Source organism: Acidisoma sibiricum (genome assembly GCF_057837225.1).
In genome coordinates this window covers 859,373-973,335 of the sequence record NZ_CM174445.1, presented here as the reverse complement: position 1 = coordinate 973,335, position 113,963 = coordinate 859,373, and the positions used below count along the sequence as shown (strand labels likewise).

The window sequence follows — 113,963 nt, the reverse complement described above, 5'->3', positions numbered from 1 at the left end:
GACCGAGGATCTGGAACGGCCGATGGCCGAATTTTCGGGCGGCTGGCGCATGCGCGTGGCGCTCGCCTCCGCCCTGTTTGCCCAGCCCGATCTGCTGCTGCTGGACGAACCCACCAACTACCTCGATCTTGAAGGCGCGTTGTGGCTGGAAGCACGGCTGCAGAAATACCCGTATTCCGCGCTCATCATCAGCCATGACCGGGAGCTGCTGAACAATTCCGTGCAGCACATTCTGCATGTGAACGAGGGCAAGCTCGACCTCTATACCGGCGGCTATGACGACTTCGAGCGTCAGCGCGCCGAGAAGCTGCGCCTGCAGGCCTCCTCCCGCGCCAAGCAGGAGGCGGAGCGCGCCCATCTGCAAAGCTTCGTCGACCGCTTCCGCGCCAAGGCCAGCAAGGCCGCGCAGGCGCAGTCACGCATGAAGCGCCTCGCCAAGCTCGAGCCAATCGGCGAGACGATCGAGGAGCGGGTGGCGCCCTTCATGCTGCCCTCCCCCGCCCGTCCGCTGGCGCCGCCGCTGATGCGGCTGGAAGGTGTGGATGTTGGCTATGGCGAAGACCCGCCGATCCTCAAAGGCCTCAATCTGCGGCTCGATATCGACGACCGCATCGGCCTGCTGGGCGTGAACGGCGCCGGCAAGTCGACCTTTGCCAAGATGGCGGCGGGGGCCCTCGCCATCCGCTCCGGCCATATGCAGCGCGAGGGCCGCATCAAGGTCGGCTGGTTCCACCAGCATCAGATCGAGGCGCTGGACCCGGACGATACGCCCCTCGAGATCATCAGCCGCACTTTGCCCGAAATCAGCGAATCCGCCCGCCGCTCCCGCCTCGCGCAATGGGGCCTGGCGCGCTCGAAGCAGGAAACGACGGTGTTCGACCTTTCGGGCGGCGAACGCGCGCGCCTGCTGCTCAACCTTGTGGCTCAAGCGGCGCCGCATCTGCTGATTCTCGATGAGCCGACCAACCATCTGGATATCGACAGCCGCCGCGCGCTGCTGGACGCGCTGAACGAGTATGAGGGCGCGGTCATCCTCATCACCCATGACCGCTCGCTGATGGAGCTGGTCGCTGACCGGCTGTGGCTGGCGGCGGATGGGACGGTGGCACCCTTCGACGGCGATATGGACGATTACGCGCGCTTCGTGCTGGAGCGGGCGAAGGCCGGTTCCGCGCCGACCCAAATCGCGCGCGAGGGTAAGAAGAAGAAAAGGAAAGCCTGAACCCGAAGTTTGTCAGTTTCTGTCAGAACCGCCCATTCAACACCGTCATACCCGCGCAGGCGGGTATCTTCTGAGTGCGCGGAGCCTGTCCCTGAGCGGTGCCGCCTGCTACCGCCAAGACGATGCCCACTTTCGTGGGCATGACGGGTTAAGCTGTTTCAACGAAAGTCTGACAAACCCTAGGGCACGATCAGCGTCTTGAGCCGATCGCTGTCGCCGCGGATCAGCCGCTCATAGGCGGCAGGCACCGCGTCCAGGCCGATCGGCGCTTCCGCAAGCTGGGCGAGCTTTCCGGCCAGACGCGGCAAAAGCGCCAAGGCCTCCGCCTGCTCCCCGGCATAGACGCTGCAGCCGCGCAGATCGAGTTCGCGCTCGACGATCAGATTGGGGTCCAGCACGCCCTCGCCATGAAAGATGCCGACCATGGCGAGGCGCCCGCCCGAGGCTGTGGCCCGCAGCAGAAACCGCAGCACGTCCAGCGAACCGGTGGCATCCAGGCAGAAACGCGGATCTGATCCGCCGGTCGCCTGCTTCAGACTGTCCTGATCGAGCGCCACCGGGCGCGTGCCGACAACCGCCGCCAGTAGCGCTGCGCGAGCGGGGTTGCGCTCAGCCAGCAGAATGGGGCCGAAGCCGTGCTCCGCCAGAAGCAGCGCCGTCAGGCCGCCGATGGTGCCGCCGCCCGTGATCAGGATCGGCGCGCCAGGACTCGGGTCCAGCCGCCGCATGGCATGCAGGGCGACCGCCAAAGGCTCGGCCATGGCGGCGATCAGTGGCGAGAGACCGGCCGGCGCTTTCAATAGGCCCGTGGCCGGGAGCACAACCTGTTCGGCGAAACCGCCGTCGCAAACCTCTCCCACGAAGCCAAGCCTGCCGCAGAGATTACCTCGCCTGGCCAGGCAGTTCGGACAGGTCCCGCAGGCGACGCGGGAATCGGCGACCGCCAGATCGCCTGGCGCAAACCCGGTCACGCCGGGTCCCACGGCCAGCACTTCACCCGACAATTCATGGCCCGGCGTCACCGGCAGCTGCGCGATCCACATGCCTGTTCGGTAATTGTGCAGGTCGGAACCGCAGATGCCCGCCGCCGTCACGCGCAGCAGAACCTGTCCCGGTCCGGGCGCCGGCGGCCATGGCACATCCTCCACCCGCAGATCGCCGGGTTTATGGAAGCGGACAGCGCGCATCATGGGTTAGTGGCTATGGCCATAGAGCGCGTCCGGGGAGATTTCCGGCGCCGCGATTTCAACCAGCCCTTCGGGCCGCGTGGCGCGATAGAAGCAGGAGCGGCGACCGGTATGGCAGGCAACCCCGGTCTGATCGACCAGCAGCAGCAGCGCGTCACCGTCGCAGTCCAGGCGCAGGTCCACCAAACGCTGCGTCTGGCCGGAGCTTTCACCCTTACGCCACAGCTTGCCGCGGCTGCGGCTGTAATAGCAGACGCGCCCGGTGCGCAGCGTCTCAGCCACCGCGTCGCGGTTCATCCAGGCCATCATCAGCACGTCGCCGGTATCGTGCTGCTGCGCGATGGCCGCGACCAGCCCATCCGCATTGAAGGCGAGCGCCGAAAGGACGGTGTCGATCGTGTCAGCCACCGGATACCTCGTTCAGCTTGGCAAAACCGCGCATGAGGTCAGCCTTGATGTCGGCGACGTCCTCAAGCCCGATGTGAATCCGCATCATCTCGCCGCCGAACTGCCCGGTGCCGGCCGAACGGCTGATTGTGCCGGAGGTGGGCAGAATCAGACTCTCGAACCCGCCCCAGGAGGCGCCGATCCCGAACAGGGTCATGACGTCGATCATGGCGCCGACGGCCGCGACATCGTAGCGGGGTTTCAGCACCACCCCGAACAGGCTGGAGGCGCCGGTGAAATCCCGTTTCCAGATCTCGTGCCCCGGCGAACCTGGCAGAGCCGGGTGCAGCACGCGCAGCACTTCGGGCCGCTGCTCCAGCCAGCGCGCAATCTCAAGCCCGCTTTCCATCTGATGGCGCAGCCGCACGCCCAGGCTGCGGATGCCGCGCAGCGCCAGCCAACAGTCATCCGGGCTCGCATATTGGCCGAGCGCCGTGGCAGCGTCGCGCAACCGGCGCCAGTCGGCGTCGTTCGCGACCGTAACAGCGCCCAGGATGATGTCGGAATGGCCACCGATATATTTGGTCGCCGCCTGGATCGAGATGTCGCAGCCATGCTGGAACGGCTGGAAGAAGTGGACGCCCCAGGTATTGTCGATCATCACCTTTGCACCGTGTGCGTGAGCGACGGCGGCCAGCGCCGGCACGTCCTGCACCTCAAACGTATGGCTGCCCGGGCTTTCCAGGAAGAGAACGCGGGTCTCGGGCCGCATCAGCCCTTCCAGAGCCTCGGCCGTGATCATCGGATCGTAATAGGTGGTTGCGATACCGAGTCCGGCCAGCATGCCGTCGCAGAAGCGGCGGGTCGGGCCATAGACGTTATCCGGCACCAGCACATGCTCGCCGCTTTTCAGAAAGGCGAGCAGCGGCGTGGTGATGGCGGAGAGACCCGAAGAGACGATCTGGCAGCGCGTGCCGCCCTCGATCTCGGCAATCGCCGTTTCCAGCGCAAAATGCGTCGGCGTGCCATGGGTGCCGTAGACCTGCGCCTGCTCGTAGCGAAGGCTGTCCATGCTTTTGCGATGCGCGAGATCGGGATGCAGCACCGTCGACCCGCGGACGAGCGGCGCATTGACGAAACCATGGGCACGCGCGCCGGGCCGTCCGACCTGCGTCAGCCGCGTGGCAAACCGCGCCCCTGCAGCCTCGGTTTCGTCATCCCGTCGATCATCCGGCATCGCTTGCAACTTCCACTTTGGTATCGGGGCGGCCGCCCCATTCCGTCCAAGAGCCATCATAAAGCGCGCCGATCGGCAAGCCCGCGACGGCCAGACCCAGCGTCAGCACGGCCGCCGTGACACCGGTGCCGCAGCTGGTGACGACCGGCTGGCTGCCATCCGCGCCTTCGGCCGCGAAACGCGCGCGCAGCTGGTCAGGCGGCAGCATGGTGCCGTCGGCGGCCAGCAACTGGCCGAAGGGGATGCTATGGGCGCCCGGCATGTGGCCGCCGCGGATGCCGGCCCGCGGTTCTGGCGCGGTGCCGGCGAAGCGGCCCGCGGGCCGCGCGTCGAGGATAAGGGCGCTGCCGTCACTCACGATCGCCGTCATGGCCGCAATATCGCGGACCAGTTCGGGCCGCAGGGCGGGTGTAAAGGTGGTGGGGGTCGGCAGGACCGCCGCGGCCGTCTCCAGCGGGCGGTTCTCGGCTTTCCATTTCGGCAGGCCGCCATCCAGCACCGCCACCCGGTCATGGCCGAAGACGCGCATCATCCACCAGCAGCGGGCAGCCGAAAACAGACCGAGCTGATCATAGAAGATGACGGTCGCGGTGTTGGAGATGCCCAGCGCGCCGGCCATGTCGGCAAAGACCGCGGGCGGGGGCAGCATATGCGGCAGGTCGGATGCCGCATCCTTGATGACGTCGATATCGAAGAAGCGGGCGCCGGGAATGCGCGCCTCGGCAAACAGCGCCGCCGCATTGCGCGGATCGTTGGGCAGATAGAAGGAGCCGTCGCAGATGACGACATTCGGGTCGTCCAGATGATCCGCCAGCCAATCCGTCGTCACGAGCGGCGTCATGTCGGTCTCTCCTTTTCTGCGTACAGGTCCATAGTCTCCCCGGCCGGCCAGCGAGACAAGGTTAGCATCCTGTGACACTGGTGCAGGTGCGAAGCAGCCGTCTCACGTTCTCCCGCAATCTGTTGTAACAAGACCCTTCCCGCCCGCTTGGCCAAAGGATTGCGCGCCCCGTGACCGAACGACTGCTCATCTGGGTGCTGCTTGGCACGTTGATCGCGGGCTGTTTCGCCGTGGTCGAGCCCTTCATCGCAGCTATCGCCTGGGCCGCGATCCTGACCTTCACCACTTGGCCGATTTTCCTATGGCTGCGCGGCCGCCTGCGCCTGTCGCGCAGCCTGGCCGCCTTGATCATGATCCTGGCGACGGCGCTGGTGATCCTGCTGCCGCTGGTCCTGATCGCCCAGAGCGCTTTGCAGAATGCGGCCGATATCCGCCGCATGATCAATGAGGTGCTGATCTTCGGCCTGCCGCCGGCGCCGCCCTGGGTCGCCAGCCTGCCGCTCTTCGGTTCCACCATCAGCGATGTCTGGAACCATTGGTCGGCCGATCTGGAAAGCCTGCTGGCGGCGGCACACCCCTATTTGGGCCTGGCCGCGAAAGAGGCGCTGCACCTTGTTATTCTGGCGACCGATGGCATCGTGCGCATGGGCCTGGCTCTGTTCATCGCCTTCTTTTTCTTCATCTATGGCGACGGCTTGGCACGCCATATCGGCAATATTCTGTTCCGCATCATCGGCGCGCAGGCAGACCGCTTGCTCGCCATCGTGGGCGCCACCGTACGCGGCGCGGTCTATGGCATTCTCAGCACCGCTTTGGTGCAGGGGCTGATGCTGAGCCTTGGCCTTTGGGTCAGCGGCGTGCCGAATGCGGCGGCTCTGGCGCTTGCCGGCACCTTCTTCTCGCTCGTGCCCGGCGGTGGCGCGCTCATCTGGGTGCCGGCCGCGATCTGGCTGCTGAGTTCGGGGGATAATTTTGCGGGGATCGGCCTCGCCATCTGGTGCGGGGTCGGCATTTCGATCGCCGACAGTTTCGTGCGTCCCTGGTTCATCGCCCGCGGGGCTCATCTACCCTTCATCCTGACGCTGCTCGGCGTGCTGGGCGGGGCGCTGGCCTTCGGTATCCTCGGCGTTTTTCTGGGACCAGTGCTGCTCGGCGTGGGCTTCATCCTCGCCGAGGAATTTTCGCGCGGGGTGCCCGTAGCGACGCCGACCGATATCGAGGCTGCCAATCGGCAGGAAGCGCGGGCGGCCGCTGCCACCATCGCGGCGCTGCGCCGCAGCCGCGAGGTCTAGGTTAAACGCGGTTTTCTGTTGGACTTATTGACATCACTTGGTCGTTGGAGTAAATTCCAACATGAACGCGCGACTGCTCCTTGATGAGCGCCAGCAGTTGCGGGCAGAGGCTTTCGTCGCCTTGCGTGTCTGGGCGGTGCCACATGCCGTCCGCGGGTCAGCCCATCGCTACAAATATTCGCTCGCTCTGATCGTCGGCGGCGTTTGCGTTCTGCGCTACGACAATGAAGCGGGCAAAGGGGACCACAAGCATGTCGGGGACTTGGAAGTCATTTATGACTTCACGACACCCGAGCAGCTCATGCGTGATTTTTGGCAGGATGTTGACCAATGGACCCCGGCCTGAAAACCGTCACCCTCTCCGTCTCATCGCGCGACAGCGTGAACCAGCGGCTGCAATCCGCCTTCGAGGGACGAGACCAGGGTGCCCATATCTCCTTCCCTACGGTCGAGCTGCTATGGCAGACCCTGACCACGAAGCGCTGGGAAATCCTGCAGGTGATGACAGGTGCCGGCGTTCTTTCGATCCGGGAAGTCGCGCGCCGTGTCGGCCGTGACGTCAAAGCCGTGCATGGTGATGTCACGGCTCTGGCGCTGGCCGGCGTGATCGACCGCACAGCAGCAGGCGTCGTCTTTCCCTATGACGCCGTGCATGTGGAATTTACGCTCGGCACCGCGCTCAAGCCGCAGAAAGCGGCCTGAGCGGACGAGCCGGAGCTGGTTAGTAGGTCACCACGGTGCGGATCGATTCGCCGCGCTTCATCAGGTCGAAGCCTTCGTTGATCTGCTCGAAGGGCAGAACATGGGTGATGAGATCGTCGATATTGATCTTGCCGTCCATGTACCAGTCGACGATGCGCGGCACGTCCGTGCGGCCGCGGGCGCCCCCGAAGGCCGTGCCCAGCCACTGCCGCCCGGTGACGAGCTGGAAGGGCCGCGTGCTGATTTCGGCGCCAGCCGGCGCCACGCCGATGATGATGGACTTGCCCCAGCCGCGATGGGCGCATTCCAGCGCCTGGCGCATCACCTTCACATTGCCGATGCATTCAAAGCTGTAATCGGCGCCCCCCTTGGTCAGGCTCACCAGATAGGGCACCAGATCGCCCTCGACCTCGCTCGGATTGACGTAATGGGTCATGCCGAATTTCTCGGCCATCGGCACGCGGCCGGGGTTGAGATCCACACCCACGATCATCTCGGCGCCGGCCAGACGCGCGCCCTGCACGACGTTCAGCCCGATGCCGCCCAGGCCGAAGACGACGACCTTGGCCCCCGGCTCGACCTTTGCCGTATTGATGACGGCGCCGATGCCCGTGGTGACACCGCAACCGATGTAGCAAACCTTATCGAAGGGCGCGTCCTCGCGGATTTTTGCGAGCGCAATCTCAGGCAGGACCGTGAAGTTGGAGAAGGTCGAGGTGCCCATATAATGGTAGATCGGCTCGCCGCCGCTGGAGAAGCGGGAGGTGCCGTCCGGCATCAGCCCCTGCCCCTGGGTCGAGCGGATGGCGACGCAAAGATTGGTCTTGCGGCTGAGACAGTATTCGCATTGGCGGCATTCCGGCGTGTAGAGCGGAATGACGTGATCGCCCTTCTTCAGGCTGGTGACGCCGGCCCCGACATCGACCACCACGCCGGCGCCCTCATGCCCGAGGATGGAGGGAAAAATGCCTTCGGGGTCGGCCCCCGAGAGGGTGAATTCATCCGTATGGCAAATGCCGGTGGCCTTGATCTCGACCAGCACTTCGCCGGCGCGCGGGCCTTCCAGGTCGACGGTCTCGATGCTCAAAGGCTGCGCCTTGGCGCGGGCGACGGCGGCACGGGTCTTCATGGATTCGCTCCCTAAACGAGACGGTCGGCAGGATGATCAGCCGCGGGGTGCGCCCGCGTCAGCGTCTTTTGGCCCAAGGCCAGGCATTTGGCCATCAGGCTCGGCAAGGCCTGGCTTGGAAGGTCGGCCGCCGGGCATAGAAAGCCGCTGCCGATCGCCGCCGCTGGAACAGATACGACATGCGCCGCGTAGACATCGAGCAGAAGCTCGAAATGGGTAAAGACATGGCGCACGGTGCCGAGCTTGACCCAATGGGCCTGTGTTACCGGCGCCTGGGCCAGCGCGTCCTGGCGGGTCCAGGCTTCGGCCCGCCACTCGGTCCCTGGAATTTCCGCCATGCCGCCGAGCAGTCCTTTTGCCGGGCGGCGGCGGAGCAGGACATGCCCTTCGGCGTCGGACAGATAGAAATGCGCGCCGTGCCGGCGCGGGCGCACGGCTTTGGGCGCTTTTCGCGGCAGGGTGGCGGCGATGCCCAACTTTCTGGCTTCGCAGGATGGCTCCCATGGGCAAAGGCTGCAGGCCGGAGACGTGGTCGAACACAAAGTGGCGCCCAGATCGAACAGCGCCTGGGCGGTGTCGGAGGGGGCTGTTCGGGCCGCCTTCTGCTCCATCAGCGCCATGGCCTTCTGCTTGATCAGCGGTTTTGCCTGCGGCAGCGGCGTCTCGATCGCCCAGACGCGGCTCATCACCCGCTCGACATTGCCGTCCACCGGGACCACGGGCAGGCCGAAGGCGATGGCGCCGACGGCGGCGGCGGTATAGTCGCCTATGCCGGGCAGCGCCCGCAGCCCGTCCAGATCGGCAGGAAAGTCGCCGCCCAGTTCGACCACGCGGCGCGCGCAGGCCAGCAGATTGCGGGCACGGGCGTAATAGCCAAGCCCCGCCCAGGCCGCCATCACCCGGTCATCCGGCGCATCCGCCAAGTTCCTTACGGTCGGAAACAGGCTTAGAAAACGTTCATAATAGGGGATGACGGCAGTGACCGTGGTCTGCTGTAGCATGATCTCGGACAGCCAGACCCGATAGGGCTCGGCGGTCTCGCCAGGCTCCGCCCGCCAGGGCAGGCTGCGGCGATGCCGCCCGTACCAATCGAGCAGGCGCGCAACAGAGGGTGAAGGCTGCATGGCTGTGGACGAGCGGGATGGCGGCACGGGGAAGAAGATGACCTCAGCGGAGGCCGGTCGCAAGACGCCTGCGCCGGAAGCCCCCTCCCGCACCTATACGCTGCTGCCGTTGGGTGGCCTTATCGCCCGCGTCACCCGGCCCGGCTTTCGCCGCCGTGCGCCCGCCACCGCCCAGATTCTGATGGACTGGGTGCAGATCATGGGGCCGGAACTCGGCGCCCGCACGCAGCCGCAGAAATTTTCCGCAGGCACCCTGACCATCGCCTGCCAGGGACCGACGGCGATGGAGCTGCAGCACCTGACACCCCAGCTGATCGCGCGGCTGAACAATCATATCGGCTCCTTCGGCGATAATGCGCTGATCAAGCGGCTGCGCTTCGTGCAGCAAACGATCTCGCCCACCCGCGCCGCGCCGCGCCCGGCAGGCCGCCGCGCCCCGCGCCCCGTGGGTCCGCCGCCTGAGATTTCCGGCATCGAACCCGGCCCTTTGCACGATGCGCTGCAGCGGCTGGGCCAGGCCGTGCGCGCCCATCGGGGCGACGGCTGACCCCGCGTTCCTGTCCGCAGCCAGGACAGAATTATCGACAGTTAGTGGCTGATCTGCTATCCACCACAAGATATTGAAGGTTGCTACCATGATTTCTCGTCGCTTCCTGGTGACAACAGGCGCCGCCGCCATGGGCGCCCTGGCGCTGCCGCGCCTTGGCCACGCCGATATCGTGCCACCGACCGAAGGGCCGCGTTTCATCGGCTCACCCACCGCGCCGGTCACGGTCGAGGAATTCTTCTCCCTCACCTGCACCCATTGCGCGCATTTCTCGATGACGACGATGCCGGACGTGATGGACAAGCTGGTGACGCCGGGAAAGCTCCGCATCGTCTATCATGACTTTCCGCTCGACGCAGTGGCGCTGGAAGCAGCCATGGTGGCCCGCTACCTGCCCGCGTCGGAATATTATCCCTTCGTCACCGCCCTGTTCGCGAGCCAGGACACCTGGGCCTTCGCGCCCGGCGTGAACTATACCGATCAGCTTTGGAAGATGGCGGCGCTGGCGGGCATGAGCCGTGATACGTTCGACAAGGCGATTGCCGACAGCGCACTCAAGAACTGGATACAAACCCAGCAGGTCGCGGACGAAAAAATGTACAATATCGAAGCCACGCCGTCCTTCTTCATCAAGGGCAAGATCCAGGCCGGCGACATGGAATATGGCGATTTCGCCTCCGCCATCGGCCTGGCAGGGTAATCCCGCTTGGCCGCCCGGCTCGCCCGTCTACGCATCGCGGGGTTTAAAAGCTTCGCCGATTCGACCAGCCTTGAGATCCTGCCCGGCCTGACCGGCATCATCGGTCCGAACGGCTGCGGCAAATCCAATATCGTCGATGCTTTGCGATGGGCGATGGGCGAGGGCAATGCCCGCTCTCTGCGTGGCGGCGAGATGGATGACATCATCTTCGCCGGCACCACGACGCGCCCCTCCCGCAATATGGCGGAAGTGACCGTCACGCTGGAGGATGCCCTCGGCATCATTCCGCCGCCGCTGCATGAGCAGGCGGAGCTGGAGATTACCCGCAAGATCGAGCGCGGCTCGGGCAGCGGCTATCGCATCAACGGGCGTGAAATGCGCGCCCGCGACGTGCAGACGCTGTTCGCCGATATGGCGAGCGGCGCCCGCAGCTGCGCGATGGTGGGCCAGGGCCGCGTCGCCGCCATCGTCAATGCCAAGCCGGAAGACCGGCGGCAGATCCTGGAAGAAGCCGCCGGCATCGCTGGCCTCTCCGCCCGCCGGCATGAGGCAGAGCTGAAACTCCGCGCGACGGAAGCCAATCTGCAGCGTGCCGAGGATATGCGCGGGCAGGTTGAAATCCAGCTGCAGGCCCTGCAGCGCCAGGCCCGCCAGGCGGCGCGCTACCGCAATATTTCCGGCCTGATCCGCGCGAGCGAAGCCGAATTCCTGGCCATCCAGCATCTGCGGGTGGAACGCGCCCGCGAAACCGCCCGCCTGGCTTTGGAAGAGGCCCAAATCAAGGCTGAAGAAGCCGCCGCCGCCAATCGCGCCGCCGCCCAGGCGCATGGCACCGGCCATGACATTCTGCCCGCTCTGCGCGAAGCCGAAGCCGAAGCCCGCACGGCGCTGGAACGCCACCGCGTCGCCCATGAACAGCTGGCCGCCGAGGAAGCGCGGGCGAATGCGGCCATCGCCGGCGCTTCCCAGCGTCTGGAACAGGCGATGCGCGATCTGGGCCGTGCCGAAGGCATGATGCGCGATGCGGCCGAGGCGGAAGCGCGCCTTGGCGCGGAAGATGCGACCCTTGCGGGCGCCGAGGCGGAGGCCGAAGCCAGGCTCGCCGAAGCGGTGACGGCCATGACGAAAGCCGCCGAAGCCGCCCGCGCGGCCGAGGCTGCCGCCCAGGCCGCGACCGAGCGCAATGCGGCGCTGACCGCGACCGCCCAGGCGCTCACCGGCCGCCTGTCCCAGGCCGAGCAGCGCGCCCGTCGTGTAGGGGAGCAGGTCGCCAGACTGACCATCGAGCGGGACCGCCTGGCGCAGGACCTGATCGCGCCGGACAAGCTCGCCGAGGCGAAAGAAGCGGCCGACGTCGCCGAGGCTGCACGCCGCGAAGCTGCGACCCGGCTGGAAGCAGCCGAGAAGGCCCGCGTCACGGCGCAAAGCGCGCTGACCCGCGCCCGCGAACAGGCCAATACGGCAGAGGCGGCTTCCACCAAGCTGCGCGCCGAAATCCGCGCCTTGAACGAAGTGTTGAGCGTGGGCGGCACCCAGGGCGGCCCGCAGCTGGTCGATGAACTGACCGTGCCGGCGGGCTTGGAAGCGGCCCTTGGTGCGGCTTTTGGCGAAGAACTCAGCGCCTCGGCCGCCCGCGAAGCCGCACGCTACTGGCGCGAATTGCCGCCGGTGGCACAGAGTGCCGCCGTCCCCGACGGCTGCACGCCGCTGGGCGAGATGGTTCAGGGACCGCCGGCCCTGGCCCGCGCGCTGGCCCATATCCTGCTCGCCCCGGCGGACGCCGCGCCCGGACTTCAGGCGCAATTGCAACCCGGCCAGGTCATCGTCTCGGAACAGGGCGGCGTCTGGCGCTGGGACGGCTACACCGTGAAGGCCGGCACGCCGACGGCCGCGACCGTGCGCCTGACCCAGCGCAACCGCCTGCGCCGGTTGCGCGAAGACGGTGCCGCTGCCGACCAGACCGCAGCCGAAGCTCGTGCCGCGCAGGAAGCCGCCCAGACGGCGGACCGCGCGACCGTCGCGGAAGAACAGGCCGCCCGCCAGGCCCGCCGCGACGCCGACCAGGCGGCCGAGCGGCTGCGCACTACCGCAGCAGCACTCGCAACCCGTGCCGCCGCCGCCGAAGCCCGGCTTGCGGGCGTCGTGTCCCAACTCGATGCCGCGCAACCCGAAAAAACCGAGGCCGAGGCGGCACTGGCGGCCATTCGCGAAGAAGCCGCCAACCTGCCCGATCTATCGGCCATGCGCGCCGAGGTCGAAGCCGCGCGCAGCGCCTTACAGCTGGCCCGCCGCGAAGAGAGCGACAGCCGCGCCCGGCATGACGGGCTGATGCGGGATCGCACCACCCGCGCCCAGCGCCGCCAGGCGCTCGCGCAGGAGCGGCAGGGCTGGGCGGAACGGGCAGAAGCCGCCAAAACCCATATCGCCGATCTCGAGCAGCGGCGGCAGGAGGCCGCGACCGCGCATGCAGCGCTGGCCGCCGAGCCCGAGCGCCTGGCGACGGCGCGTGCCGCGCAGACCGGCGAACTGGCCGAGGCCGAGGCCGTGCATAAGACAGCGGCCCTCCGCCTGAAGACTGCCGAAGACGAAGCCCGTGCCGCCGAGAAGGCGTCGCGCGCCGCCGAAACCGCCCAGGCGCTGACGCGCGAAAACCTCGTCCGCGCCGAAAGTGCCGTGGAACAGGCGAATCACGCCTGGGGCACGGTCGCCGAACGCATCCTGGAACGCCTGGGCGCCAGCCCCGACTTCCCGGAAATCACGGTCGAGCCAAGCCAGGAGAATGAGGACAAGGCCCGCCGCCGGTTTGAGAAGCTGACCAAGGAACGGGACGAAATGGGCCCCGTGAACCTGCGCGCTGACATCGAATCGGATGAGATCAAGCGTCAGATCGACCTCATCGACAGCGAAAAGGGCGATCTGGTCGCGGCCATCGCCAAGCTGCGCGGCTCGGTCGGCCATCTCAACCGCGAAGGCCGCGAACGGCTGTCGGCCGCCTTTGCGGAAATCGACAAGAATTTCCAGGCTTTCTACGCGCGCATGTTCGGCGGCGGCCGTGCCCATCTGGCGCTGGTGGGCTCTGACGATCCGCTGGAAGCCGGGCTTGAGATTTACGCCCAGCCTTTGGGCAAGAAGCTCTCGACCCTGTCGCTGCTGTCAGGTGGGGAGCAGGCGCTGACGGCGCTTTCCCTGATCTTTGCGGTCTTCCGCAGCAACCCCGCGCCGCTCGCGGTGCTGGATGAGGTCGATGCGCCGCTGGATGATGCGAATGTCGAGCGGCTCTGCACTTTGCTCAACGAGGTCGTGCGCGAGACCGGCACGCGCTTCCTGGTGGTGACCCATCATCACCACACCATGGCGCGCATGGACCGGCTTTATGGTGTGACCATGATGGAGCGCGGCGTCTCCCGCCTGCTGTCGGTCGACCTCAACCGCGCCGTCGCCATGACGGAGCCGCCCCCGCCGCGCATGGCGGCCGAATAGTCAAATTGCGCATGGCGGCGGAGTGACGTCCCTACCACAGACGTTGATCGGATCGGGGCGCGTGCTATCAGTTCCGGCCGCTTAAGGTTTGGGGATCGGGCGAATGACGGACGTGACTGAGACAAACGAAAAGCTGACCGCCGAACACGCGCCGCAGGTCCCGGCTCAGGCGCCCTCGGTTGAGGCGCCCCCAGCTGACGCGCATCCGGCAGAGGCCCTTCATGCGGATGCCGTGCATCCGGCTGAGGTGCCGCAGGCTGAGACGGACGCGGTCACGGCGTCTGACCTCGGGATGACCGACACGCTGGTTCTGACCGAGACGGAGATCGTCGCGGCCGAGATCGCAGAACCGCCGCCGCCCAAAACCTTCCCCTATGACCTGGAAAGCCCGGAACTGGCGCGCGCCTTTCTGGACGCCCGCACCCCCCATGCCTGGACCGAGCGTGAGATCGACGAAGAGACCTACCGTCACCTTTATGATCTCGTGAAGCTCGGGCCCACCTCGGCCAATAGCTCCCCCATGCGCCTGGTCTTCGTCCGCAGCCCCGAAGCGAAGGAGCGGCTGCGCACGGCACTGACCCCCGCCAATGTCGATGCGGTCATGAAGGCTCCGGTGACAGTGATCGTCGCCTTCGACCCGTCCTTCTATGATTTCCTGGCCCGCCTCTACCCGCAGGCCGATGCGCGCCCCTGGTTTGCCTGGAACGACGATTTTTCCCAGGAAACCGCCATGCGCAACAGCAGCCTGCAAGGCGGCTATCTGATCATCGCAGCGCGCCTGCTCGGCCTTGATTGCTGGCCGATGTCCGGCTTCGACAATGCGCGGGTCGATGCGCTGTTCCTGGATGGGCGGGGCTGGCGGTCGAATTTCCTGCTCAGCCTCGGCTATGCCGCGCCGGTGGAGACGCCGCGCAACACCCGTCTGATGTTTGAAGAAAGCTGCGAGGTCATCTGATGTCATGGCAGCGCGCCATGCCATCGGCCTCGTGCGGCGGTCTTAGGCATTGGCCCCGCCCCTGGCCTATGCTAGCCCCCGTTCCATGAGCCTGCCTCTGATCGCCGTTCTGAACGGTCCCAATCTCAATATGCTCGGCCTGCGTCAGCCCGACGTCTATGGTTCGGCGACGCTGGACGATGTCGAGCAGCTGTGCGCCGAGACCGCCGAAGGGCTGGGCCTCGCGATCGATTTCCGGCAGACCAATAGCGAAGGCGAGCTGATCTCCTGGGTGCAGGAATGCCGTGGCCGCGCCAGCGGCATTGTCATCAACCCGGCGGGGCTGAGCCATACCTCCATCTCTCTGATGGATGCGCTGTTGTCAGCCGAGCTGCCGGTCGTCGAAGTTCATATTTCTAATATTCACCGCCGCGAGCAATTTCGGCATCACTCTTACATCTCAAAGATTGCAACGGGTGTGCTGTGCGGTTTCGGAACACATGGCTACGCCCTGGGTCTGACCGCAATGGCACGGATTCTGGAGGGCGGGCTATGAACCGGATGTCATTTGACCCAGAGGATATTCGCGAGCTTGCGGCCATTCTCGACGAAACGGGTCTGAGCGAGATCGAGATTTCGGAAAAGGACCGCCGCATCCGCATCGTGCGCGCCGCCCCTTCCGTCAGCTACGCGCTTGGCGCACCAACGGCCGCCGCACCGGCAGCCGCCCCCGTCGCCGCCGTGGCGGCCCCCGCCCCGGTTGCCGCACCCGCGCATGATTCCAGCCATCCCGGTGCCGTCACCAGCCCGATGGTCGGCGTCGCCTATCTGTCGCCCGATCCCGAGAGCCCGAATTTCGTCGCCGTCGGCCAGCGCGTCGAAATCGGCCAGACCCTGCTGCTGATCGAAGCGATGAAGACCTTCAATCAGATCAAGGCAACCCGCGCCGGCACGGTGTCCCGCGTCATCGTCGGCAGCGGAACACCGGTGGAGTTCGGCGAAGTCTTGCTGATTCTGGACTGACACAGATGATCAAGAAAATCCTCATCGCGAACCGCGGCGAAATCGCGCTGCGCGTGCAGCGCGCCTGCCGCGAAATGGGCATCGCGTCCGTCGCCGTGCATTCCACGGCCGATGCCGACGCCATGCATGTGCGGCTCGCGGATGAAAGCGTCTGCATCGGACCGCCGGCCGCGCGCGACAGCTACCTGAATATCCCGGCCATTCTCTCGGCCGCCGCCATTACCGGCGCCGACGCGATCCATCCCGGCTACGGCTTTCTCAGCGAGAATGCGAATTTCGCGGAAATCGTGGAGGCTCACGGCATCGCCTTCATCGGGCCTTCGCCCGCCCATATCACCATGATGGGCGACAAAATCGCTGCCAAGGACGCCATGAAGCGCCTGGGCGTGCCGTTGGTGCCGGGGTCCGACGGGGCGCTCGCCACACTCGCGGAAGCGGCCGAAGTCGCCGAGCGGATCGGCTATCCCGTGCTCATCAAGGCCGCCGCCGGCGGCGGCGGGCGCGGCATGAAGGTCGCGCTGAGCGCAGACGAACTCGCGGAAGCCTGGCAGGTCGCGCGTACCGAGTCCAAGGCTGCCTTCGGCAATGACGCCGTCTACATGGAGAAGTATCTCGACCGGCCACGCCATATCGAGATGCAGATCCTGGCCGATTCCTTCGGCAATGTCGTGCATTTCGGCGAACGCGACTGCTCGCTGCAGCGCCGCCACCAGAAGCTTCTGGAAGAGGCGGGCTCGCCCGCGCTGACGGCGGCCGATCGCGACGCGCTGGGCGAGACGGTGACGACGGCGCTGAAGGGCCTTGGCTACCGCAATGCCGGCACGCTGGAATTCCTCTATCAGGACGGTCAGTTCGCCTTCATCGAAATGAACACCCGCCTGCAGGTCGAGCATCCGGTGACGGAGATGGTCTGCAATGTCGATCTGGTGCGCGAACAGATCCGCATCGCGGCCGGTGAGCCGCTGGGCTACGACCAGTCTGCGGTGAAATTCTCCGGCCATGCGATCGAAGTTCGCGTCACGGCGGAAGACCCCGAGACCTTCATCCCCAATCCGGGGCTGATCACCACCTATCACGCGCCCGGCGGCCTGGGCGTGCGCGTCGACAGCGCGCTCTATGGCGGCTACCGGGTTCCGCCCTACTACGATTCGATGATTGCCAAGCTCATCGTGCATGCGCCGGACCGCGCCCAGGCCATCGCCCGGATGCGCCGGGCGATCGACGAATTCGTGGTCATCGGCGTGAAGACGACGCTGCCGCTGCACCGGAAGATTCTGGACGATCCCACCTTCCAGTCAGGCGACTACACGATCCATTGGCTCGAAAAATTCGTCTCCAGCCAAACGTGAGACAACGGCCATGGCGCGCTGTGCTGATCGTCCTCGGCCTTTCGCTCCAGCCCGTCATGGCCGCCGCTGACCCGTCTCTGATCTGGCCTGACACGCGGCAGAACCGCGCCGAGGCGCAAAACCGCCTGGACCGTCTCCAGCAGGCGCTGCGCGACGAGCCCAGCGCCACGCTGGTGCTGGAGCGCTGGTGCGCCGCGTACCACATTGCGACCGTTGCCAAGATCGTCGCCCACCGCGTCCTGGGCGCGCCGAAAGACGCGCCAGAGAGCGTGCGCCACAATCTCATGCTGCAGGCCGGCGAGGCGCTCGGCTATCGCCGGGTCCAGCTTTTCTGCGGCGATGTCATCCTGTCGGATGCCGATAACTGGTATGTGCCGGACCGGCTGACGCCTATGATGAACGGCCTGCTGGAGCATACCGAGACACCCTTCGGCCTGGCGGTGCGCAGCCTGCATTTTCAGCGTCAGACGATCAGCAGCGACCGGCTGTGGAACCCGGACACAAGCCCGGCGACAGGACCGCTCGCCATCCCCGATCATGTGCTGCGCAATGTCGGCCTGCTGACATTGCCGGACGGCCGTCCCATATCCCAGGTCATCGAAAACTATACTGGCGCCGTGCTCGGCACCCCGCCGGATTCCGCGCCCTGATCGTCCGACCATTCGCAATTCGCCAAGCTCGAACAGCGAATTGTGGGTAGCGCGGCCCTGGGCGAAGGCGCAAGAATAAGCCCGAATATGCGGCCTCTGAGCGGGCTCCGCCCGTAAAAATAAGATGAGCAGCCTCTCACAAGGGGCTGGGGGATTGGGAATTATGCTGAATACGCTGTCGTCCACCATGCATCTCAACGCGCTCGACAATGTCGTCATCGCGCGTATCGAAATTCCCCAGGGCACGACCCTGCCCGACCGGGGCCTGACCGCGGGCAGCCGTATTCCGCGCGGCCACAAGATGGCGCTGCGCGCGATCCCGAAGGGCGAGCCCATCCTCCGCTACGGCCAGGTCATCGGCTTCGCCAAGATGGATATCGCGCCGGGCGATCATGTCCATGTGCAGAATTGCGAGATCCATGACTTCGCCCGCGACCACGCTTTCGGCGTCGATGCGCGGCCCACCGACTATATCCAGCCGCAGGCGACCTTTGAGGGGATCATCCGGGCGGACGGCCGCGTCGCCACCCGCAACTACATCGGCATCCTGACCTCGGTGAACTGTTCCGCAGGCACCGCCCGCTATGTCGCGGAAGCCTTCCGCCGCAATCCCTTCACCGGTGATAACGGGCTGCTCGCCGATTATCCGAATATCGACGGCGTCGTGGCGCTGACACACAAGACCGGCTGCGGCATGGCGATCGCCGGCGAGGGCATGGAGACGCTTCGCCGTACCATCGCGGGCTACGCGCAGCATGTGAATTTCGCCGCCGTCCTCGTCATTGGCCTCGGCTGCGAGACCAACCAGATCGGCCCGATCATGCAAAGCCGGGGCATCCAGGCCAGCAGCAAGCTGGCCACCATGGTCATTCAGGAAAGTGGCGGCGCCCGCAAAACGGTCGAAGCCGGGATCGAGAAGATCAAATCCATGCTGCCGGAAGCCAATGCGGTGCAGCGGGTGACGGTGCCGGCCTCGCATCTGAATGTGGCGCTGCAATGCGGCGGATCGGACAGTTTCTCGGGTCTTACCGCCAATCCGGCGCTGGGCTTCGCCTCAGACCTCATCGTGCGGCACGGCGGCACGGTGGTGCTGACGGAGACGACCGAGATCTATGGCGCCGAGCACCTTCTCACCCGGCGCGCGGTCAGCCCCGCGATCGGCCAAAAGCTGCTCGACCGGCTGGAATGGTGGGTCGAGTATACCCGCCGCAACGGCGGCGAGATCGACAACAACCCCTCGCCCGGCAACAAGGCCGGCGGCCTCACCAATATCGTCGAAAAGTCGCTCGGTGCGGTCGCCAAGGCGGGTTCCACCAATCTCGTCGATGTCGTGGGCTATGCCGAGCCGGTGACGGAGAAGGGTCTGGTCATCATGGACGGGCCCGGCTTCGATCCGGTCTCGGCCACAGGCCAGATCGCGGGCGGCTGCAATGTTCTGTGCTTCACCACCGGCCGCGGCTCGGTCTTCGGCTGCAAGCCCACGCCGTCCCTCAAGCTCGCCACCAATACCCCGCTCTATGAGCGCCAGCCCGATGACATGGATATCAATTGCGGCACCATCGCCGACGGTATCGAGACGGTGGAGGAATGCGGCCAGCGCATTTTTGAAACGATCCTGGCGATCGCTTCGGGTCAGCGCACCAAGAGCGAGGAAATCGGCTTTGGGGATGACGAATTCGCCCCCTGGCAGCTGGGCGCCACCGTTTGACGGCAGCAGCCCCGCTCCAGACGACCGCCGAGGATATCTATCAGGCGACGATCCTGGATCGGGCGCGCCGCCCGCGGCATCAGCGTCGGCTTGAGGCCGCGGCGGTGGAAGCCGAGGCGCGCAATCCGCTCTGCGGTGACCGCATTCTGGTCCAGCTGGATTTCACCGATGACGGCCGCGTCTCCGCCGTCGGCTACCGGGCCCGCGCCTGCGCCATCTGCATCGCAGCGAGCGACCTGATGGCCGAGATCATCCCGGGGCTGAACCGCAGTGCCATCGCAGAGGCGGCCGGCGCGTTTGAAAACGCGCTCCGCAGGGGCGAGATCATTCCGCCTGACAGCGTAATCGGCCCGCTGGCCATCTTCGCGCCGCTGGAGACCACGCCATCCCGCATCTCATGCGCCCTGCTCGGCTGGCAGGCAGCCGCGGCCGCCGCCGCCCAGCCGCACTAGTGCTGCGACGCCTGCCGTCAGATCGCGAAGACGATCGGCGCATGCGCCGGGCGCTTCAGTCCCTGGCCCTGGCCGCGCTGAATGAGCGCTTCCAGCGTGACGCTTTTCAGATGCGTCTGCACATGCTGTTCCAGCTCGGTCCACAGTGGCTCAACCACCGCGGACTGCAACTCGCCGCCGGCTTCCGTCTCGGCCGGATCACTGCCGTCACCGGTGACGGCATCGACGATCTCGGCCAGCGTGATCTGCCGGGCGCTTTTGCCCAGGCGATAGCCGCCCTTCGGACCACGGGTGCTGTCCAGCAGGCCTGCGCGCGCCAGGCCCTGCAAAACCGGCTCGATGCCGCGCCGCGCCATGGACAGGCGATCGGCGATATCGCCGGCACTTTCCAAACGCTGCCTTCCGGCATACCAGCCTATATCCAGCATCACCGCCACAGCGGTATAGGCACGTTCACGACGCATGAGCATGGGCTTTTCCCCATCCGACTCGCAGGTCAGATAAATTCACTTCTACCGAGGGTTATATAGGCTGATGAGGGCGACAAAAGTAGAGGCTTCAGCGAAACGAACGAAAAATTCGTCTGAGAAAAACACAACGGTGCCCCCCGTCCCGCAGCACCACCCGATGGCGGAGGCCCGCGGACGCATTTTTGGCAGCATTCTGGATGCGATCGGCGGTACGCCCCTGGTGCGTCTGGGCCGCTTCATCGAGCATGAGCGTCTGAATGCCGAACTGTTGCTGAAGCTCGAATATCTCAACCCGCTCGGCTCGGTCAAAGACCGTATCGGCCTCGCCATGGTCGAACAGGCCGAGCGCGAAGGCCTGCTCATTCCCGGCATCGGCCATATCGTGGAACCGACCTCGGGCAATACGGGCATCGCGCTCGCCTTCGTGGCCGCGGCCAAAGGCTATCGCCTGACTGTTATCATGCCGGATTCGGCCTCCATCGAACGGCAGAAGATGCTGCGCCTGATGGGGGCGACTGTCGAACTGACCCCCGCGCGGGAGGGCATGGCGGGCGCCATCAGCCGGGCGGACGCCATCGTCTCGGGCTCGCAGGATGCCTGGATGGCCCGGCAGTTCGACAACCCGGCCAATCCCGAGATTCACGCGCTGACCACGGCCGAGGAATTGTGGACTGATACCGGCGGCGAGATCGATATGCTGGTCGCCGGCACCGGCACCGGCGGCACCATCACCGGCATCGCGCGGGCGCTGAAGCCGCGCCGCCCCACCTTCCAGACGGTCGCGGTGGAACCGGCGGAAAGCGCCGTGCTTTCGGGCGACGATCCCGGACCGCATGAAATCCAGGGCATCGGTCCCGGCTTCTGCCCCTCCATCCTCGATATGAGCCTGGTTGATCGGGTGATGCCGATTTCGGAACGCGACGCCATGAAAACTGCCCGGCTCTGTGCCCGGCTGGAGGGGATTCCGATCGGCATTTCCTCGGGTGCGACGCTCGCGGCCGCGATTTTGCTCGCCCGCGAACCCGCCAATAAGGGCAAGCTGATCGTGGCGATCGCCGCTTCCTCCGCCGAGCGTTATCTTTCGACAAATCTTTTCAACGGGTTATAGCCATTTTCCGCAAATCTTAGGGAGTTCATCATCGTTATAACGAACATGTGACGGAACTGCATGCCTGTTTGCTGCATTGCGCAATAGATCGCCGGGAGAATTGCGCTTATGTTGCGCCTCAGAACAAATGCTGAGGAGCATCACGATGACTACTCTTACTCACTCCCATAACCGGTCTGTTTCCCGCGCCGTGGCCGAAGGCATCCAGGGTCTGCGCGCCCGCTTCGAGGCCCGTATGGCCGTCGTGAACGAGCGCCGCCGCATTGCCCGTGAACTCTCGACCTATTCCGACGACGAACTCGCCGAGCTGGGCTTCAGCCGCTTCGACATCCCGGCCATCGCGACCGGCGCCTACCGCCGCTAACTGTCACGCTCCTCGCGGCTTGGCTGATCCGCACAGGGTCAGCCAGGCGAGAGCGTGACAGGCTTCGCTATCCGACCGGCTTGCGCCCTGCGCTTGCGCTCCGCTAAGGCCAGCATCATGCTGGACCGCGTCGAGCCATTCGTTTCTGATCTTTGCCGCACATCATTGCGGCCATGAGCCTCTCCGCCCTCCGTCGTGGTGATTTGGCAGGCGCGCGCAGCCTCAGTCTGAACGCCGGACTGACGGAATTTCCCCACGAGATTTTCGGCCTCGCCGATACGCTGGAGATGCTCGACCTGTCGGGCAATCACCTGACCACTCTTCCGTCTGATCTCTCGCGCCTTCACCGGCTGCGGATCTTTTTCGGCTCGGGCAACCGGTTTGCGACGCTGCCGCCAGCCCTCGGCGATTGCGAGACGCTCAGTCAAATCGGCTGCCGCAATGCCGGCATCAGCGCGATCCCCGCCGAAGCACTGCCGCCCGCGCTGCGCTGGCTGACCGTCACCGACAATGCGATTGCCGAACTCCCCGACGCGATTGGAGACCGTCCCCGCCTGCAGAAACTGCTGCTCTCCGGCAACCGGCTGAGCCATCTGCCGCACAGCCTGGGCAAGGCCCAGAATCTTGAACTGCTGCGCATCTCCGCCAACCGCGTCGCGGTCTGGCCGGGCTGGATCACGGATCTGCCGCGCCTCGCCTGGCTGGCGGTTGCGGGCAATCCCTATGATGCGCCGCGGCCGGCCGGCCGCCATCGCCAGATTCCCTGGGCCGCACTTGCGCCGGAGGCCGTGCTCGGCGAAGGCGCCTCGGGCGTCGTCCATCGCATGCTGTGGCAGGCGGACGATGGCACGGTCCAGCCTGTCGCCGTAAAGCTCTTCAAAGGGCAGATGACGAGCGACGGCGCGGCCCTGGATGAGATGGCGGCGATGCTGGCGATCGGCCGCCACGCCAATCTCACCGCGCCGCTGGGCGCGATCACCGGCCATCTGGACGGGACGGAAGGCCTGGTGATGCCGCTGCTGCCTGCATCCTGGCAGCCTTTGGCGGCCCCGCCGAGTTTCGCCACCTGTTCCCGCGATGTCTACGATCCGGCCTTGACCCTGACGCAGGACACCGCGCTGCGGCTGGCCCGGGGCATCGCCGAGGCGACCCGCCATCTGCATGCGCAGGGACTGATCCATGGTGATCTTTATGCCCATAACATCCTGTGGGACGGGACCCTGGGCCATGCCGTACTAAGCGATTTCGGCGCCGCAGGCTTTTATCCGCAGGCGGCCGACAGCCGCGCATTGCAGCGCATCGATATCCGCGCCTGGGGCATTCTGGCCGCCGAAATCGCGGGCCGCTGCGCCGGCGGCTTTCGTGCGCTCCAGGCGCTTGCTGACGACTGTCAGCAGCCGAACCCGACCGCGCGCCCGCTGATGGACGCGGTCTGCGCCCAACTCGCCCGTTTATAAACCGGGCTAAGAGCGGGAATTCGCCCGCCGGCGCAGACGCGGCTTGGGCAAGGGTGCGGTCGCATCCAGCAGCGCATGCATGGCCGCGACCGTCTCGGGCGACAGCGTATGGATCGTCTGGGCCAGCCTGTTCGCCAGCGCCGTCTGCTCGGGCAATAGGCCGGCCGTATTTACGGTGACGCGGGGATGGGAGAGTTTGGCCAGCCGCGCCAGGTCCTCGGCATCGTCCCAGATAAGACCGAAAAACTCGCAGACCTGATGCACCAGCCCGACGCTGGGCCGGCCACGACGGCCATGTTCCAGCGCCGAGAGATAGGCGGGCGAGACCTGAAGCTGGGCGGCGAGCTGCGCCAGGGTGACCTGCCGCGCGGTCCTGAGCGAGCGGAGCCGGGCGCCGAAGGGCGTCACGGCGGCCCCACATCGCGCACGCGCCGCAGCAGCAGCACGACCGCACCGACATTGGCGCGATGCGGATGAACGGCGGCCAGGATGGCATGGCGCACCTGCGGCAGATTGAGCCAATGCGGCAATTCCCGCCGCAGGACGCCGCCTTCGCCCGCGCCCCGGCCGGTGACGATTTCGACGCAGCGCAAGCCGTCGGCGCGCGCCGTCAGGATAAAATGCTCGAAAGCCGCAAAAGCGGTCTGCACCGTGCGGCCATGCAGGTCCAGCACCCGCTCGGGGCGCATGCGACCGCGGCGCAGCCGGTTCCAGGACGCGCCGTCCAGACCCCCGGCGAGCTTGCCGACCTCAACCTCTGGGATTTTTTTCTTTGGCCGGGCTGCCGGGCGCGCCGCCGGAATCGCGCCCGCAGGCGCGGTTTTGGCGGCGAGATCAGCCTTGGCCGCTGCCGCCTGCGCCTGGACCTCGGCCATGGCCCGCATCTCGGCCGGGCGCATCGGCTTGGTGCCCATGGAATGGGTAAAGCTCAGCCACTCGGTGCGCTCCTTGTCAGAGAGACGGCGGGGGGGCATCGGCCGGTCCTGCAGGGCGATGGCCGAAGATGGCGGAGCCGACGCGTATTTCCGTGGCGCCGCAGGCGATGGCCTGGGCGAAGTCACCCGACATGCCCATGGAGAGTTCGGCCAGGCCGTGACGCGCGGCACAGGCTTGCAGCCAGAGGAAATAGGGAGCGGGAGCGGCATCGGCGGGGGGAATGCACATCAGCCCGAGCAGCCTGTCGCCGAAGCGTTTGCGGATCGACTCGATGAAGACATCGGCCTCGGCAGTCGCGACTCCGCCTTTCTGCGCCTCGTCGCCGACATTGACCTGCACGAAAAGCGCCGGCAGACGGCCCTCCCGTTCGGCGGCATCGGCGATGGCCTCCGCGAGCCTGGGCCGGTCCAGGGTTTCGATGACATCGGCGATCCGCACCGCATCGCGCGCCTTGTTGGTCTGCAGCGCACCGATGATATGCAGCCGGAAATCCACGCCCTCGGCCCGCAGGGCTGCGAATTTGGCCCGGGCCTCCTGCACGCGGTTTTCCCCGAAGACGCGCTGCCCCGCCTGCAGGGCCGCGCGCACGGCCGCCTGCGGATGAAACTTCGAGACAGCCACGAGGTTAATGGCGGCGGCATCGCGCCCTGCCGCTGTCGCGGCCGCGTCAAGCTCGCCACGGACGCGCGCCAGCGCGGCCAGGATCGCGCGGCTCTGCGGCTCGAAATCAGGATCGGAGAGGTCTGGGGCCATGGCAGAAGAATCCTCTCAACCGGGGACGGGGGTCAAGCGTCGCGGCGCAGCGCAAATGTTCCGTTGTCTTGGAACCTTAACACGCAGCCGACAATCGCCTGTGGTACTGAGCCCACACACCGCTGTGACATTTATGTCTGAAAGTGGTTTTCGCTTTAGTCCTGTTAGTATTCGTGCATTAAATACGTATTCCTATTTTAGGTCGCACTGTTACACAATCCGACTGAACAGCCGGGTTGTGCAGTGCAAAAAGTGCTTTTGGCCGACAAGCGTGGCGGCCGTTCCCGCAGCCCTCGCGTGGTTGCGGTCTTTCAACCGGAGGATACCTCTTCGATGCGACAGTTTCTTCTGGCCGGCGCCGCGACGCTGACGGCCGCACTCGGCCTCGCAGGCGCGGCTCAGGCTCAGGTTTCAAGCCCTGACTTCACCAAGTCGATCTCGCCCGGCTCGGTCGTCGTGCGCCTGGATGGCCGCGTTTCCGAATGGTATGGCGTCAGTGGCTTCGACGGCCAGAGCGTTAAAGGCACCAAGTATTCCGGCTCCGGGATGGCCGGCTATATCCGCCTCTATCCGGGTTTTGACGGCGTTGCCGCCAACGGTCTGCAATACGGTGCTCAGGCTGAAATCCGCGAAAACACCGCGACCAGCCCTGGCACCAGCGCCAGCACCGAGACCCTCTATGTCCTCCGCGACTTCGGCTATCTCGGCCTGCCCCAGCTCGGCCTCGTGCGCTTCGGCCAGCAGGAAGGCGCGCTGTATCTGAACGATGCCGGCCGCTTTGAAAGCGGCAAGGAAGCCTTCGACGACGGCGGCTGGAACGGCGATACCCAGAACTTCTTCGTCAATAGCAACGAACGTCCGATCTATGCCTGGACCTGGAGCAACAGCACCCGCACCACGGACAAGATCGACTATATCACGCCGTCCTTCAGCGGCCTGAGCTTTGCTGTCAGCTTCGAGCCCAACCAGACCGCTGAGAACTACTCCCCGGCCGTGACCTCCTCCGACACGGCCACCGACCTGCGTCGCAACACCTTTGAAGTCGGCACCACCTATAAGCTGAAATATAACGGCGTCGGCCTGGTGGTTGACGGCGGCTACATGAATGCGGGTGCGGTGAGCTACACCGGCACCGCCAAAACGGGCCTGCCCTACCAGGGCCTGAGTGTCGGCAGCGCTGGTGCCACGGTGAGCTTTGCGGGCTTCACCGTCGGCGGCAACACCAAATTCGGCAATATGAACGGCCAGTTCGAGCCGAATTACCAGGGCGGCGCCAATGCCCTCGGCTGGCTCGCCGGTGGCCTGTACACCACGGGCCAGCTGACGGTCGGTGCCAGCTACTTCAACTACAAGAGCCAGGGTGACTACTCGAGCCCGAAGACTGAAGGCGAGCGCGACGAAACCGGTCTCGCCGCCGGCGCCACCTATATCGTGGTTCCGGGCGTGAAGCTCTTCGCCTCCTACCTCTACGGCACCCGCTGGCAGGGTGGTTACAACTTCGTCTCTGGTGCCGCCGGCGCCGCCAACAACAAGGTGCAGGCGCAGGTCTTCGCGCTCGGCACCTGGCTCTACTGGTAATCCCAGACCGACAGGCTCTGATGCCTGAAAGGCGGCCGGCAGCAATGCCGGCCGCCTTTTTCTTTGCCTAAACCTTAAGGCGCGGCCTTCAGGTTTCGCATCCCGCAGCATGCCGGGCCGCCGGTACCCCGATCCCATTATGCTCCTGCCAACCAAGGCGGCCGGCTTATTGCCCGGCCGCCTTTCTGTTTGCGAAACTTATCGGCCACATCAAATGTGCAGTTTTGTGTCTTTTCAGCCACAGTGTTTCGTAAATGTCGCCATTTGGCCCGAGCACCGTTGCGGTTTGAATGCACCGATGACCATTATCTGCCGCGCTACTTCCGAGCCGAGGCCGCCTTTCTGGCGCATCTCAAGTGTCTGGGTAGGGGCGAAAGTTTTGATGGCCGGTCAATCCGGCATTAACAGGAGGAACTAATGCGTAAGCTCCTACTCGCGACTGTCGCCACGATGGGCGCCTCTTTGGGTCTCGTGGCTGTCGCCCAGGCTCAGACTGCCGCTCCCGGCTCGGTCACCGTGCGTTTGAACGGCCGCGTTAACTGGTACGCTGGCGTTGAAGGCTCGTCCCTCGACAGCAACCCCAGCACCGGAACGAAGACCTCGACCACGAGCTTCCTCGGCTACCTGCGCCTGTTCCCGGGCTTCGACGGCGTCGCCGCCAACGGCCTGCACTATGGTGCGGCCGCCGAAATCCGCATCAACGGTGGCCAGTCGGCCGGCGCCGAGACGCTGTTCGTTCACCAGGCTTACGGCTACCTCGGTCTGCCCCAGCTCGGTCAGGTCAGCTTCGGCCAGGAAAACGGCCCGGTCGTGCTGTTTGAAACCGGCACCTTTGAAGGCTTCAACGATGGCGGCTGGTGGGGCGATCTTCCGGCAATCGTGCCGGGCAATGCCCAGGTCGTTTATCCCTTCGTCGATAACGGTGGCCTGAGCCAGGAAACCAACAAGATCGTCTACCTGTCCCCGACGATCGCGGGCTTCCAGTTCGCAGTCGGCTTCGAGCCTAACCACACCGCCGAGAACTACAGCCCGGCCGTGACCTCCAGCCCGACCCCGATCACCGGTGGCCAGCCCAAGAACCTGATCGACGTTGGCGGCCAGTACACCCAGACCTTCGGTCCGGTCGGCATCCAGATCGGCGCTGACTACCTGAGCGCTGGCCAGGTTGCCTATACGGGCACTGAAGCCCAGGATTTCGGCCGTTCCTACAAGGATCTGAGCATCGTCTCCGGCGGTGCGACCGCGACGATCGCGGGCTTCACCTTCGGCGGCAACGTCGTTTATGGTGCCTACAATCAGGTCTCCGGCTACTCCTTCCAGCTTGAGCCCGATGGTGGCAGCGCCGCGATCGGCACCCTGGTTGGCCTGCAATACACGGCTGGCCCGCTGACGGTCGGCGGCAGCGTCTTCCGCTTCCAGACCACGGGTGATCTTCCGGGCGGCATCGATACCGGTTCCACCGCTACGATCAGCAGCCAGGGTCTGACCGCCGGTCAGCAGGTCAATAACGGCCTTGCTCTCGGTGGCACCTATACGCTGGTTCCGGGCGTCAACCTGTTCGTCGACTATGACTACGGCTGGCGTTCGCAGGGTGGCTATGACTTCGCCACCGGCAATGCCGGCAACACCGACAGCCGCGTCCAGGCGCAGCTCTTCGGCGTCGGCACCCAGATCCAGTGGTAATCTGACCACTCTGACGGGTTTGAATGAGGCGGCGGGACCTGGTCCCGCCGCCTTTTCTTTATGCGTAAGGGCTGCTTGATGCTTGGCAGGCGTGGCCATGGGCAGTAGAGACAAAGCCCCGCGCATCGGTACGGGCATTTTCTCCGGGCAGGCTCAATGGAATTGACGAGTAGGACTTCCTCTTTCCTCAGCAGGGGCATCGCTGCCGCCGCCTTCGCAGGTGCGCTTGCTTTGGCTGGCTGCGGAAATGCGCCTGTCACGCCAGTGGACCCCACTGTGCTGAACGGCGACCAGACAGTCGGCCCCGGCTTCAAGAATACGGGTGGCGGATTGCTGGGCGCTGACGGCCTGGCCTTCGGCATCAACAAGAACCCGCATGCCAATGGCGGCGGTTCCTCCGCCGGGATTGGCGTCAATGCCTATCTGTGGCGCGGGGCCCTCGACACCCTGTCCTTCATGCCGCTGGCCTCGGCCGATCCTTTCGGCGGCGTCATCATCACCGACTGGTATCAGCCGCCGGGCGACGCAGGCGAACGCTACAAGGCGACGGCCTATATCCTGGGTCAGGATCTGCGCGCCGATGGCGTCCGCGTGACGGTGTTCAAGCAGGTCATACAGAACGGCCAATGGACCGATGCCGAGGTCGCCCCCGGCACCAGCCAGGATATCGAAGACAAGGTACTCGCCCGCGCGCGCCAGCTGCGCGTGCAATCCGCCACCAATTAGCCACCGGACAGGCCGGCCATGCGTGACACGGACCACCATGGCCGGGCCGTTTGTCTGATTTCTTCCGCCTGAGGATCGCCTGTGTGTCGCGACGGACCGCAGGACGTGCCGGATAGACACCCCCATGACTGACGCCATTGCGATCGACCCGCAGACCCCGCGCTATGATTTCCGCAGCCAGGAGCCGCTTTGGCAACAGGCCTGGTCGGACGACGGCTGTTTCGCCGTCGAGGATGTGCCGACCGACGGGCGTCCCAAATATTATGTGCTGGAGATGTTCCCCTATCCGTCGGGGAAGATCCATATGGGCCATGTCCGCAACTACACGCTGGGCGATGTTGTGGCCCGCTACCGCCGCGCGCGGGGCTTCAACGTGCTGCACCCGATGGGCTGGGACGCCTTTGGCCTGCCCGCGGAAAACGCCGCCCGCGAGCGCAAGACGCATCCTTCGACCTGGACCTGGGCCAATATCCGCACCATGCGCGGTGAATTGCAGCGCATGGGCTTGTCGATCGACTGGTCGCGCGAATTCGCCACCTGCCAGCCGGAATATTACGGCAAGCAGCAGGAGCTGTTCCTGCGCTTTTTCGAGACCGGTCTGGTCGAGCGCAAGGAAAGCTGGGTCAACTGGGACCCGGTGGACGGCACTGTCCTCGCCAATGAGCAGGTCATCGACGGCCGCGGCTGGCGCTCGGGCGCGCTGATCGAAAAGAAGAAGCTGTCGCAGTGGTTCTTCGCCATTACGAAATTCGCGCCTGAACTGCTCGCGGCCCTCGACAATCTCGACCGCTGGCCCGAGCGCGTGCGCCTGATGCAGGCGAATTGGATCGGCCGCAGCGAAGGCGCCCGCATCCGCTTCCCGCTGACCGCCGCCGAGGGCGATATCAGCGACGTCGAAGTCTATACCACGCGGCCCGACACGCTGTTCGGCATGTCCTTCCTCGCCCTCGCACCGGAACACCCGCTCGCACTCGCGATCGGCGCGAAAAATGCCGCAGCCGATGAATTCATCGCCGAATGCCGCCGCCTGGGCACCACCGCCGCCGCGATCGAGACGACGGAGAAGCGCGGCTTCCCGACCGGCCTGACCGTGCGCCATCCCTTCCTGCCGGACCGCGAAATCCCGGTCTGGATCGCGAATTTCGTGCTCATGGATTACGGCACCGGCGCCATCTTCGGCTGTCCGGCGCATGACCAGCGCGACTACGATTTCGCCACCCTCTACGGATTGCCGATCCCGCCCGTGGTGAAACCCGCCCAGGGCGAACTGCCGGCGGGCGAAGCCTATACCGGTCCCGGCACCTTGATGAATTCGGACTTCCTGGACGGGCTGGGCGTCGACGAGGCCAAAAGCACCGCCATCGGCCGCCTGCGCGAGATGGGCTGGGGCGAGGGTGAGACCAATTGGCGCCTGCGTGACTGGGGCGTCAGCCGCCAGCGCTATTGGGGCTGCCCGATCCCGGTGATCCATTGCGACAACTGCGGCACGGTGCCGGTGCCGGTCGACCAACTGCCGGTCGTGCTGCCCGAGGACGTCACCTTCGACCGTCCGGGCAATCCGCTGGACCATCATCCGACCTGGAAACACGTCAACTGTCCGCGTTGCAATGGCAAGGCCGTGCGCGAGACGGATACCTTCGATACCTTCGTCGATAGTTCCTGGTATTTTTCGCGCTTCTGCAGCCCGCATGCGCAGGCGCCTGTTTCACGTGAAGCGACTGATTACTGGATGCCGGTCGACCAGTATATCGGTGGCATCGAACACGCCATTCTGCATCTGCTCTATGCGCGCTTCTTTACCCGCGCCATGCAGGCGAGCGGCGAGATCGATGTCGCGGAACCTTTCGAGGGTCTCTTTACCCAGGGCATGGTGACGCATGAGAGCTATCGCGGCGCCGATGGCCGCTGGCTCTATCCGACCGAGGTCGAGCACCGCGCCGATGGCCGCGCCGTCGTTGCCGGCACCGATGAGCCGGTCACGGTCGGCCGCATCGAGGCGATGTCGAAATCCAAGCGCAATACGATCGACCCCGGCGCCATCATCGACCGCTACGGGGCCGATACCGCGCGCTGGTTCATCCTGTCCGACAATCCGCCCGAGCGCGATATGGAATGGACGGAATCGGGCGTCGCCGGTGCCTATCGCTTCACCCAGCGCCTCTACCGCCTTGCGGAGTCGATCGCGTCCCTTGGCCAGGTCCAGACGCCGGCCGCGTGGTCTCCGGCCGCGCGGAAACTGCGCCGCGTCACGCATCGCACCATCGCCGCCGTCACCGAAGCGCTGGAAAGCTTCAGCTTCAATGTCGCGGTGGCGCGCCTCTATGAAATGGCGGGCGCGCTGACCGAGGCTGAGAAGGACGCGGCTGCGGCCGCGGATGATCTGTCCCTGTCGGCGGCCCGCATCGAGGCGCTGGACATGGTCACGCGGCTGGCCGCACCGATGATGCCGCATCTGGCGGAATCCATGAATGCGCTGCTGCATCCCGGAAGCGGTCTCGTGGCCCATGAAACCTGGCCGGATTTCGACCCGAGCCTGACGGTCGCCGAAACGGTGACCATCGCGGTTCAGGTCATGGGCAAGCTGCGCGGCACGGTGGAGTTTCCACCCGGCAGTGCCGCCGAGGCGGTCATCGCCGCCGCCGAAGCCGAGCCCAATGTCGCGCGCCTGCTGGAAGGCAAGCGCATCGTCAAGAAGGTCCATGTGCCGGACCGTATCGTCAACTTCGTCATTGCAGGCTGACCGGTCATGAGCGTGCTCCACCGCCGCCGCCTTCTGCATCTTGGGGGAGCCGCTCTCGGCCTGGGCATCATGGGCGGGCTCGCCGGCTGCTCCCTGCATCCGCTCTATGCACCGGACGCTTTCGGCAATGGGCCGCAGGGCCCCTCCATTCAGTCACAGCTGCGGCTGGTCGCGGTTCCGGTGCTGCCGAACCGCACCGGGCAGCTGCTGCAAGAGGCGCTACAGTCGCGGCTGGAAGGCGGCGAGCAGCCCGGCCTGACCCGCTACAACCTGTCGGTCTCCTTCAATATCGCTCAGGTAGCCTTGGGTGTTCAAGGCGACAGCACAACGACCTATGTACGCTTCATCGCCACCGCCCCGTGGTCGCTCAGCTCCCAGGATGATCCCAACCATAAGATCCTGATCAGCAGCACGGCCCAGGCCGCGGACAGTCTGAACGCCTTCGACAACCAGCCCTTCGGACAGGAATTGGAGACCAATACGGTCTACCAGCGCCTGGCCGAGGCGCTGGCCGACCAGATCGTCATCCGGCTCGCGCATTATTTCACGGTGACGGAGCGCAAGCGCGAGCAGGCCCAGCCGCCAGGCTGATACGCTTCAGAGCGCGTCCTATCGGACGGAGTCTGCCCCAGTCATGAAACTCGACGCCCGCGATTTCACAGCTATCTGCAAGGATGCCGGCCGGGTGCGGGCGCTCCTGATCTACGGTCCCGATGCCGGCCTGGTGCGGGAGCGCGGCGAGACCCTGGCGCGCGCGGCGGCCGGCGCTCTGGATGATCCTTTTCGCTTCACCGAACTCACCAAGCCCGATCCCGGCACGCTGACGCTGGAGGCAAGCGCCCTGTCCTTCACAGGCGGCCGGCGCGTGGTGCGCGTGCGGGAAGCGACAGACGGTCTGACCGCCGCCCTCACCGCCGCCTGCAAGGACGCGGCGGGCTCGCTCATCATCCTCGAAGCCGGGGAGTTGACCCCGCGTTCCAAACTGCGCGCCTGGGCCGAGAAGGATGCCCATGCCGGCGCCATCGCCTGCTACGCGGAGGAAGGGCCCGCGCTTAAAAACACGCTGCGCGCATTGTTCGACGCCGAGAAGGTTGCGGTGGCCACCGACGCGCTGGACTGGCTAGTACAGCATGCGGGCTCGGACCGCGGCATGATCCGCGCCGAGGTCGAGAAACTGTCCTTGCTGGTAGGCGAAGGTGGCACGGTCGATCTCGACTCCGTGCAATCGGTCGCCGGCGATCAGGCCGATCTCTCCATCGAAGATGCGCTCTATGCGGCGACCCGCGGTTCTGTGGCGGACGCCGACCGGGCCGCCGCGGCGGCATTGGCCGAAGGCGCCTCTGCCGTCGGGCTGATCCGCGCGGCCCACGGCCATATGGACAAGCTTGCCCGCATCGCGGCGGCGCGCGAGACGGGGCTCAGCGCGCAGGAAGCCGTCAAGGCGCTGCGCCCGCCGGTCTTCTTCCGCCGCGAACGCGCCATGCTGGAAGCAGCCGATCTGTGGCGGGGAGCGACGGTCGCCAGCGTGCAGCTGGCCCTCCGCGAAGCCGAAATGCAATGCAAACGCACCGGCCTGCCGGCTGAGGCGATTGCCCATGCCGCCGTCCTTGCCATCGCCCGCCGCGCCGCACGGCTGAAGGGTCGCTAGATCCGTCGGGAGCGGCCGGAACCGATCCCGCGGAATAGGATCTGGCGCGCGATCAGTCCTCGAAAGGCTCGACCGCGACTCGGTCGCCGACGAGATAGGCGTCCGCCAGAATGCGCAGCGGCCGGAAATCGACATGGGACTTCCGCTCGGTCAGCAGCTCGGCAAACAGGTCGTAGATCCGCTCATATTCCTCCGATTTCGCGGCCACGGTCGGCGTCCTGTCCACCGCCAGCTTGGCACCGCCTTCGGTCAGTTCCAGACGCTGGCCCTCGGTCGTTTCCACCGTGATATTCCAGCTCTGGGGCCCTTGCTGGCGCCAGTCGAAGATGGCGCTGAGGTCGGCGCCGGGAACCGGATCAGGGGTAGAGAAAGTCATCTCAGCGCCGATCGGCGTCTGCCGGTTGGACGGCACTTCCAGCCGGGCATGGGTCACGAAAATCGGCGCCGGCATGATGTCGGTCACGATCGACAGCGCATTGCTGCCGGGGTCGAACACGCCGAAGCCGCCGGCCTGCCAGATCCAGGCCTGGCCGGGATGCCAATGGCGGACATCCTCACGCCAATCGACCCGCAGGCGTTTCACGCGCTTGCCCGCCAGCAGGCGCTTGGCTTCCGCCACCGCCGGGTTGAAGCGGGAATGCCAGGTCGTGAAGAACACCGCCTTCTGCTGTTCCGCGATGACGGCAAGCTCTTCGATCTCGCCCAGAGTCGCGGAGGGCGGCTTTTCGATCAGCACGTCGCGACCCGCCAGAAGAGCGGTGCGCGTCGCCTCGAAGCGACCGGCAGGCGGCGTGCAGAAGGCGACCGCCGTCACATCCGGCATGGCGGCGTACAGCTCTTCCTGGGTGCGGAATGTCGGCAGGCCGAGGACCGTGGCGCCACGGCCGCTGACGATGGCGGCCAGCTCAAAATTCTCGTTGCCCGTGATGGAGGGCACATGCTGATCGATGGCGATCTTGCCCAGGCCGATGATGGCAATGCGGTGTTTCACCGTGACGTCTCCCTTGAACTGCGGCCGGGCAGCCTCGCCCGGCCGGGTCTTATCCTAGAATAGTCCGATGATTCGCCCCTCTGCGTCCAGTCCGATCCGCTCGGCGGCTGGCACGCGGGGAAGTCCGGGCATGGTCATGATGGTGCCGGCCAGAACCACGACGAATCCGGCACCCGCCGCCAGACGCACCTCGCGCACGGGCAGGCGATGGCCGCTCGGCGCGCCGAGCAGTTTCGGATCGGCGCTGAAACTGTATTGGGTTTTGGCGATACAGACCGGCAGATGGCCGAAGCCCGCGGCCGTGATTGCCGCCAGACGCTTCTCGGCCGCCGGTGCCAGATCAATCCCCGCCGCGCCGTAAATCTCCCGCGCCACGGTTTCGATCTTGCCCACCAGGCTCAGCGCATCGGGATAGATCGGCGCGAAATCAGCCTTGCCTTCCGCGATGCGCGCGCGGACGGCGCGGGCCAGATCCAGCGCCCCCGCGCCGCCATCGGCCCAATGCGTGCAGGGCACCAGCGTCACGCCCAGCGGCGCCAGCAGATCGGTCAGCGCCTGCACTTCCTCCGGCGTATCGCTGGTGAAGTGGTTCAGCGCCACGACCACCGGCAGACCGAATTTCTGCATATTCCCAACATGGCGCAGCAGGTTGGCAGCCCCCGCCAGGACCGCGCCGATATCGGGGGCGCCCAGCGCATCCTTGGCGACTCCGCCATGCATCTTCAAAGCGCGGATGGTCGCGACCACGACGCTGCAGGCAGGCTTCAGCCCGGCCTGCCGGCATTTGATATCCAGGAATTTCTCGCCGCCAAGGTCGGCGCCGAAACCGGCCTCGGTGACCACCACATCGGCCAGGCGCAGGCCGAGGCGCGTTGCGATCACCGAATTGCAGCCATGGGCGATATTGGCGAAAGGCCCGCCATGGACCAAAGCGGGCGAGCCTTCCAGGGTCTGCACCAGGTTCGGTGCCAGCGCATCACGCAGCAGCGCCGCCATCGCACCATCGGCCTTGAGGTCGCGTGCCGTCACCGCGGTGCCGTCGCGCTGCTCCGCGACCACGATACGGCCGAGCCGCTGCTGCAAATCGTCCAAGTCACGGGCGAGACAGAAAATCGCCATGACTTCGGACGCGACGGTGATGTCGAACCCGTCCTCACGCGGGGCGCCGTTGGAGACGCCGCCCAGCCCGTCGACGATGGACCGCAGCGCGCGGTCGTTCATATCCAGCGCGCGGCGCCAGCGGATGCGGCGCGGATCGATGCCCAGCGGATTGTCCCAGAACAGCGAATTGTCGAGCATCGCGGCGAGCAGGTTATGGGCGGCCGTGATGGCGTGGAAATCGCCGGTGAAATGCAGGTTGATCTGGTCCATGGGCCCGACCTGGGCGCGGCCGCCGCCAGTGGCGCCGCCCTTGACGCCGAAACAGGGCCCGAGACTGGGCTCGCGCAGGCAGATCATGGTCCTGGTGCCGAGCTGGTTCAGCGCGTCGCCCAGGCCGATCGTCGTCGTCGTCTTGCCTTCGCCCGCCGGCGTCGGGCTGATGCCGCTGACCAGCACCAGGGCGCCCTCCGGCCGGGACGCCATCTCAGCCACGAAGTCGAGCGAGACCTTGGCCTTCAGGCGGCCATAGAGTTCCAGCGACGCCTCGGGAATTCCGGCACGCGCGGCGATGTCCGTAATCGGACGGAGGACCGTGGCGCGCGCGATGGCTTCGTCGTGACCGATGCTCATGCTGTCGTCTCCTCTTCCTCTTTGGCGTCTGCAGCTGCGGCTTGCCGTCAGGGACGCAAGCCAAGCTCGTCCAATGTCGCACCGATGGCCGTCACCGCCTGTTCTATATCGGCACGGTTAATCGCCCCGATAGCGCCAATGCGCATGCTCGGCGCTTCGGTATTGCGGAAGTTGCTGATCAGCACGCCGCGGCGCTTCAGCCGATCGACGAAATGCCGGAGATCCCAGGCGTCGTTCTCAGGCGCCAGGACATTCATGATGATCGGCCCCTGCAAAGCGCGCGGCAGGCAGGGCCGCAGGCCAAGCCCCTCCATCCCGGCATAGAGTGCGGCCATATTGTCCTGATAGCGGCGAAGCCGCGCAGGCGGACCGCCCTCGGCGTCCAGCCGGTCGAGCGCCGTATGCAGCGCCGCCATGGCCTGGATCGGCGGCGTGAAGCGCGCCGCGCCATGGCCGTTCTCCAGACCGTTCTGATAGAGATCGGCGAGATCGAAGGACCAGCTATCGGCATGCCCCCGCTGCTCCAGCAGCCGGTGGATGGGCGCGACGCATAGGCTGAAGCCCGGCAGGCTCTCCAGGCATTTATTGGCGGTGAAGACCAGCGCATCGATTTCGGGATGCGCGGCGATATCGATCGGCAGCGCGCCGAAGGCCGAGACGGCGTCCAGGATCATGCGCCTGCCATGCCGGCGCACGACCGCGCCGATCGCCTGCGGATCATGGATGATGCCGGTGCTGGTTTCGCTATAGATCAGCCCGATATGGGTGATCGTCGGATCGGCCGCGAGGGCGGCATCGACCGCAGCAGGATCGACCGGCTGGTCGAGGGCAGCGGGCAGCGCCGTCACCCGGCGCCCGGCGGCCTGCGCCAGCCGCATCATGCGCTGGGCATATTGGCCCGAGGCCGGGATCAGAATGCCGCCGCCGGCGCCCTGGCCCTGATCCTTTTCGGGTGGCACGAAAGTACGGACGGCCGCTTCGATGATGAAATGGCCCGATCCGGGCAGGGGCAAAGTCGTGTGGATGCCCTCAATGCCGCCTGCCAGAAGCCGCAGCCGGGTGAGCAGGCCGCCGATCTCCTCCCGCACCGAATGATCCCAGGGGGCAATGTCGCGATCGGCGGCCGCACGGACATCCGCATGGGTCATCACCGGTCCAGGAATCAGCAGCAGCATCCGTCACTATCTTTCAGGCTTTTCGCTTTACGGCTTGGCATGATGTGCTTGCCAAATCCACCCCACAGACGCCATCGCAGGCGCGCGGATTTGCTGTTAAGGAGATCGCTATGACGATGCCATTCACGCTTCCTCCCTGGCTGCCTTGGTGGGTGCCGATCCTGGTTCTGGTGCCAGCCATCCTCTATGCCCTGGTCTTCCTGCTGATGCCGTTCAGCGTGCTCGGGCTGAAGGGACGTCTGGACGTGATCGAGGCGCGGCTGGATGAGGTGCAGCATGAAATCCGCACCTTGTCGCTGCGCCTGGGCGAGCCCGCACGGTCCTACCGCCCGGACGAAGACGCCTATGACACCAACCCGCTGCCCCGGCCGCAGGCCGCAGCCCCCCCGCGCAGCCGGCCGCCGGTGCCGCCGGCACCGGACCCCTACCGCTATGACGACGAGCCTGATGCGCGATCCGACGCAAAGTCGCGCCCGGTCCGGGCCGAGCGGTATGAGCCAAGGCCCACCCGGTCCGAACCGCGTTTCGATCGCTGACGCCCAACCGCCACCAAGCCAGGAGGCCCGCTTATGCGCATCAGTGCGATCCAGATGAACCCGAGCGCGGACAAGGCGCAGAACATCACGCAGGCGCGGGACCTGATTCAGGGGGCGCTCTCCGATGGGCGCCCGCGGATCATCGCGCTGCCTGAAATGTGGACCTGTCTGGGCGGTGACCGCGCGACCAAATTCGCCGCCGCCGAAACCTTACCCGCCGAAGGCGCGGGTGAGACCGGAGGCGAGGCTTACGAGTTCTTGCGCGAGGTGGCGCAGGCCAACAACATCCATGTCCATGGCGGGTCGATCGCCGAACTCTCGGGCAACCTGCTGTACAACACCACCGTGGTCTTCGACCCCGACGGAGTGGAGGTCGCCCGCTACCGCAAGATCCATCTTTTCGACATCGTGACGCCCGACGGCCAGGGCTACCGGGAAAGTGCGACCTTCCGGGGCGGTGACCGCGTTGTCACCTTCCAGGCCCATGGCGTCACCTGCGGCCTGGCCATCTGCTACGATCTGCGCTTCCCCGAGCTTTTCCTGAAGCTGCGCCAGGCCGGCGCCGAGATCATCTTCCTGCCCGCGGCCTTCACGCTGCAAACGGGGCGCGATCACTGGGAGATTTTGCTGCGCGCGCGGGCGATCGAAACGCAAAGCTGGGTGGTCGCCCCGGCCTGCTGGGGGCAGCATTACGACGGCAACGGCGACCCCCGCGTGACCTATGGTCACTCGCTGATCGCCGACCCCTGGGGCTTGGTCGTCGCCCGCGCCCCAGACGGCACCGGCTGGGCGACCTGCCGCGCCGACCACACCATCACCGAACGCGTCCGCCGCGACATGCCCGTGCTCGCGCATCGGATATTGGCATGAGCGTGAGCCATACGCTCAACCGGTCGGGCGCGCCGCTGACGCCCGAGCCGATCCTGCGCACCGCGAGCCTGACGCGCATCGCCTTCGTCGCCTCCTCGGCGCCGCAGGCGCAGGAGCGGATCGAAAAGCTGACATCGCTGTACGGCAATGTGCCGGTGCTCGAATCCCAGGTCGTGGTGGCCTTGGGCGGCGACGGCTTCATGCTGGAGACGCTGCACAGCGTGCTCGGCCGCAATATTCCGGTCTATGGCATGAATTGCGGCTCGGTCGGCTTCCTCATGAACGGCTATGTGGATGAGGCTCTGCCCGAGCGGCTGGGCATGGCCCAGGGCGCCATCCTGCATCCCTTGCGCATGCATACGGTGACGCAGACCGGCGCGGTCGAGGAGGCGCTCGCCCTCAATGAAGTCAGCCTGCTGCGCCAGCTGCGCCAGACGGCGAAGCTGCGCATTTCGGTCGATGGCCGCGTGCGCATGCCCGAACTTATCTGCGACGGCATTCTGATTTCGACCCCCGCCGGCTCGACCGCCTATAACTTGTCGGCCCACGGCCCGATCATCCCGCTTTCGGCCAATCTTCTCCCGCTGACGCCGATCAGCGCCTTCCGGCCGCGCCGCTGGCATGGCGCGCTGCTGCCGAGTTCGGCCGATGTCCTGTTCGAGATCCTGGAAGTCGACAAGCGGCCGGTCGCGGCCGTGGCCGATTCCTTTGAAGTCCGGCATGTCATTTCGGTCGCGGTCACTGAGGAGCGCTCGATGTCGGTCACCGTGCTCTTCGACCCTGACCAGGGCCTGTCCGAACGCATTCTGACGGAACAATTCACGGCATGAACGACGCGCCTGACAATCCGAATGCCGCCGCCGAACTGGCCTTGCATGCGCTGATCGAGACCATGGCGCGCCTGCGTGACCCCGTTGGCGGCTGCGCCTGGGATCTCAAGCAGAGTTTCGCGAGCCTCGCCCCCTATGCGGTGGAAGAGGCTTACGAGGTCGCGGAAGCGGCCGAGGCCGGGGATATGACCGCGCTGCGGGAAGAACTGGGCGACCTGCTGCTGCAGGTCGTCTTCCACAGCCAGCTGGCCCGCGAACAGGGGCTGTTCTCCTTCGCCGAGGTGGCAGGCGGCATCAACGACAAGCTGATCCGCCGGCATCCGCATATTTTCGGTGACGCTGCCGAGCGCGACGCCCGCGCCCAGACCGTCGCCTGGGAGGCCCAGAAGGCCGAGGAACGCGCGGCGAAGGCCAAGCAGACATCCGCAGTCAGCGCCCTGGAAGGTGTCGCCACCACCCTGCCCGCCCTGACGCGGGCGCAAAAGCTCTCGGCCCGCGCCGCCCGCGTCGGCTTCGACTGGCCGAAGATCGACGATCTGTTCGACAAGCTGGCGGAAGAAGTCGCGGAGCTGAAGGCCGAAATCCCCGGTGGCGAGACGGATCGCATCGCCGATGAGATGGGCGACCTGATGTTCGTCATGGCCAATCTCTGCCGCAAGCTGCACCTCGACAGTGAAGCCGTGCTGCGCGCGGCTAACGCAAAATTTACACGCCGCTTTCAAGGCGTTGAAGCGCGTCTCGCCGCCCAAGGCCGCACGCCGAGCGAGGCAGGGCTTGAGGAAATGGAAAACCTTTGGGTCGCCGTGAAGACGGCCGAGAAGAACCTCTAGGGGCGCGGGCCGCCGCCACTCATGGTAAAGGGCGGCATGGTCGATACGCCCGAAGACAAGCCTTACACCACCTCCCGCCCCATGCCGCGCCGCCGTCCATGGCGGCGCATCCTGCTCGGCGGGATCGCCGTCATCATCGTCGTCCCCATCGTCGCGGTGGCCGCCGCGGTGCTGACCTTCAACCCGAATGCCTACAAGGATCAGATCGCCGCGGCCGCCACCCAGGCGACCGGGCGGCAGGTAACGATCGCGGGGCCGATCGCGGTCAAGCTGTCTCTGATCCCGACGCTGACGGCCGAAGACGTCCGCATTGCGAATATCGCGGGCGGCGCCGCACCTCTGATGGCGCGCGTCCGCAGCATCGAAACCCGCATCGCTCTGCTGCCGCTGCTGCACCATCAGATCGACATCCAGGCGCTGGTCCTGCGCCACCCGACCATCCTGCTGGAAAAGACAGCGGATGGCCGCGTCAACTGGCTGTTCCAGCCGGCCAGCAACGCGGCCGCTCCGGCGGCGGTTCCAGCGCCCCCCGTGACGGTCAATACCGGCCATGGTCCCTGGCAGGTGGCTCTCCACGCCCTCGACATCACCGACGGCACGGTCGATTGGCGGGACGAACAGGCGGGACGCACCGCGACAGTGCAGCTGCCCAAGGCGAGTCTGGTCGCTCAGGGCCCTGCGGACGCCCTGCCGGAAGATCAACCGCTGGCGATTAACGCCAATCTGCTGTGGCAGCAGCAGCCCGTGACCCTGACCGGCACGACCGGTCCCATCGCCCATCTGACCAATCCGGCCGATCAGTCGAGCTGGCCGGTGCAGCTGACGCTGACCGCGGCGGGCGCCACCCTTTCGGCCCAGGGCGGCGTCAGCGATCCACGTCAGGCGCGCGGCTATGACCTGACGCTGCAGGCGCAGGTGCCGGCGCTGGAGGCCATCACCCCGCTGCTGCCGCCCGGCCTGCTGCCGCCGGGCCAGAGCCTGCCGCCGCTGCACGGCGTCGCCTTCGGCGCGCATCTGACGGATGGCGGCCAGGGCAGACCGCATCTCAGCAATCTGAGCCTTCAGGCCCAGACCTCTGACCTTGCCGCCATCGCCCCCGGCCTGAAGCTCGACAGCCTGTCGCTGGTGACGCCCGGACCGGACCAGCCGGTCTCGGTCAATATTCTGGGCGATCGCCAGGGCATGGCTTTCACGCTGTCGGGCGCGATCGGCCCGCTGCCCGCGCAGGCCGGGCCGATGCCGGTCGATCTCACCCTCACGGCCGCGCAAAGCAATCTGCATGCGCAGGGCAGCATTCAGGACCCCTGGACGCTCCGCGGCCTGAACCTCGCCCTCTCGGCGCAGATCGCGAATCTCGCCACTCTCTCGCCGCTGGCTGGCGTCCCGCTGCCGGGATTCACGACGCTGACCGGTTCCGGCCGGCTTTCGGATGCCGCCGGCGCGGGCCTGGCTCAGGGTCTCGCTCTCTCGGCTCTCAATCTGACGGCGCCGCAGGGCGATCTGGAGGGCAATCTCAGCCTGGCCTTCGCGCCGCGCCTGGCGATCGGCGCCAATCTGCGCTCGGCCCGGCTCGACCTCGATCAGGTGCTGACGGCCGCAAACCCACCGCCGCCCGCGCCCGCGTCGGTGGCACCGCCCAGCGCCCCGGCCGCACCACCCGCGCCGCCGAAACCGGAGACCGCCAAAGTCATCCCGGATATCGCGCTGCCGATCGCAGGGCTGAAAAACTTCGACGGTTCGGCCAATCTCGCCTTCGCCAGCCTGAAATTCGGTGGCGCCGAATATCGCGCGCTCGTCGTCCACGCCTCGCTCGCGGGCGGGGTTTTCTCCCTCTCGCCCTCCTCCGTCGTGGTGCCCGGCGGCCAGCTGCTGGCGGCCGGCACGATCGATGCGCGCGGCGCCGTGCCGCAGGAGAGCTTCGCCATGCAGGCACAGAATCTCGCCATCGCACCGCTTCTGAACGCCCTGCAGGTGCCGGTTGCGGCCAGTGGCCTGGTGCAGGTTTTCGCGAACCTCACGGCCAGCGGCAGCACCACCCGGCAGATGGCAGCGAGCGTCAGCGGCGCGCTCGGCGCAGCCGCCGTCGACGGAGTGATCGACGCGCATGCCCTGGGTGCCATCGTCGCCCCTGCCATCCGGGCGGGCGGCGTCATGCCGGCCGAGCTGCTGAATGCGGCAGGCCAGGTGCCGCTGCGCTGCTTCGCGCTCCGCCTTGACGCGACGAATGGTAATGCCGCCGTCCGCGCCCTGGTGCTGGATACGCCACGGCTGCTCATTCAAGGCTCGGGGGCGCTGAATTTCGGGCAGGAAACGCTCGATCTCGCGCTGCAGCCGGAACTCTATCTGGGCGAGATGGCGGTGACGGTGCCGCTAACCCTGACCGGGACCTTCGCCGATCCGCATACCGGCAAGGTCGGCAAGGTCGTGATCGCCCAGCAGCCGGGCGATAGCGGCGGCGGCCAGGGCCTGAACGGACTTGTGCAGTCTCTCATCGGCGGCGGTAAACATCGTGCGCCGCCGGTCTCGGCGGCCTGTGCGCCGGCGCTGATCCTCGCCCGCAACGGCCAGCCGGGTCCGGCGCCCAGCGGCAGTGCGGATGCCGGCATTCTGCAAAAGCCGATGAATCTCTTCCAACAGCTCCTGCGCGGCCAGTAGAAGGCGCTGACCCCGAACCTGGACACCGGCCGGACATCATGAAGCGCTTCTGGACTGACACCTCGATCGCAGCCGAGCCTGGCGGCTTCACCCTGCTGCTGGATGACAAGCCCATGCGCCTGCCGGGCGGGGAAAGGCTGGTGATCGACCGCCTGGCACTGGCCGAGGCGATCGCCGCCGAATGGCGGCGGCCAGCGCCGGGGCACGAGGTTCACCCGCAGGACATGCCGCTGACGCAGCTGGCGGCGACTGCCACCCTGCGCATCGCCCCCAGCCCGGCAGAGACCTCCACCGCCATTGCAGCCTACGGCCAGAGCGATCTCCTCTGCTACCGCGCGGCCGAGCCTGAGACTCTGGCGCAGCGCCAGCACACCCAATGGCAGCCCTGGCTGGATTGGGCGGCCCAGCGCCATGATGCGCTGCTTCTCACCACCACCAGGATCGGCTTCGTGGCGCAAAATCCGCAAAGCCTGGCGGCCCTGGCCCGCGCCGTCTCCCGCCATGACGCCCATGGCCTGGCGGCCCTCGGCGTCATCGTCCCCGTCCTCGGCAGCCTTGTTCTCGGCCTGGCCGTCACCGATGGCGCGCTCAGCCCGGAAGAGGCCTATACCCTGTCCTGTCTGGACGAGCTGTTCCAGGAAGAGCGCTGGGGGCAGGATCGGGACGCCACCGAACGCCGCGCGCAGGCCGCGCGGGATGTGGTGGCCGCTGGCCGCTACGTCGAACTCTCGCGGGGGAATGGATGAGAGCCAAGCGACTGACCATTGCGGGCCGCGTGCATGGCGTCGGCTATCGCGCCTGGATGGCGGAACAGGCGGGCAAGCTCGGCGTCGATGGCTGGGTCCGCAACGGCGCGGACGGGGCGGTGGAAGCGCTGATCAGCGGCACGGCAGACGCGGTGGAGGAATTGGCCCGCGCCTGCCGGCGTGGACCACGCTTCGCCCAGGTCGATGCCATCACCGAGGAAATCGCCGAACCCCCGGAAGAACCAGGGTTTCATATTCTGCGGACTTGATGCGCTGGCATACGCCTGTCGATGCGCGAAACACATCCGCGCATCAGGTGGTCGGGACGAAAGCGCCTCTGATCAGGCTTCCGGCGCGGCGGCGGCGATCGGAATTTCGCGCGCTTCGGTCGCCGGACGACCATCATCGGACTCATCACGGCCCTGGCCGCCGTCATAATCCTCGCCGATGCCATCGTCATTGCCCTGGCGACGCGGCGGGTTGTTCTGCTGCGGCGCCTGCTGCTGGTGCTGAGCGGCCGCCTGGTTCATGGCGCTGACGATGCGGAAATAATGCTCGGCATGCTGGAAATAGCCCTCGCCCATCACGCGGTCACCGGCACTGGTCGCGTCCCGGCCGAGCTGCAGATATTTCTCGAAAAGCTGCTGTGCCGTGCCGCGAATGCGCAGATCTGGGCCGTTGCTGTCGAAAACATGGTTGCGGTTCAGCGGAATGCCATTGGAGCCGCCAGAACTCTGGTGGCGTATCGCACCGCCATTGCCGCCGCCCCCACCGGTATTGGCGCCGTTTCCACGATGGCCACGACCACGCATACGTTTGATGTTCATTACTAGGACAAGTCGCTTTCCTGTTAGCAATCTGGCCCAGCCCGTGAACGTCACGAGGGTCTAAGCGACAGCCAGTTGCACGCTTCGGACTTTGGGGTTCCGCGGCTTGGCTTCGGGATTAGCCCCCCGAGCAACAGTACCGAAGAACAGTGCAGGTCAGCCGTCCAAGACAGCCTCACCTCGCAGGCGGCACGCTAGCCTGCGTGCCCCGCGAAGCCAACCGTTTTTTTATAGATGGGATACGCCCAAGACTCGGGGCAGCCCGGCCATATCGGGCCGCACCTCCAGAACCCGCAGTGAGGCGGCCGCCGCCAGCGCCACCAGCGCATCCGCCTGGCCGATGCCGAATTCAAACAGAGCGAGACCGCCCGGCTGCAGTCTGCGGGGCAGATCGCGGAACAGGATGCGGTAGGGATCAAGCCCATCCGCCCCGCCGTCAAGCGCCAGATGCGGCTCGAAGCCTGCGACCTCGGGCATCAGCCCGGGCACGTCGCCGGCAGGAATATAGGGCGGATTGCACAGGATAAGGTCGAAGCGCCCGTCCAGCGCATCCGTCCAGCGCCCGACCATGATGGCGGCGCGGGCCGCAAGGTTCAGCCGGACGGCATTCGCCTGCGCCACGGCCGCCGCACGCGGCGACAGATCAACGCCCAGACCCCAGGCCGCACCGAATTCGGTCAGGGCCGAAAGCAGAAGACAGCCCGTTCCGGTGCCAAGGTCGAGAATGCGGCCGGGCGGCCGGGCGCGCCGATAGTCCAGCGCCATCTCAATCACGGTTTCGGAATCCGGGCGGGGGATCAGCGTATCGGCCGTGACAAGGAAATCGAGACTCCAGAATTCCCGGTGGCCGATGATGACGGCGGCAGGCTCATGGGTCTGCCGCCGCGCCACAATGGACTGAAACAGCGCGGCTTCGCCTGCTGTCAGCGTGCCGCCCCGCCGGCGCAGCAACCCCGCCTGGTCAGCGCCAATCGCATGCATCAACAAAATGCGGGCTTCGCGGTTTGGTGCCTCTATCCCGGCTGCGGCCAGTTGAGCGGTCGCCGCCCGCAAGGCGGCGTCAAGATCCCCGGACATGGGGTCCTGCGTCACGCGGCGGACGCGAAGCTCGCCAGACGCGCCGCCTGATCTTCCGCCGACAAAGCCTCGATGATCTCGTCCATTTCGCCCATCATTACCCGGTCGATCTTGTAGAGCGTCAGATTGATGCGGTGATCCGTCACCCGCCCTTGCGGGAAATTATAGGTGCGGATGCGCTCGCTGCGGTCACCGGTGCCGACCTGGGATTTGCGATCCGCCGCCCGCGTCGCATGCAGACTGGCGCGTTCCCGCTCATACATGCGGGCGCGGAGGATCTTCATCGCCTTCGCCTTGTTCTTATGCTGGCTCTTCTCTTCCTGCATGGCGACGACGATGCCGGTCGGGATATGGGTGATGCGAACCGCACTTTCGGTCTTGTTGACATGCTGCCCGCCGGCCCCCGAGGCCCGATAGACGTCGATGCGCAGATCCGTCTCATTCACCTCGACATCCACCTCTTCCGCTTCCGGCAGCACAGCGACCGTCACGGTGGAGGTATGGATGCGGCCCTGGCTTTCCGTCTCCGGCACGCGCTGCACGCGATGCACGCCCGATTCGAATTTGAGCCTGGCGAAGACATTGCGCCCGGTGATGCTGGCAATGCCTTCCTTCAGGCCACCCAGCTCAGTCTCGCCATATTCCATCACCTCGAAGCGCCACCCTTGGGCCTCGGCATAGCGCTGATACATGGCGAATAGCTGGGAGGCGAACAGCCCGGCCTCATCCCCGCCTGCTGCCGGCCGCACTTCCAGGATCGCCGAGCGCTCGTCCGCCTCATCCTTCGGCAGCAAGGCGAGCTGAATATCCCGCTCCAGCGCCGGGATGCGCGTCTTCAGCGCCTGGGCCTCGGCTTCCGCCAGTTCCTTCATTTCCGGGTCGGCCAGAAGCGCCGTTGCCTCGCTCAGATTCTGCTCGGTCTCGCGCAATGCGGTGATGAGGCCGACGACCTGATCAAGCTCGGCCAATTCGCGGGAGGCGCGGACAAATTCCGTGCCCGTGACGCCGGAGGACAGCAGATCGCGCAGCTCCTCCGACCGGGCCAGAATATCGTCAAATTTTGTGGCCAGACTCACGCGGGTGATCCTGCGGGCAGGGCACGCACGGCCTCCAGAAGCGCATCGAGGGAAACTTCGCTCTGGGTGCCCGTCACGAGATCCTTGAGCTGTGCCACGCCCCGCGCCGCTTCCTCGGAGCCGAGGATGATGGCAGCCCGCGCGCCCATCTTGTTCGCGCGCTCCATGCGGCGGCGCAGATTGCCGCGATAGCCGATATCGGCGCGGACGCCGCCCTGGCGCAGGCGCTGCACGATGCCGAAGGCCGCTGCCTCCGCATCATCCCCGGCCGGGATCACGGCAATGGTCGCGGCATCGGCCAGGGGTTCGGCGATGAGCATCGCCAGCCGCTCGATCCCCGCGGCCCAGCCGACGGCGGGAGTTTCCGGGCCGCCCATCTGCTTCACCAGACCGTCATAGCGGCCGCCACCCATGACCGTGCCCTGGGCGCCCAGTTGCGTCGTCACGAATTCAAAGGCGGTGTGATTGTAGTAATCAAGGCCCCGCACGATGCGCGGATTCTCGACGAAGGGAATGCCGAGCGCCGTCAGAGCATTGCGCACGGAATCGTAGAAACCGGCCGCCAGCGGCGTCAGATGGCCAGCGATCGTCGGCGCATCGGCCACGATGCGACGGTCGCCCTCATCCTTGCTGTCCAGAATGCGCAAGGGATTGCGCTCCAGCCGCTGCTTGCTGTCCTCGGACAGCGCGGTCGCATAGCGGGTGAAATACTCCACCAAAGCGGCGCGGTAGGCGGCGCGGCTCTCGGCATCGCCCAGCGTGTTGATTTCCAGCGTGACGCTGTCGGCGATGCCAAGCGTCGTCAGAATCTGCCAGCCGCAGGCGATGACCTCGGCATCCGCCAGAGGCTCCGCCGGGCCGATCAGCTCAACGCCGATTTGATGGAACTGGCGGTAGCGGCCCTTCTGCGGCCGCTCGTAGCGAAACATTGGCCCCGCATAATAGACCTTTTGCGGCAGCGACTGGGTCAGTCCGTTGGATACCAGCGCGCGGCAGACGGCGGCGGTGCCTTCGGGGCGCAGCGTCACGCTGTCACCGCCGCGATCGGTGAAGGTGTACATCTCCTTGGTCACGACATCGGAGGTCTCGCCCAAAGTGCGGGAGAAGACGCCCGTATCCTCGAAGATCGGCGTCTGCCATTCCTCGAAACCATAAAGGCCCGACACATGGCGGGCCGTGTCGGTCACATGACGATGGCGGCGCTGGTCGTCACCGATGAGATCACGGGTACCGCGCACGGGCTGCAGGCTGGACAAGGGCGGACGCCTCTTTGAATCTGAATACGAAGGGTCTTAACAAAAAAAGGTCTCGCCCCCCTATGCGGGGAGCAAGACCCTTCCCTGCCGTGTCAGAAAGCTACTCTGCGGCTTCGGCGGGCGCGAGCTTCGCTTTCGCCTCGGCGTCGCGGATCGCTTCGGCCTTCTGCTCGACGAGGGCGACCACATGGTCGATCATCGAATCCTTCTCGATCGTATGGTCCTGGCGGCCCGCAGCATAGACCATGTGGCGGCCGGCGCCCCCGCCGGTGACGCCCAGATCCGTCATCAGTGCCTCACCCGGCCCATTCACCACGCAGCCGATGATCGACAGGGTCAGCGGCGTCTCGATATGCTCCAGCCGCTCTTCCAGCGCCTGGACCGTGCGGATGACGTCAAAACCCTGCCGCGCGCAAGACGGGCAGGAGATGATGCGCACGCCGCGATGGCGGATGCCAAGGGACTTCAGAATCTCCCAGCCGACGCGGACCTCTTCCTCGGGCTCGGCCGAGAGCGAGACGCGCATGGTGTCACCAATACCGGCCCAGAGCAGCGAGCCGAGGCCGATCGAGGATTTCACGGTGCCCGTGCGCAGCCCGCCCGCTTCGGTGATGCCGATATGCAGCGGATGGTCGCAGACCTCGGCGAGCTGCTGATAGGCGGCAACGGCCAGGAAGACGTCCGACGCCTTCACGCTGATCTTGAACTCATGGAAATCGTGATCCTGCAGGATCTTGGCGTGTTCCAGCGCGCTTTCCACCAGCGCATCGGGGTTGGGCTCGCCGTATTTCTCCAGCAGATGCTTCTCCAGGCTGCCGGCATTGACGCCGATGCGGATGGAGCAGCCGTGGTCGCGCGCGGCTTTTACCACTTCGCGCACGCGCTCGGCGCTGCCGATATTGCCCGGATTGATGCGGAGACACGCGGCCCCCGCCTCGGCCGCTTCGATCGCGCGGCGGTAATGGAAATGGATGTCGGCCACGATCGGCACATTGGACTGGGCGACGATCGCCTTCAGCGCCGCCGTGCTTTCCTGGTCCGGGCAGGAGACGCGGACAATATCGACGCCCGCCTTCTCGGCCAGACGGATCTGCGCGATCGTGCCGTCCACATCGGTCGTCAGCGTATTGGTCATGGTCTGGATGCTGATCGGGGCGTCGCCGCCGACCTTGACCGAACCGACGCTGATCTGGCGGGATTTCCGGCGGATGATTTGCTGATACGCGCGATAGTTCATTACTTGCTCCTGTTCCCGCCGCTCGCCGGGCGGGACTCGAACGCCGTCATTGTGCCGCGGGTGCGGGGGTCACCGGGGACGGGACCGGCGCAGGTGCGCCGCTGGTCTGGCCGCTGGCCGCTTTCAGTCCATCGGCATCCAGCGGAATATTATGCAGCACATGACCCTTCAACGGGCCAATGACATTACCGCCCAGCAGCACCTGCGTGCCCTCGGCATTGCCCGTGGTCAGCGTCAGCTGCGGCTGGTCGGGAACCTTGTAGTGGTCACCCGGGTGCAGAATGGTCTGGTAGACGACCTTGCCCTGCGCGTCCTTGATTTCAATCCAGGCGTCGGCCGTGGCTTGAATGACCATGCCCGCATCGGTCGCGCCCGGCTGCGTGGCGGCGCCTGAGGCCGCACCATCCGTCGCCTGCACGGTCGGCGGCGGCGCAATGCCGGCGACCATCGTATCCGTGCTCGGTGCGGGGGCTGTCGGCACCGGCGGCGGCACCGCGGCGGCTGCGGAAGACGGTGAGACGTCCGGCTCTTTCGGGAGGGCGGCGACGACCGCGGGGGCAGCCGGCACCGGGGCGGCGGGGGGCGGCGGCGTCACGCTCGCCACTTTCGGGGCCGGCGGGGGCGCCAAAGGCTCCAGATGCGTGGGCAGCGCATCGACCGTTTCGGTCGAGCCCGCGCTGCGGCCGGAATAATGATACCAGGCGACATAGCCGCCGATGGCGATGACCGCACCGACCAGAACCAGGGCGCCGGCCGGCATCCCGCGCGACGGCACAGGGGCCGGGAAATCCAGCTCGGTCTTGCGGTTGACGTCCTCGCGTTCGGCGCGGAAGCGGCGGATCGCCTCATTGGGATCAAGCCCCAGCGCCGTCGCATAGGTCCGCACGAAACCCACCGCATAAGCAGTGCCGGGAAGATTGCGAATGTCGCCTTGTTCGATGGCGCGGATAAAGGCGGGCTTCAGGCGTAAAGCCTCAGCCACCGCATCAATCTCCCATCCCAGGCGTTCACGGGCCGCGCGAAGATCGCTCCCAATGCGGGAACCTGTCTCCGATATGTCGGCCCCCGTGTGGCTCCGATCCATGACCTCGGTATCTGTGCGCTGGTGAAGGGATGCCACTCTATAACGATCCGTGCGGCTCGGTAGGACAGAGGCGTTCCCACACGCATTGCGTGCCAAGCCACCGTCCTGCCGGGTTTCAGGAATGCGGACAATGCCTCGTTTCGCGCTGCCCGTCGACTCGCTCCGGGTTAAATCTAGAATAACCTTCGCGGGATGATGAGACCGGGCGGGCATAAATCCCGCCCGGTCTTCAGTCACTCTGTCGCCGCAGGCTACTCAGCCGCGACGTCGGGGCTCGGCAGCTGCGTCACTTCACGACGCAGTGTGCGGCCCTTGGTCTCGCCCGACGCCACCTGGCGGAGGCGGTTCATGACGCTGCCAGTGCCGGCCGGGATGAGACGTCCCACGATGACGTTCTCCTTCAGGCCCTGCAGCTGGTCCATCTTGCCGGCGGTCGCCGCTTCGGTCAGCACGCGCGTGGTCTCCTGGAAGGAGGCGGCGCTGATGAAGCTATGCGTCTGCAAGCTGGCCTTGGTGATGCCTTGAAGAACCGGCTCGGCGATCGCCACCCGCTCCCCGGCATTCATCCGCTTGTCGTTCTCGAGATCGAACTCGGAGCGATCAACCTGCTCACCGATCAGGAAGGTGCTGTCGCCCGGGTCGGTGATTTCAACCTTCTGCAGCATCTGGCGAACGATCACCTCGATGTGCTTGTCGTTGATCTTCACGCCCTGGAGTCGATAGACGTCCTGGATTTCGTTGACTAGGTAATCCGACAGCGCCTCGACGCCCAGCACGCGCAGGATGTCATGCGGCACGCGCGGACCATCGACCAGCGGATCGCCCAGGCGCACGAAGTCACCTTCCTGCACCGAGACGTGCTTGCCCTTCGGCACCAGATACTCGGTCTCTTCGCCGGTCTCGTCGTTCTTCACGATGATGCGGCGCTTCGCCTTGTAATCCTTGCCGAATTCCACGCGGCCATCGATTTCGGCGATGATCGCGTGATCCTTCGGACGGCGTGCCTCGAAGAGTTCCGCCACACGCGGCAGACCGCCGGTGATGTCACGGGTCTTGCTGCCTTCGCGCGGAATACGCGCGACGACGTCACCGGCCTGCACGGTCGCGCCATTCTCGATCGAGAGGATCGAGTCCGGCGACAGGAAGTAGCGGGCTTCCGCACCATTGGGCAGCTTCACCACGTCGCCCTTGGTATCCTTCAGCAGAAGGCGGGGACGCAGATCGACGGCCTTGGTCGCCTGCTTGTAGTCGACGATGACCTTGGAGGTGAGGCCCGTCACTTCGTCCATCCGTTCGACGAGGGTGACACCCTCCATCACATCGGCGAACTCGATGACGCCCGCACGCTCGGTGATGATCGGCAGGGTGTAGGGGTCCCACTCGGCCAGTTTCTGCGTGCGCGACACCGTCTGGTTGTCATCGGTCAGCAGGCGCGCGCCGTAGGGCACGCGGAAGCGCGCGCGCTCGCGGCCATTCGCGTCCGCCAGCACGATTTCGCAGTTACGGCTCATGACGACGGGAACGCCGGAGGAGTTCACAACCACGTTGCGGTTGCGGATCACGACGGTGCCGTCATGGCTCGCTTCCACGCTCGACTGCTCGGCACCACGCTGCGCTGCGCCACCGATATGGAAGGTGCGCATCGTCAGCTGCGTGCCAGGCTCGCCGATGGACTGGGCGGCAATGACGCCGACCGCCTCACCGGCATTGACGGGCGTGCCGCGGGCCAGGTCACGGCCATAGCAATGGCCGCAGCAGCCGACCGGCGCCTCGCAGGTCAGCACCGAGCGGATCTTCACCGCCTCGACACCGGCCTTTTCGATCATCTCGGCTTCCGCTTCCTCGATCAGGACATTGTTCTTGAACAGAACCTTGCCCGAGGCCGGATCGATGATGTCCTCGGCCGTGGTGCGGCCCAGGATGCGCTCGGAGAGCGAGGAGACAACTTCACCGCCATCCATGACGGCGCGAACCGTGAGGCCCTTCTCGGTGCCGCAGTCTTCCTGAACGATGATGCTGTCCTGCGCCACGTCCACCAGACGGCGGGTGAGGTAACCCGAGTTCGCGGTCTTCAGCGCCGTATCCGCGAGACCCTTACGGGCACCGTGGGTGGAGTTGAAGTATTCGAGAACCGAGAGGCCTTCCTTGAAGTTCGCGATGATCGGCTGCTCGATGATCTCGCCCGAGGGCTTGGCCATCAGGCCGCGCATACCCGCGAGCTGACGCATCTGGGCAGGCGACCCACGCGCACCGGAATGGCTCATCATCCAGACCGAGTTGGTCGGCGTGCCGATTTCCTGCTTGGAAATCTCCTTCATCATCGCGGCGGCAACGGCGTCCGTGCAGCGTGACCAGGCATCGACGACCTTGTTGTAGCGCTCGCCGGCGGTGATCAGACCGTCCTGATACTGCTGCTCGAATTCCTTGACCTCGCCCTGGGTCTTGCCGATCAGCTCGCCCTTCTCAGCCGGGATGATCAGATCATCCTTGCCGAAGGACAGGCCGGCCTTGGCCGCGTTGGAGAAGCCGAGGCCCATCAGGCGATCCGCGAAGATCACGCATTCCTTCTGGCCGCAGTGACGGTAGACGGCATCGATGACGTCCGAGACGTTCTTCTTCGTCAGCTGCTTGTTGAGCAGCGCGAAGGGCACGTTCGGATGCAGCGGCAGGATCTGACCGATAAGCATACGGCCCGGCGTGGTGACGATGATCTTGCGAACGACTTCGCCATTCGCTTCCATCACCTGCATGCGCGCACGGATCTTGTCGTGCATCTTGATGCGCTTGGCGGCCAGGGCATGCTCCAGCTCGCCGATGGTGCCGAACGCAGGCGAGTCACGCTCTTCGGTCGCGCGGAATTCCGGCGTTTCCAGCGAGAGGTAGTAAAGGCCGAGGACGATATCCTGGCTCGGCACGATGATCGGCTTGCCGTTCGCGGGGCTCAGGATGTTGTTGGTCGACATCATCAGCACGCGGGCTTCAAGCTGCGCCTCGATCGAGAGCGGCACATGGACCGCCATCTGGTCGCCGTCGAAATCCGCGTTGAAGGCGGTGCAGACCAGCGGATGCAGCTGGATTGCCTTGCCTTCGATGAGCACGGGCTCGAAAGCCTGGATGCCCAGGCGATGCAGCGTCGGCGCGCGGTTGAGCATCACGGGATGCTCGCGGATGACCTCTTCCAGGATGTCCCAAACCTCGGGACGCTCCTTCTCGACCATGCGCTTCGCCGCCTTGATGGTGGTGGCGTGGCCGTATTTCTCGAGCTTCGCGTAGATGAAGGGCTTGAACAGCTCCAGCGCCATCTTCTTCGGCAGGCCACACTGGTGCAGCTTCAGCTCAGGCCCCACGACGATGACCGAACGACCGGAATAGTCGACGCGCTTGCCGAGCAGGTTCTGACGGAAGCGACCCTGCTTGCCCTTCAGCATGTCGGACAGCGACTTCAGCGGACGCTTGTTGGCACCCGTGATGGCGCGGCCGCGACGGCCGTTGTCGAACAGGGCATCGACCGATTCCTGCAGCATGCGCTTCTCGTTGCGCACGATGATGTCCGGCGCGCGCAGCTCGATCAGCCGCTTGAGGCGGTTGTTGCGATTGATGACACGACGGTAGAGGTCGTTCAGATCGGAGGTCGCGAAACGGCCACCGTCCAGCGGCACCAGCGGGCGCAGCTCGGGCGGAATAACCGGGACGACGTCCAGAATCATCCAGCTCGGCTGGGAGCCGGATTCGGCGAAAGCCTCGACCAGCTTCAGGCGCTTGACCAGCTTCTTGCGCTTGGCTTCGCTCGTCGTCGCCTTCAGCTCCACGCGCATGCGGGTCTTTTCGGCGTCGAGATCGATATTCGACAGGATATGCTTGATCGCCTCGGCGCCGATGCCGGCGCGGAAACCGTCTTCGCCGAACTCATCCTGCTTCGAGAAAAGCTGATCCTCGGTCAGAAGCTGATGCAGCTTCAGATCGGTCAGGCCGGGCTCGAGCACGATGTAGTTCTCGAAATAGAGAACCTTCTCCAGATCCTTCAGGGTCGTATCGACCATCAGGCCGATGCGCGACGGCAGCGACTTCAGGAACCAGATATGGGCGACCGGCGAGGCCAGCTCGATATGGCCCATGCGCTCACGCCGCACCTTCGCGAGGGTGACTTCAACGCCACACTTCTCGCAGATGATGCCGCGGAACTTCATGCGCTTGTACTTGCCGCACAGGCACTCATAGTCCTTGATCGGCCCGAAGATGCGGGCACAGAACAGCCCGTCGCGCTCAGGCTTGAAGGTGCGGTAGTTGATGGTCTCCGGCTTCTTGATCTCACCGTAGGACCAGCTACGCACCTGCTCGGGCGAGGCGATCTTGATCTGGATCTGGTCAAAGGTCATCGGCTGACCGGTTTGACCCAGGATTTTCATAAGCTCGTTCATGCGGGCTTCACCTTCAAACCCTTCCCCGCTTTGGCCGAGGCCGCGACGGGATCAGGGATTATCGAACGCGTTGTCTTCGTCTCACACCGTCAGGCCGGAGGCGGGGCAAGCCCCGCTCCGCGCCGTCCGGTCACGCCGGCTGATTGTCCAGGTCCACGTTCAGACCAAGGGACTTCAGCTCCTTCACCAGCACGTTGAAGCTTTCGGGAATACCGGCCTCGAAATTATCCTGCTCGCGCACGATCGCTTCGTAGACCTTGGTGCGGCCCGACACGTCATCGGACTTCACTGTCAGCATTTCCTGCAACGTATAGGCGGCGCCGTAAGCCTCAAGCGCCCAGACTTCCATTTCACCGAAGCGCTGGCCACCGAACTGCGCCTTGCCGCCCAGCGGCTGCTGGGTAACGAGGCTGTACGGCCCGATCGAACGCGCATGGATCTTGTCGTCGACCAAGTGGTGCAGCTTCAGCATGTAGATATAGCCCACCGTCACCTTGCGCTCGAAGGGCTCACCGGTCCGGCCGTCGGTCAGCGTCACCTGGCCGGAGGTGTTGAGACCGGCCTTGGTCAGCATGCCTTCGATATCCGCCATGCGGGCGCCATCGAAAACCGGCGTCGCGATGGGAATGCCCTTCTTCAGGTTGGTGCCGAGTTCGATCAGCTCACCCGGAGACATGCCGGCGATGGTGTCGCGGTAGACCGTCTCGCCATAGATGTCGCGCAGCTTTTCCTGCAGCACTTCCAGCTGGTGGCCGGTGCGACGATAGTCTTCGACCAGCTCGCCGACCTCACGGCCAAGGGCCGCACAGGCCCAGCCCAGATGGGTTTCGAGAATCTGACCGACATTCATGCGGCTCGGCACGCCGAGCGGGTTGAGCACGATATCGACATGCGTGCCGTCTTCGAGGAACGGCATGTCCTCGATCGGCGTCACGCGGGAGACCACACCCTTGTTGCCGTGACGGCCGGCCATCTTGTCGCCCGGCTGCAGCTTGCGCTTCACGGCCACGAAGACCTTGACCATCTTCATGACGCCGGGAAGCAGCTCGTCGCCGCGCTGCAGCTTGTCGACCTTGTTCTCGAACCGCTGCTGCAGACGAACCACCGACGCATCAAACTCGCGCTTGATCAGCTCGATCTCGGCCATCACCGCATCGTCCTGCACGCCCATATGGCGCATCGTGCCACGCGGATGTTCGGCCAGAACTTCCTCGGTGATTTCGGTGCCGGTCTTGATGCCCTTGAAGCCGCCCGAGGCCTTCTGGCCCAGAAGCTGCTCCTTCAGACGGTTCAGGAAGGACCGCTCCTGAATGGCCTTTTCGTCGTCGCGATCCTTGGCCAGGCGCTCGATCTCGGCACGCTCGATCGCCATCGAACGCTCATCCTTGTCCACGCCACGGCGGCTGAACACGCGGACATCGACGATGGTGCCGGAGACGCCCGGCGGCAGACGCAGCGAGGTATCGCGGACGTCGGACGCCTTTTCGCCGAAGATGGCGCGCAGCAGCTTTTCTTCCGGGGTCATCGGGCTTTCGCCCTTCGGCGTCACCTTGCCGACCAGGATATCGCCCGGATGCACGTCGGCGCCGACATAGACGATGCCGGCTTCGTCGAGATTGCGCAGCGCTTCTTCACCCACATTCGGAATGTCGCGGGTGATTTCTTCCTGGCCGAGCTTGGTGTCGCGGGCCATGACCTCGAATTCCTCGAGATGGATCGAGGTGAAGACGTCATCCCGCGCGATGCGCTCGGAAATGAGGATGGAATCTTCAAAGTTGTAGCCATTCCAGGGCATGAAGGCGACGAGGACGTTGCGGCCCAGCGCCAATTCGCCCAGCTCCGTCGACGGGCCGTCAGCGATGATGTCGCCGGCCTGCACGCGGTCGCCCACGCGGACCAGCGGGCGCTGGTTGATGCAGGTCGACTGGTTGGAGCGCATGAACTTGCGCAAACGGTAGATGTCCACGCCACCGGTGCCGGCCTCGCTGGAGGAAGCACGCACCACGATGCGGGCACCGTCGATCTGGTCGATGACGCCGGCGCGGCGCGCGACGATGGTCGCACCCGAATCCCGCGCGACCGCAGCTTCCATGCCGGTGCCGACCAGCGGCGCATCGGCGCGGATCAGCGGCACCGCCTGACGCTGCATGTTGGAGCCCATCAGCGCGCGGTTCGCGTCATCGTTCTCAAGGAACGGAATGAGCGCGGCCGCGACCGAGACCAGCTGGCGCGGCGAGACGTCAACGGCCGTCACCTGATCCGGCGGCACCAGGCGGAAATCACCCTGATGACGGACCGAGACCAGCTCCTCCGAGAAGCGGTTGCCGTCGAGCGGCACATCCGCCTGCGCCACGACCAGCTTCTCTTCTTCCATGGCGGAGAGATACTTCCAGCCGTCCTTCACTTCGCCATTCTCGACCAGGCGATAGGGCGTCTCGATGAAGCCGTATTTGTTGACCTTGGCATAGGTCGCCAGGCTGTTGATCAGACCGATATTCGGGCCTTCCGGCGTCTCAATCGGACAGATGCGACCGTAATGCGTCGGATGCACGTCGCGGACTTCAAAGCCCGCGCGCTCACGTGTCAGACCGCCCGGCCCAAGCGCGGAGAGACGGCGCTTATGGGTGACTTCCGACAGCGGGTTGGTCTGATCCATGAACTGGCTGAGCTGCGAGGAGCCGAAGAACTCCCGCACCGCGGCCGCGGCCGGCTTCGCATTGATCAGGTCATGCGGCATGACGGTGTCGATATCGACCGAGCCCATGCGCTCGCGGATCGCCCGCTCCATGCGCAGCAGGCCGACGCGATACTGATTCTCCATCAGCTCGCCCACCGAGCGCACGCGGCGATTGCCAAGATTGTCGATGTCGTCGATGGAACCGCGGCCGTCCTTCAGCTCGGTCAGGATCTGCACGGTGCGCAGGATATCTTCCTTGCGCAGCACGCGGACCGTGTCCTCGGCATGAACGCCCAGGCGCATGTTCATCTTGACGCGGCCGACGGCCGAAAGGTCGTAGCGGTCCATGTCAAAGAACAGGCCACGGAACAGCGCTTCCGCCGTTTCGCTGGTCGGCGGCTCGCCGGGGCGCATGACGCGATAGATGTCGATCAGCGCATCGTCACGGTTGCTGTTCTTATCGACGGCCAGGGTATTGCGAATCCACGGACCCTTGGCCTGGTCGATGGCGAGCGTCGGCAGTTCGGTAATGCCGGCCTCTTCCAGCGCCGTCAGGCGGGCATCGGTCAGTTCCTCACCGGCTTCGATGAAGATCTCACCCGTATTCTCATTGACGATATCGACCGCGATGAAGCGCCCGATCATGTCGAGGCGGGTCGACAGCACGGTCTTGGTCTTCTCGGCAATGCGGCGCGTCAGGCGCGCGGTCATCTTCTCGTCGGGCTTGGCGACGATTTCACCGGTCTCGGCGTCGACCAGATTCTCGAACAGCTTCATGCCGCGGAAGGCGTCGGGCTCGAAAGGACGCGCCCAGCCCTTGGCGGTGTGGCTGTAGACCACCTGGCCATAGAAGCTGCGCAGGATCTCTTCCGGGTCCATGCCGCGGATTTCACCGATATCGATGGTCTCGCCTTTGGCCGCGCGGGTTTCGCGCAGCTTCTCGGTCTCAAGACTGTCGAGCGCATAGAGCAGCGTCGTCACCGGCAGCTTACGCTTGCGGTCGATACGGACGTAGACGAGGTCCTTGCTGTCGAATTCAAAATCGAGCCAGGAGCCGCGATAGGGAATGACGCGCGCAGTGAACAGGAACTTGCCGCTGGAATGCGTCTTGCCCTTGTCGTGATCGAAGAACACGCCGGGGCTGCGGTGCATCTGGCTGACGATGACGCGCTCGGTGCCGTTGATCACGAAGGTGCCGTTATCGGTCATGAGCGGCAGATCGCCCATATAGACCGGCTGTTCCTTGATGTCGCGGATCGAGCGGGCGCCGGTATCCTCATCCACGTCCCAGACGATGAGACGGAGAACGACCTTCAGCGGCGCGGCGAAGGTCATACCGCGCTGGATGCATTCCTCGACGTCGTATTTCGGCTCTTCAAGCTCATAATAGACAAACTCGAGCCGGCCGCGGCCGGCGAAATCGTCGATCGGGAAGACGGACTTGAAGACCTCTTGCAGACCCGTCTGCGTCCGGCTGTCGGGCGCCACGTTCATCTGCAGGAAGGCCTCGTAGCTGGCCCGCTGCACATCGATCAGGTTTGGCATCGGCGCCACTTCCGGGATGCGTCCGAAGCTCTTGCGAATGCGCTTCCGCCCGGTGAAGGATTGGTTCGAGCCACCTGAAATAGCGTTCATCGCTTGCCCTTAGCCCTCGATTGTACCACCGCGCCGAAACCATGCCGGCCGGTCCCAGTATGGTCGGCCCCGCGCACGCGGCCAACCAGTCCATCCCGCTCCGCGCCCCTGAAGGTCGCGGAACTCAGCCCCAGAGCCGCCAATCGGCCGGATCTGTTCTACAAACTTTGCCGCCAGTCGGTCGTCACAGAGACGACAACCCTATCCCGCAACCAAGGAAAGGGTGGAGATCAAGCTGATCGCCACCCCGTTCCCGGCTCGTAAATCCCATCCCGGGCCCGGGGGCCCAGGATGGTCAAGATCACTTGATCTCGACAGAAGCGCCATTCTCCTCGAGAAGCTTCTTGATCTTCTCGGCTTCGTCCTTGTTCACGCCTTCCTTGACCGGCTTCGGAGCGCCCTCAACGAGGTCCTTCGCTTCCTTCAGGCCGAGACCGGTGATGGTGCGGACTTCCTTAATAACGTTGATCTTCTTGTCACCGGCCTTGGCCAGGATGACAGTGAATTCGGTCTGCTCTTCGACCGGGGCAGCGGCGGCGGCCGGACCGGCAGCAGCGGCGACGGCAACCGGGGCAGCAGCGGAAACGCCCCACTTCTCTTCGAGAAGCTTGGAAAGCTCAGCAGCTTCCAGAACGGTAAGGCCCGAAAGCTCTTCCACCAGACGGGAAAGGTCAGCCATTGTCAAAATCCTATTATAATAACTTTGATCGGTTCAATGCAAGCCGGGACTGCCCCGGCACACATCCATGAAAGTCAGGCACGCCCTGAAGTCAGGCCGCCTCGTCCTTCCTGGCATAGGCACCAAAGACCCGCGCGAGGTTGCCGGCCGGCGCCTGGACCACGGCTGCGATGCGAGTAGCCGGGGTATTGAGCAGCCCCAGGAACCTTGCACGCAGTGTGTCGAGCGACGGCAATTCGGCGAGGGCCTTCACACCAGACGCATCAAGCGTCTGGGTGCCAAGGGCACCGCCGACAACGACGAACTTCTCGTTAGTCTTGGCGAACTCAACAGCAACCCTTGCCGCCGCCACAGGGTCCTTGGACCACGCAAGCGCGGTCGGGCCCTTAAGCATCGGCTTAATGCCGTCGAATTGGGTACCTTCCAGGGCGAGGTTGGCCAGACGGTTCTTAGCTACCTTGAAGCTCACCCCTTCGGCCCGCATCTTGCGACGCAGATCGGTCACATCGGCAACCGTCAGCCCGTTATTACGGGTGACAACCACCATGGACGTCTCTGCGAACACAGACGCGAGCGAAGCGACAAACTCCCGCTTCTCCGTACGGTCCACGTTCAACTCCGCCACCTTGGCCGCGACACGATCGGTCGCCGCCGGGTTTCCCATGAGCGTCAAAGGCGTTCGCACGCCCTAAACGCTCGGTTCGCCTGTCCTTAAAGCCGGAACCGCCAAAGTTCAGTCGGCATACCTCATGGAGGTGCGCCGCATCATCACTGGCTTCTCCCGTCTTCCAACCGCCGGCCTGCTGGCCGTTTAAGCACCGACCCGTGTCGGCTCGCGTCTGGTCTCGGACAGGTTCGGAGGGGTCCCCCCCTCCTGCGCGTCCCGCGGCCGAAGCCGCGGTACGAATTCAAAAACTTACTGCGCGGCCGAGGCCAGCAGGGTGGCGACATCGACGCGGATGCCGGGGCCCTGCGAGGAACTCAGCGCGGCCTTCTGCAGATAGGTGCCCTTGGCCCCTGTCGGCTTGGCCTTGCTCACCGCGTCTGCCAGCGCGCAAATATTTTCGATGAGCTTGTCCTCATCGAAGCTCGCCTTGCCGATACCGGCATGGATGATACCGGCCTTTTCGGCGCGGAACTCAACCTGACCGGCCTTGGCGGCGGAAACGGCGCCCTTCACGTCCATGGTCACGGTGCCGAGCTTGGGATTCGGCATCAGGCCACGCGGACCAAGGATCTTACCCAGACGACCGACGAGGGCCATCATGTCCGGGGTCGCGATGCAGCGGTCGAAGGCGATCTCGCCGGCCTGGACCTTTTCGGCCAGGTCTTCAGCGCCAACCACGTCGGCGCCGGCTGCCAGCGCTTCCTCGGCCTTCGGGCCGCGGGCAAAGACGCCAACGCGCAGCGTCTTGCCGGTGCCGTTCGGCAGGCTGATCAGGCCACGGACCATCTGGTCAGCATGGCGCGGGTCGATGCCGAGATTCATCGAGAATTCGACCGTCTCGTCAAACTTGGCGCGGGCATTGCCCTTGACCAGCTTGATGGCTTCGGTCAGCGGATAGACCTTGTTACGGTCGAACGTGGCGTAACCAGCCGCCAGGCGCTTGTTCTTGGCCATCGGATCAGCCCTCCACCACCGAGAGGCCCATGGAGCGGGCAGACCCTGCCAGCATGCGCACGGCGCCTTCAACGTCATTGGCGTTCATGTGGATCATCTTCGTCGCAGCGATGTCACGCAGCTGGGACATCGTCACCTTGCCGACGGTGGCGCCCTTGCCCGTGGTCACGGCGCCCTTCTTGATATTCGCAGCCTTCATCAGGAAATAGGTGTTCGGCGGGGTCTTGGTGATGAAGGTGAAGGTGCGGTCAGCATAGGCAGTGATCACGACCGGCACCGGCATGCCGGGTTCCATGCCCTGCGTGACGGCGTTGAACTCTTTGCAGAATGCCATAATGTTCAGGCCGCGCTGGCCGAGGGCGGGGCCCACCGGCGGAGACGGATTGGCCTTGCCGGCCGGAATCTGCAGCTTAACGTAGCCGACGATTTTTTTCGCCATAACCCTCGTTCCTGTTTAAACGCGAACAAGGACCGCGGTTCATCCGAGGGCGGTTTCCCGTCCTCTCCCGCGTTCCGATAGAGGGGGGCGGAATATAGGAACGGCCGGCCAGAGTCCAGCGATGCGACTAAAGCAGTCTCGCCGACCAGCCATGCTGACCAGGACGCAGATCAGACCCGCAGCAGACAGCGCGCCGCGTCCCGCGCCTGTGTCAGGCCATCTTCTCCGCGAAATCCTCGACCAGGGCGCGGATCGCGGCCGGCTCAGTCTGCTCCATGACACGCCGCGCCAGGCGCGCGCAATCGGCAATGGACACGCTGCGCACGACCAGCTTCACCTTGGGCACCGCACTCGCATTCATGCTCAGCGCGCGCAGGCCAAGGCCCAGCAGCAGCGGCGTGAGCTTGGGGTTGGCGGCCATCTCGCCGCAGACCGAGACCGGCTTGCGCAGACGCAGACTCGCCTCGACCGTGAACTGCACGAGTCGCAGAAGGCCGGGGTTCAGCGGATCATACAGCTTCGCGACCTCGACATCGCCGCGATCGGCCGCCATCGCGTACATCGTCAGGTCATTGGTGCCGATGGCGAAAAAATCGGCCTCCAGCGCCAGGGCATCGGCGGAGAGCGCGGCGACCGGCGTTTCGATCATGATGCCGAGCGGCGGCATCCGGGGCGGCAGCTCCTCGCCCCGGCGTTTCAGGCGGCGCACCACCTTGTGCAATATCTCGCGCGTGGCCCGCACCTCATCGATCGCGGTGACCATGGGCAGCAGGATACTTACCGGCCCCTTGGTGCCGGCCCGCAAAATGGCCGCCAGCTGCGTCTCCAGCAGTTCGGGGTTGCGCAGCAGCATGCGAATGCCGCGCAAGCCGAGGGCCGGATTGATGCTGGAAATATCGGCGGTGAACCCGCCATTCTGCAGCGCCTCGATTTCTTTCTCGCCGCCCCAGTCGAGCACCCGGATGGTCACCGGATCGCCTTCCATGGCCTCCACGGCGGCGCTGTAGACCTCGGTCTGCTCATCCTCGTCAGGTAGATCGGCCCGATTCATGAACATGAATTCGCTGCGGAACAGCCCGATCCCCTCGACCCCGGCCTGAGCGATCAAGGGCAGTTCCAGCGGCACTTCCAGATTGGCGAGAAGTTCCACCGCCTGCCCATCGGTGGTCTCGGCCGGCAGGCGGCGCAGCTGTGCCAGCTTCTGCCGCTCCCGCGCGAAATTGGCCGAAGACCGCTTGGCGGCCGCCATCGTGGCGGCGCCAGGATGGACCGTCACCGTGCCGGCCGCGCCGTCCAGCACCAGCAGCATGCCGCTATGGATCGACTCGGTGACGCCGGCGGCGCCCAGTATCGCAGGAATCCCCAGGGCTCGCAGCATGACCGCGGTATGACCGTCCGTGCCGCCCTCCTCCGTCACCACGCCGGCAAGGCGCGCGGGGCTGAGCAGCGCCGCATCCGCCGGCCGCAGATTGTCGATGACGAGGACGGTGCCCTGCGCGAGCTTGGCGAAGCTTTGAAACGGCGTTTCAGTCAAATTGCGGAACAGCCGCCGACCGATTTCCCGGATCTCCTCGGCACGGCGGCGCAGACCGGCCCGGTCGCGATCCGGCAAAGCCAGAACGGTCGCGACCAGGGCTTCGACCTCCTCATGCACCGCGGTTTCGGCGGCGAGCAGGCTTTCGATGCGTTTTCGCACGCCGCGCAGCAGGCGCGACGGCCCGATCATCTGCATATAGGCATCGAGCAGCGGCCCCAGTTCGGCCTGGCCTTCGGCCGGCAGCATGGCAAGCTGGCTGCGCAGCTTGGCGAGCTGGCGGCGGGATTTCTTGACCGCGCCGTCGAAACGCTCAAGCTCGGCCTCGACGGCATCCGCGGGGATGGTCGCGGCCGTCAGCACGGGCGTCTGATCTTCAAAAAGAAAAGCCGGACCCACGGCAATGCCAGGAACAATCGGCAGGCCAGTAAATTGCCGCTCGGCCGGGGGCGCAGGCGTCGCACCTGCCGCCTCTCGGGCGGCGCGCGGCTTAGGCACAGGCTTCTGCTCAGTCTTCCTCATGGAAGCCGGCTTCGATCAGGGCGGTCACCGCATCGAGCGCTTCTTTGGCGTCCCAGCCATCGGCCATGACGGTCACTTTCGACCCGATGCCGGCACCCAGCATCATCAACCCCATGATCGACCGCGCCGAGACCGTCTGGCCGTCCTTGGCGAGATTGATATCGGCGCCGAACTCCTCGGCCATCGTCACCAGCTTGGCGGCGGCGCGCGCATGCAGGCCGCGCTTGTTGACGATCAGGATATGGCGGGACAGAACCGAACCGCCGCCCGACGCGTCAGCGGGGCTGAACCATCGCGCCTGCCGGGTCACCCGCAGCTTCCGCGCACGCCCTGCAGAACCTGAGAGGCGCAGGCAATATATTTGCGGCCGGCCTCCTGGGCACAGGTCACCGCACTTTCCAGCGACTGCTGGCCGCGAACCTTGGCGAGCTTGACCAGCATCGGCAGATTGACGCCGGCGATCACCTCCACCGCACGGGAATCCATCAGCGAAATGGCAAGGTTGCTGGGCGTGCCGCCGAACATATCGGTCAGCAGCACCACGCCATCCCCGCTATCGACACGGTCGATCGAGCGCTGAATGTCGCGCCGCCGATCTTCCATATTGTCATCGGGTCCGATGCACACCGTCTCCACCCCGCATTGCGGGCCGACGACATGCTCCATTGCCGATCGCAACTCTTCGGCGAGATGGCCGTGAGTAACGAGCACTAGACCGATCATAATGAGTTCAGCGGCCTCCCATGGCCAGAAGCGTATTCATGCAGCTGCCGAACCCGTGATCGCCTTATCACGTTCGGATCGATCAAGCTCACGATGCACAACCATTGGTTGCCAACCCGCTTCCTGTAAACGCTTAGCCAATGTTTCGATCAGAAAAACGGAGCGATGGCGTCCGCCAGAACATCCGATAGCGACGGTCACGTATTTTTTACCTTCCTGCACGAAACGCGGCAGCAAAAGCAAGACCATCGATCGGATGATATCCTGGAAGGCAGCGCAATCCGGATCTTGGGCAACATATGCGCAAACTTCGGCATCCAATCCAGTGCGCGGCCTCAGCGTCTGGTCATAGTGAGGATTGCGCAGGAAGCGGGCGTCGAAGACCAGATCGGCTTCCGGCGGCAATCCAGAACGATAAGCGAAAGAAATCAACGTCAGCGACAGACCTTCGGCACCGCTGAGACCGAAACGCTGGCCAATCGTTTGCCGCAATACTGGTAGCGGCAAAGTAGAGGTATCGAGGACAAGGTCCGCGGCAGAGCGCAATTCATCGATCAGAGCATGTTCGGCGGCAATGCCGTCCCGCACCTGACCCTGGGGTGCAAGCGGATGGCGGCGCCGGGTTTCGGTATAGCGGCGCAGCAACACGGCATCCTCGGCGGTCGCGAAGACCAGTTCCGGCGTGACGACGGTTTCGCTCTTCATGCGGTCGATCGCTGCCAGCACGGCGGCGGCCGCGAAGCCACGGGTGCGGGCGTCGATGCCGATGGCCAAGGCGCGGTCCGTGCGCGACAGCAGGTCGTCGAGCAGGGAGAAGGGAGGATTATCCACCGTCTCGTAGCCCAGATCCTCCAGCGTGTGGAGAATGGAGGATTTGCCGGCGCCGGAGAGGCCCGTCACCAGAACGATACGCCTCTGGGCGGCCGGCACCGTCATACGAAAGCGCCCGCATGTTGGATGGCGCGGCCCGTGACGGTCTCGAAGGCGAGTACTGCCACCTGGGCGGCCGTCGCAGGCCTTGGGTCGATCGCAATCGCAGGCAGGTCCAGCACCGGGTCCCGCCGGGGGGACGGCAGACGCGCGATGTCTTTGCCCAGTTGGGCGACGAGGACCGGCCGCGCCGCGGCGATAAAGGGAAAGCGCATGATGCCAAGGCCGCGGATTTCGATCAGTCCCGCCAGGCTTGCCGGCGCACGGGCCATGCCGTCCTCCCCGATCGCCACCTGATCATCGGCCACCAGGGCGAAGCCCCGGTCCAGCAGGCGCAGAAGCAGATCGGATTTGCCACAACCCGGTGACCCGGTCAGCAAAATCCCCAATCCATCTCGCGCGGCACAGCTCGCATGCATCAGCATCCCCGTCACAATGCGGCAAGACTGGGGTGGGGGAAAGCGGCAATCGTAATCAAGACGGACGGTGCAGGCTTATCCCAAGTTAATCCCCAAGACTCCAAGCCTGTGCCTTGCAGAGAGTGGGGACAATAAGAATCAAGATATATTCATGACTTACGGAAAATCCTTCGCGCGTGAAGCGAAGGCTGAGATCGGCTCATACACAGTCTTATCCACAGGGGTGTGGATTCGCGCCTCAAGCGCCGTCCAGGCCTCTTCGAGGGCGGAGACCAGCTCCGCCCGCTTCAGATTGGCGGGCAGCGGCGCACCGATGACGATGTCGATGGTGCCAGGGCGTTTCAGGAAAGCATTGCGCCCCCAATGTGCCCCCGAATTGGTGGCGACCGGGATCACCGGCACGCCCATGGCCCCCGCCAGAGCCGCGACCCCGGGCTGAATGACGCGGGGCTCGCCGGGTCCGGCGCGCGTGCCCTGGGGAAAAATCACCACCTGGCGGCCGTCGGCCGCTGCTTCCTGACCGTCGCGGATCAGATCGCGGATGGCGCGCGCGCCCGCACGGCGGTCCACCGCAATCATGCCGGCGGGCTTCATCAGCCGCCCGAAGACCGGCACTTTCAGCAATTCCTGCTTCAGGACATAGGCGGGCTTGGGCATCAGCATCCAGACCGCCGTATCGAAGGCCGATTGATGGATGGAGGCGATCAGCGCCGGACCGTCGAAGGTCAGATGCTCGATCCCGGAGACCCGCACGCGGATGCCGCAGCACAGGCGCAGCAGACGGATGATGACCATCGCCCAGGCCCGGCCCAGGTGGATGAGCTGCTTCTCCCGTCCGGTCATCAGATAGACATAGCCCCACAGGCTGTAGACCGTGGTTGCAGCCACGAAGCCGATATTGAACAGCAAGGACCTGGCCATCAGCCAAAGGCGCGTCATGCGTCGTGTATCCCTCGGAGGAAGCTCGCGAGCCGGGCGAAGCGCAGCTCGGCCAGAAGCCATTTGGTGTATTCTGAGATCAGCAGCCGCCAAACATGCGGGCGGAAGCCGTCGTAAATCGCGGTCGGCTGCACGCGCATGGGATAGAGCATCACCGCCGGCATGGCGCGGGACAGTTCCAGCAGCGCGCGCGGCATGTGATAGCCGGCCGTGACCACGATCAGCGTGCGGATATGGTGCGCCTCCACCCAGCCGGACGTCTCATCGGCATTGCCGACCGTCGTCTGGGCCTGATGGCCGAGCGTGATCTGAGAGGCCGCCGGCGGCCGGGCCAGATGCGCCGACCGCTCCATGTCACGCAGAGAGACGGTCTGCGGCACGCCTGAGACCAGCAGCTGGTCGGCCCGCCCCTCGTTCAGCATCTGAAAGGCGGTCGCCAGCCTGTCCTCGCCGCCTGTCAGCACGACGATGCCGTCCGCGCGGGCCGGCGGCACCGAGGGCGCATAGGTATTGAGCAGAAACCACAGGAAGCCGCCGCACCAGGCGATCAGCGTCAGCATCACGGCAAGCGCCGCCAGCCGCGCCCCGATCCGCCGCGGCGGCAGGCGGCCGGATTTCTTGCGCGCCGCCTCCGATTTCTGCCGCGCCGTGCCGCGGCGGCGGACCGGCTTTACGGCAGGCGTCTGAGCCATCGGCGAACCGTGCCCTCGGCGGTGACATAGCCAATCGCGGCGGCAGCCAGCGGCAAAGCGGGCAGCACGATCCATAGTGGCAAGGGTAGCGCGATGAGGGGTGTCTGCGTGACATCGGGCGTGCTGCTGCTCTGCGCGAAGGGCGCGGCGAGATAGGCGAGCCAGAGCAGCACGGGCAGCGCCGCGATGGCGCCGCCGGCGCCACCCGCCGCCGCCAGGCGCATCGCCCGGCGGGCAAACCGGCCGGCGATATAGGCGTCGGTCGCGCCCAGCCCATGCACGATTTCAATCGAGTCGCGCCGTGCCGCAAGGCCGGCACGGGTCGCGACCGCCACCACCGCCACGGCCACGCCCACCACCAGCAGCAGCATCACGGCCGCACAGGCCTGCAGGCTGCGTGCCAGAGCCGACAGGCGTGCCGCCCAGACATCGGCGCTTTCCAGCGCAGTGTCGGGCGCGGCGGCCGTCAGCTTGGCCGCAAGATCATCGGGCAGGACGCTGCCGGGTGCCAGTTCCACCGCAATCACCGCCGGCAGCGGCAAAGCCAGCGTCGAGCCCGCGTCACCCAGCCAGGGCTTGAGGAGGGCCGCGAGATCGTCGCTGCTCATCGGCCTGGCGGTCAGGACTCCGGGTTCGGATTGCAGAACGGTCATCACCGCTGCGAGGCGCGAGCCATGACCGCTGACGCCAGGGTCATTGGGCGTTGGCACCTGAACGGTCAGCTCCGCCTCCGCACCCTGCTGCCAGTGCTGGGCGAGCATGGCGGTCGCCAGCGCGCCGGCCAGCGCCAGCGCCGCCAGGAAAGCCATTGCCGCGACCAGAAAAGGCAGCAGCCGATCCGACAGCGCGCGTTTGAGGCCGAGATCGTCGAAACCCACCGGGCGCAGGCGCGTGGCCGACTGGCCGCGGCGCCGCGGCGGGCTGCGGGGCGGCGCCTGGCGTGGCGGCAGCGGGGGTCGGGCGCCGCCCAGCGGCTCACGGGGATAGTCACTCATCTTGCACGAGATGCCCGGCTTCAAGACGCAGCAGGCGCGCCGGATAGCGCGCCATCAGCGATTCGTTATGAGTGGCGACGATCGCCGTGGTGCCCAGGCGGTTGAGTTCCTGGAAAAGCTGCATCAGCCGCTCGGCCTGGGCGTCGTCCAGATTCCCGGTCGGCTCGTCGGCCAGCAGCATGGCCGGCCGGCTGATCACGGCCCGCGCGATGGCGACGCGCTGCTGCTCGCCGCCCGACAGCTCATATGGGTGAGAGTCGATCTTCGCGGCCAGGCCTACCCAGCGCAGCATCTCCATGACATCGGCGCGGATCTGGCCCTCAGGCCGGCCGGCGATGCGCAGCGGCAGCGCGACATTGTCGAAGGCCGTCAAATGCGGCAGCAGCCGGAAATCCTGAAAGACGACGCCGATGCGCCGGCGCAGCCGCGGCAGCTGGCGGCGTTCGGCCCGGCCGATATCGGTGCCCTGGATGAACATCCGCCCGCGCGAGGGCCGCACAGCCAGATAGATCATGCGCATCAGGCTGGTCTTGCCGGCGCCGGAGGGACCCGTCAGCCAGCGGAAACCACCCTCCGGCACATGAAAGCTCAGATCATGCAGCACCTCAGCCTGGGCTGCACGTCCGGCACCGTAGCGCAGGCTGACCTGTTCAAGACGGATCATGGCAGGCCATCAGAGAAAAGCGCATGCGACGAAACCCGGCCGCAGCCAGTCTGTCTTGCGGGCAAAACGGCCATTTTCTTCCAAAGCATGCAAATTTAGTTTCGGGTGCGCTGTGCGAGGTTCAGGCAGAGGATTGCACGCGGCGCCGCTCTTGGCCACAATCCGCGCCTAAACAATGGGTTGGTTCAATCCAACACAAGGGTAAAGCCGCAGATGCGACTGGTGTGTCGTGAGTGTTCCGCCGCCTACGAAGCGCCGGATAGCCTATTCGGACCGCAACCGCGCGAGGTACGGTGCAATCGCTGCGGCTATCAATGGACCGTGGTCGGCCCTGCGAGCCCGGGCGACGTCCGCGCGCCCGTGCCAATGCCCGCGCCCGCGGTGCCGTCGCCCGCGCCCCTGCCCGAGGCAGAGCCCGTCACCGCCACCCTGCTGCCGGCGGATACCGAGCGTCTTGCCGATACGCTGGCGGTCCGGCCTGCGCCCGTTTTGCGGGTGGAACCGGCCGCCGCCTCCACCCGCGCACTGCTCGGCGACATTCCGGCCGAAGCCGCGGATATCGAAATGCCCGACGCGGAAGAGCGGCGGCTGTCCCACGAACTGTCCTTCGGAGAGACTGAGCGTCACCCGGCGCCCATGACCCGCAGCGGCGGGCGCGGGCGCGGCCTTTGGCCGGTCATTCTGATCGTCATCGTCCTCGTCATCGGGGCCATTCTGTTCAAACCGCAGCTGATCGATGCCGTGCCGGCGCTGGGCAGCATCTACGCGTCCGTCGGTCTTTGACGGACACCGCGATCAGCGCGTGGGATGCGGCGTCTCGCCGCGATAGTCGTAGAAGCCACGCTTGGCCTTGCGGCCGAGCCAGCCGGCTTCGACATAGGTCACCAATAGCGGACAGGGGCGGTATTTGCTGTCGCCCATGCCCTCATGCAGCACGCGCATGATCGCGAGACAGGTGTCCAAACCGATGAAATCGGCGAGTTCCAGCGGGCCCATGGGCTGATTGGTACCGAGCTTCATGGCGGTATCGATCGAGATCACAGATCCGACCCCTTCCATCAGCGCATAGGCCGCCTCGTTGATCATCGGGATCAGAATGCGGTTGACGATGAAGGCCGGATAATCCGCGGCAATCGCCGTGGTCTTGCCCATGCGCTCGGCCAGCGCCTGCACGGCGGCGAAGGTCGCGTCATCCGTCGCGATGCCCCGGATGATCTCGACCAACTTCATCACCGGCACCGGATTCATGAAATGCATGCCGATGACGCGATGCGGCCGGTCCGTCACGGCCGCCAGGCGGGTGATACTGATCGAAGAGGTATTGGTCGCGATGATCGCCCCGGCCTTCAGATGCGGCACCAGATCCTTCAGGATGGCGATCTTGACCGCCTCCCGCTCGGTCGCCGCTTCGATGACGATATCGCAGGCGCCCAGCGCGCTCGTCTGGTCTGCGGTGGTGATCCGCGCCAGCGCCGCGTTCCGATCAGCCGCGGTCACCGCGCCCTTCTCCACCTGACGGTCCAGATTGCGACCGATCGTGGCCAGCGCCCGGGTCAGCGCCTCGGCGCTGAGATCGGTCAGAACCACATCGAGCCCGCTCAGCGCCGCGACATGGGCGATGCCATTGCCCATCTGTCCCGCCCCGATGATCCCGAGCGTCTGGATCGCAACCGTGCTGCTGCCCTCGGCTGTCATGCCGTCTCTCCTGTGATCCGCGGCGATGCGGGAACCGGCGGCGGCCGCCGCTTGGCTTCGGACAGAGTATCGGGCGCTTTCGCGGTGCTGCCAACCGGCACGCGGCGCTGCCACTCCCGGTATTGTGATGGCGCAGGACGGTCGCGGCGCCCTGCCCGCGGCGCGGAGCGCAGGTGCAGCCGCGCAACATGCTTCACCGCGCCGGGACTATCCGGTAAGCGATCAGGGCGGCGATCCTGTGCGACTAAAGCAAGGAGCTGCATGCAATCTCGGCATGGCGCGACCGGCACAGCCGCGCGCGGCGGCCCGGATTGCACGGAGGCGCCGCTCTTTTGAATAAGGACAGACAAGGCTCGATGTGGGTTCAGACAAAGCTGGCGGCCATTGCGCGCCTAAGCAGCCGTCACGCCGTATGGGTGGTTTTGGCGGGTATCATTCTGGCGCTGGGGAGCGTGTTCTATACGCCCCGCCATCTCGCCGTCGATACCAATACGGATGACCTGTTTTCGCCCAAACTGCCCTGGCGCCAGGCCCAGACGGCGCTGAACCAGTCTTTCCCGCAGTTCAACGATCTGCTGGTCGGCGTCATCACGGCCAAGACGCCGGAGGAAGCCGACCAGACGGCCAATGCCATTGCCCAGGCAGCGAGCGCCGACCGCGCGCATTTCCGCACCGTTCGCCGGCCCGACAATCTCGACTTCTACAAGACCGAGGGCCTGCTCTTCCTCAATCAGACGGATTTGCAGAAGCTGCTCAACAGCCTGGTGCAGGCCCAGCCCTTCATCGGCCAGCTGGCGGCCGATCCCTCCATGCGCGGCCTGCTGACGGCGATCGGCCTCATCGGCCAGGGCGCCGCTCAGGGACAGGTTGACCTCACCGGCTATACGAGCGCGCTGGACGGTTTTGACCGCGGCCTGAAAGCCGCGGCCGACGGCCATCCCGAACCCGTCTCCTGGCAGAAGCTGCTCGGCGGCTCGCTCAGCGACCGCGCCGGAGCCGAGCGTTTCGTGCTGCTCCAGCCCGTCCAGGATTACGGCGCGATCGAACCGGGTGCCGTGGCGACCGACGCGCTGCAGGCGATCGCGGCCCATGTCCCGACCGTCGCGAATGGCCGCGCCACCTTCCGCATCACCGGTCAGATCGCGCTGGCGGACCAGCAATTCGCCTCTCTGACCCAGGGAATTGTCACCGATACGGTGATCTCGGTCGGCCTCATCATCCTGTGGCTGGTGCTCGCGGTGAGGCGTGTCCGCTATATTATAGCGATCCTGCTGACCCTGGTCCTGGGCCTGCTGATGACGACCCTCTTCGCCGCCGTCGCGATCGGCACGCTGAACCTCATTTCAGTCGCTTTCGCCGTGCTCTTCGTGGGTCTGGCGGTCGATTTCGCGATCCAGATCGCGGTCCGCTACCGCGATGAGCGGCGCCTCTCGCCCAGCGCCGAGGTCGCGCTCGAGCAGACGCTGCGCAAGGCCGGTAATTCCGTGCTGCTTGCGGCCGTCGCCATCGCCGCCGGCTTCTTCGCCTTCGTGCCGACCAGTTTCGCGGGCGTCGCCGAGCTGGGGCTGATCGCCGGCGTCGGCATGCTCATCGCCTTCGCCTGCACCATCACCTTCCTGCCGGCACTGATCACGCTGTTCCGCCTGCCGGCAGAGCATGGCGAGATCGGCTTCACCAGCCTGGCCCCCCTCGACATGATGCTCTGGCAAAGGCGGCGTCCGGTGGTCGCCGTCTTCGCCGTGCTCGGCATCATCGGCCTCATCCTGATCCCGCGGATCGCATTCGACAGTGACCCGCTGGATACGCAGGACCCGCATTCGGAGGCGATGCAGACTCTGCGCAGCCTGCAGAGCAACCCCATCACCAATCCCTACAGCATCGACGTGCTGGCGCCCTCGCCGGCGGCGGCCGCGACGCTGGCCGACAAGCTCGCCACACTGCCGCTGGTCGATCACGCGCTCTCGCTCGCGAGCTTCGTGCCCGACGATCAGCAGCCGAAGCTCGACGCCATCGCCGATACGGCGGACCTGCTGGCGCCGACCCTCTCGCCCGGCCCCTCGGCACCGGTGACGCCCGGCGACATCAGGATCGCCATCGGGGCGACGCAGCGGGCCATCAATGCCGCCAAGCCCAAACTGCCGGACGGCAGCCCGCTGCTCGCGATCGACGCCGATCTCACCAAGCTCAGCACCGAAAGCGATGCCCAGCTGATGGCGGCCAATCAGGCGCTGACCGAATTTTTGCCCATGCAGCTCGCGACGCTGCAGACCTCGCTCTCGGCCCATCCAGTCACGCTCGCCACCCTGCCGCATGAACTGACGGTGGACTGGCTGACGCCGGACGGTCAGGCCCGCATTCAGGTTCTGCCCAAGGTCAGCGCCATGAACAGCACCGGGCTGCGCGCCTTCGTGAACCAGGTGACGGCGGTCGCCCCCAATGCCGGCGGCTCTGCCGTTACCGTCATTGCGAGTGCCCGCACCATCATCGGCGCCTTCCGGGAAGCGGCCGTGCTGGCCTTGATCGCCATCGCCGCCATCCTGTTCCTGTTCCTGCGCCGCCCGCTGCATGTGGCGCTGATCATGGCGCCCCTGGTGCTGTCCTCGCTCATCACGGTCCTGGTGATCGTGCTGCTGCCGTTGCCGCTGAACTTCGCCAATATCATCGCCCTGCCGCTGCTGCAGGGGGTGGGCGTTTCCTTTAACCTCTATTTCGTCATGAACTGGCGCGCGGGTGAGCGCAGCTTCCTGGCCTCGGCCACCGCGCGGGCGATCCTGTTCTCGGCGCTCACCACCGGCACGGCCTTCGGCTCCCTCGCCTTCTCCCACCATCCGGGCACGGCGAGCATGGGCCTGCTGCTGCTGCTGAGCCTGGCCTGCACTTTGATCGCGACCTTCATCTTCGAGCCCGCACTGCTCTATCTGGTACCCGCGCCCCAGGGCGCGGCACCGACGCCCCGGCGCGAGGCGGTGAGCGAAGACGTGACCTGATCAAGCGAAACCGCTTGCGGCTATGGCAGCGCTCCGCGGGATTACCTGCGGGGCGCTTGTCATTTCCCCTGGATTCGATGCGATATCAAAATATATAGTCCACTCATGTGGGCTAGGTTCGACGATCTCCGGCAAGGTTTGCGCCTGGGGCTACGGCAGGCTGGTGGCGTCGTGCTGGACGGGCTGATGCCGCCGCGCTGCCCCTCCTGCGGCGTGCCGGTGCATCGGCAGCAGCGCCTCTGCGCCCCCTGTTTCGCCGGGCTGAGCTTCATCACCGCGCCTTATTGCCAGGGCTGCGGCCTGCCCTTCACATTGGCGCGCGAGGGGGGGCCTGCGCAGCTCTGCCCGAGCTGCATCGCGCGGCCACTGGCCTTCCGGCGCGGGCGCGCGGCCTTCCTGTATGACGACGCGGCGCAGCGCCTGATCCTGCCCTTCAAACATGGCGACCGCACCGAGCTGGCTGATCTGCTCGGCCTGCTGATGGCGCGCGCCGGCGGCCCGATCCTGGCCGAGGCCGAGATTCTCGTGCCGGTGCCGCTGCATCGCAGGCGCCTGGCCGCGCGCCGCTACAACCAGGCCGCCCTGCTGGCGCTCGATCTGGCAAAGCGGGCCGGCAAGCCCTGTGCGGTGGATGCGCTGACGCGGGCACGGGCGACCGCGCCGCTGGGCACGCTGTCGGCTGCCGCCCGGGCACGGGAAGTCAGCGGCGCCTTCACGCTGCGCGGCCGCGCAGAGCGGCGTCTTGAGGGCCGGACACTCCTTCTGGTCGATGATGTGATGACCTCGGGCGCCACGCTCTCGGCCTGCGCCCGCGCGCTGCTGGCCGGGGGCGCCGCGCAGGTTGACGTGCTGGTCGCCGCGCGCGTGCCTGATCCGCGCCAGAACGGCGCGCTGCAAGGCGGCCATGCCCTTGCGGAGGCGGGCGCGGACGGCAAATCATCGCTCCGATGAATGGAGATGACCATGGCCGCGATTGAAATCTATACCCAGCCCTACTGCCCCTATTGCGCCCGCGCCAAGGCGCTGCTCGACAGCAAGGGCGTCACCTACAAGGAAATCGACGCGCCGCAGGGTTCGCCCGCACGCAGCGAATCCCGCAGCCGTACCGGCCGCACGTCGGTGCCGCAGATCTTCATCGACGGGAAGCATATCGGCGGCTGCGACGATCTGGTGGCGCTGGACCGTCAGGGCGGTCTTGATCCGCTGCTCGCCGCCTGATTGCGCGAGGTCAAAAGCGCCCCGCGGCGGAACCGCTCTAGGGGTGCAGAATGGTGCTGCCGGTGGTCTTGCGGGCTTCCAGCGCCCGATGGGCCTCGGCCGCGTCGCGTAGCGCGAAGCTCTGGTCGACTTCGATCTTGACCAGGCCGCGGCGGACGACGTCGAACAGATCCTCGGTCGCTGCCAGCAGGGCGGGACGCTTGGCGGTATAGGTCACCAGACTCGGCCGGGTCAGGAAGAGACTGCCTTTGGCAGCGAGCTGCATGATATCGACCGGCGGCACCGCGCCCGAGGCATTGCCGAAGCTCACCATCATGCCCAAGGGCGCGAGGCAATCGAGACTGGCCGCGAAGGTGTCGCGTCCGACGCTGTCATAGACCACAGGCACCATGGCGCCATGCGTGATGTCGCGGACGCGGGCGGGGATATCCTCATGGCCGAGAATGACGTGATCGGCGCCATGGGCACGGGCGATGGCCGCTTTATCGTCGCTGGAGACGACACCGATGACGGTCGCACCCAGATGCTTGGCCCATTGGCACATAACCAGCCCGACGCCGCCTGCGGCGGCATAGATCAGGATGGTCTCGCCCGGGCTCACCTTATAGGTCCGATGCAGCAGGAATTGCGCGGTGAGGCCCCGCATCATCATGCCGGCGGCGGTATCGAAGCTGAAAGCCTCGGGCAGTTTCACCAGCCGATCGGCCGGCATGACCCGCTTTTCGGCATAGGCACCGAGCGGCATGGAGACATAGGCGACGCGGTCGCCCTCGGCGAAATCGGTGACGCCGGTGCCGACCCGCAGCACGGTGCCGGAGGCTTCCATGCCTGGGGTCATCGGCATGGGGGTCTTGTAGAGGCCGCTGCGAAAATAGAGATCGATGAAATTCACGCCGATCGCGGCATGATGGATCAGCACCTGCCCCGGTCCCGGTTCGGGCGTCGGCACCTGTTCCCAGGCGAGGACCTCGGGGCCGCCCGTGGCATGCACCCGGATAGCATGGCTCATCGCGTGATCCTCTGTTGCGGGCGATCGTCTGCCACCGCATGCGCGTCCGAGGGCGAAAGCGCAATCCGGCCAGTGGTCGTAGCCGCCGCGTCGGCAGCGGCATGGGTTTCCAGCGCGAGCAGGAAGCGCTTGGTCGCGACCCCCTCGCCGCCGCTATAGCCGCCGATCACAAAGCGGCCGCGGGCACCGGAGCCCACCACGCGATGGCAGGGAATGAGGATGGGGATCGGATTATGCGCCATGGCGGTGCCGATGGAGCGCGCCGCACCGCCGGCCTCTGCCGCAACCTGGGCGTAGCTGCGGGTCTCGCCCGGTGCGATCTGCATGATCACCGACCAAACGCGGCGGCGATAGGGCGTGCCATAAGGGTCCACCGGCAAGGTCATCGGCCTGATCCGGTGGTCGAAATAATCCTGCAGCCAGTTGCGGGCAGCGGTCAGGACCGGCGTCGGCGCCTGATCGCGTCCCCAGCCCCAGTCAAGCGCGACGATCACCTCCTGCTCCGCGGAGACAGTGATGGGGCCGATGGGGGTATGCAAAGAAAGCTGCGGCAAGGCGGCGCCTGAACAAGGTGACGCCGCATGGCAAACGCCGGGGCGGTCAAATGTCAAGCGCCGCGTCATCGGTGCGCGGGGATGCGGGATCGCGTCCGGGGCCGCCGATGATGGACGGCGCCCCCCGCCTGCGGCAAAACAGGCGACGGATCATCGCGGACCCGTGTGGTTTTGGGCTCACGGCCCCGCGGCGCCTGGGGGTTTTACGCCGGCCGCGCGCGCCGGCCGCCGTGACCGCTGCCGCGGTACACAAATATTTGTTCGCTCAATTGAAAAGGGATCGATTTTGTGAAGACTGAACAGAACCAGGATCAGACAAACGACCCCGCACCCTATTTCGATGCGCATATTTTCGTCTGCTGCAACCGCAGGCCCGACGGCCACAAGCGCGGGTCCTGCGCGGCGCGCGGATCGGAAGCGCTGCGCGACTATATGAAGGCCCGCGTCAAAGAGGCGGGCGTGCCCCATGCGCGCGTCAATATGGCTGGCTGCCTGGATCGCTGCGAGGATGGCCCTTGCCTCGTCATCTATCCGGCTGGCGTCTGGTACAGGATCGAAACGCGTGCCGATGTTGATCGCATCATCGCGGACCATCTGCTGGAGGGCGGCCGCGCGGAGGATCTGCGTCTGCCCGCCGCACGCTCAGCCGGATGACCGCATCTGCAGGCGCGGAGAACCCGATGGATGAGGATACGATCTTCGCGCCCATGACGGCGCAGGGCCGCGCAGCCATCTCAGCCCTGCGGCTGAGCGGCCAGGGCACCCAGGCCGCCATCCTGGCGCTGGCCGGCCATTGCCCGGCCCCCCGGCGTGCGAGCCTCCGCCGGCTGCGCGACGGATCGGGCGAGGTGCTGGATGAGGCGGTGGTCATCTGGTCGCCGGCGCCCGCCTCCTATACCGGCGAGGACGTCGCCGAATTGCATCTGCATGGCGGCAGGGCGGTGCTGGACGGCGTGGCCGAGGCCCTGCTGGCACTCGGCTTGCGCATGGCCGAACCGGGCGAATTCAGCCGCCGCGCCTTCCTCAACGGGCGAATGGATCTGGTCCAGGCGGAAGCGATCGGCGATCTGGTCGCGGCCGAGACCGCAGGCCAGCGGCGCCAGGCGCTGCGCCAGATGCAGGGCGCGCTCGGGCGGGTCTATGAAAACTGGTCCGATCGCCTGGCCGGGACCCTCGCCCATCAGGAGGCGCTGATTGATTTCCCGGATGAGGCCTTGCCGCCCGCGGTTGAAGACATGCTGACGAGTGAGATTGACCGCCTGGCGGCGGAAATCGGCGCGCATCTGGCCGACGGCAGCCGCGGCGAGAAGATGCGCGAGGGCCTGGTCTTTGTCGTCCAGGGGGCGCCGAACGCCGGCAAGTCGACGCTGGTCAATGCCCTGGCGGCGCGCGATATCGCCATCGTCTCGCCCATTGCCGGCACCACCCGCGACACGCTGGAGGTTCATCTCATCCTGGGTGACGCGCCGGTGACGCTGATCGACACCGCGGGCCTGCGGGAGACCGAAGACCCGGTGGAAGCCGAGGGCGTGCGCCGGGCGCGGGCGCGGGCTGCCCAGGCCGATCTCGTACTCACCCTCGTCAGCGTCGAGCCAGCCGATGCGGCCGCCATGCCTGCCGCCGTGAGCGCGGCCGTGAGCGGGGCAGACCAGCCGCCCCGCCTGGTTATCGCCACGAAAGCCGATCTCGGGCCCCCGCCGGCCGCTGTGGATCTCGCCGTCAGCGTCCTCAGCGGCACCGGCATGGCCGAACTGCACGAGCGGCTCAGCGCTTTCGCTCGCGCCGCCACCGCCCAATCCGGCCCGCCGCCGCTGACACGCCAGCGCCATCGCGCGCATCTGCAGCAGGCCGGGCGCCATCTGCGCCTCGCGGCGGCGGAGACCGAGCCCGAATTGCGGGCGGAGGAGATGCGCCTTGCCCTCGCGGCACTGGGCGGAATCACGGGCACAATCGGCGTCGAAGCGCTGCTCGACCGGATCTTTTCTGATTTCTGCATCGGAAAGTAGCGGGCGGGCGAGCGCAGCTGTATGACCGCGCCATGAATGCATTGTTGTCCCCCTCACCCGCCCTGGCCGAGGTTCTGCACGCGGCTCACGGCACCAAATTTGACGTGGTTGTGATCGGCGCCGGTCATGCCGGCTGCGAAGCCGCCGCCGCCGCCGCCCGCATGGGCGCGCGCACCCTGCTGCTCACCCATCGTATCGAGACCATCGGGGCCCTCTCCTGCAACCCGGCCATCGGCGGCATCGGCAAGGGCCATCTGGTGCGGGAGATCGACGCCCTCGACGGCGTCATGGGACGGGCGGCCGATCGCGCCGGCATTCATTTCAAGGTGCTCAATCGCAGCAAGGGTCCGGCCGTGCGTGGGCCGCGGGCGCAGATGGACCGGCATCTCTATCGCCTCGCCATGCAGGATATCCTGGCGGCCCAGCCCAACCTCACCATCGTCGCCGGTGAAGCGGCCGATATTGAGCAGGATGCGGCCGGCGCCGTCACCGCCGTGCTCGACGCAGCCGGGCACCGCTATGCCTGCGGTGCCGCCGTCATCACGACCGGCACCTTCCTCAATGGCATGATCCATGTCGGCGCCGAGAAATCGCCCGGCGGCCGCATCGGCGAAGCGGCCGCCTTGCCGCTGGCGCAGCGTCTGCGGGCGCTGGACCTGCCCGTATCGCGCCTCAAGACCGGCACCCCGCCGCGCCTGGACCGCGCCAGCATCGACTGGGACAGTCTCGCCGAGGATGAGAGCGAGACGGTCCCCGAACCGTTCAGCACGCTGACGACGCGTATCGATAACCGCCTGATCAGCTGCGGCATCACCGGCACCACGGCCGCGACCCATGCGCTGATCCGCGCCCACATCCATGAATCAGCCGTCTATGGCGGGCATCTGTCAGGCCGTGGGCCACGCTACTGCCCCTCGATCGAAGACAAGGTGCATCGCTTCCCCGAGCGCGACCGTCACCAGATTTTTCTGGAGCCTGAGGGCCTGCCGGACCATCCCGGCGGCGACCTGGTTTATCCCAATGGCATTTCGACCAGCCTGCCGGCGTCCGTGCAGGACGCGCTTCTCAAGACCATCCCCGGACTGGAACAGGCCCGCGTGGTCCGTCACGGCTATGCCATCGAATATGATTTCGTCGATCCCCGCGCGCTGGGCCCGGATCTGGCGCTGAAAGCCGTCCCCGGGCTGTTTTTGGCCGGCCAGATCAATGGCACCACCGGCTATGAGGAGGCAGGGGCCCAGGGCATCATCGCGGGCATCAATGCGGCGCGCCTTGCGGGTGGTGCGGCGCCGGTGCAGGTCGACCGCTCCGAGGGCTATATTGGCGTGCTGATCGACGATCTGATCACCCACGGCGTCACTGAACCCTATCGCATGTTCACCTCGCGCTCGGAATACCGGCTGTCGCTGCGCGCTGATAACGCCGATCTGCGCCTGACCGATAAGGGCATTGCCTGGGGCTGCATCGGGCCGATCCGGGCAGCGCATTTCTCTGCCTTCCGCGATGCCTTGTCCCAGGCCCGGTCGGCCACGTGCGCGGAGATGCATATGCCGGCGCGTTTGGCCGAGCGGGGCCTTGCCGTCCGCGCCGACGGCCGTGCCCGCAGCGTCTTTGACATTCTATCGCTGCGCGACCTCTCCTCCGCTCAGCTCATGGCCGCCTTCCCCAGCCTGGCGGACCTGCCGCCGCGGGTCTATGAGGCATTGGAAACCGAGGCCCGCTATGCCGCCTATCTCGGCCGGCAGGAGGCGGAGATTCGCAGCTTCAAGCGGCAGGAAGACATCACCCTGCCGGACCGGCTGGACCTTGCCCATTTGGGCGGCCTATCGGCGGAACTGCGGGACAAGCTGGCGCAGCACCGCCCGCGCTCCCTTGGGGCCGCTGCGCGCATTCCGGGCATGACGCCGGCCGGTCTTGCGATTATCCTGGCCGGACTGCGCAAGCTCGACGCTGGCGTTTCACGTGAAACAATCGGGGCGTGACGCGGTGACCACTGCCCATGCCTTCGCCCCGGCCACTGAGATCACGCGGCGCCTCGAACTCTATGCTGCGCTCCTGGTCAAATGGAACCCGACCATCCGCCTGATCAGCAGTCAGGACATATCTGCCATCTGGAAGCGCCACATCGATGACGCGCTTCAACTCCTGCCGCTGCTGCCGACCCCGCTCGACGGCGCCATCGATCTCGGCTCCGGCGGCGGCCTGCCGGGCATGGTTCTGGCGATCGCTTCGGGCATCCATTTTGATCTCGTCGAATCCGATGGCCGGAAAGCCGCCTTTCTCCGGGAGGCGGCGCGTGCCACCGGCGCGCCGGTGACCATTCATGCCGAGCGAATCGAGGACCTGACGATCGCGCCGCGCCCCCTGGTCACGGCGCGTGCCCTGGCGCCATTGCCCAAGCTGCTCGCCCTCGCCTATCCGCTCCTCAGTCCCGGCGGGTCCTGCCTTTTCCCCAAGGGCGAGCGCGCCGAGGCCGAGCTGCACGAGGCCGAAGCCACCTGGTCCATGCGGGTCGACAGCCTTCCGAGCCGCACCGCGCCCGGCGCCCGACTCCTCTTCATCCATGACCTTCATCCCAAGAGGCAGACAGAATGAGCGCCTCCTCCCGCTTGCGGGCCATGATCGACGCCGACCGCAAAATGGTCTCGGCCGATCTCGCGGATCGCAAGCCCGCGCCGCCGCCCGCCACGACCCGGGTGCTGGCCATCGCCAATCAGAAGGGTGGCGTCGGCAAGACCACGACCGCGATCAATCTCGCCACCGCGCTGGCCGCGGCCGGTTATGCCGTGCTGCTGATTGATCTCGACCCGCAGGGCAATGCCTCCACCGGCTTCGGCCTGCCCCGCAATGCCCGCGGCACGGGCACCTATTCCGTCCTGGTCGAAGGCGCGCCGGTCGCCAAAGCGGTGCGGGCGACCATGGTCCCCGGCCTGTCTTTGCTGCCGGCGGACCCGGATCTCTCGGCCGCAGAACTGGAACTCGTCGCCGTGCAGAACCGTGAAACCCGGCTGCGCGATGCCCTGGCGGCCTGGCCGGACCTGCCGCGCCACCACTTCGTCATCATCGATTGCCCGCCGAGCCTGGGCCTGCTCACCCTGAACGGCCTGCTGGCCGCCAATGATGTCATCGTGCCCCTGCAATGCGAGTTTTTCGCCCTTGAAGGCATTACCCAGATCACGCAAACAATCGAAGCCGTGCGTCATCGGCTTAATCCGGGCCTGTCGCTGCACGGCATCGTGCTGACGATGTATGACCGGCGCAACAATCTCTCGGATCTGGTGGCGGATGACGTCCGCAGCTTCTACGGCAAGAAAGTATATGAGACTGTGATTCCCAGAAATATCCGCATTTCCGAGGCCCCAAGCCACGGCAAGCCGGTCATGCTCTATGATTTCCGGTCTCCCGGCGCCCAGGCCTATATCCGGCTCGCGGCGGAACTGGTGGATCGCCTCGGCCTGCCGACGGATCGCGCCGCATGAGCACGCGTGACGCGAGCCCCCGGCTCGGCCGCGGCCTCGCCGCGCTGCTGGGCGAGGATACCAGCGCCGCCCCGCGCCAGAACTCCATCCAGCTCATCCCGCTCGATCTGCTGTCCCCCGGCCCCTTCCAGCCGCGCACCCAGCTCGACCCGTCGGAACTGGCCTCACTCGCCGCCTCAATTCGCGAGCAAGGCGTGCTGCAGCCCATCCTGGCGCGGCCCGACCCCAAAAACCGCGGCCATTTCCAGATCATCGCCGGCGAGCGGCGCTGGCGGGCTTCCCAGCAGGCGGGGCTGCATGAAATTCCGGCTCTGGTGCGCGATCTGGAAGATACCGCCGCCATGGCCGCGGCCCTGGTCGAGAATCTGCAGCGCGAGGATCTCAACCCGATCGATGAAGGCGAAGGCTATCGCCGCCTGATGGAGGAGTTTTCGCTGACCCAGGAACGCGTCGCCGACAGCGTCGGCAAGTCGCGCAGCCATATCGCCAATACCGTCCGCCTGCTGAAACTGCCCGCGGCGGTGCAGACCGAACTCCGCCGCGGCACCATCAGCGCCGGCCATGCCCGCGCCCTCCTCACCCATCCCGATCCCGCCAAGGCGGCCATGGCCGTCATCGCCCAGGGGCTGAACGTGCGCCAGACCGAGGCGCTGGCTAGCCGCCAGGGAGAGGACGGCTCGCCCAAGCGTCGCGAACAGCGCGAAAAAGACCCCGATACCAAGCTGATCGAGCGTGAGCTGGAAGAGCGGCTTGGCCTGGCCGTCGCCATCAACAGCCGCGGGCGGGGTGGCACAATGCAGCTTCAGTATAAAAGCTTCGAGCAGCTGGAAGGGCTCATCGCCCTTCTTCTGCAGCGCTAATCGCGGGTTTCAATGATCCATTATCAACTGCAATGCGCTGAGGGCCACGGTTTCGACGGCTGGTTCAAGGATAGCGCGTCTTTCGACGATCAGGCCGAAGCCGGTTTCGTCGCCTGTCCCAGTTGCAACAGCACCACGGTCTCACGCGCTCTGATGGCGCCCTCGCTCGGCCGGGGCACCCGCAAATTCGAGACCTCTGCCAAGACTGCGGCGCCCCAGCCGGACCAGAAGCAGCCCGATGCCGCCCGCCCGGCGGCCGGCGGTGCCGCTAGCCGTGACAGCCTGCCTATCGCCGCCAGCAGCGGCGGGGCGGCCGCCATTGCCGAAAACGGCCTGCCGGACAATGTCCGCGCCCTGCTGCAGCGCCTGCGCGCTGAGGTCGAGCGCAGCTGCGACTATGTCGGCACCAATTTCGCGGAAGAAGCGCGCCGCATCCATTACGGAGAGACGAACCCGCACGGCATCTATGGCGAGGCCACGGCCACCGAGGCCGAGGCTTTATCCGAGGAAGGCATCGATATCGGCGTGCTACCCTGGCTGCCGCGCTCGGACAGCTGAACAGGAGCGTGGCCGCCGGCGTCCTGATCCAGCATTAAAACGACCCGCGGATCACACCGGCAAGCCGTGTTCGCGCGCCCAGCTGCTTAAGGGTTCACGCAGGCTCGCGGCCAGCGGATTATGGCTGCGGATCGCGCTCAGCACACGGCGAAAGGCGGCCAGATCGGCGCGGCGCAGCAGCGTCTTCACCCGAAGCAAGGCGGCCGGCGACATCGACAGCGAGTGAAAGCCCAGCGCCACCAGAATCAGCGCATCCAGGGGCCGTCCCGCGGCCTCGCCGCAAAAGGACAGAAACACCTTCTCGGCTTCGGCGTGACGCACGACGGATTCCAGCAGATCCAGCACGGGCGGGGAGATCAGGTCGTAGCGCCCGGCGAGATTAGGCGTGCCGCGATCAGCCGCGAACAGGAACTGCATCAGATCGTTCGATCCGACCGAGACGAAATCCACCTCTTTCATCAGCTGCGGCAGCTGCCACAGCAAGGCCGGCACTTCCAGCATGGTGCCCAGGCGCAGCCGCACGGGCTTATGCTCCCGCCGTGCCACCTCCGCGTCCAGCAGGCCGCGCGCCGCACGGAACTCGGCGACGGTCGCGACCATCGGGAACATGATCCACAGTTCCCGCCCATCAGCCGCCGCCAGCATGGCGCGGAGCTGCCGCCGTAGCGTCATCGGCCGGTCCAGGCCAATGCGCAGCGACCGCCAGCCCATGGCAGGGTTTTCACTCACCGGCAGATTGGCCGTCGGCAGCAGCTTGTCCCCGCCCAGATCCAGGGTGCGGAACAGCACCGGGCGCCCGGCGGCATGGTCCAGAACGCGCGCATATTCCGCCGTCTGCCAGCCCATCAGCTTGTCGCTCGCCAGAAACCCCTCTTCGGCCGCCGGATCGGCGGTTTCGCCGGCGTGATCGGTGCCGGGCCGATGCTGGGCGAGAAGCGAAATTTCGGTGCGGTAGAGACCGATGCCGGCGGCCCCGGTCGCCTCCAGCTGCGGCAATTCCAACGGCAGGCCAAGATTGATCATGAGCGAGACGGCAACACCGTCCGCCGTCACCGCCGGCTGGTCGCGCAGCGCAAAAGATCCGGCGGCATGGGCCTGTTCCAGGGAAATCGCGCTGGCATAGGCCTGGCGCACCTCATCGCCGGGACGCAGGATGAAAATGCCATCCTCCGTGTCCAGAATACCCTCGTCGCCGTCCTGGCAGGCATCGACGACGCCGCGGGCATCCGACAGGGCCGGCAGGCCCAGCGAGCGCGCCAGAATGGCCGCGTGCCCGGCCGCACTGCCTTCTTCGATGACGAAACCCGCGACCCCGCGGGCGTGCCAATCCAGAAGCTCGGCCGGTCCCAGGCGCCGGGCGACCAGAATGGCGCCGGCCACGTCCGGCACCTCACCCTCCGGCCGGGGCTGGGCAGTGTGATCCAGCCGGTGCAGCTGGGCGACCAGACGGTTGCCGAGATCCTCGATATCGACCAGCCGCTCGCGCAGATAGGGATCGGTGATCCGCCGCATGCGCTCGCGCAGCTCGCCCAGCACGCGCATGACCGCGGCTTCCGCTGAAAACCCGCCTTCGATCATGGCGGACACCCGCTTCAGCCAGCCGGCATCCGCCGCGATCATGCGATAGGCCGCGATGATATCGCTGGACGCATCATCGGTCATGGCATCCGAGGTACCGCGGATCAGCTCTTCCAGCCCGGCCTGCATCTGCTCGCTGGCGGATAGCAGGCGCGCCTGCTCCACCGCCGGGTCCGCCGCGAGGACGCGGGCGCGGGGGAAGCGCTGTTCCGCCCGCACGATCGGCCCCATGACGATGCCCGAGGCCAAAGCCAGCCCATCGAAGCGCCGCGGCAGGGCAGCGCCGAACCCTTCGTCGCGCACCTCGACCGCCCCGGCCGCCGTCAGCATTTCAGCCAGCAGCATGGCGACGGTCTCGACCGCCTCCTGCTCAATCTCGGAGAAGCGGCGCGGCTCGCGGCCCTGCACCGTCAGCACGCCGACAATATGGCCGGAGCGGCGAACAGGGATCGCGAGCAAGGAGGCGAAGGCGGCCTCCCCGGTTTCAGGTCTTTGCGCAAAGGCTGGATGCTCGCGGGCATCGGCCAGATTGATCGGGCTGCCCATGGCCGCTACCAGCCCGACGATGCCTTCGCCCAGACGCAGGCGGGTGCGCCCGACGGCTTCAAGCTCAAGTCCGCAGGTCGCGATCAATTCCAGAACTTCCCCGGTCCGCATCACATAAAGCGAGCAGACTTCCGTCGCCATTTCGCTGGCGACAAGCTCGATGAGCTTGGGAAGCGGCGTATTCCCAAGGGCCAGGCGCTCCCGCAGATGTGCGAAAAGCCGCCTGGGAGTCCAGGGAGTCGTGTCAGACCGGGGCGACGGCTGATCCACGGCTCGCCAACATTGCTTCCGCCTCGTCGAGCAGCTGCGCGATCACCGCGGCCACCGGCCGCTCCTCGCGCACCATGCCGACGGATTGACCGGCCATGACCGAGCCTTCCTCGACATCGCCTTCGACCACCGCCCGGCGCAGCGCACCGGCCCAGAAATGCTCGATCGACAGCTGCGCTTCCTCCCGGCTCAGTTCATTCGCCTGAAAGCGCCGCAATGTTTCGGCCTGGGTCTGCAGAAAGCGCTTGGTGCCGGCATTCACCAGGCCGCGCACCGGGATCACCGGAAACCGCTCATCCAGCTGGATGGAGGGCAGCGCATCCCGCGCATTGGCGCGGAAAAACGCCTGTTTGAAATTGGCATGCGCGATGCTCTCGCGCGTTGCCGCGAAGAGCGTGCCGAGCTGTGCGCCGGCGGCGCCCATGTCCAGCATGCCGAGGATCGCATCGCCCCGGCCCAGGCCGCCGGCGACGAAAACCGGCACCTCGCGGATGACGGGCAGAATCTCCTGCGCCAGCACCATCAGCGATACCGGCCCGATATGGCCGCCTGCTTCTGACCCTTCGATGACCAGCGCATCCGCGCCGGAGCGGACCAGACGCTTGGCCAGAACCAGGGCCGGGGCAAAGCAGACAAGCTTGGCGCCGCCGTCTTTGACGGCTCTGACAGCGCCGCCCGAGGGCACGCCGCCGGCCAGCACGATATGGCCGACACCCGCCCGCAGGCAGACCGCGATCAGCTCATCCAGGGCCGGATGCATGGTGATGAGATTGACGCCGAAGGGCTTGTCGGTCAGCGCCTGGGTCGCCGCGATCTCGGCTTCCAGCAAGGCCGGCGGCATCGAGCCGCAGGCAATGACGCCGAAGCCGCCGGCATTGGAAATGGCCGCAACCAGATGGCGTTCGCTGACCCAGCTCATGGCGCCGCCCATGATGGCGTAGCGGCTGCCAAGGAAGTCGGTTCCCCGGCGCCACATCTCTGCCAGTTGCGGGGACGCCGCGCGCATGGGGCTTTCGGTCGCGGTCACGGCATTACGCTCCAGATCAAGCGGCATCGAGGCCATAGGCCGTATGAAGAGAGCGCACGGCGAGTTCAGTATAATCCGCGGCGATGAGAATGCTCACCTTGATCTCGCTGGTGGAAATCACCTGGATATTGATCCCCTTCTCGGCCAAGGCCTTGAACATGGTGCTGGCGATGCCGGCATGGCTGCGCATGCCGACGCCCACGACACTGATCTTGGCGACATTCGTATCGGCCAGCAATTCGGCATAGCCGATCTCCGGCTGCGCCGCCGCCAGGGCCGCCTGAGCCCGGGCCAGATCGGTCTGCCCGACGGTAAAGGTCATGTCGGTCATGCCGTCCTCGGAAATATTCTGGACGATCATGTCGACATTGACATTCTCGGCCGCCAGCGTCGTGAAGACGGCTGCGGCCACGCCCGGCCGATCTGGCACCCGCCGCACGGTGAGCTTAGCCTCATCGCGCGAATAAGCGATCCCAGACACGATTTCCTTTTCCACGATCTCATCCTCATCCACGACCAGAGTGCCCGGCAGGTCCTTGAAGCTGGACAGGACCTGAACCCGCACTCTTTCCTTCATCGCCAATTCGACGCTCCGCGTCTGCAGAACTTTCGCACCCACCGAGGCCAGTTCCAGCATTTCCTCGAAGGAAATGCGTTCCAGCTTGCGCGCACGGGGCACGATACGCGGGTCTGTGGTGTAGACGCCATCCACATCGGTATAAATGTCGCAGCGATCCGCCTTCAGGGCGGCCGCGAGCGCCACGGCCGAGGTATCGGACCCGCCGCGACCCAGCGTCGTGATTCGGTTATCGGGACCGATGCCCTGGAAGCCGGTGACCACCGCCACCTGGCCCTGGCCCATGCGCCGCACCAGCTCGCTCCCCTCGATCCGCTCGATCCGCGCCTTGCCATGCGCCCCGTCGGTCAGGATCGGCACCTGCCAGCCCGCCCAGGACCGCGCCTCGATACCGAGATTTTGTAGCGCGATCGCGACCAGTCCGGCGGTGATCTGTTCCCCGGTCGAAACCACCATATCGTATTCCCGCGCATCATGCAGGGGCGACAGGCTTTGGCACCAGCCGACCAGCTGGTTGGTCGTGCCCGACATGGCGGAGACAACGACCGCCACCTCATGCCCGGCCTCAACCTCGCGGCGAACACGTTCGGCGACATTGCGAATACGATCCAGATCGGCGACGGAGGTGCCGCCGAACTTCATGACAATCCGGGCCATGATACCTTTCCAAGGCAATCCTTGTGCGGGATTGCATTTCAACCGATCGCCTCTGCACCGTGACGGGATTAGGCACGCGGCGGCCGAGGCTTTATGACTGCGCCGGCGCCGCCCAGGCGGGCATCCGTACGGGCGGAACACATAGCCGCGCTATAGCTTAGGGGCAATGATGCAGGACGGAACTCTTTCAGACGCAGAAGTCGCACGTTTCGATGCCCTGGCCGCAGACTGGTGGGCGCCGAAGGGCCCGATGGCGCCGCTGCATCAGATGAACCCGCTGCGCGCCGACTGGATCGACACGCAGATCCGCCGGCATTTCGCGACCCTGCCACAGTCAGAAATCCTGGACATCGGCTGCGGTGCCGGCCTCCTCGCTGAAGCGCTCGCCAAAAAAGGTTTTTCTGTTCTGGGCCTGGACGCGGCGCCTGCCGCCATTCGCGCGGCCGAAAATCACGCCGCAGGGCAAAATCTACCTCTGCGCTACCGGCTCGGCCGCATCGAGGATTTACGCACGGACAGTGTCACTTTCCCGGTCGTCACCGCGCTCGAAGTCATCGAACATATCCCCGAACCGGAGACTTTCATGGCGCTTCTGGCCGAGGTCGTGGCACCGGGCGGATTGCTATGTGTATCGACGCTCAACCAGACCCTGCGATCTCTGCTCACGGCCAAGATCGGGGCTGAGTATATTGCGCGGCTGCTACCCGTCGGCACGCATAGCTGGCGCCAGTTCATCGCGCCGAAAACCCTCAGCGCCATGGCGGGCCGGGCCGGGCTGCGCACCATCGCCAGTGCGGGCATGAGCTTCAATCCCTTGCGCCAGCGCTGGACGGAAAGCCGCGATCTCTCGATCAATTACATTATGGCCTTCGCCAAAGACGGATAGGATCGGGCTAGCCGGCCTTGCTGCGCTGCAGAATTTCTCATGCACCGCTCAACCGCTCAGACAGCTTCACCGGTTAAACCCATCTTCGGGGCCTGCTCTTGCGCCGTACCCCTGCTAGGCCGACCAAAAACGGCGTTCCTGAGCATATTTATGCGTAACTGCGCGCGCCACCATCGCTTTGATGGCCGAGCGATTGTGTTCAAGCCTTGACAATTGCGCAGGCCCGGACGACAATCTCACCCAATAAATGGCAAGATTCGAGGGAGGCTATCCGCACATGATCCTCATGGCCCGCTGTGCAGGTGACCGCGCGTGAACCGTATCATCAACGACCCTGAACAGGTCGCCGACGAAACGATCGCCGGTGTTCTGAAGGCCTTTCCAGAGCTTCTGTCGCCGACCGCTAATCCGCGCGTGCTGCGCGCGACCCAGCAGCGCGGACCGGGTAAAGTCGGCATCGTCACCGGCGGCGGCTCCGGCCATGAACCGGCCTTTCTCGGCTTCGTCGGTCCCGGCCTTTGCGACACCGTCGCCTGCGGCGAAATCTTCGCCTCCCCCACCGCCAAAAGCTTTCATGAGGCCTTCCGGGTGGCCGATCAGGGCGCCGGCGTCGCCTGCCTCTACGGCAATTACGCCGGCGACAATATGAATGTGAAGATGGCGATCAAGCTCGCCGCCAAGGATGGGGTCGAAGTTCGCACCGTCGTCGCCAATGACGACGTCGCCTCCGCGCCCAAGGAAGAGTCCGCCAAGCGCCGCGGCGTTGCCGGTGAGATCATGATGTGGAAGACGGCCGGGGCGCTGGCCGACGAAGGCGCATCGCTCGAGCAGGTCATCGCCGTCGCGCAGAAGACGATCGACGCCACCGGCAGCGTCGGCATCGGGCTGTCCGCCTGCACCATTCCGGCCGCCGGCAAACCCAACTTCACCATCGAACCGGGCATGATGGAAGTCGGCATCGGCCATCATGGTGAGCCGGGCGTCGCCGTCATGCCGATCAAGCCGGCACAGGAGATGGCCGCGCTAATGCTCGAGCGCATTCTGGAAGACAAGGGTTTCGGCCAGGGTGACGACGTCGCCGTCCTCATCTCCGGTCTCGGCGCGACCCCGGTCATGGAGCTGTACCTGCTCTATAATCATGTCGATGAGATGCTGCGCGCCCGCGGCATCACCCCGCGCCACCGCTTCGTCGGCAATTACTTCACCTCGCTCGAAATGATGGGCGCCTCGGTCACCGTCACCCGACTGGACGCGGAGCTGGACCGCCTGCTCGGCCGCCCGGCGCATTCGCTCGGCCTGACCGTCATCGGCCGCTAATTCGACACACTGCGCGGGCGCCCGATCGCCGGGCCCCGCGACTTTGAGGGATACCAAGCCATGAGCAGCTCAACCCTGCCTAACGATCTTCCCGCCAAGATGGACGCCGTCGTCGCCTATGCGCCCGGCGATTACCGCTTCGAGCAGGTCGATGTGCCGCGCGCCGGGCCGGACGATATCATCATCGAGATCGAGGCCGTCGGCATCTGCGCCGGCGACATCAAATGCTTTCAGGGTGCGCCCTCTTTCTGGGGTGACGACAAGGGCCAGCCGAAATACGTCAAGCAGCCGATGATCCCCGGCCATGAATTCATCGGCCGCGCGGTCGAAGTGGGCGAGACCATCGCCCGTGCGGGTCAGTTCAAGGTCGGCGACCGGCTGATTTCCGAACAGATCGTCCCCTGCGACAAGTGCCGTTACTGCACGCGCGGCGAATACTGGATGTGCGAGGTCCATGACCTTTACGGTTTCCAGAACAACGTCAACGGCGCCATGGCGCGCTATATGCGCTTCCCCAAGACCAGCCGCACCTACCACGTACCGGAAGATCTCTCGCTGGAAGCCGCCGCCCTCATCGAGCCCTTCGCCTGCTCGGTCCATGCCGTGAACCGCGCCAAGATTGAGCTGGACGATATCGTCGTGCTGGCCGGCGCCGGCACGCTCGGCCTCGGCATGGTGGGCGCGGCGCGTCTGAAGAACCCGACCAAGCTCATCGTGCTCGATACCAAGGCCGATCGCCTGGCACTCGCCAAGAAATTCGGCGCGGATATCGTCATGAACCCGCTCGAAGTCGATGTCGTCGCCGAAGTCAAGAAGCTGACGGGCGGCTATGGTTGCGACGTCTATATCGAAGCGACCGGCCACCCGGCCAGCGTCCGCCAGGGCCTCAACATGATCCGCAAGCTCGGCCGCTTCGTTGAGTTCAGCGTCTTCGGTGAGGAAGTGACGGCCGATTGGAGCATCATCGGCGACCGCAAGCATCTGGATATCTACGGCGCGCATCTCGGCCCCTATTGCTATCCCTTCACCATCGCGGCCCTGACCGACGGCCGCCTGCCGTTCGAGGGCGTCGTCACCCACAAGCTGCCCTTGAAGGATTTCCAGACCGGCTTCGATCTGATGAAGAAGGGTGAGAACTCCATCAAGACCATTCTTATCCCGTAAGGCATGCCGCTTATTGCGGCAGACGGCCAGGGCTGCGATGACCGTCAAGGTCGTCGCGGCCCCAAAGGGTGACGGCTCTCCGGCATGGGTCCCGCCGGGGCGATTGCGTGTCACCTGATAATAAAGAAAACTGAAAAATAGATGTCCGATCCACACAGGCGATCCTGGCCCATGCTGCAGCGTCCCGATGAAAAGGATGCCGAACTCGATGTCATGACCGAGATTGCGGCGCTCTATTACGCCGATCAGGTCACGCAGGAAGAGCTGTCCCAGCGCTTCGGCATGTCGCGCGCCAAGATCGGCCGGCTGCTCAAGCGTGCGCGGGAAGAAGGCATCGTTGAAATCCGCGTGCGGCCCCATCCCGGTGTGGCCGGTGAGATCGAGAAGGAATTCATCCGCCGCTTCGCCATCGACCGGCTGATCGTGGCGGTCGATCATCGCGATCAGGAAACCCAGCGCCAGGCGGTCGCCAGCCTGGTCGCCGCTCACCTCACGCGCGTTCTGCGCGACAGCATGATCGTCGCCGTCGGCATGGGCCGCAATGTCGGCGCTGTCGCAGACGGGATCATGGCCCCCTCCAGCCAGCGCTCCGTCACCTTCGTCTCGGCCATCGGCGGCAGCTTGCGCGCCGGCGAGATCATGAATTCAGACCATATCTGCCGCCGCCTCGCCGCCCGTTTCGGGGGCGAAAGCGAAACCCTCTATGCCCCGGCCCTGGTCGAAAGCCCGGCCATCCGCGACGTTCTGCTGCAGAACGATACCGTGCGGCAGACGCTGGACCGCGCCCGCCGCGCCGATATCGCGATCATCGGCGTGGGCGACCTCAGCGAGGACAGCAACATGGTGCGGATGGGATGGTTCACGCCGCAGGAAGTGACCGAAGCCCGCCTCGCCGGCACCATCGGCGACATGATGGGCTATGATTTCTTCGATATCCAGGGCCAGCCCTCAGGCCGTCCGCTGCATGGCCGCATCATGGGCCTGACGACCTCGGAACTGCGGCGCATCCCCAATGTCGTGGCCATTGCCAGCGAAAGCACCAAGGCCGCCGGCATTCTGGGCGCGCTGCGGACGGGCGCGATCAATACCCTCGCCACCAGCCTCAGCAATGCCCATACGGTGCTCAGCCTGGATGATGCAACGCGTCAGCCACGGCCGCTGGCGTCTCTGCCAGCAAACGGTAGCCCACACCCGGCTCATTGATCAGCAGCGCCATCGTCGCCGTGTTCAGCTTCTGGCGCAGGTGCCAGACATAGACGCGGAGATATTGCAGGTCCTCGGCATGGGCCGGTCCCCAGACCGCCGTCAGCAGCTGGCGATGGGTCACGACCCGGCCCAGATTGCGCATGAGGATTTCGAGCAGCGCGAATTCGCGCTTGGACAGCGATAGCAATACGTCGTCCTCGCGCACCTCCCGCTTGTCGAGATCGAGCGTCAGCCCGCCCGCCCGCAGTACCGTATCGACCCCATCCTGCATGCGCCGATGGCGCAGCGCCGCGCGAATACGCGCCAGCAGCTCACCCAGGCCGAAGGGCTTTTCCACGTAGTCGTCGGCGCCATTGTCGAGCGCCTGGATCTTCTGGGCCTCCTGATCACGGGCCGAGAGAATGATCACCGGCACCGCGCTGAAGCCGCGCAGACGCGGCAGCAGGGTCTGCCCATCCTCATCCGGCAGGCCGAGATCGAGCAGGACCAGATCGGGCGCGCGCGATGCCGCCAGGCGCAGCCCTTCGCCGCCGGTCATCGCCTGCTCCACCTCATAGCCGGCGGCTTCCAGCGCGGGCAGCAGAAAGCGGTGAATCTGCTTCTCGTCGTCGATGACCAGAATTCGGGCGCCGTTCATGCCTGCACTCCTGGTGCTGCGGGCAGATGGATGGTGATGGCGGTGCCCGGCAATCCATCCCGCGGCAGGTCGGGGCGTGGGCTCAAAGCCGAGATGGTGCCGCCCATGGCCTGGACGAAGCCACGGGCGATGGCAAGGCCCAGGCCCGTCCCCGGGGCCACGCGGTCGCCGTGCTTGGCACGATAGAAACTGTCGAACACCTGGCCCAGATCCTCCGGCGGAATGCCGATGCCCTCATCGGACAGCGTGATGGCCACGCCCCCCTTCTCCGCCTCCGCCGACAGGCGGATACCCGCCCCGACGGGCGAATATTTCACAGCGTTTTCCAGAATATTCGTCAGCGCCTGCTCCAGCAAAGCCGGATCAGCGCGGCAGGCCAGGCCCTCGGGCACGCTGACCGCGACATGCAGGGCGCCCGACACGCGGCTGCATACGGCGTCGATCAGCGGCGCCAGGTCCACCGCCGTCAGGCGGGGCGCGATGTCGCCGCCCTCCAGCCGCGTCAGGTCCATGATATTGGCGAGAAAACGGGTCATCCGACCGACATCTTCCTCGATACTGGCCAGCAAATCCTGCCGGGTGGCGTCAGACAGTTTCTGCCAACTGGCGCGCAGCGTCTCCGCCGCACCGCGAATACCGGTCAGGGGCGTGCGCAGATCATGGGACAGCGAATTCAGCAGCGCGGTCCTGAGCGCCTGGGTCTCGGACAGGGCCTCGCCGCGTGCGGCCTCGGCCGCCAGGCGCACGCGCTCCAGCGCCACCGCCGCCTGATCGGCGAGTGCGCCCACGGCCTGCAGGCTCGGCGTCGATAGCGCGCCCGCCGGGGGCGGCCGGAAGCCCAGCACACCGACGACGCCGCGGCTGGTGCGGATCGGCAGGAAGCGCCAGGGTGCTGATGGCAGAGTGGCGGTGCCGGTGCCGGCCTCTTCCTGCTTGGCATAGGCCCAGCGGGCCGCCGCCAGACTGCTTTCGTCCAGCGCCGCACTGCCCTCGGGCCGCTGTGCCCGCACCACCAGACCGGCCGGCGTATCGGTCAGCACCGCCGCTTCCGGCGCGAGGGCTGCCGCCTGCTGCGCAATCTCGACCATCAGCTCGTCCTCGGTCGCGGGCTCGCCCAGGCGCCGGCTGAACAAGCCGATGCGGCGCAGACCCTCGATGCGTCCCTGCGCGGCGATCGCCTCGGCCCGCACGCGACCGGCGAGCAGGCCGCTGGAGGCCGCGACGATGCCGAAGACGACCAGGGCCACCAGATCGCGCGGGTCGGAAATGGTCAGCTGATACAGCGGGGGCAGAAAAAAGAAGTTCCAGCCGACGAAGCCGAGCGCGGCTGCGGTGAGGCCGATGGCAAGCCCATACAGCGCTGCGACCGCCATCACGGCGGCCAGAAAGACCATGCCCAGCGCCTCGTGATCCAGCCAGGGCTGGGACAGCTCGCCGATGCTGATGACCAGCGCGATGACGCCGACCGCACTCGCCCAGGGCAGCGGCGCACGAGGCAGGCGCGGCCAGGGCCGCCGCGGCGACCGTTCGGCCGTCGATGGCACAACCAGCAGGTTGAACTCGCTGCCCTGGCGCAGCAGCTGCTCGGCAAGGGAGGGTTTTGCCCATAGCCGGCGCGCCAGATGCCGAAAGCGCCGCGGCCGCGGCGTGCCGATGACGATTTGCGTCACGTTGCGGCGGGAGGCGATATCCAGCGCAATGGACGCAACATCGCGACCGGCCTGGGTCTCGACCTCGGCGCCCAGCCGCGCCGCCAGCGCCTTCGGCCCCTGGGATTTCAGAAGCCCGGCCATGCCGTCCTTCGGCCGCTCGATATGCAGCGCGATCCAAGGGGCGCGCAGTGCATCGGCCAGCTGCTTAGCCCGCCGCACCACGGTCTCGGCCGAGGCGTCAGCGCCGATCAGCGCCAGAATGCGCTCGCTCGCCGGCCAGGGCCCCTTGATGGCATTGAGCTGCATATAGCCACGGACATCGGCATCGACATGCTGCGCCACGCGCCGGAGCGCGATTTCGCGCAGCGCCGTAAGATTGCCCTCCCGGAAGAAGGCGTTCAGCGCCCGGCGGGCGGTCTCCGGCCGGTAGATCTTCCCCTCGCTCAGACGCTTGCGCAGTTCCGAGGGCGTGATGTCGATCAGCTCGATCTCGGCCGCGAGTTCCAGCACCTGGTCGGGCAGGGTTTCCGTCACGCGCACGCCGGTGATGCGGGCGACATCGTCATTGAGGCTTTCGAGATGCTGGACATTCAGCGTCGCCCAGACCGGAATCCCGGCCTCCAGCAATTCCGCCACGTCTTCCCAGCGCTTGGCGTGCTGGCTGCCGGGCGCATTGGTATGGGCAAGTTCATCGATCAGGATCAGGCCGGGCCGGCGCGCAATCGCCCCTTCCAGGTCAAATTCTTCCAGCGTCTGGCCGCGATAGGGAAGCTGCTTGGGAGGCAGGATCGGCAGATCGCCGATCTGGGCCGCCGTATCCGCGCGGCCATGAGTCTCGACCACACCGATGAGGACATCAACGCCTTCGCGTGCCCGCTGGCGCGCGGCCACGAGCATTTCCCAGGTCTTGCCGACACCGGGAGCGGCGCCCAGGAAAATACGCAGCGCCGCCCGCTCGCGGGTGGCAAGGGCGGCAGCCAGGGCATCCGGGTCGGGGCGGTTTTCCTCACGCATCCCTCTTCATACCGCAATTCGGACCGGCATGAAGGCGGCGCCTGCTACCCGCCCAGCAGATCCGCGATCAGCTGCGGATCGACCGCGTCCAGCCGGGCAGGCTGCCACTGGGGCAGACGGTCCTTGTCGACCAGCATGGCGCGCACGCCCTCCGCAAAGTCCGGCTGGCGGATCACCTGCGAGACCAGCCTGAACTCGGCCGCCAGCGCCTGGTCCAGCTCCAGACCGGCGCCGCGGCGCAGGGAGGCCAGGCTCCAGCACAAAGCGGAGGGCGACACGCGCGCCATCGCGGCGATGGCTGAACCAGCCCAATCGGCAAAGCCAGATGCGGCGGCCATCGCTGCCAGCCGCGCCTGGATGGCGGACACGCTCGCGGCGGAAAAAACCTCGGCAATCGCGGGCAGGACGGGGGCGAGAGAATAGTCGGGCAATGGCGCCGCAAAACGCGCCAACGCGGGCTGCCCTTCGCCCGCCAGGGCCACGGCCAAGTCCGCCAAACGGTCAGCCGGCACATAGGCGGTCCCGAGCCCGGCATGGACAGCATCCGCGCCGGCCAGCCGGGCACCGGTGAGGCCCAGATAGGTGCCGAGGAAGCCCGCGAGGCGCGGCAGAAAATAGCTCGCCCCGATATCGGGCGTGAGGCCGATTGCCGTCTCGGGCATGGCCATCACCGTGCTTTCCGTCACGATCCGGTCCGAGCCATGAACCGAAATGCCGAGACCGCCGCCCATGCAGGCGCCCTGGATCAGGCTGACATAGGGTTTAGGGAAATGGGCGATCGCCGCGTTGAACGCATATTCCTCGGCAAAGAACGTCTCAGCCGTCTCATAATCTTCATCCAGAACGGCCTGCCGGACGGCGCGCACATCACCGCCGGCACAAAAAGCCCTGCCCTCGCCTTGCAGAATGACGATCTCGATGGCGGGGTCATCCCGCCACTGCCGCAGCTGCGCCGCCAGCGCACGTACCAGAGGAAGATCCAGCGCATTGAGGGCCTGCGGGCGCCGCAGCAGAAGCCGCCCTGCCCGCCCGTCGCGCCATGCCGCCAAACCCGCCGTGTCACCGGCCGTTCGCTCGCTCGTCATGCCCCATTCCCCCCAGCGGCCGATGGCCGAGGGGAGAAGATTGGACCCGGCCCGGCCGATCCTCAAGCCGCGCGACGGTGACGCGCGACCCAGCCCGCCAGCACCTGCCGGACCTGATCGACCTCGGGCCCGGTGACCCGGATGGGCGCACAGGCCAGGGCGTCGCGCAGAAACTGCACATCCCGCGCCATCCCGCTTGCTTCATCGCAGCGGCCGAGGCCCAGCGCGCCGCGGTCGCCGATATCGAGATAGGTTTCGGCCGCAAGCCCCTCCGCCAGCACCACGGCATGATGCGCCAGCTCGATATGATGATAATGCACCTTATCCTGCGCTGTCTGGGTCACGCTGATGCCGTTCACCAGATATTTGATCGGGATCAGCACCCCGCCCGCAAGCACGGCGTGATCGGGCGAGAGATACAGATCCCGGTGCGGCATGGCGGGGCCGAAAGCATGGGCGCTGATGCGCACCGGCCAGACCAGGCCAGGATTGTCGTGTTGCGCGCATTCGACCGCCGTTTCTCCCGTCCAGATCACCGGCAAGACCTCACCCCGCACGGTCAGCACATCGTCCCCGACCCGTAGCGCCTCGACCGCCACGTCGCCCGCGGGGGTCGCGATGCGCGTGCCCGCGACGAAACAGGGCACCAGCGTGATGACCGTATTCGCGCCCACGGTCTGCACTTGCAGCGTGCCCCCGCCCTGCGCCGTGAAGGACAGGGTCTCGGTGACGCCACCGCTGGTCAGCGACAGGGTGGACCCGCTGAGGCTGGAGGTCACCCCCGTCGCGCCACTGAGGAGAATGCTGTCGCCATTGGCAAAGCCCGTGACCGTATCACCGCCGAAACCGCCGAAGCTTCCAGCCAGCTGCCAGGCATCACCTGAATCGAAGGCGATGGTATCGAAGCCCGTGATCTGGCCACCGATTCCGGTCAGCGTCCCGGTGGTGCCGCTGGTCTCGGCCCCGAGTTCCAGCACGCTGGCGCTGCCGCCACCTGTGACGGTGCCCGTGAAGACCGCACCACTCTCCACGACTAGATCATTGGCAAGTCCGGCGCCGAAACTCACGGCAGCACCACCTGCAATCGTTCCGGCATTGATTACGGTGCCGCCGCTGACGACAATGCCCGTGGTCACTGCCTTGATCGTGCCGCCCGCCAGGTTGGTGATGAGGCCGCCGGCCTTGAGATTGACGCCGATATCGCTGCCATAGACATAGCCCGCATTGCTCAGCGTGGCGCGAACGACATCCGCCGCCAACCCCTGATAGGAGCCGACGATCGAGGCGGAGGCCGTATTGGTGACGGTGCCGCCGGCGCCCAGATAAACGCCGTAGCCGTTGAGGCCGACGGCATTGATCATGGCGCTGTTGGTGATGACACCTGCCGCACCATAGACGGAAATGCCTGAGAAATCGCCATAGATGCCGGTTGTGCCGGCATTGGTGATGGTGCCGCCGTCTTCCAGTGCCACGCCATTGCCCTGCAGGGTGGTCGTGTCGATCAGGCCGGAATTGTTGACGGTGCCCAGGCCGCCTGCGATGTCGATGCCGCCGATACCGCCGAAGATCGTGCCGCCAGCATTGTTGGTGACGATGCCGCCGGCACCCAGATAGAGGCCGTCATAAAGATTGTTGGGCGATCCGGTGACGATCTTCGTCGGGCTCGAATCGATGGTGCCGCTATTGGTTACCGTGGCGCGCCCGCCGGTGACATTGATGCCGTTGTTGTAGCCGGCAATCACGCCGCTATTCGCGATGCTGCCCGCAGCCGCCAGGTTAATGCCATTCGTTGCGGTTCCGGTCGCAGTAATGGTTCCTGCGTTAATAATTGACCAACCAGAAACCGGCACATTGCCGGCAGCGCCGGTGATGGCATTCCCGGAGGTCGTCTCGACAGAGCCGCCGGATGTCACCGTCGTTGGGCTGCTGGTCAGCGTTACGCTCTGCGTAATCGCCGTAGAAATCGTCCCCGACATGATCCCTCCACGCACCTGATGAGGGATCTATAGACGGCAAAGGGCAAATTATTTGTTAACGGAAACCCATAACCCCGGGGCACTTTAGGGTTTCGTTAAGTTATTCACTCAACTTTCTGAAGAGAGACGGATCGCGATCGACTGCGCATGCGCGGTCAACCCTTCCGTCTCGGCCAGGCGCACGGCTGCCGGCCCCACCTGCGCCAGCGCTGCCGCATCCCCTTCGACCCAGGTCGTGCGCTTGATGAAATCGAAGACCGAGAGGCCCGAGGCAAAGCGCGCTGTCCGTCCCGTCGGCAGAACATGGTTCGGCCCGGCCACGTAATCGCCCACCGCTTCCGGCACGAAGCGGCCCAGGAAGACGGCACCGGCATGGCGCACGCGCGCGAAGAAATCCTGCGGCTCCGCCAGCATCACCTGCAGATGCTCGGGCGCCAGACGGTTGACCAATGCCGCGGCCTCCTCCCAGTCGGAGACGAGCAGAATGGCGCCGTGGTCTTCCCAGCTCGCGCCGGCAATCGCGGCGCGCGGCAGGGTTTGCAGCGCGGCCGAGACCGCCGCCGCCACCGCATCCGCAAAAGCCGCGTCATCGGTGATCAGAATGCTCTGCGAGGATGCGTCGTGCTCGGCCTGGGCCAGCAGATCCATCGCGACATGGGCCGGGTCGTTCAGCGCATCCGCGACCACGACGACTTCCGACGGCCCGGCGATCCCGTCGATGCCAACGCGCCCGAAGACCTGCCGCTTCGCCTCCGCCACATAGGCATTACCGGGACCCACAATGCGGTCGACAGCCGCGATCGTCTCGGTGCCATAGGCGAGGGCCGCCACCGCCTGCGCACCGCCGACCCGATAGATTTCCGACACGCCCGCGCGCGCAGCCGCCGCCAGCACCAGCGGGTTGAGCACGCCGTCCGGCGCCGGCACGCAGATCGCAATCCGCGCAACACCCGCGACCTTGGCAGGCACGGCATTCATCAGCACCGAGGACGGATAGGATGCCGTGCCGCCGGGCACATAAAGCCCCACCGCATCCAGCGCCGACCAGCGCATGCCAAGGCGATAGCCCGCCGCATCCGCCATCACCAGATCGCCCGGCAATTGCGCGCGGTGAAAAGCCTCAATCCGGGTCGCGGCCAGATCCAGCGCGGCCAGTAAGTCCGCCGGAATGGAGGCGGTCGCGGCCGCAATCTCGGCCGGCGTCACCGCCAGCCGGTCCGCGGTCATCGTCACGCGATCGAAGCGCGAGGTGTACTCGCAAAGGGCCGCGTCGCCCCGCGCCCGTACCGCATCGATGATGGCCTTGACCTGCGGGCCGACCGTCTCAGTCGTTTCGCGCGCCTGGTCGAGCAGGTCCGCAAAAGCCGCCGCAAAACCGGCGTCGCGGGTCGAAAGACGCTGCATCAGGATGCTCCCTGTTCGACCGCCTCGCGGAAGCGCGCGATCCAGGCGCCGATGACCTCGGGGCGGGTCTTCAGCGCGGTGCGGTTGACGATCAGCCGGCTGGAGACGGACGCGATGACCTCCGTCTCGACCAATCCATTCGCCTTCAAGGTCGATCCGGTCTGCACCAGATCGACGATCAGGCGCGACAGGCCGACGCGCGGCGCCAGTTCCATCGCCCCCGACAGATGCACGACCTCGGCATGGATGCCGCGGGCGGCGTAATGCTTGCGCGCGATATTGGGATATTTGGAGGCGACCCGCACGCGCGACCAGCGCGTCGGATCATCCGTGCCGGCAGTCTCCTCGGGCTCGGCGACCGAGACGCGGCAGCGCCCGATGCCAAGGTCGAGCGGCGCATAGATTTCCGAATAGTCGAATTCCATCAGCACGTCTGCGCCGCAGATGCCGATCTCGGCGGCGCCGAAGGCGACGAAGGTCGCAACATCGAAGGACCGCACGCGCACGATATCAAGCCCCGGATGGCTGGTCGGGAAGCGCAGGCGGCGTCCGCTTTCATCCACCAGGTCCTGCGGCAGGGTAATGCCCATATGATTGAACAGCGGCATGCATTCGCCCAGAATGCGGCCCTTGGGCAGCGCCATCACGATCGGGCTTTCGCCTGAAGCGGCCTTTTCCAGATCAGGGCGGGAGAGTTCGGCGGATTGGGTCATCACGCGGGGGCTCTAGCATCGCCCGGCCCCGCGGCAAAGCGCGCTCAGTGATCAGCGGCCAGGATATAGCTGCACAGGAAATGCAGCAGCGGGTTGCGGCCGACCTCCGCGGTCGCGGCGGGGGGCGGCGGCTGGTCGGTCATATGCCGCTCGCGATAGGCAGCGGCTCTGAACCAGGGCGCGGGGTCATAGTCCCGCATCGCCCCGATCGCCAGGTAATGGGCGAAAATATCGCGCGCCCGGCCCAGTTCGGCGCCATAGGTCGCGATATAGAAATCCAGATCGAACAGCGGCAGCGGGCTGAAACGACGCGTCGCGCGGTTGGCCAGATAATGCGCCAGCGCAATCTGCTCGGCACCCAGACCATAGAAGCGGCGATACCAGCCCGGATCGAAATAGAGGCTGGGCCGGTGGCCCTGCGCCTCGCCCACCAGGACATAATGGCAGAGCGGACTCATGGTCTCCGGCGGATTGTAGCGCTGGCGATACCAGACGCCGTCGAAATAGGGGTTGGGGCGGCGATGTTCCCGCCAGCCTTCGACCGCATAATGATCGACGGCATCGAGCCCCGCCTGATGCACGTCGGGCCCGTTGATATAATAGTAATTGGTGTCGACCAGACCGCTGTCGCGCAAGATGGCGCGCTCATCCCGCGGCAGGCGGCCCTCGCGGCGTCCATTGCTGCGGTAATGCTCGAAAAGGTCGATCCCGGCCGTCGCCACATCTGGATATTGCGCCGCATAGAAGAGCGGATCGAAGATCCGGTTGGGGCTGACCGCGCCGCCATGGCGCGCACTGAGATAATGGATCAGGCAGGATTGTCCCGGCGGGACGCCGTAGGCGGCGCGATACCAGACCGGATCGAACCACGGGATCGGCCGCAAAGCGGCGCCTTCACCCACCGCCAGGTAATGCAGCAAGGGGTCGCCCGCGGGCGGGGCTGGCAACTGCGCGCCGTAGAAGCCAGGGTCGAAGACCGGGCTCGGCCAGCGCTGTTCCTGCCAGCCGAGCGTCAGGTAATGGGCCACCGGATCGACGCCCGCAGCCGCGATATCGGGGTAAAAGCCGCGATACCAGTCACCGTCGACCGCTGCGCGCGGATCGGTCGTCACACCTTCCGGCTCTGTCTGGTCAGGCATCGCAGGCGGGGCGATCGTTTGCAAAGGCGGTTCTTCCCCCGATGGACAGAAGGCAAGTCACTGGAACACAACCGTTATAGCTCGGCCACACCGTATTCAAAGGGCCGGTAAATGGCCGATGGCACAGTCATGGTCCTGCAATTCCTCGCCACTGCCGAAATCGCCCTGCGCCAGATCGCTTTTGCCCGCCAGCAGCACGAAGCCGGGCGCACCGTCCCGCCCCGTGACACCGGCCACCACCAGCGTATAGGCGCCCATATCGCCGGACGCACCGGGAAGCTTTCCTGCCAGCAGGCGGAAGGGATCGGCGCTGCCCAGGCTGCTGCCCACGATTCGCATCGCCTGATAGGGCTGACCGTGCAGACGCTCCGGGAAGGGCGTCCAGGACGCGGACAGGCGACCGGCATGGCGCGCCAGCGCCGCCTGCACGGGAATGCTGATGCAGTCGATATGAATATGCAATTGCTGCTGCGTCCGCCCATTCACCGAGTTGATGGCGAGGCTCAGATCCTGCCGCGGCAGCGGGTGCCCCAGGCTTTGCCCCACCAGTGCGGTCGCACCCCAGGCATCGGCGAAATAATTGGGGCTGCCGGGCTGCAGCAAAGCCGGGCTCTCGATCCCGGTCAGGCGCGTCGTCGGGATCAGAAGATATTGCGTCCGCCCATAAATATCCTTGAGCAGCGCATAGCCGTCGGCAAGGTCCACTTGGGCGCAGGGCGCCGGATGGCCGAAGCGCTTCTGGTCGACGACGCAGCGCCCATCGACGATCTTCCACAGGATATTAGGGTCCGTCGCCGCGCCCAGGAAGACGATCGGCAGACAGACGAGAATGACCGCGCCCATGACAATGAGGGCGCGGGGCACCTGCCCTGGCCTGCGGCGCCATGTCTCGAATAAGCGCATCCGTGATCCCCCGCCCTGTGGCAATCTTGCCCCCGGCTCCTACATCACCGCCAGGAGCGCGGCTCGTTTTACGCCACCCGCCTGCCCCAGCATAGGAAAGCCGCACCGTGACGATCGAGATGTCCCTGCTGCTGTGGTCCGTCGTCTTCGGATTGCTGCAATGCCTGGCCACCGGCTGCGCCGTGACCCTCACCCGCGGAGTCGCCTATGGCGGCAGCGCGCGGGACGATCAGAAGCCGATCGAAGGTGTCGGCGGCCGCGTCATCCGCGCCTTCGCCAATTTCCGCGAGACCTATCCGGCCTTTCTAGCGCTCGTCCTGGCGGGCGCTGTCCTGCATCGCCACTCCACCCTCACCATTCTCGGCGCCAATCTCTATTTCTGGGCCCGCATCGTCTATTGGCCGCTTTATGTCGCGGGCGTGCCCATGGTGCGCTCGCTGGTCTGGCTCGTCAGCCTCCTGGGCCTCGTGCTGCTTCTCATCGGCATCGCATAGCTAGGCGTAAGCCACGCTCTGCCGGCATCCCTTCCCTGCTGCGCCAGATTGTCGTTGATCTTTGTGCTGCACTGCGGTAGCAGCCAGCCATGATTGTTCGTGAGATGCGCGAACGGTGATCCAGCTGTTCCTGCAGCCCGCTTTACGGGGCGCATCCGGGTCATCCTTTTCTGAGCAATCCTCTTCAAACCTGTTCCACTCCGCGTCGCGCGGGGAGCTTGAACACGAACCGCCTGGCATCGAATCCAGGGCGGCGTGGAGACTATTGTGACCGATATTCCTAAGACGACGAACGATACTTTCGCGGCCCTCGGCCTCAACCCACAGCTTCTGGCGGCCCTTGCGAGCCAGAATTTCGCGGCGCCGACCCCCATTCAGGCCCGCGCCATCCCCGAACTTCTGGCCGGCCGCGATCTGCTCGGCCTGGCCCAGACCGGCACCGGCAAGACCGGCGCCTTCGCGCTGCCCGTGATCCAGCATCTGCTGGCTGATCCGCGCCGCGTCCGTCCCTTCTGCACCCGCGCGCTGATCCTGGCGCCGACCCGCGAACTGGCGCTCCAGATCAATGAGAGCATCAAGAAGTTCGCCGCCGGCACCGGCATCCGTACGGTCGTGATTCTGGGCGGCGTCGGCCGCTCACCCCAGGTGGAGCGCATGCGCCGCGGCACCGATATCGTCATCGGCACGCCGGGCCGCCTGCTTGACCTGATGAACACGAATGAGCTTCTGCTCGAACAGGTGAGCCACTTCGTCCTCGACGAGGGCGATCAGATGCTTGACCTCGGCTTCATCAAGGACATCCGCACGATCCTGTCGCGCCTGCCGCAGAAGCGCCAGTCGATGCTGTTCTCCGCCACCATGCCGAAAGAAATCGGCCAGCTCGCCAGCAGCCTGCTGCGCGATCCGGTGACGGTCCAGGTGAAGTCCGAGACGGCGACGCCCGACAAGATCGAGCAGCATGTCTATTTCACCGATGCGCCCGCCAAGAAGCGCCTGCTGGTGACGCTGCTGCGCGACCCCGCATTGTCGCGCGTCATTGTCTTCACCCGTACCAAGCGCGGCGCCGACAAGGTCGCCGAGCATCTGACGGCCTCCGGCATCCCGGCGGACGCCATGCATGGCAACAAGAGCCAGAACGCGCGCCAGCGCATTCTGGACCGCTTCAAGGGCGGCGACTCCCGCGTGCTGGTCGCAACCGACCTTGCCGCCCGCGGCATCCATGTCACCGGCATCTCCCATGTCGTCAATTTCGAGCTGCCTAATGAGCCGGAAAGCTATGTGCATCGCATCGGCCGCACCGCGCGCGCCGGCGCCAGCGGCATTGCCTTCGCCTTCTGCGACCCGAGCGAGCGTGGCTTCCTCAAGGACATCCAGCGCCTGACCGGCGTCATCATGAAGGTCGCGACGCCTGTCGCCGCGAATGACCAGGATGGCGCGCAGCCGGACGTGGTGGAAATCGAGGTGCCGCGCGCCCCGCGTCCGCCGCGGGCTTTCGCGCCCTCCAAGCCGGGTGCCCCCGGCCAGGACCGGCCGAAGCGTCGCGGTAAGCGCTCCGGCTCCGGCCGTCGTCCGCGCCAGCCGAAGGCCGCGTAAGCCTCTCGACACGCACGCCTGACGATACAGGGCGAAGGTGGGCACAACCCACCTTCGCCCTTTCTTTTGGCAGGGAGCCTGTCTTTGCCTCTGGCCTTGGTGGCCACGGGACCCTAGGAAAAGGTGTCTTTCCTGGGTGAAACTGAATGGCCGTCTATACCGAAGTCACTGATGACGCGCTGCGTGCCTTCCTCTCCGCTTATGATATCGGAGAGGTTGTGGCCTTTCGCGGCATCGCCGAGGGTGTCGAGAACAGCAACTACATGCTGCGCACCACAACCGGCGATTTCATCCTCACCCTGTACGAAAAACGCGTGAACCCGAACGATCTGCCCTGGTTCATCGGCCTCATGCAGCATCTTGCGACCAAGGGCGTGAACTGCCCGCAGCCCGTGGCGGCCCGTGACGGCGGGTCCTTGCATATGCTGGCTGACCGCCACGCCGCCATCACCACCTTCCTGCCCGGCGTCTGGCCGCGCCGCGTGCAGCAGACGCATTGCGCACCGCTGGGTGCGGCGCTCGCCGAACTCCATGCCGCCGGCGCCAGCTACGCGCCCGAGCGCCCTAATGCTCTGGGCCCCGCTGGCTGGTCGCCGCTGCTCGCGCGCAGCCTCAGCCGCGCTGATGAGGTGACACCTGGCCTCGGCGCCGAACTGACCGCGACGCTGGACCAAGTCCTCGCCGCGTGGCCGCAGGACCTGCCGCGCGGCCAGATCCATGCTGACCTTTTTCCCGACAACGTCTTTTTTCTGGACGGCCGCATTTCCGGCCTCATCGACTTCTATTTTGCGGCGACCGATATCCTCGCCTATGACCTCGCCATCTGCCTCAACGCCTGGTGCTTTGAGCTGGACGGCGCCTTCAACGTGACCAAGGGCCGGGCGCTGATCGGCGCCTATCAATCCGTGCGTCCCTTGTCGGAGGCGGAGATTGCCGCACTCCCCGTTCTGGCCCAGGGCTCGGCGCTGCGCTTTCTGCTGACGCGCCTCTATGACTGGCTCTATGTGCCGGAAGGCGCCCTGGTGACGCCGAAAGACCCGATCGAATATCTGCGCAAGCTGCGCTTCCACAGCCATGCCACGGGGATCGCTGCCTATGTCGGATGAGACCGCGATGGCGGCCGAGGCCGAGAAGGCCCGCATGGTTGTCGAAATCTGGACCGATGGCGGCTGCAAGCCCAATCCCGGTCCGGGCGGCTGGGCTGCCATCCTGCGCTTCGGCGCCGCCGAGAAGGAATTGTCGGGGGCCGAGCCTGTGACGACCAATAACCGCATGGAGCTGACGGCCGCGGCCGAAGCGCTCGAGGCGCTGACCCGTCCCTGCACCATCGTGCTCAATACTGACAGCGAATATCTGCGCAACGGCATTACCCGCTGGCACACCGGCTGGGTGCGCAAGAACTGGCGCAATGCGGCGGGCGACCCCGTCGCGAATATGGATCTATGGAGGCGCATTCTGGACGCCGCCAAGCGGCATGACATCGACTGGCGCTGGGTGCGGGGACACGCCGGTGACGTCATGAACGAACGCGCCGATGTGCTGGCAACCCGCGCGCGGGAAATCCTTCTCGCGGGTGAGTGACGCTTGCATCCGCCGCCATCCATCCGTTATGAAAGTCCATCGTCAGTTCCAGCCAGAGGGAGGGTCGCGTGATGCTGTATAGTCATTACCAGAAGCGCGGTCCCGTTTTCGCCCTGCAGATGCGTTTGCAGGGCTGATCAGGCGGGCCGCCCCGAGGGAGGATAACCCTCACCAGCGTCATTCTCGTCTGTCAGCTCATTCCCATGAGCCGCTGTCCCCATGCCTGGATCATGCATCCGGCGGGGACCGAGAAAGACGAAACCATGTCCCTGATCATCCTCGACTCTGCCGGCGTCACCATCGGCACGGCGCTTTTCTCCGATCTTAACCTGACCCTGCATAAGGGCGACCGGCTGGGCCTCATTGCCGGCAATGGTCTCGGCAAATCGACGCTGCTGCAGATGCTGGCCGAGAAGCGGCAGCCCTCCAGTGGCGCCTGCCACTATGCCCGCAATCTCTCAATCGCCCTGATGCCGCAGACACCACCTGCGGCCTGGCTTGGGCAGAGCGTGGAGGCGGTTGTCACCGCAAATCTCCCGGCCGACACACGGGACTGGGACTCCTGGCGCGCGGCCGTCGCCCTCGATGCTATCGGCATTCCGCAAGCTTTCTGGTCGCAGCCCTTGGGCGCATTGAGCGGCGGCTGGCAGCGCATGGCGCTGCTCGCCCGCGCGACCGTCAATGATCCTGACATCATCTTATTGGATGAGCCAACCAATCATCTCGACTTCGACCGCATCCGCCACATGCAGGACTGGATCACGGGCCTGGCGAAAGACAAGGCTTTGATCATCGCCAGTCATGACCGTGCTTTTCTGGATCATGTGAGCAACCGCACGCTGTTCCTGCGCGCCGATGCCTGCGCCGATTTTGCCCAAAGCTACACGCAGGCCCGCATCAGCCTGGATGCCATGGACGCGGCGCGGGCGCGGCGGTTTGAAACCGATCTGCGGCAGGCAGGCCAGCTGCGCCGCCAGGCCGCCAAGCTGCGCAATGTCGGCATCAATTCCGGCTCCGACCTGCTGACGGTCAAAACGAAGCAGCTCAAGGACCGGGCGGAGCGTATCGAAGCCGCCGCGCGGCCCGCCGCTCCGGCCGCCCAATCGGGGCTCATCCGGCTCAGCGACAGCGAGGCGCGGACGAAATTCCTGCTGGCACTCGATCACGCCATCATCACCGCACCCGACGGGCGCCGCCTGTTCAGAACGGATACATTATGGATCGCACCCGGTGACCGCGTCGTGCTGCTGGGGCCGAACGGCGCCGGCAAATCCTGTTTCATGGCGCAGGTGGCGGCTGTCCTGCGCGGCCACGCCTATCATGGCATCACCTGTGCGGCCTGGGTCATTCCCGGCATCTGCGACCAGACGCTGAGCCATCTGGGCCAGGCTGAAACGCTGCATGGCGCCATTCGGGACCGCTTTGCGATCGCCGACCAGCCGATCAGGTCCTTGCTCGCGGGCGCGGGCTTTGCTGTGGACCGGCAAGGACAGACCGTCGCCCAGCTTTCAGGCGGTCAGCGCGCCCGGCTTGCCATGCTCATCCTGCGCCTTGAACAGCCGAACCTGTTCCTGCTCGACGAACCCACCAACCATCTCGACATCGCGGGTCAGGAAGCGCTGGAGGCCGAGCTGGCGCGGTCGGACGCCGCCTGCCTGATGGTCTCGCACGACCGGCGCTTCATCGAGACGGTCGCCAATCGCTTCCTGCAGATCACGGGCGGCCAGTTGGAGGAGGTCCGCAAACCAGCGTATTGATGGCGGCACGGGGCACAAAGACCCTGTCACGGCACGCGGCCGGAGCGGAGAGGAAGGAACAGCGCATGAGCGGTCAAAACCTATTCACCAGGCCAGAAACGGTGATGGTGACCGGGGCAGGGGGCAATCTGGGCGGCAAGGCGGTGGAAGCTCTGGCCGCCACGCCCTGGTGCAAGCGCATCATCGCGACCGTTTTCGGGGATGAGGCGCCGCAATTCTCCGCCGCCGCGCGTGCGAAACTCGACGTCGTCCGGGCGGATCTCAGCCGCTTCGATCCAGCCTGGGACGAGCCGATGGCCGGGGTCGATGCCCTGCTGCATTGCGCGGCCGCCAACCCCATCCCGGACGCGACCTGGGAGGAGGCGGCCGTCTCCTTCGATATGGTCCAGGCGCTGGGCCTCTCCGCCCTTCGTCATGGCGTGCGGCGCATGGTCTTCCTCTCCTCCAACCACGTCATGGGCGGCTACAAGGATGCGCCGCTGGCGGACCGGATCGGGCCCGGGCTGCTGACGCCGGCCCTGCCGCCCGCACCCGGCACGCATTGGTACAATGGCCACGCAAACATCGATTCCACCGGCTATGCCGCCTCCAAACTGATGGGCGAGCGCTGCATGGCGCTGCTGGCGGCGTCCTCCGGCGGGCGGCTGACGACGGTGACCATTCGCATCGGCTGGGTGCTGCGCGGCGACAACCACGCCAGCGGGGTCAACCTGTCCGGCACGCCCGGCGGCTCGGCCGATATCGACGAAGCGGCCTTGGACGTGGCGAGTGCCACCGCCTTGCGCTGGTTTCGCGCCATGTGGCTGTCCAACCGGGATTTCACTCAGCTCATCGAAAAGAGCCTGACCGCCGATCCCGTGGCCTGGCCGGTGCCCGGTATCCTGATCAATGGCAATTCCCGCAACCGTGACATGGGCTGGAGCATAGCAGAGGCCTCGCAGTGGCTCGGCTATGACCCGCAGGACGATCTCTATGCTGAACTTGCGAAAGGCTGATGCACAGACTTGATGTTTGGCATCACGCTGGCGGCCGGCCCAGCGCGATGCAGCACAGGCGCGGCCAAGGGGGACGCTGCGGCGGGATGTCAAAAATATTTGAGCGGTAATCGTACGGTGCGCATCCCAACTGAGTTTCCGACCGGCCGCACCGACGCGGCCTTAGCAGATTGGGATATTTCATGCGTTCGATTGCCACTATCGCTCTTTCCTCGGCGCTGCTTTTGTCGCCGCTGGCCATCACCGGCGCGTTTGCGCAAAGCAGCAGCGCGACGGCCGCCTCCAACGCACCGGCGACCGCCGGCGTGCCGGCCGCTTCCGGCACGGTGACGCCCTCTTCCGGGACGGCCAGCGCCAGCACCACGACGTCCACCACCAACCCGCCGGGCGCGCAGCCGGGTGGCTCCGGCATGGGCAAGGCCAGCGGCACTGCCGACGGCAACTGATCGTCCCGCAAGCCACAAAGCGTCTTTGACCGAAGCTGAAACGAGACGGGTGGAAACGCCCGTCTCGTTTCGTGACGCAATCAGTCGATCAGCTGTGCGTCGAGCGTAATCTCGGCCTTGAGAAGTTTCGAGACCGGACAGCCGGCCTTCGCCATCCCCGCCAGTTCTGCGAATTTCTCGGGCGTGGCGCCGGGCACTTTCGCCCGCAGCGTAAGATGCACGGCCGTGATGGAGAAGCCGTCGCCGTCCTTGTCCAGCGTGACCTCGGCGCTCGTCTCCATATGCGCGGCCTTCAGATCCGCATTCCCCAGGATCAGCGATAGCGCCATGGTGAAGCAGCCGGCATGGGCCGCGCCGATCAGCTCTTCTGGATTGGTACCCGGCTTGCCTTCAAAACGGCTTGCAAATCCATAAGGATAAGCGCTGAGCGCACCGCTTTTGGTGGAAATGGCGCCACGGCCGTCCTTGATGCCGCCTTCCCAAACAGCCGAACCTGTCGTTTTCATCTGTCGCGTCCTTTGCGTGGTGAGAAGCCCCCCGGCCGGCACTGCAAGCCGGGCTGGTCTGGAAGTGGACCGGCCTGACCGCTGTGCAAGACGGCATGGCTTGACGATCGGGCCCGGGCCTGCCCTGCTGCGGTCAAAGGCCGAGCGGGGGCGGGGACAATGCTGAAACTCTATTTTTCACCGGATAGCTGCGCGCGCGCCGTGCAGATCGCGCTGGAAGAGGCCGGGGCCGTATATGACCCTGTCCCGATGAGCCTGCCGGACGGCGACCAGCGCACGCCCGCCTATCTCGCGATCAATCCCAAGGGCCGCGTGCCGGCGCTGGTGACGGATCACGGCGTGCTGACCGAGACGCCAGCCATCCTGACCTATATCGCGCGGCTTTACCCTCACTCCGCACTCGCCCTGCCGGCGGACCCTTTCGCCCTCGCCGAACTCGAGTCCTTCAATGCCTATATCGTCTCCACCCTGCATGTCGCCCACGCCCATAAGCAGCGCGGCCACCGCTGGGCCGACGACCCGGCCGCGATTGCTGAGATGCGGCGCAAGGTGCCGGAAACCGTGGGCGCCAGTTTCGCGCTGATCGAGGAGAGGCTGTTCCGCGGCCCCTGGGTGATGGGGGAGCGTTTCTCGATCGCTGACCCCTATCTTTTTGTCTTCAGCGAGTGGCTGGAGGGCGACGGCGTCGACCCTGCACGCTTTCCAAAGATTGCGGCCCATACCGCAGCGATGAAGACGCGGCCAAGCGTGCAGCGCACAGACGCGATGCGGCAGCGCTAGCGGGTGGTGATCACTTCAGTCGGGCGCCACGCCCGCGCGACAATCCTTGGTTGGCAGGTTGATTTCGCCTTATATGATCTGACGCGTTCTTAAATCTCCCGCCTCAGAGGAGTTCGGCAATGAGCGGCACGGAAATCCAGGATGCCCTGACAGCCGCGATGCACCATAGCGCCGCGCCGATGGTGTTGAGTGATCCCAATTTGCCCGACACGCCGATGGTGGCGGCCAATCAGGCCTTCGCGGATCTGACGGGCTATCCGGTCGCGGAGATTGTTGGCCGCAACTGCCGCTTTTTGCAGGGACCGCGCACCGATCCGGCCTCTCCGGCCCGTATCCGTGCCTGCCTGGATGCCGGCCAGGGCTGCATCGAATGGATCGTCAACTACCGCCGGGACGGATCGCATTTCTACAACCTGCTGTTCATTTCGCCGGTGCGCGATGCCGCGGGGACTTTGCTGTTTTTCTTTGGCAATCAGCTCGATATCACAAAGGGATCGCCCGCCTGGCTGGACGAAGTGCAATTTGGCCGCGCCCACCTGGTCCCGGCATTGGAGGCGGAATTTCACGCGCTCTTGAAGGTGGTGGGCCTTGCCGCGCAGACGGCGGAATTGGAGCGCATTGTCGCGGCCGCGCACCGCCTGGCCGAAATCTCGACCAAGCTGCAACCGGGAACGCTGGAGGCCTTCAAGGCTACTGGGCAGTAGCTGGCTGAACCCGGTATCAAGCCGCGCAAGCGCGCAGCATGCTGATCCCGCTGCGATGATCGGTGTGGACAAGCTAAAAGCGGGGGCCAGACGGTCCGGGCGCACCCTGCTCACGGCAGGTCGGGAATGGTAGCGCAGTCTCCATGACGCTTAACCTCAAGCTGGGCAAACCCGGCATGCGCGCGCCCGCCAGCATCGTCCTGCTGGGCGCGGCGCTGGTCTTGATCGCCTTCAATCTGCGCACCCCCCTGACCAGTATCGGGCCCGTGCTGCCAGACGTGTCGCGCGCGGCCCATCTGTCCGGCACCGGGGTGAGTGTGCTGACCATGCTGCCGGCGCTCTGCTTTGGCCTGTTCAGCATGCTGGCCCCCCGGCTCAGCCGGGTTTTGGGAATGGAGCGGGCGGTGGTCGCTGCTCTCGCGGCCCTGATGGTGGGCACGGTCCTGCGGGGTGCTGGCGGGTCTCTCAGCCTGTTCGCCGGTCAAATCCTCGGCTGTGGCGGCATCGGGGTCATCAACGTGCTGCTGCCCAGTCTGGTGAAGCGCGACTTCCCCAATCGCGTCGCCTTCATCACGGGCCTTTACGTCATGACCATGTCCGCGGGTGCGGCGCTCGCCGCCGGCGCCACGGTGCCGCTGGAGAAACTGCTCGGCTCCTGGGCGCCCGCTCTGGCGATCTGGGCGGTGCCAGCCTTGCTCGCCATGCTCCTCTGGCTGCCGCAACTGCGGAGACCGCGTGAGGAGACCAGTCTCGGCCAGCGCCGGCTGCTCGGCCTGTGGTCTGACCGGCTGGCCTGGCAGGTGACGCTGTTCATGGGGCTGCAATCGGCGCTGGCCTATATCGTCTTCGGCTGGCTCGCCCCCATCCTGCGCGACCGCGGTCTGTCCGCCGTCGATGCCGGGCTGGCTTTGTCGATTTCCATCGTAGCCCAAGCAGTCTCGTCCTTCGTTGCCCCCGCGCTGGCGACCCTGGGGCGGGATCAGCGTCCCGCCGTCGCGGCACTGAGCCTGCTCTGCGTCGCCAGTCTGCTCGGCTGCCTCTACGCGCCGCTGGGGTCAGTCTGGATCTGGTCTGTATTGCTGGGATTCAGCCAGGGCGGACTTTTTCCGATTGCCTTGATGCTGATCGTGCTGCGGTCGCCGGATGCGCAGCTGACCCGGCACCTCTCCGGCATGGCGCAGGGGGTGGGCTATATTCTGGCCTCGGCCGGACCGCTGCTGGCGGGCCTGCTGCATACGGCGATGGGCAATTGGATCGGGGTTTCTATCCTCGTCACCGGTCTTGGTGCGGCGATGCTGGCGGCGGGACTGGGCGCGGGCCGCGCCCGGCAGATCCGCGCGCGGTATGAAGGGTAGGGGCTGCGCTCGGGTTGAGCGTTACGCCGATATCAGGCTCAGCGCCGTCGCGACCGGCAGATAGAGCGTGTGCGGGCGATGTACCAAGGGCGTGAAGCCGAAGGACGCATAGAACGCCGCCGCCCGGTCGTCGATCGCATCAGCGAAGACGGCGTGGGCGCCGATCGGCGCGGCCACCACTGTCCTGATGGCATCGACCACCAACGCGCCCCCCAGTCCTTGCCCGGCAAAGTCGCGGTCGCAGCCCAGCCAGCCAATCAGCACCGCGGGGACTGTCGGGTAACGGGGCAGCTTCTTTGCCAACACATCCGGCACCTCGGCCAAGGGCACATTGCTGGAAGAGAGTGTATAGAAGCCCGCCACCCGATCAGTCGCGATATCCCGCGCCACAAAACAGCTG

104 protein-coding genes and 2 pseudogenes (2 of these 106 running past the window's edge) are annotated in these 113,963 nt (G+C 65.9%); 56 read left to right on the top strand and 50 right to left on the bottom strand.

Going from position 1 to position 113,963, the window contains the following annotated elements:
- Positions 1-1,222: the 3' portion of an ABC-F family ATP-binding cassette domain-containing protein gene (locus tag AC3G7M_RS04665; RefSeq protein ID WP_489214548.1), read on the top strand. It extends 404 nt beyond the left edge of the window; the window shows 1,222 of its 1,626 coding nt (coding positions 405-1,626); its start codon lies beyond the left edge, outside the window; its stop codon occupies positions 1,220-1,222.
- 179 nt (positions 1,223-1,401) lie between these two features.
- On the opposite strand, the gene AC3G7M_RS04660 is transcribed toward AC3G7M_RS04665, so the two are convergent.
- From AC3G7M_RS04660 to sseA, 4 genes are read right to left on the bottom strand one after another with little or no spacing between them, the layout of a single operon-like run.
- On the bottom strand, positions 1,402-2,412 hold the full coding sequence (locus AC3G7M_RS04660) for a zinc-dependent alcohol dehydrogenase (RefSeq protein WP_489214547.1): 1,011 nt from the start codon (positions 2,410-2,412) through the stop codon (positions 1,402-1,404).
- 3 nt (positions 2,413-2,415) lie between these two features.
- Entirely contained in the window at positions 2,416-2,817 is a 402-nt protein-coding gene (gene hisI, locus AC3G7M_RS04655; protein WP_489214546.1) for a phosphoribosyl-AMP cyclohydrolase, read from the bottom strand.
- Positions 2,810-4,033: a cystathionine beta-lyase gene (gene metC / locus AC3G7M_RS04650; protein ID WP_489214545.1), complete on the bottom strand. Its 1,224-nt coding sequence runs from the start codon at positions 4,031-4,033 to the stop codon at positions 2,810-2,812. Before metC ends, hisI begins: the two co-directional genes overlap by 8 nt.
- Positions 4,023-4,874 (bottom strand): 3-mercaptopyruvate sulfurtransferase, encoded by an 852-nt coding sequence (sseA, locus tag AC3G7M_RS04645; protein WP_489214544.1) that lies wholly within the window; start codon positions 4,872-4,874, stop codon positions 4,023-4,025. Before sseA ends, metC begins: the two co-directional genes overlap by 11 nt.
- Before the next feature lie 170 nt (positions 4,875-5,044).
- On the opposite strand from sseA, the gene AC3G7M_RS04640 reads away from it, so the two are divergent.
- From AC3G7M_RS04640 to AC3G7M_RS04630, 3 genes are all read left to right on the top strand, one after another.
- Positions 5,045-6,166, top strand: a complete 1,122-nt coding sequence (locus tag AC3G7M_RS04640) for an AI-2E family transporter (protein ID WP_489214543.1) — start codon at positions 5,045-5,047, stop codon at positions 6,164-6,166.
- Positions 6,167-6,227: 61 nt separating this feature from the next.
- Complete coding sequence (locus AC3G7M_RS04635) at positions 6,228-6,512, top strand: toxin-antitoxin system TumE family protein (RefSeq protein ID WP_489214542.1); 285 nt, start codon at positions 6,228-6,230, stop codon at positions 6,510-6,512.
- On the top strand, positions 6,497-6,868 hold the full coding sequence (locus tag AC3G7M_RS04630; protein WP_489214541.1) for an HVO_A0114 family putative DNA-binding protein: 372 nt from the start codon (positions 6,497-6,499) through the stop codon (positions 6,866-6,868). Before AC3G7M_RS04635 ends, AC3G7M_RS04630 begins: the two co-directional genes overlap by 16 nt.
- A gap of 19 nt (positions 6,869-6,887) precedes the next feature.
- On the opposite strand, the gene AC3G7M_RS04625 is transcribed toward AC3G7M_RS04630, so the two are convergent.
- Together AC3G7M_RS04625 and AC3G7M_RS04620 are read right to left on the bottom strand one after the other, a co-directional pair.
- Positions 6,888-7,997, bottom strand: coding sequence for an S-(hydroxymethyl)glutathione dehydrogenase/class III alcohol dehydrogenase (locus AC3G7M_RS04625; RefSeq protein ID WP_489214540.1), 1,110 nt, complete (start codon positions 7,995-7,997; stop codon positions 6,888-6,890).
- An 11-nt stretch (positions 7,998-8,008) separates the two neighbouring features.
- Positions 8,009-9,121: an A/G-specific adenine glycosylase gene (locus tag AC3G7M_RS04620; RefSeq protein WP_489214539.1), complete on the bottom strand. Its 1,113-nt coding sequence runs from the start codon at positions 9,119-9,121 to the stop codon at positions 8,009-8,011.
- On the opposite strand from AC3G7M_RS04620, the gene AC3G7M_RS04615 reads away from it, so the two are divergent.
- From AC3G7M_RS04615 to sufU, 10 genes are all read left to right on the top strand, one after another.
- Entirely contained in the window at positions 9,120-9,668 is a 549-nt protein-coding gene (locus AC3G7M_RS04615; RefSeq protein WP_489214538.1) for a DUF721 domain-containing protein, read from the top strand. The two genes, AC3G7M_RS04620 and AC3G7M_RS04615, sit on opposite strands and share 2 nt — an antisense overlap.
- Positions 9,669-9,756: 88 nt before the next feature.
- Entirely contained in the window at positions 9,757-10,368 is a 612-nt protein-coding gene (locus AC3G7M_RS04610; RefSeq protein WP_489214537.1) for a thioredoxin domain-containing protein, read from the top strand.
- A gap of 6 nt (positions 10,369-10,374) precedes the next feature.
- Positions 10,375-13,848, top strand: a complete 3,474-nt coding sequence (smc, locus tag AC3G7M_RS04605) for a chromosome segregation protein SMC (RefSeq protein WP_489214536.1) — start codon at positions 10,375-10,377, stop codon at positions 13,846-13,848.
- A gap of 103 nt (positions 13,849-13,951) precedes the next feature.
- Positions 13,952-14,803, top strand: coding sequence for a malonic semialdehyde reductase (locus AC3G7M_RS04600; protein WP_489214535.1), 852 nt, complete (start codon positions 13,952-13,954; stop codon positions 14,801-14,803).
- 85 nt (positions 14,804-14,888) lie between these two features.
- Complete coding sequence (gene aroQ, locus AC3G7M_RS04595) at positions 14,889-15,338, top strand: type II 3-dehydroquinate dehydratase (RefSeq protein WP_489214534.1); 450 nt, start codon at positions 14,889-14,891, stop codon at positions 15,336-15,338.
- Positions 15,335-15,805 carry an acetyl-CoA carboxylase biotin carboxyl carrier protein gene (accB, locus tag AC3G7M_RS04590; protein WP_489214533.1) on the top strand — a complete coding sequence of 157 codons (471 nt, stop codon included), beginning with the start codon at positions 15,335-15,337 and terminating at the stop codon, positions 15,803-15,805. Before aroQ ends, accB begins: the two co-directional genes overlap by 4 nt.
- Positions 15,806-15,810: 5 nt before the next feature.
- The gene (gene accC / locus AC3G7M_RS04585) at positions 15,811-17,154 is read left to right on the top strand and encodes an acetyl-CoA carboxylase biotin carboxylase subunit (RefSeq protein WP_489214532.1); all 1,344 of its coding nucleotides are present in this window, start codon (positions 15,811-15,813) and stop codon (positions 17,152-17,154) included.
- 20 nt (positions 17,155-17,174) lie between these two features.
- Positions 17,175-17,804 carry a hypothetical protein gene (locus tag AC3G7M_RS04580; RefSeq protein WP_489214531.1) on the top strand — a complete coding sequence of 210 codons (630 nt, stop codon included), beginning with the start codon at positions 17,175-17,177 and terminating at the stop codon, positions 17,802-17,804.
- Positions 17,805-17,967: 163 nt separating this feature from the next.
- Complete coding sequence (locus AC3G7M_RS04575; RefSeq protein WP_489214530.1) at positions 17,968-19,512, top strand: UxaA family hydrolase; 1,545 nt, start codon at positions 17,968-17,970, stop codon at positions 19,510-19,512.
- A complete protein-coding gene (gene sufU / locus AC3G7M_RS04570) occupies positions 19,509-19,964 on the top strand; it encodes a Fe-S cluster assembly sulfur transfer protein SufU (protein WP_489214529.1) in 456 nt (151 codons plus the stop codon). The genes AC3G7M_RS04575 and sufU overlap by 4 nt, the downstream gene beginning before the upstream one ends.
- Before the next feature lie 17 nt (positions 19,965-19,981).
- On the opposite strand, the gene AC3G7M_RS04565 is transcribed toward sufU, so the two are convergent.
- Positions 19,982-20,434 carry an RrF2 family transcriptional regulator gene (locus tag AC3G7M_RS04565; protein WP_489214528.1) on the bottom strand — a complete coding sequence of 151 codons (453 nt, stop codon included), beginning with the start codon at positions 20,432-20,434 and terminating at the stop codon, positions 19,982-19,984.
- A 157-nt stretch (positions 20,435-20,591) separates the two neighbouring features.
- Here AC3G7M_RS04565 and cysK point away from each other — a divergent pair, with 157 nt between their 5' ends.
- From cysK to AC3G7M_RS04550, 3 genes are all read left to right on the top strand, one after another.
- On the top strand, positions 20,592-21,542 hold the full coding sequence (gene cysK / locus AC3G7M_RS04560; RefSeq protein ID WP_489214527.1) for a cysteine synthase A: 951 nt from the start codon (positions 20,592-20,594) through the stop codon (positions 21,540-21,542).
- 145 nt (positions 21,543-21,687) lie between these two features.
- Entirely contained in the window at positions 21,688-21,906 is a 219-nt protein-coding gene (locus AC3G7M_RS04555) for a DUF1127 domain-containing protein (protein ID WP_489214526.1), read from the top strand.
- A 173-nt stretch (positions 21,907-22,079) separates the two neighbouring features.
- Positions 22,080-23,363, top strand: a complete 1,284-nt coding sequence (locus tag AC3G7M_RS04550; protein WP_489214525.1) for a leucine-rich repeat-containing protein kinase family protein — start codon at positions 22,080-22,082, stop codon at positions 23,361-23,363.
- A gap of 6 nt (positions 23,364-23,369) precedes the next feature.
- On the opposite strand, the gene AC3G7M_RS04545 is transcribed toward AC3G7M_RS04550, so the two are convergent.
- From AC3G7M_RS04545 to AC3G7M_RS04535, 3 genes are read right to left on the bottom strand one after another with little or no spacing between them, the layout of a single operon-like run.
- Positions 23,370-23,771 carry a helix-turn-helix domain-containing protein gene (locus AC3G7M_RS04545; protein ID WP_489214524.1) on the bottom strand — a complete coding sequence of 134 codons (402 nt, stop codon included), beginning with the start codon at positions 23,769-23,771 and terminating at the stop codon, positions 23,370-23,372.
- Positions 23,768-24,337 (bottom strand): Smr/MutS family protein, encoded by a 570-nt coding sequence (locus tag AC3G7M_RS04540; protein ID WP_489214523.1) that lies wholly within the window; start codon positions 24,335-24,337, stop codon positions 23,768-23,770. Before AC3G7M_RS04540 ends, AC3G7M_RS04545 begins: the two co-directional genes overlap by 4 nt.
- The gene (locus AC3G7M_RS04535; RefSeq protein ID WP_489214522.1) at positions 24,315-25,052 is read right to left on the bottom strand and encodes a YggS family pyridoxal phosphate-dependent enzyme; all 738 of its coding nucleotides are present in this window, start codon (positions 25,050-25,052) and stop codon (positions 24,315-24,317) included. The genes AC3G7M_RS04540 and AC3G7M_RS04535 overlap by 23 nt, the downstream gene beginning before the upstream one ends.
- Positions 25,053-25,385: 333 nt before the next feature.
- On the opposite strand from AC3G7M_RS04535, the gene AC3G7M_RS04530 reads away from it, so the two are divergent.
- From AC3G7M_RS04530 to holA, 6 genes are all read left to right on the top strand, one after another.
- Complete coding sequence (locus tag AC3G7M_RS04530; RefSeq protein ID WP_489214521.1) at positions 25,386-26,630, top strand: porin; 1,245 nt, start codon at positions 25,386-25,388, stop codon at positions 26,628-26,630.
- A 417-nt stretch (positions 26,631-27,047) separates the two neighbouring features.
- On the top strand, positions 27,048-28,313 hold the full coding sequence (locus tag AC3G7M_RS04525; RefSeq protein ID WP_489214520.1) for a hypothetical protein: 1,266 nt from the start codon (positions 27,048-27,050) through the stop codon (positions 28,311-28,313).
- Positions 28,314-28,544: 231 nt separating this feature from the next.
- Positions 28,545-29,039 carry a DUF3576 domain-containing protein gene (locus AC3G7M_RS04520; protein WP_489214519.1) on the top strand — a complete coding sequence of 165 codons (495 nt, stop codon included), beginning with the start codon at positions 28,545-28,547 and terminating at the stop codon, positions 29,037-29,039.
- 124 nt (positions 29,040-29,163) lie between these two features.
- Positions 29,164-31,779 carry a leucine--tRNA ligase gene (gene leuS / locus AC3G7M_RS04515; RefSeq protein WP_489214518.1) on the top strand — a complete coding sequence of 872 codons (2,616 nt, stop codon included), beginning with the start codon at positions 29,164-29,166 and terminating at the stop codon, positions 31,777-31,779.
- 6 nt (positions 31,780-31,785) lie between these two features.
- Positions 31,786-32,370, top strand: coding sequence for an LPS assembly lipoprotein LptE (gene lptE / locus AC3G7M_RS04510; RefSeq protein WP_489214517.1), 585 nt, complete (start codon positions 31,786-31,788; stop codon positions 32,368-32,370).
- 43 nt (positions 32,371-32,413) lie between these two features.
- The gene (gene holA / locus AC3G7M_RS04505; RefSeq protein WP_489214516.1) at positions 32,414-33,427 is read left to right on the top strand and encodes a DNA polymerase III subunit delta; all 1,014 of its coding nucleotides are present in this window, start codon (positions 32,414-32,416) and stop codon (positions 33,425-33,427) included.
- A gap of 52 nt (positions 33,428-33,479) precedes the next feature.
- Here holA and AC3G7M_RS04500 read toward each other — a convergent pair whose 3' ends face one another.
- Genes AC3G7M_RS04500 through AC3G7M_RS04490 form a run of 3 tightly spaced genes read right to left on the bottom strand, consistent with a single transcriptional unit; the run spans position 33,480 to position 37,324 of the window.
- Positions 33,480-34,418 carry a Gfo/Idh/MocA family protein gene (locus AC3G7M_RS04500; protein WP_489214515.1) on the bottom strand — a complete coding sequence of 313 codons (939 nt, stop codon included), beginning with the start codon at positions 34,416-34,418 and terminating at the stop codon, positions 33,480-33,482.
- Between the two features lie 54 nt (positions 34,419-34,472).
- Positions 34,473-36,143, bottom strand: a complete 1,671-nt coding sequence (locus AC3G7M_RS04495) for a formate--tetrahydrofolate ligase (protein ID WP_489215958.1) — start codon at positions 36,141-36,143, stop codon at positions 34,473-34,475.
- A 53-nt stretch (positions 36,144-36,196) separates the two neighbouring features.
- The gene (locus AC3G7M_RS04490) at positions 36,197-37,324 is read right to left on the bottom strand and encodes a 2-aminoethylphosphonate--pyruvate transaminase (RefSeq protein ID WP_489214514.1); all 1,128 of its coding nucleotides are present in this window, start codon (positions 37,322-37,324) and stop codon (positions 36,197-36,199) included.
- A gap of 110 nt (positions 37,325-37,434) precedes the next feature.
- Here AC3G7M_RS04490 and AC3G7M_RS04485 point away from each other — a divergent pair, with 110 nt between their 5' ends.
- Genes AC3G7M_RS04485 through AC3G7M_RS04455 form a run of 7 tightly spaced genes read left to right on the top strand, consistent with a single transcriptional unit; the run spans position 37,435 to position 44,060 of the window.
- Entirely contained in the window at positions 37,435-37,860 is a 426-nt protein-coding gene (locus AC3G7M_RS04485; protein ID WP_489214513.1) for a hypothetical protein, read from the top strand.
- A gap of 33 nt (positions 37,861-37,893) precedes the next feature.
- The gene (locus AC3G7M_RS04480; RefSeq protein ID WP_489214512.1) at positions 37,894-38,730 is read left to right on the top strand and encodes a carbon-nitrogen hydrolase family protein; all 837 of its coding nucleotides are present in this window, start codon (positions 37,894-37,896) and stop codon (positions 38,728-38,730) included.
- Positions 38,727-39,560, top strand: coding sequence for an NAD kinase (locus tag AC3G7M_RS04475; RefSeq protein ID WP_489214511.1), 834 nt, complete (start codon positions 38,727-38,729; stop codon positions 39,558-39,560). Before AC3G7M_RS04480 ends, AC3G7M_RS04475 begins: the two co-directional genes overlap by 4 nt.
- Complete coding sequence (gene mazG, locus AC3G7M_RS04470; protein WP_489214510.1) at positions 39,557-40,390, top strand: nucleoside triphosphate pyrophosphohydrolase; 834 nt, start codon at positions 39,557-39,559, stop codon at positions 40,388-40,390. Before AC3G7M_RS04475 ends, mazG begins: the two co-directional genes overlap by 4 nt.
- Positions 40,391-40,426: 36 nt before the next feature.
- Positions 40,427-43,045 carry an AsmA family protein gene (locus AC3G7M_RS04465; RefSeq protein WP_489214509.1) on the top strand — a complete coding sequence of 873 codons (2,619 nt, stop codon included), beginning with the start codon at positions 40,427-40,429 and terminating at the stop codon, positions 43,043-43,045.
- 38 nt (positions 43,046-43,083) lie between these two features.
- Positions 43,084-43,791, top strand: coding sequence for an ATP12 family chaperone protein (locus tag AC3G7M_RS04460; protein WP_489214508.1), 708 nt, complete (start codon positions 43,084-43,086; stop codon positions 43,789-43,791).
- A complete protein-coding gene (locus AC3G7M_RS04455) occupies positions 43,788-44,060 on the top strand; it encodes an acylphosphatase (RefSeq protein ID WP_489214507.1) in 273 nt (90 codons plus the stop codon). Before AC3G7M_RS04460 ends, AC3G7M_RS04455 begins: the two co-directional genes overlap by 4 nt.
- Positions 44,061-44,132: 72 nt before the next feature.
- Here the strand turns inward: AC3G7M_RS04455 and AC3G7M_RS04450 are convergent, their stop codons facing one another.
- The 21 genes from AC3G7M_RS04450 to ftsE all read right to left on the bottom strand — a co-directional run bounded on the left by AC3G7M_RS04450 (position 44,133) and on the right by ftsE (position 69,235).
- Positions 44,133-44,603, bottom strand: coding sequence for a DUF4167 domain-containing protein (locus AC3G7M_RS04450; RefSeq protein ID WP_489214506.1), 471 nt, complete (start codon positions 44,601-44,603; stop codon positions 44,133-44,135).
- Positions 44,604-44,846: 243 nt separating this feature from the next.
- Complete coding sequence (gene prmC / locus AC3G7M_RS04445) at positions 44,847-45,695, bottom strand: peptide chain release factor N(5)-glutamine methyltransferase (protein ID WP_489214505.1); 849 nt, start codon at positions 45,693-45,695, stop codon at positions 44,847-44,849.
- A gap of 11 nt (positions 45,696-45,706) precedes the next feature.
- Positions 45,707-46,771 (bottom strand): peptide chain release factor 1, encoded by a 1,065-nt coding sequence (prfA, locus tag AC3G7M_RS04440; protein ID WP_489214504.1) that lies wholly within the window; start codon positions 46,769-46,771, stop codon positions 45,707-45,709.
- Positions 46,768-48,027, bottom strand: a complete 1,260-nt coding sequence (gene hisS, locus AC3G7M_RS04435; protein WP_489214503.1) for a histidine--tRNA ligase — start codon at positions 48,025-48,027, stop codon at positions 46,768-46,770. The genes prfA and hisS overlap by 4 nt, the downstream gene beginning before the upstream one ends.
- A 100-nt stretch (positions 48,028-48,127) precedes the next feature.
- Entirely contained in the window at positions 48,128-49,264 is a 1,137-nt protein-coding gene (gene ispG / locus AC3G7M_RS04430; RefSeq protein ID WP_489214502.1) for a flavodoxin-dependent (E)-4-hydroxy-3-methylbut-2-enyl-diphosphate synthase, read from the bottom strand.
- A 46-nt stretch (positions 49,265-49,310) separates the two neighbouring features.
- Positions 49,311-50,246, bottom strand: a complete 936-nt coding sequence (locus AC3G7M_RS04425; protein ID WP_489214501.1) for a helix-turn-helix domain-containing protein — start codon at positions 50,244-50,246, stop codon at positions 49,311-49,313.
- 353 nt (positions 50,247-50,599) lie between these two features.
- Entirely contained in the window at positions 50,600-54,766 is a 4,167-nt protein-coding gene (gene rpoC / locus AC3G7M_RS04420) for a DNA-directed RNA polymerase subunit beta' (protein WP_489214500.1), read from the bottom strand.
- Positions 54,767-54,896: 130 nt separating this feature from the next.
- Entirely contained in the window at positions 54,897-59,078 is a 4,182-nt protein-coding gene (gene rpoB, locus AC3G7M_RS04415; RefSeq protein WP_489214499.1) for a DNA-directed RNA polymerase subunit beta, read from the bottom strand.
- 301 nt (positions 59,079-59,379) lie between these two features.
- Positions 59,380-59,757 carry a 50S ribosomal protein L7/L12 gene (gene rplL / locus AC3G7M_RS04410; RefSeq protein ID WP_489214498.1) on the bottom strand — a complete coding sequence of 126 codons (378 nt, stop codon included), beginning with the start codon at positions 59,755-59,757 and terminating at the stop codon, positions 59,380-59,382.
- Between the two features lie 91 nt (positions 59,758-59,848).
- Positions 59,849-60,367, bottom strand: coding sequence for a 50S ribosomal protein L10 (gene rplJ, locus AC3G7M_RS04405; protein WP_489214497.1), 519 nt, complete (start codon positions 60,365-60,367; stop codon positions 59,849-59,851).
- Positions 60,368-60,673: 306 nt separating this feature from the next.
- Positions 60,674-61,378: a 50S ribosomal protein L1 gene (gene rplA / locus AC3G7M_RS04400; RefSeq protein ID WP_489214496.1), complete on the bottom strand. Its 705-nt coding sequence runs from the start codon at positions 61,376-61,378 to the stop codon at positions 60,674-60,676.
- A gap of 4 nt (positions 61,379-61,382) precedes the next feature.
- The gene (gene rplK, locus AC3G7M_RS04395) at positions 61,383-61,817 is read right to left on the bottom strand and encodes a 50S ribosomal protein L11 (protein ID WP_489214495.1); all 435 of its coding nucleotides are present in this window, start codon (positions 61,815-61,817) and stop codon (positions 61,383-61,385) included.
- Positions 61,818-62,028: 211 nt separating this feature from the next.
- On the bottom strand, positions 62,029-63,873 hold the full coding sequence (gene ptsP, locus AC3G7M_RS04390) for a phosphoenolpyruvate--protein phosphotransferase (protein WP_489214494.1): 1,845 nt from the start codon (positions 63,871-63,873) through the stop codon (positions 62,029-62,031).
- Entirely contained in the window at positions 63,860-64,183 is a 324-nt protein-coding gene (locus tag AC3G7M_RS04385) for an HPr family phosphocarrier protein (RefSeq protein WP_489214493.1), read from the bottom strand. The genes ptsP and AC3G7M_RS04385 overlap by 14 nt, the downstream gene beginning before the upstream one ends.
- Positions 64,180-64,596 carry a PTS sugar transporter subunit IIA gene (locus AC3G7M_RS04380; RefSeq protein ID WP_489214492.1) on the bottom strand — a complete coding sequence of 139 codons (417 nt, stop codon included), beginning with the start codon at positions 64,594-64,596 and terminating at the stop codon, positions 64,180-64,182. The genes AC3G7M_RS04385 and AC3G7M_RS04380 overlap by 4 nt, the downstream gene beginning before the upstream one ends.
- A 36-nt stretch (positions 64,597-64,632) precedes the next feature.
- A complete protein-coding gene (rapZ, locus tag AC3G7M_RS04375) occupies positions 64,633-65,532 on the bottom strand; it encodes an RNase adapter RapZ (RefSeq protein ID WP_489214491.1) in 900 nt (299 codons plus the stop codon).
- Complete coding sequence (locus AC3G7M_RS04370; RefSeq protein ID WP_489214490.1) at positions 65,529-65,906, bottom strand: HPr kinase/phosphorylase; 378 nt, start codon at positions 65,904-65,906, stop codon at positions 65,529-65,531. Before AC3G7M_RS04370 ends, rapZ begins: the two co-directional genes overlap by 4 nt.
- 195 nt (positions 65,907-66,101) lie before the next feature.
- Positions 66,102-66,884 carry a lysophospholipid acyltransferase family protein gene (locus tag AC3G7M_RS04365; protein WP_489214489.1) on the bottom strand — a complete coding sequence of 261 codons (783 nt, stop codon included), beginning with the start codon at positions 66,882-66,884 and terminating at the stop codon, positions 66,102-66,104.
- A complete protein-coding gene (locus AC3G7M_RS04360) occupies positions 66,881-67,576 on the bottom strand; it encodes a YdcF family protein (RefSeq protein WP_489214488.1) in 696 nt (231 codons plus the stop codon). The genes AC3G7M_RS04365 and AC3G7M_RS04360 overlap by 4 nt, the downstream gene beginning before the upstream one ends.
- A complete protein-coding gene (locus AC3G7M_RS04355) occupies positions 67,555-68,571 on the bottom strand; it encodes a cell division protein FtsX (RefSeq protein ID WP_489214487.1) in 1,017 nt (338 codons plus the stop codon). Before AC3G7M_RS04355 ends, AC3G7M_RS04360 begins: the two co-directional genes overlap by 22 nt.
- The gene (gene ftsE / locus AC3G7M_RS04350) at positions 68,564-69,235 is read right to left on the bottom strand and encodes a cell division ATP-binding protein FtsE (RefSeq protein ID WP_489214486.1); all 672 of its coding nucleotides are present in this window, start codon (positions 69,233-69,235) and stop codon (positions 68,564-68,566) included. Before ftsE ends, AC3G7M_RS04355 begins: the two co-directional genes overlap by 8 nt.
- 213 nt (positions 69,236-69,448) lie before the next feature.
- Here ftsE and AC3G7M_RS04345 point away from each other — a divergent pair.
- Positions 69,449-69,508: pseudogene (locus AC3G7M_RS04345) on the top strand (hypothetical protein); the annotation flags it as partial.
- A gap of 93 nt (positions 69,509-69,601) precedes the next feature.
- Positions 69,602-70,018, top strand: a complete 417-nt coding sequence (locus tag AC3G7M_RS04340; RefSeq protein WP_489216139.1) for a hypothetical protein — start codon at positions 69,602-69,604, stop codon at positions 70,016-70,018.
- A gap of 12 nt (positions 70,019-70,030) precedes the next feature.
- Here AC3G7M_RS04340 and AC3G7M_RS04335 read toward each other — a convergent pair whose 3' ends face one another.
- Complete coding sequence (locus tag AC3G7M_RS04335) at positions 70,031-70,930, bottom strand: 3-hydroxybutyryl-CoA dehydrogenase (protein ID WP_489214485.1); 900 nt, start codon at positions 70,928-70,930, stop codon at positions 70,031-70,033.
- A 356-nt stretch (positions 70,931-71,286) separates the two neighbouring features.
- Here AC3G7M_RS04335 and AC3G7M_RS04330 point away from each other — a divergent pair, with 356 nt between their 5' ends.
- The 3 genes from AC3G7M_RS04330 to grxC all read left to right on the top strand — a co-directional run bounded on the left by AC3G7M_RS04330 (position 71,287) and on the right by grxC (position 75,135).
- A complete protein-coding gene (locus AC3G7M_RS04330; RefSeq protein ID WP_489214484.1) occupies positions 71,287-73,917 on the top strand; it encodes an MMPL family transporter in 2,631 nt (876 codons plus the stop codon).
- A 171-nt stretch (positions 73,918-74,088) separates the two neighbouring features.
- On the top strand, positions 74,089-74,868 hold the full coding sequence (locus tag AC3G7M_RS04325) for a ComF family protein (RefSeq protein WP_489214483.1): 780 nt from the start codon (positions 74,089-74,091) through the stop codon (positions 74,866-74,868).
- A 12-nt stretch (positions 74,869-74,880) separates the two neighbouring features.
- A complete protein-coding gene (gene grxC / locus AC3G7M_RS04320; protein WP_489214482.1) occupies positions 74,881-75,135 on the top strand; it encodes a glutaredoxin 3 in 255 nt (84 codons plus the stop codon).
- A 37-nt stretch (positions 75,136-75,172) separates the two neighbouring features.
- Here grxC and AC3G7M_RS04315 read toward each other — a convergent pair whose 3' ends face one another.
- The gene (locus tag AC3G7M_RS04315; RefSeq protein ID WP_489214481.1) at positions 75,173-76,144 is read right to left on the bottom strand and encodes a quinone oxidoreductase family protein; all 972 of its coding nucleotides are present in this window, start codon (positions 76,142-76,144) and stop codon (positions 75,173-75,175) included.
- Between the two features lie 107 nt (positions 76,145-76,251).
- Positions 76,252-76,698, bottom strand: a pseudogene (locus tag AC3G7M_RS04310) (methylated-DNA--[protein]-cysteine S-methyltransferase); the annotation flags it as partial.
- Positions 76,699-76,986: 288 nt separating this feature from the next.
- Here AC3G7M_RS04310 and AC3G7M_RS04305 point away from each other — a divergent pair.
- Genes AC3G7M_RS04305 through AC3G7M_RS04275 form a run of 7 tightly spaced genes read left to right on the top strand, consistent with a single transcriptional unit; the run spans position 76,987 to position 83,601 of the window.
- Entirely contained in the window at positions 76,987-77,352 is a 366-nt protein-coding gene (locus AC3G7M_RS04305; RefSeq protein ID WP_489214480.1) for a (2Fe-2S) ferredoxin domain-containing protein, read from the top strand.
- Complete coding sequence (gene mnmE / locus AC3G7M_RS04300; RefSeq protein WP_489214479.1) at positions 77,349-78,704, top strand: tRNA uridine-5-carboxymethylaminomethyl(34) synthesis GTPase MnmE; 1,356 nt, start codon at positions 77,349-77,351, stop codon at positions 78,702-78,704. The genes AC3G7M_RS04305 and mnmE overlap by 4 nt, the downstream gene beginning before the upstream one ends.
- A gap of 32 nt (positions 78,705-78,736) precedes the next feature.
- Positions 78,737-80,686, top strand: a complete 1,950-nt coding sequence (mnmG, locus tag AC3G7M_RS04295; RefSeq protein ID WP_489214478.1) for a tRNA uridine-5-carboxymethylaminomethyl(34) synthesis enzyme MnmG — start codon at positions 78,737-78,739, stop codon at positions 80,684-80,686.
- Positions 80,667-81,299 carry a 16S rRNA (guanine(527)-N(7))-methyltransferase RsmG gene (gene rsmG / locus AC3G7M_RS04290; RefSeq protein WP_489214477.1) on the top strand — a complete coding sequence of 211 codons (633 nt, stop codon included), beginning with the start codon at positions 80,667-80,669 and terminating at the stop codon, positions 81,297-81,299. The genes mnmG and rsmG overlap by 20 nt, the downstream gene beginning before the upstream one ends.
- 44 nt (positions 81,300-81,343) lie before the next feature.
- Positions 81,344-82,183: a ParA family protein gene (locus AC3G7M_RS04285; RefSeq protein WP_489215956.1), complete on the top strand. Its 840-nt coding sequence runs from the start codon at positions 81,344-81,346 to the stop codon at positions 82,181-82,183.
- Entirely contained in the window at positions 82,180-83,043 is an 864-nt protein-coding gene (locus AC3G7M_RS04280; RefSeq protein ID WP_489214476.1) for a ParB/RepB/Spo0J family partition protein, read from the top strand. The genes AC3G7M_RS04285 and AC3G7M_RS04280 overlap by 4 nt, the downstream gene beginning before the upstream one ends.
- A 12-nt stretch (positions 83,044-83,055) precedes the next feature.
- Positions 83,056-83,601 (top strand): DUF1178 family protein, encoded by a 546-nt coding sequence (locus tag AC3G7M_RS04275; protein ID WP_489214475.1) that lies wholly within the window; start codon positions 83,056-83,058, stop codon positions 83,599-83,601.
- A 51-nt stretch (positions 83,602-83,652) separates the two neighbouring features.
- Here AC3G7M_RS04275 and AC3G7M_RS04270 read toward each other — a convergent pair whose 3' ends face one another.
- The 3 genes from AC3G7M_RS04270 to AC3G7M_RS04260 are packed head-to-tail and all read right to left on the bottom strand — an operon-like array spanning position 83,653 to position 88,256.
- A complete protein-coding gene (locus AC3G7M_RS04270) occupies positions 83,653-85,995 on the bottom strand; it encodes a phosphoenolpyruvate--protein phosphotransferase (protein WP_489214474.1) in 2,343 nt (780 codons plus the stop codon).
- Entirely contained in the window at positions 85,970-87,001 is a 1,032-nt protein-coding gene (locus AC3G7M_RS04265; RefSeq protein ID WP_489215954.1) for an NAD(P)H-dependent flavin oxidoreductase, read from the bottom strand. Before AC3G7M_RS04265 ends, AC3G7M_RS04270 begins: the two co-directional genes overlap by 26 nt.
- Positions 87,002-87,038: 37 nt before the next feature.
- Positions 87,039-88,256: an aspartate kinase gene (locus AC3G7M_RS04260; protein WP_489214473.1), complete on the bottom strand. Its 1,218-nt coding sequence runs from the start codon at positions 88,254-88,256 to the stop codon at positions 87,039-87,041.
- Positions 88,257-88,506: 250 nt separating this feature from the next.
- Here AC3G7M_RS04260 and ubiG point away from each other — a divergent pair, with 250 nt between their 5' ends.
- The 4 genes from ubiG to AC3G7M_RS04240 all read left to right on the top strand — a co-directional run bounded on the left by ubiG (position 88,507) and on the right by AC3G7M_RS04240 (position 92,826).
- Positions 88,507-89,142, top strand: coding sequence for a bifunctional 2-polyprenyl-6-hydroxyphenol methylase/3-demethylubiquinol 3-O-methyltransferase UbiG (gene ubiG / locus AC3G7M_RS04255; RefSeq protein ID WP_489214472.1), 636 nt, complete (start codon positions 88,507-88,509; stop codon positions 89,140-89,142).
- A 312-nt stretch (positions 89,143-89,454) separates the two neighbouring features.
- Positions 89,455-90,459, top strand: a complete 1,005-nt coding sequence (locus AC3G7M_RS04250) for a dihydroxyacetone kinase subunit DhaK (protein WP_489214471.1) — start codon at positions 89,455-89,457, stop codon at positions 90,457-90,459.
- 60 nt (positions 90,460-90,519) lie between these two features.
- Complete coding sequence (locus AC3G7M_RS04245) at positions 90,520-91,623, top strand: alcohol dehydrogenase catalytic domain-containing protein (protein WP_489214470.1); 1,104 nt, start codon at positions 90,520-90,522, stop codon at positions 91,621-91,623.
- 171 nt (positions 91,624-91,794) lie between these two features.
- Entirely contained in the window at positions 91,795-92,826 is a 1,032-nt protein-coding gene (locus AC3G7M_RS04240) for a sugar-binding transcriptional regulator (protein ID WP_489214469.1), read from the top strand.
- On the opposite strand, the gene AC3G7M_RS04235 is transcribed toward AC3G7M_RS04240, so the two are convergent.
- The 8 genes from AC3G7M_RS04235 to AC3G7M_RS04200 all read right to left on the bottom strand — a co-directional run bounded on the left by AC3G7M_RS04235 (position 92,747) and on the right by AC3G7M_RS04200 (position 103,313).
- Positions 92,747-93,466 carry a response regulator gene (locus AC3G7M_RS04235; RefSeq protein WP_489214468.1) on the bottom strand — a complete coding sequence of 240 codons (720 nt, stop codon included), beginning with the start codon at positions 93,464-93,466 and terminating at the stop codon, positions 92,747-92,749. The two genes, AC3G7M_RS04240 and AC3G7M_RS04235, sit on opposite strands and share 80 nt — an antisense overlap.
- Positions 93,463-96,132 carry an ATP-binding protein gene (locus AC3G7M_RS04230; RefSeq protein WP_489214467.1) on the bottom strand — a complete coding sequence of 890 codons (2,670 nt, stop codon included), beginning with the start codon at positions 96,130-96,132 and terminating at the stop codon, positions 93,463-93,465. Before AC3G7M_RS04230 ends, AC3G7M_RS04235 begins: the two co-directional genes overlap by 4 nt.
- 44 nt (positions 96,133-96,176) lie before the next feature.
- The gene (locus tag AC3G7M_RS04225) at positions 96,177-97,217 is read right to left on the bottom strand and encodes an enoyl-CoA hydratase/isomerase family protein (RefSeq protein WP_489214466.1); all 1,041 of its coding nucleotides are present in this window, start codon (positions 97,215-97,217) and stop codon (positions 96,177-96,179) included.
- Positions 97,218-97,279: 62 nt separating this feature from the next.
- Positions 97,280-99,193 (bottom strand): Hint domain-containing protein, encoded by a 1,914-nt coding sequence (locus AC3G7M_RS04220; protein ID WP_489214465.1) that lies wholly within the window; start codon positions 99,191-99,193, stop codon positions 97,280-97,282.
- 108 nt (positions 99,194-99,301) lie between these two features.
- Entirely contained in the window at positions 99,302-100,597 is a 1,296-nt protein-coding gene (gene hisD, locus AC3G7M_RS04215) for a histidinol dehydrogenase (RefSeq protein ID WP_489214464.1), read from the bottom strand.
- The gene (gene hisG, locus AC3G7M_RS04210) at positions 100,597-101,310 is read right to left on the bottom strand and encodes an ATP phosphoribosyltransferase (protein WP_489215952.1); all 714 of its coding nucleotides are present in this window, start codon (positions 101,308-101,310) and stop codon (positions 100,597-100,599) included. Before hisG ends, hisD begins: the two co-directional genes overlap by 1 nt.
- Before the next feature lie 44 nt (positions 101,311-101,354).
- Positions 101,355-102,473, bottom strand: coding sequence for a hypothetical protein (locus tag AC3G7M_RS04205; RefSeq protein WP_489214463.1), 1,119 nt, complete (start codon positions 102,471-102,473; stop codon positions 101,355-101,357).
- A gap of 72 nt (positions 102,474-102,545) precedes the next feature.
- Positions 102,546-103,313, bottom strand: a complete 768-nt coding sequence (locus AC3G7M_RS04200) for a CDP-diacylglycerol diphosphatase (RefSeq protein ID WP_489214462.1) — start codon at positions 103,311-103,313, stop codon at positions 102,546-102,548.
- A 146-nt stretch (positions 103,314-103,459) separates the two neighbouring features.
- Between AC3G7M_RS04200 and AC3G7M_RS04195 the strand changes: the two genes are divergently transcribed.
- The 7 genes from AC3G7M_RS04195 (at position 103,460) to AC3G7M_RS04165 (ending at position 110,218) form a co-directional block, all read left to right on the top strand.
- Positions 103,460-103,846 carry an MAPEG family protein gene (locus AC3G7M_RS04195; RefSeq protein ID WP_489214461.1) on the top strand — a complete coding sequence of 129 codons (387 nt, stop codon included), beginning with the start codon at positions 103,460-103,462 and terminating at the stop codon, positions 103,844-103,846.
- A gap of 267 nt (positions 103,847-104,113) precedes the next feature.
- The gene (locus AC3G7M_RS04190; RefSeq protein ID WP_489214460.1) at positions 104,114-105,439 is read left to right on the top strand and encodes a DEAD/DEAH box helicase; all 1,326 of its coding nucleotides are present in this window, start codon (positions 104,114-104,116) and stop codon (positions 105,437-105,439) included.
- 146 nt (positions 105,440-105,585) lie between these two features.
- On the top strand, positions 105,586-106,545 hold the full coding sequence (locus AC3G7M_RS04185; RefSeq protein WP_489214459.1) for a homoserine kinase: 960 nt from the start codon (positions 105,586-105,588) through the stop codon (positions 106,543-106,545).
- A gap of 34 nt (positions 106,546-106,579) precedes the next feature.
- Positions 106,580-107,020 (top strand): ribonuclease HI, encoded by a 441-nt coding sequence (gene rnhA, locus AC3G7M_RS04180; protein WP_489215950.1) that lies wholly within the window; start codon positions 106,580-106,582, stop codon positions 107,018-107,020.
- 263 nt (positions 107,021-107,283) lie between these two features.
- The gene (locus AC3G7M_RS04175) at positions 107,284-108,777 is read left to right on the top strand and encodes an ATP-binding cassette domain-containing protein (RefSeq protein ID WP_489214458.1); all 1,494 of its coding nucleotides are present in this window, start codon (positions 107,284-107,286) and stop codon (positions 108,775-108,777) included.
- 65 nt (positions 108,778-108,842) lie between these two features.
- Positions 108,843-109,772, top strand: coding sequence for an NAD-dependent epimerase/dehydratase family protein (locus AC3G7M_RS04170; protein ID WP_489214457.1), 930 nt, complete (start codon positions 108,843-108,845; stop codon positions 109,770-109,772).
- A gap of 182 nt (positions 109,773-109,954) precedes the next feature.
- Complete coding sequence (locus AC3G7M_RS04165; protein WP_489214456.1) at positions 109,955-110,218, top strand: hypothetical protein; 264 nt, start codon at positions 109,955-109,957, stop codon at positions 110,216-110,218.
- A gap of 80 nt (positions 110,219-110,298) precedes the next feature.
- On the opposite strand, the gene AC3G7M_RS04160 is transcribed toward AC3G7M_RS04165, so the two are convergent.
- A complete protein-coding gene (locus tag AC3G7M_RS04160) occupies positions 110,299-110,724 on the bottom strand; it encodes an OsmC family protein (protein WP_489214455.1) in 426 nt (141 codons plus the stop codon).
- A gap of 159 nt (positions 110,725-110,883) precedes the next feature.
- On the opposite strand from AC3G7M_RS04160, the gene AC3G7M_RS04155 reads away from it, so the two are divergent.
- From AC3G7M_RS04155 to AC3G7M_RS04145, 3 genes are all read left to right on the top strand, one after another.
- The gene (locus AC3G7M_RS04155) at positions 110,884-111,504 is read left to right on the top strand and encodes a glutathione S-transferase family protein (RefSeq protein WP_489214454.1); all 621 of its coding nucleotides are present in this window, start codon (positions 110,884-110,886) and stop codon (positions 111,502-111,504) included.
- 119 nt (positions 111,505-111,623) lie between these two features.
- A complete protein-coding gene (locus AC3G7M_RS04150) occupies positions 111,624-112,208 on the top strand; it encodes a PAS domain-containing protein (protein WP_489214453.1) in 585 nt (194 codons plus the stop codon).
- 143 nt (positions 112,209-112,351) lie between these two features.
- The gene (locus AC3G7M_RS04145; protein ID WP_489214452.1) at positions 112,352-113,563 is read left to right on the top strand and encodes a CynX/NimT family MFS transporter; all 1,212 of its coding nucleotides are present in this window, start codon (positions 112,352-112,354) and stop codon (positions 113,561-113,563) included.
- A gap of 21 nt (positions 113,564-113,584) precedes the next feature.
- On the opposite strand, the gene AC3G7M_RS04140 is transcribed toward AC3G7M_RS04145, so the two are convergent.
- Positions 113,585-113,963: the 3' portion of a GNAT family N-acetyltransferase gene (locus tag AC3G7M_RS04140; protein ID WP_489214451.1), read on the bottom strand. Its footprint extends 128 nt past the window's final position; the window shows 379 of its 507 coding nt (coding positions 129-507); its start codon lies beyond the right edge, outside the window; the stop codon is at positions 113,585-113,587.

What these genes read in the sequence shown, in the direction of transcription:
- accC (WP_489214532.1), top strand. Translation starts at nt 15,811, where the DNA reads ATGATCAAGAAAATCCTCATCGCGAACCGCGGCGAAATCGCGCTGCGC.
- AC3G7M_RS04625 (WP_489214540.1), bottom strand. Translation starts at nt 7,997, where the DNA reads ATGAAGACCCGTGCCGCCGTCGCCCGCGCCAAGGCGCAGCCTTTGAGC.
- AC3G7M_RS04355 (WP_489214487.1), bottom strand. Translation starts at nt 68,571, where the DNA reads ATGAGTGACTATCCCCGTGAGCCGCTGGGCGGCGCCCGACCCCCGCTG.
- AC3G7M_RS04265 (WP_489215954.1), bottom strand. Translation starts at nt 87,001, where the DNA reads ATGCGCGCGGCGTCCCCGCAACTGGCAGAGATGTGGCGCCGGGGAACC.
- AC3G7M_RS04340 (WP_489216139.1), top strand. Translation starts at nt 69,602, where the DNA reads ATGCCCGCGCCCGCGGTGCCGTCGCCCGCGCCCCTGCCCGAGGCAGAG.
- AC3G7M_RS04220 (WP_489214465.1), bottom strand. Translation starts at nt 99,193, where the DNA reads ATGTCGGGGACGATTTCTACGGCGATTACGCAGAGCGTAACGCTGACC.
- AC3G7M_RS04620 (WP_489214539.1), bottom strand. Translation starts at nt 9,121, where the DNA reads ATGCAGCCTTCACCCTCTGTTGCGCGCCTGCTCGATTGGTACGGGCGG.
- holA (WP_489214516.1), top strand. Translation starts at nt 32,414, where the DNA reads ATGAAACTCGACGCCCGCGATTTCACAGCTATCTGCAAGGATGCCGGC.
- mazG (WP_489214510.1), top strand. Translation starts at nt 39,557, where the DNA reads ATGAACGACGCGCCTGACAATCCGAATGCCGCCGCCGAACTGGCCTTG.
- AC3G7M_RS04635 (WP_489214542.1), top strand. Translation starts at nt 6,228, where the DNA reads ATGAACGCGCGACTGCTCCTTGATGAGCGCCAGCAGTTGCGGGCAGAG.
- rapZ (WP_489214491.1), bottom strand. Translation starts at nt 65,532, where the DNA reads ATGACGGTGCCGGCCGCCCAGAGGCGTATCGTTCTGGTGACGGGCCTC.
- AC3G7M_RS04475 (WP_489214511.1), top strand. Translation starts at nt 38,727, where the DNA reads ATGAGCGTGAGCCATACGCTCAACCGGTCGGGCGCGCCGCTGACGCCC.
- AC3G7M_RS04450 (WP_489214506.1), bottom strand. Translation starts at nt 44,603, where the DNA reads ATGCGTGGTCGTGGCCATCGTGGAAACGGCGCCAATACCGGTGGGGGC.
- rpoC (WP_489214500.1), bottom strand. Translation starts at nt 54,766, where the DNA reads ATGAACGAGCTTATGAAAATCCTGGGTCAAACCGGTCAGCCGATGACC.
- AC3G7M_RS04485 (WP_489214513.1), top strand. Translation starts at nt 37,435, where the DNA reads ATGACGATGCCATTCACGCTTCCTCCCTGGCTGCCTTGGTGGGTGCCG.
- AC3G7M_RS04225 (WP_489214466.1), bottom strand. Translation starts at nt 97,217, where the DNA reads ATGACGAGCGAGCGAACGGCCGGTGACACGGCGGGTTTGGCGGCATGG.
- AC3G7M_RS04610 (WP_489214537.1), top strand. Translation starts at nt 9,757, where the DNA reads ATGATTTCTCGTCGCTTCCTGGTGACAACAGGCGCCGCCGCCATGGGC.
- metC (WP_489214545.1), bottom strand. Translation starts at nt 4,033, where the DNA reads ATGCCGGATGATCGACGGGATGACGAAACCGAGGCTGCAGGGGCGCGG.
- AC3G7M_RS04550 (WP_489214525.1), top strand. Translation starts at nt 22,080, where the DNA reads ATGAGCCTCTCCGCCCTCCGTCGTGGTGATTTGGCAGGCGCGCGCAGC.
- AC3G7M_RS04490 (WP_489214514.1), bottom strand. Translation starts at nt 37,324, where the DNA reads ATGCTGCTGCTGATTCCTGGACCGGTGATGACCCATGCGGATGTCCGT.
- AC3G7M_RS04235 (WP_489214468.1), bottom strand. Translation starts at nt 93,466, where the DNA reads ATGAACGGCGCCCGAATTCTGGTCATCGACGACGAGAAGCAGATTCAC.
- AC3G7M_RS04145 (WP_489214452.1), top strand. Translation starts at nt 112,352, where the DNA reads ATGACGCTTAACCTCAAGCTGGGCAAACCCGGCATGCGCGCGCCCGCC.
- prmC (WP_489214505.1), bottom strand. Translation starts at nt 45,695, where the DNA reads ATGTCCGGGGATCTTGACGCCGCCTTGCGGGCGGCGACCGCTCAACTG.
- ptsP (WP_489214494.1), bottom strand. Translation starts at nt 63,873, where the DNA reads ATGAGGAAGACTGAGCAGAAGCCTGTGCCTAAGCCGCGCGCCGCCCGA.
- AC3G7M_RS04540 (WP_489214523.1), bottom strand. Translation starts at nt 24,337, where the DNA reads ATGCCCCCCCGCCGTCTCTCTGACAAGGAGCGCACCGAGTGGCTGAGC.
- AC3G7M_RS04360 (WP_489214488.1), bottom strand. Translation starts at nt 67,576, where the DNA reads ATGGCTCAGACGCCTGCCGTAAAGCCGGTCCGCCGCCGCGGCACGGCG.
- AC3G7M_RS04155 (WP_489214454.1), top strand. Translation starts at nt 110,884, where the DNA reads ATGCTGAAACTCTATTTTTCACCGGATAGCTGCGCGCGCGCCGTGCAG.
- ispG (WP_489214502.1), bottom strand. Translation starts at nt 49,264, where the DNA reads ATGAACTATCGCGCGTATCAGCAAATCATCCGCCGGAAATCCCGCCAG.
- AC3G7M_RS04150 (WP_489214453.1), top strand. Translation starts at nt 111,624, where the DNA reads ATGAGCGGCACGGAAATCCAGGATGCCCTGACAGCCGCGATGCACCAT.
- rpoB (WP_489214499.1), bottom strand. Translation starts at nt 59,078, where the DNA reads ATGAACGCTATTTCAGGTGGCTCGAACCAATCCTTCACCGGGCGGAAG.
- rnhA (WP_489215950.1), top strand. Translation starts at nt 106,580, where the DNA reads ATGGTTGTCGAAATCTGGACCGATGGCGGCTGCAAGCCCAATCCCGGT.
- AC3G7M_RS04660 (WP_489214547.1), bottom strand. Translation starts at nt 2,412, where the DNA reads ATGATGCGCGCTGTCCGCTTCCATAAACCCGGCGATCTGCGGGTGGAG.
- mnmG (WP_489214478.1), top strand. Translation starts at nt 78,737, where the DNA reads ATGAATGCATTGTTGTCCCCCTCACCCGCCCTGGCCGAGGTTCTGCAC.
- aroQ (WP_489214534.1), top strand. Translation starts at nt 14,889, where the DNA reads ATGAGCCTGCCTCTGATCGCCGTTCTGAACGGTCCCAATCTCAATATG.
- AC3G7M_RS04465 (WP_489214509.1), top strand. Translation starts at nt 40,427, where the DNA reads ATGGTCGATACGCCCGAAGACAAGCCTTACACCACCTCCCGCCCCATG.
- mnmE (WP_489214479.1), top strand. Translation starts at nt 77,349, where the DNA reads ATGACCGCATCTGCAGGCGCGGAGAACCCGATGGATGAGGATACGATC.
- cysK (WP_489214527.1), top strand. Translation starts at nt 20,592, where the DNA reads ATGGCGGAGGCCCGCGGACGCATTTTTGGCAGCATTCTGGATGCGATC.
- AC3G7M_RS04615 (WP_489214538.1), top strand. Translation starts at nt 9,120, where the DNA reads ATGGCTGTGGACGAGCGGGATGGCGGCACGGGGAAGAAGATGACCTCA.
- AC3G7M_RS04365 (WP_489214489.1), bottom strand. Translation starts at nt 66,884, where the DNA reads ATGACGCGCCTTTGGCTGATGGCCAGGTCCTTGCTGTTCAATATCGGC.
- hisG (WP_489215952.1), bottom strand. Translation starts at nt 101,310, where the DNA reads ATGACCCAATCCGCCGAACTCTCCCGCCCTGATCTGGAAAAGGCCGCT.
- rplL (WP_489214498.1), bottom strand. Translation starts at nt 59,757, where the DNA reads ATGGCTGACCTTTCCCGTCTGGTGGAAGAGCTTTCGGGCCTTACCGTT.
- rplA (WP_489214496.1), bottom strand. Translation starts at nt 61,378, where the DNA reads ATGGCCAAGAACAAGCGCCTGGCGGCTGGTTACGCCACGTTCGACCGT.
- lptE (WP_489214517.1), top strand. Translation starts at nt 31,786, where the DNA reads ATGAGCGTGCTCCACCGCCGCCGCCTTCTGCATCTTGGGGGAGCCGCT.
- ftsE (WP_489214486.1), bottom strand. Translation starts at nt 69,235, where the DNA reads ATGATCCGTCTTGAACAGGTCAGCCTGCGCTACGGTGCCGGACGTGCA.
- AC3G7M_RS04245 (WP_489214470.1), top strand. Translation starts at nt 90,520, where the DNA reads ATGAGCAGCTCAACCCTGCCTAACGATCTTCCCGCCAAGATGGACGCC.
- AC3G7M_RS04335 (WP_489214485.1), bottom strand. Translation starts at nt 70,930, where the DNA reads ATGACAGCCGAGGGCAGCAGCACGGTTGCGATCCAGACGCTCGGGATC.
- AC3G7M_RS04530 (WP_489214521.1), top strand. Translation starts at nt 25,386, where the DNA reads ATGCGACAGTTTCTTCTGGCCGGCGCCGCGACGCTGACGGCCGCACTC.
- AC3G7M_RS04525 (WP_489214520.1), top strand. Translation starts at nt 27,048, where the DNA reads ATGCGTAAGCTCCTACTCGCGACTGTCGCCACGATGGGCGCCTCTTTG.
- grxC (WP_489214482.1), top strand. Translation starts at nt 74,881, where the DNA reads ATGGCCGCGATTGAAATCTATACCCAGCCCTACTGCCCCTATTGCGCC.
- AC3G7M_RS04315 (WP_489214481.1), bottom strand. Translation starts at nt 76,144, where the DNA reads ATGAGCCATGCTATCCGGGTGCATGCCACGGGCGGCCCCGAGGTCCTC.
- AC3G7M_RS04575 (WP_489214530.1), top strand. Translation starts at nt 17,968, where the DNA reads ATGCTGAATACGCTGTCGTCCACCATGCATCTCAACGCGCTCGACAAT.
- AC3G7M_RS04380 (WP_489214492.1), bottom strand. Translation starts at nt 64,596, where the DNA reads ATGATCGGTCTAGTGCTCGTTACTCACGGCCATCTCGCCGAAGAGTTG.
- AC3G7M_RS04600 (WP_489214535.1), top strand. Translation starts at nt 13,952, where the DNA reads ATGACGGACGTGACTGAGACAAACGAAAAGCTGACCGCCGAACACGCG.
- AC3G7M_RS04275 (WP_489214475.1), top strand. Translation starts at nt 83,056, where the DNA reads ATGATCCATTATCAACTGCAATGCGCTGAGGGCCACGGTTTCGACGGC.
- AC3G7M_RS04535 (WP_489214522.1), bottom strand. Translation starts at nt 25,052, where the DNA reads ATGGCCCCAGACCTCTCCGATCCTGATTTCGAGCCGCAGAGCCGCGCG.
- AC3G7M_RS04330 (WP_489214484.1), top strand. Translation starts at nt 71,287, where the DNA reads ATGTGGGTTCAGACAAAGCTGGCGGCCATTGCGCGCCTAAGCAGCCGT.
- AC3G7M_RS04240 (WP_489214469.1), top strand. Translation starts at nt 91,795, where the DNA reads ATGCTGCAGCGTCCCGATGAAAAGGATGCCGAACTCGATGTCATGACC.
- AC3G7M_RS04630 (WP_489214541.1), top strand. Translation starts at nt 6,497, where the DNA reads ATGGACCCCGGCCTGAAAACCGTCACCCTCTCCGTCTCATCGCGCGAC.
- sseA (WP_489214544.1), bottom strand. Translation starts at nt 4,874, where the DNA reads ATGACGCCGCTCGTGACGACGGATTGGCTGGCGGATCATCTGGACGAC.
- hisD (WP_489214464.1), bottom strand. Translation starts at nt 100,597, where the DNA reads ATGCAGCGTCTTTCGACCCGCGACGCCGGTTTTGCGGCGGCTTTTGCG.
- AC3G7M_RS04455 (WP_489214507.1), top strand. Translation starts at nt 43,788, where the DNA reads ATGAGAGCCAAGCGACTGACCATTGCGGGCCGCGTGCATGGCGTCGGC.
- accB (WP_489214533.1), top strand. Translation starts at nt 15,335, where the DNA reads ATGAACCGGATGTCATTTGACCCAGAGGATATTCGCGAGCTTGCGGCC.
- AC3G7M_RS04260 (WP_489214473.1), bottom strand. Translation starts at nt 88,256, where the DNA reads ATGGCCCGGATTGTCATGAAGTTCGGCGGCACCTCCGTCGCCGATCTG.
- AC3G7M_RS04285 (WP_489215956.1), top strand. Translation starts at nt 81,344, where the DNA reads ATGGTCTCGGCCGATCTCGCGGATCGCAAGCCCGCGCCGCCGCCCGCC.
- AC3G7M_RS04175 (WP_489214458.1), top strand. Translation starts at nt 107,284, where the DNA reads ATGTCCCTGATCATCCTCGACTCTGCCGGCGTCACCATCGGCACGGCG.
- AC3G7M_RS04280 (WP_489214476.1), top strand. Translation starts at nt 82,180, where the DNA reads ATGAGCACGCGTGACGCGAGCCCCCGGCTCGGCCGCGGCCTCGCCGCG.
- AC3G7M_RS04170 (WP_489214457.1), top strand. Translation starts at nt 108,843, where the DNA reads ATGAGCGGTCAAAACCTATTCACCAGGCCAGAAACGGTGATGGTGACC.
- AC3G7M_RS04565 (WP_489214528.1), bottom strand. Translation starts at nt 20,434, where the DNA reads ATGCTCATGCGTCGTGAACGTGCCTATACCGCTGTGGCGGTGATGCTG.
- AC3G7M_RS04480 (WP_489214512.1), top strand. Translation starts at nt 37,894, where the DNA reads ATGCGCATCAGTGCGATCCAGATGAACCCGAGCGCGGACAAGGCGCAG.
- AC3G7M_RS04185 (WP_489214459.1), top strand. Translation starts at nt 105,586, where the DNA reads ATGGCCGTCTATACCGAAGTCACTGATGACGCGCTGCGTGCCTTCCTC.
- rplK (WP_489214495.1), bottom strand. Translation starts at nt 61,817, where the DNA reads ATGGCGAAAAAAATCGTCGGCTACGTTAAGCTGCAGATTCCGGCCGGC.
- AC3G7M_RS04230 (WP_489214467.1), bottom strand. Translation starts at nt 96,132, where the DNA reads ATGCGTGAGGAAAACCGCCCCGACCCGGATGCCCTGGCTGCCGCCCTT.
- AC3G7M_RS04160 (WP_489214455.1), bottom strand. Translation starts at nt 110,724, where the DNA reads ATGAAAACGACAGGTTCGGCTGTTTGGGAAGGCGGCATCAAGGACGGC.
- AC3G7M_RS04460 (WP_489214508.1), top strand. Translation starts at nt 43,084, where the DNA reads ATGAAGCGCTTCTGGACTGACACCTCGATCGCAGCCGAGCCTGGCGGC.
- AC3G7M_RS04165 (WP_489214456.1), top strand. Translation starts at nt 109,955, where the DNA reads ATGCGTTCGATTGCCACTATCGCTCTTTCCTCGGCGCTGCTTTTGTCG.
- AC3G7M_RS04555 (WP_489214526.1), top strand. Translation starts at nt 21,688, where the DNA reads ATGACTACTCTTACTCACTCCCATAACCGGTCTGTTTCCCGCGCCGTG.
- ubiG (WP_489214472.1), top strand. Translation starts at nt 88,507, where the DNA reads ATGGCGCCGCTGCATCAGATGAACCCGCTGCGCGCCGACTGGATCGAC.
- leuS (WP_489214518.1), top strand. Translation starts at nt 29,164, where the DNA reads ATGACTGACGCCATTGCGATCGACCCGCAGACCCCGCGCTATGATTTC.